Here is a 115,343-nt window from a genome sequence, read left to right as displayed (position 1 = left end):
ACAGTGGGCTCATGTGGGAAAAGAGGCTCATTGCTTCTATCCTCCCACTTGGTAAAGGTATCAAGCAGAGAATTGACCTTAGCAAAAGAAGGATTATCCATATCTTGAGTAGTCGTAGAAACAGGTCTTGTAAAGCCAACTGTATGATCTATGATCTCTGCTCCCTGTGGTACCACAAGACTTCCATTGGCCATAGTTTCTATTGTATTTATAAGATCAGCAAATTGAGGCTTCTCCTTAAGGTTATTATCTCTTATATAGGAAAAGATCTTCTTCAAAGCCTTCGCTTCCTGCCTATAACCTACTTTATAGAAGTTCTTTTCAAAGTACTTAGTTACAAGCTTATTAAGTTCTACCGCCAAATTCTCATCCGGATTAATGTCATTATTCTTAGGGAATTTTTTAAGAAGCTCACCAGAAAGGCGCAGTATCTCCATACGTTTTTTCATGGAAAGATTGTCTGAATATGTAGACATAGACTCTTCCTTTGAAAGCTTTACGATTCCTTTAGGAACAGTTCTTTCAATTACTATATCCCCTTGCCTTTTTTGGAGTTTGCGTATGTTTTCACTGGCAGCATGCAGTTCTTTTACCTGGGAAGGATAATCCTTCTTTAAGCTCTCTGTATCAACAGCACCATTTTGTCTGGCGTTATATATAGCAAGTTCAGCCTTCACAAACCGTAGAAGTGCTTTCATTTCACTAAGTTCCCGGCGAAGCTCTATTTTAGCAAGCTTAGGAGCTTTAGGGCCAATCTGTTTCTGGATTGATCGTATATTTGCTTCAATCTCCGGTATTGCCAGAATTCTTTCAGTTGCAGTCTTGGTAAGATATTCATCAAAATCCGCCACATCCTCATAGTTTACCTCCGGAAATGGCTCATTCAGCTTATCAAGCTGTTCCTTTGAAAGCACAATGTCTTTGCAATTTTCCAGGGCCTCATTAAGCCTTTCTTCGTTTCTTTGTATCTTGGCTTCCCCGGTAAGAACAAGCCATCTGTCGTAATCCTCATTGGTAATGATCTCATTTGCCCGAAGTTTTTCATTTACACCTTCTCCGGTATTGATGTTGACATGGTTCTTTTTTGCAAATTCAGCAATCCTCTTGGTAAATAGCTCAAAAATCTCTGCATTTTCAAGAAAATCTTTTGCATCCTGGCTATGAGCTCCATCAGCCTGCGCAATTTCCTTCATCTGCCTGAAATTACGGACAATTGTATAGCAATCTTCAAAGTGATTGACAATATAAGCACTGCTAAACATCTTGGCGGTAAAATGCACGTTAGAAAGTCTTCCAAAATAGTACTCGTAGGCATCATTATGTTCTGTTCTGTATTGCTCCCTCAGATCAGTAGCTTTATTAACCTTAACTATTTTATTGTGAACCTCAAGGGTGTAACCTGTCGCATTTTTTGAGATGGCTTTGGCAGCGTCAATGCGCTTATTCTTTTCTTTTTGGGCATCATTAGGCTTCCAGGTCTTACTGCCAAGCTTTACCGTATCCTTATTCATTCTCTCCTTGAGAAGATATGGATTACGATAAAAGTCCTTGCCAAAAAGATCCAGTTCAGAGGAATATGGTGCCTCTGCAAAGGATTTAGTCACCTGGGTCTTTTTCTGAACAGGCTCAAAATCTTTTTCATCTAAAACCACAAGACTTTCATTGTTCTTCTGAACATCTCCTGACTGAAGCTGTTTTTTCTCATTTATTTGTTCCGTCTTGTTTAACTTTACATCCATATGCCATCCACCTTTCAATAACGACAACAAATTATCATATTAATAATAATACATCACACATTTATACGTAAACCGTTAGAAAAAGACATGCATCCATCAATATAATGGATATTTTCTTTTCCAAGACAAAAAAACTTGAAAATTTTGAAGTAAAAATGTATGATTGAGGTACGTTTTAAAAAGAGATTTATGAAATTTTTACATTTTTAGGATTGAGGATTTGATATGAAAGAGCTGAATTCCTGCAAAGAAGCTATGGCACAGAGCATTGAGAATAAGTACTTCTCTGTTGCACATTTATATAAAGATGAAAAAGCCATGGAGATGCATATCCATGACTGCTACGAGGTATATTTCTCTATTTCCGGAGGAAAGCAGTTTCTTATAGATAATCAGGTTTATGATATAGCACCGGGAGATCTTTTCCTTATAAATCAGTACGACTCCCACTACCTGACCCAGATTGATAAGGAGCTCCACGAAAGAATCGTAATCATGATAGATCCGGAGTATATGAAGGCTATTTCTTCAAAGGAAACCAATCTTGACGCCTGCTTCCAGAACAGATCAGAGAAGTTTTCCCACAAGGTAACCCTAACTCAGGAGCAACAGGGACGTTTCCTTTACTTCATAAACAAGATTGTCACCAGCAACGGTTTTGGCCATGATCTTTTAGAGCGTGCTACTTTCACCGAGCTCTTTGTCATGATAAACCAGATTGTCGCTGACAGAGAAAATGACACCAAGACAGAAAAGCCTGCTACCTACAACGAGCAGGTAGATGCAATCCTCTCCTACCTGAATAACAACATCCAGTACCCAGTCAGCATCGGAGATCTGTCTAAGCAGTTCTACATCAGTGAATCATATATTTGTAGAATATTTAAGTCTGCAACTGGCACCACAATCAACAAGTACATGACCGCCCGCCGTATCTCCATCGCCAAATCCCTCCTCGCAGAAGGAATCGGAGTCAGCGAAGTCTGCGACCGCTGTGGTTTCTCAGACTACAGTAACTTCTTGAAAGCTTTTACTAAGTCTGTAGGAATTTCCCCCAAGAAGTACTCACAATATTGTAATAAGTGATTAAGTAAATAGGGGATGATGAAAGATTTGGCAAACTTTCATCATCCCCAGAGCCGATACCGTGGATTATTTTACATTTTGATCTGATGGATCCAGCCCTCGGGAGCTTCAACAGTTCCCATCTGGATTCCTGTAAGAGTGTCGTAGAGCTTCTTGATAACAGGTCCCATCTCGTCGCATCCATCCTTGAATACGATCTCTTTGCCGTGGTCGTTGATCTTACCAACAGGGCTTATTACAGCTGCTGTTCCGCAAAGTCCCATCTCTACGAATTCAGGAACCTCTGAAAGCTTAACAGGTCTCTCTTCTACGTTAAGTCCAAGAACATCCTTTGCAACAGTTACAATTGATCTTCTTGTGATTGAAGGAAGAATTGAATCTGTGTGAGACTTAGGAACTACAAGGCCACCATCCTTTGTAACAAAGATTATGTTAGCTCCGCCTGTCTCTTCGATGTAGGTTCTTGACTCAGCATCAAGATATACATTCTCAGCAAATCCCTCGTCATGAGCTGTAACAATAGCATGAAGGCTCATAGCGTAGTTAAGACCAGCCTTGATATTTCCTGTTCCGTGAGGTGCTGCCCTGTCAAAATCACTTATCTTAACAGTAATAGGCTTAGCGCCTCCCTTAAAGTATGGTCCAACCGGTGTCACGAAAATTCTGAACTGATACTCATCAGCAGGCTTAACACCGATAACATTTCCTGTAGCGAACATTACGGGTCTGATGTAAAGAGTTGCTCCACTGCCATAAGGTGGAACCCAGTCAGCGTTAGCTGCTACAACTTCCTCAACAGCCTTGATAAATCTATCCTCAGGGAAAGGAGGCATCTCAAGCCTTTTAGCTGAGTCAACCATTCTCTTTGCGTTAAGGTCAGGTCTGAAAGTAACGATCCTTCCATCCTCTGTCTCGTAAGCCTTTAATCCCTCGAAACACTCCTGTGCATAGTGAAGAACGCCTGCATCCTCAGAAAGAACTACCTTGCTGTCCTCAGTGATGACTCCCTCATCCCACTTGCCATCCTTGTAATTAGAAACATATCTTTTGTCGGCAACCATATAGGAAAAGCCTATGTTTGCCCAGTCCAAATTCTTTTTTGCCATGATACCTGGTCCCCTTCCCGTGCTTTAACGCGTCAAAGCACTAATAAATATCATTATAATTCATTATTTATCATCGTCAAGCCTGATACAAAAAAGATTTCAGGATTTATTATCTGTAGAACGTTTGGAGTCAGAATCCTGTTTACTGAATATCCTCTTAATGGTAGAGGACTCTCTTCTGGCATGGAACTTACGATTGGTCTTGTCACTAAGGAGCATAACCTGATTATCCTCGATATAAGCCAGGTCGTAGTAATCCGCTGTCCGAGTGCTTAAGTTTCTTTTCCTGAGGTAATGATTGGTAATTCTGGAAACCAAAGCATAAAATACAGCAAAGATCGGCACACCGATAAGCCATCCCACAACTCCCCAGATTCCGCCAAAAAATGTAATGGCAAAGATAACCCAGAAGCTGGAAAGGCCTGTTGAACCTCCAAGGATCCTTGGTCCAAGGATATTTCCGTCAAACTGCTGCAAGATAATTACAAATATAAGGAAAACTAGCGCCTTTATAGGATTGATCAACACAAGCAAAAGAGCTCCTGCTATTCCTCCAATGTAAGGACCAAAGAAAGGAATAATATTGGTAACACCTACGATAACTGAAATCAGCACCGGATAATTGATGGCAAGCATTTTGCAGCCAATATAACAGATAATACCTATTATCAGAGAATCAATGATCTTGCCACCGATAAAGTCCTTAAAGGTGTTATTTACAAATCTGAAACCACCAACCAGTTCATTTGCCACATCTTCCTTGAAGAAGGCATAAACAAGCTTTTTTCCACGGGTTGTAAAACGCTCTTTGGAATTAAGGACATAGATTGCAACGATAAGACCTACAATAAGGTCAATAACCACCTTTACGCCAGAAATAACACTCTGGGAAGCAACCTTAACAATGGTTGTTACCTCAGGAATATAGGGCTTAATATGCTTAGTTACGAACTCGGAAAGAGTCTCGTAATAATCTGTAAGCTGGGAATCTATTAGTTCCTGAAGATCAGGATTATTAACAAGAAGTGAGTTGGAATAGTCATCAATATTCCTTATATAGATCGGCAGGTTATTGATGATCTCACGAATACTGCTGATGAGCTGTGGAACAATGATAATTATCAGCATATAAATGATCAGGACAAAAAATGCCATTGTAGCAACGACCGCAATAGCTCGCATCTGCTTACGCTTCTTATGGTCTGCGTTAACAGACAAAGAAATGTCATAGCCCTTTTTCTTGTAAATAGGCTTAAGTATGTTCTTTTCAATGCTGTCCTGAATAGGGATAAGAAGATACGCAATGATAATGCCTATAATAACTCCGGAAAGGGAATCAATTATATTTCCCAGTGACCTTAACAGATCTTTGCCATCAAAGATAACATAGTACGCCAGCATAACAGCTACAGCTACGCAGAATAAAGTTATACCCCAGGCAATCTGGTTTTTCTCAGGCTTCATGCTCATATCTCTAACCCCGCATAATAAGATGTATTATCCGATTACTCTTCCATAAGACCATTAAGTACATATCCAAGGCTGTCAAGACAGTCAAATTCAATATCCTCAGCCTTTCCCGCATCGCACTTTGCTGCAAAGTCAGGATCCATAGGAATCTTTCCAAGTACGCTAAGGCCAAGGTTTGCTGCATAAGAATCAATCTTGCTCTCACCAAAGATATAAATAGGCTCATTACAGTGAGGACAGGTCATATAGCTCATGTTCTCAACTATACCGAGCACGGGTACATTCATGATCTTAGCCATGTTGATGGCCTTTTCAACGATCATTCCAACCAGTTCCTGAGGAGTTGCTACAACAATGATTCCATCCACAGGAAGTGACTGGAAAACTGTAAGAGGCACATCGCCTGTTCCGGGTGGCATATCAACAAACATAAAATCAATATCCCCCCAGTTAACATCTGACCAGAACTGCTTTACAATACCTGCAATAACAGGACCTCTCCATACAACAGGATCGGTCTCATTGTCCATGAGCATATTAAGGGACATGATCTTCATTCCGCCCTCTGTGGTTGCAGGGAGCATATTTCCCTGCTCATCGGCGTAATTCAGCCTTCCAATGCCAAACATCTTGGGGATTGAAGGACCTGTTATATCTGCATCAAGGATAGCTGTCTTGTAGCCCTTTCTATTCATACTTATAGCTGAAAGTCCGGTAACAAGGCTCTTACCTACTCCGCCCTTTCCGCTGACAATACCAATAACCTTCTTAACATGAGAGTTTTCATTTTCAGGTGCTCTCATACTGTCTTCCATCTGTTTCTTAAAATCTTCTGGCTTCTTGCCGTGTCCATCTGCCATTTCCAAATAAATCTCCTATCCAATAATTTTTTCTTTTAATGCTCATCATCCAGGTAAGACTCGATGATGAAACGGGGTCTGTTCTTGGTCTCAAGGTATATCTTACCTATATACTCTCCAATGACACCAAGGCTTACCATGATAACTCCGCCAATAAACCATACAGATATAACTGTTGTTGTCCATCCGGAAACAGTATTACCTGTAAAGTACCTGACAAGGGAATAGATAAGCACTGCGATACTGATAAGGAACATGATGCCCCCAAGGCCGGTGATCATCTTAATTGGCTTGGTGCTAAGACTTGTGATCCCCTCAATAGCAAAGCTGATCATTTTCTTAAGAGGGTATTTGCTCTCTCCGGCAAATCTTTCTGCTCTCTCGTAGTAGACCACATCACTGTTAAAGCCAACCATGGGAACAATTCCTCTAAGGAACAGATTAACTTCGCCAAATTCCGCAAGACCCAAAAGAGCTCTCCTGGACATAAGCCTGTAATCCGCATGGTTATATACAGTATTAGCTCCAAGGCCATTCATCACCTTGTAAAAGCCCTCAGCTGTAGCTCTCTTAAAAAAGGTGTCTGTTGTTCTCGCACTTCTGACGCCATAAACAACGTCGCAGCCTTCATTGTACTTGTCGATCATCTCCTCGATGGCATTGATGTCATCCTGAAGATCCGCATCCATAGAAATAGAAACATCACAAATCTCTTTAACGGTCATAAGCCCGGCTAAAAGAGCATTCTGATGTCCCATGTTCTTCGAGAGATTAATGCCTTGAAAAACAGGATCTTCCTGATGGAGCTTAGTAATTATCTCCCAGGTAGCATCCTTTGAACCATCATTGACAAATACAACTCTGCTGTCAGGGTCGATCTTTCCTTTTGAAATTAAATCATTGATCTTTGCACGAATACGTGCTGAAGTTTCCGGCAGAACCTCCTGCTCATTATAGCAAGGGATCACACAAAAAAGACGTCCCATCTGTCTCCTCCAAACCATTTCATACCATACTATAATAATACATTTGAGCAGATAACGCCATATATAAACAGCCGCAAAAAAACTGACTTTCCTGTTGTATTTCACAGAAAAGTCAGCATTTATCACTTATTATTGATGTAGTTTATGAGGCCTTCAGAATCGATGATCTTTTGCATGAAGGGTGGAAATGCCTGACCCTGGAAGGTTTTCCCGGTGGTCTCATTAGTGATGACTCCGGTATCAAAATTGATACTTACAGTGTCTCCGGAATTTATGTTATCCGGAGCATCTTCACATTCAATAATAGGAAGGCCGATGTTAATGCTGTTGCGATAGAAAATCCTGGCAAAGCTCTTGGCAATAACGCAGCTTACTCCTGCGCACTTGATAGCAAGTGGTGCATGCTCTCTAGAAGAGCCACAGCCGAAATTCTTATCAGCAACAATTATGTCGCCATCATTAACCTTTCCTGCGAATTCCTTGTCGATATCCTCCATACAGTGCTTGGCAAGCTCTTTTCCATCAGTGCTGTTAAGATATCTGGCAGGGATTATTACGTCTGTATCTACATTATCTCCGTATTTGAAGACAGTTCCTTTTGCGCTTTTCATATTATAAATTCTCCTGTTCTACCATTTAGGATTTGAAGTTTTTTAAAGTCCAAGCTCGGAAGGCTGAGAAACCTTTCCTGTAACTGCGCTGGCTGCAGCGACTGCAGGTGAAGCCAGATAAATCTCAGAATCTATAGCGCCCATTCTTCCAACAAAGTTTCTGTTGGTAGTTGAAACGCATCTCTCGCCCGAAGCAAGAACTCCCATATATCCTCCAAGGCAAGGTCCACAGGTAGGTGTTGAAACAATAGCGCCTGCTTCAACAAAGGTCTTAAGAAGTCCCTCTTCCATAGCCTGAAGGTAAATCTTCTGGGTTGCAGGAATAATGATACATCTGATGCCCAAAGCCACATGTCTGTCCTTGAGAACCGCAGCTGCACAGCGAAGATCATCGATCCTTCCGTTAGTGCAGGAACCAATAACCACCTGGTCAATCTTAATATCCTGAATATCATCAAAGGTATGAGTATTCTCAGGAAGATGAGGGAATGAAACTGTAGACTTCAAAGTACCAAGGTCAATAGTGTACTCCTCATCATACTCAGCATCAGGATCAGCTTCAAAGATCTCGTATTTCTTGCCCGGTGCATGTTCTTTAAGATACTCAATGGCAATTTCATCCACAGGGAAGATACCATTCTTTCCACCTGCCTCAATAGCCATGTTTGCTATTGTAAATCTGTCATCCATGGAAAGGTTCTTTATACCTTCGCCAACAAATTCCATAGACTTGTAAAGAGCTCCATCCACGCCGATCATTCCGATAATGTGAAGGATCACATCCTTACCGCTCACCCACTTTGAAGGCTTTCCGACGATATTAAACTTAATAGCTGAAGGAACCTTAAACCACGCCTTTCCAGTAGCCATTCCGGCTGCCATATCAGTAGAACCGATGCCGGTAGAGAAAGCACCTAAAGCTCCATATGTACAGGTATGAGAATCAGCGCCAATAATAAGATTTCCGGGAAGTGTAAGCCCCTGCTCCGGTAAAAGAGCATGCTCAATTCCCATCTGACCAACCTCAAAATAATTAGTAATGTTATTTCTTATGGCAAATTCTCTGACGCACTTACAGTTTTCAGCTGACTTTATGTCCTTGTTAGGAACAAAGTGATCAGGCACAAGAGCTATCTTGTCCTTATCGAAAACTCCATCCTTGTTGAATTTCTTAAGCTCCCCAATTGCCACCGGACTAGTGATATCATTCCCCAAAACCAGGTCCAGATCAGCCTCAATAAGCTGTCCTGCCTTAACCTCTTCAAGTCCTGCATGGGCTGCCAGAATCTTCTGGCTCATGGTCATCTTGCTCATGGCTTTTTTCTCCTTACCCTTACATAATTTTTATCAATTGAATAATAGTAAATATAACATAGCCCCTTGCCAAGCGTAACATAACAAATTTAATCGTTTTTATTGATGTTTTTTAATCTGGAATAGATAATTAAAAGAGCTATTCCAAGAACCGTCATGATCAGTCCGGATATGAGTCCTTCCGGTCTGTATGTCACTCTGATATCATGTGTCCCTTCGGAAACAGGGATAGCCATCAGTCCGTAATCAGCTTTATAGATATTGGTTGGAACTCCATCCACAGTACATCTAAAGCCTTCTGTACAGGGAACTGAAAAGAAGATCAGCTTGTCCCCTTTTATTTCTGAGGTCTTTGCACTAAACCCATGAGTATCAGTTTCAAAGGAGACGCAGGAAGTCCTGGCCCTGTCCGTGCATTCCTGAGTAAAGCCCAAATAAGAAAGCGAATACTCTGTAAGATCCTCAGCCGTAAGCTCATCCATATCAAGATTATCCCCAAGCTGGATTGCCACTTCATCCGGAAGAATAAGGGTTCTTACAAGATCATAGTCATGTTCTTCAGGAACAAGATCGCTCCACTCCGACTCTGTAATATAGTGATCAAAGGTAAATCCCATAGGAATAAAATTTAAGTTTTCGAACACATCGAAACCATCCTGGTTATCAGCAAAGACGTATCCATCAGTACCCTCTTCATTGTAATAAACCCTGTTCTTACTGATGATGGCGTTCTCGAAGTAGTATCTGGCTGAAACCAGCGCCCTGATACCACACCTTTCAACAGGGAGGTTTGTCTCTACAGTTCTTGTTATACCAGCTGTTCCCTGAAGGAAATCAAATATCTCGGATGGAACCGTGCTAAGGAAACAGTGGATTGAAGGAATTCCCCAGACCATATCATAATTGGTGGATGTGGAATCCACTTCGCCTCTGGAAAACTGCTCCTGATCAACCACAACCTTGTTAAATAGCATCTGCTCCTGCCACTTTGTCTTCCCTTTTTCGCTGATGATAGAGCTTCCGTTTTTAACAGGCACATAGGTAGAAATAACGCAGGCTGCAATAACCATAACAAGCAGGAAAAGATTCTTTTTCTTAAAATTCGGTATCACAAACACAGTAACGATGAGCATCAGGCTAAGAACTGCCGTCCAGAGAAGGTCTCTTACAAAGATACTGTTATTATCTGACATATTGAAGAACACCACTTCTCCTGCATCATTGGTAGATGGCAAAAGATATATGAGCACAAATACCAGGAAGAATACTATCGCTGCAACAGCACCCTTTTTAAGCTGAGGGGATCTGCCCTTCTCCACCATCTGCGCAGTCATAAGGCACATGATAAGGATAGGCATATAGAACCACCTTGCGTAATAGGCGGTATTAAAGAGCGAAAAGGCGGAGTTGAACACCGGAATCATCGCTATTACAAGGCATACCAGAATAAGTGTCTTTTCCCAGTTTCTCTTCTTGTGAAGAAGGAAAAAGCCCACTACTCCACTTATTCCAAACATAGGAATATAAGCTGCCAAAGAGGCATTTTTCACAGTAGTTGTATAGAATAAAGTCCCCTTTCCGATAATGTCCGGAAGCATGGCAAGGCTCTTTATAATATCCCAGGTAAGCTTGCCACTTGGATAAACCAGCATATTATAGCCGGTAATAAAGTTATCGAGCCTTGTATTGCCCTTTATTCCGGCAAAGGCCTGCATCAGGAAAAGACCTGCTATAAGAACGCCAAGAAGTCCTGATAGCAATGCTCTGTTAAAGCGCACGAAAATGTCTTTTACCAAATTCCCTCTGATGTAGCGGATGCAGAAATACAGAACAAAGAAAAGGACCTGCCCAAAGAAGAAATAGTAATTAACAATGGACATAAAGGCAGTCATAAGCGCAAAGTGGATAAAGGCTTTTCCGCTATGAACAAGCTTCCCACTGTCATCAAAAGTCTTTTCCGCCATAAGCCTTTCAAATAAAAGCAGGTATAAAGGAAAAAGAGCCACTGAATCAGTAAAATGATTAAAGACTATGTTGCAGGCATTAAAACCGCAGAAGGCATAGAGATACCCTCCCACCATGGCATACTGATACCTGTGGACATAGGGCCTGATATACAGATAAGCGCACAAGGCAGCAACGCCGTACTTAAGAGCCATCAGAACAGGCATAAGATATGGAATTGCTCCTTCCGGGAAAAGAACTGTGATCCAAAAGAAGGGACTTCCCCAAAGATAAAAGGAGAAATCACCTGCCATGGTTCCGCCAAGATCCACATTCCAGTTCCAGAAAAACTCTCCGCTTCTGACAGCTCTGTGGGCCAGGATGTAGAAAGGAACCTGTTGAACGTTATAGTCACCGTAGTAGAAAAATGGAAGTCCTCTTTTTATAAAGATGGGAAGCAGAGCCACCAGGTACATCACAAAGGCGCTGGAAAACATTATTATTGGTGCATTTTTGAGATTAGCCTTGTTTGTAGTATCTGACGACATATTTCTCCCCTGGAAACTCTCGAAAAATTAAGAGTGCCACGATGTCCAATGGCACTCTTAAAGTTTAGTCTAAATTGTGTACTTTTTCAATCAACGAGCCAAATTAGTTGTTGATGAGCTTGTCTGACTCATTGTTCCAGCTGTAAAGCTTTCTGATCTCAGCACCGATCTTCTCTGATGGATGCTCAGCATGGAGCTTTCTCATAGCCTGGAAGTGTACCTGTCCACCTGCCTCAGACATATCAAGAAGGAATTCCTTAGCAAAGGTTCCATCCTGGATGTCAGCAAGGATCTTCTTCATTGTATTCTTTGTCTCATCTGTGATGAGCTTAGGACCAGTTACATAATCACCGTACTCAGCTGTATTGGAGATTGAATATCTCATTCCTGCGAAACCTGACTGATAGATAAGGTCTACGATAAGCTTCATCTCGTGAACACACTCGAAGTATGCGTTTCTTGGATCATAGCCAGCCTCAACAAGAGTATCAAATCCAGCCTGCATAAGCGCGCATACACCGCCACAAAGAACTGCCTGCTCACCAAAGAGGTCAGTCTCTGTCTCTGTTCTGAAGGTTGTCTCAAGAAGACCTGCTCTAGCGCCACCAATTCCAGCACCATAAGCAAGTGCAAGATCAAGAGCCTTTCCTGTAGCATCCTGCTCAACAGCTACAAGACAAGGTGTTCCCTTTCCTGCCTGGTACTCTGAACGAACTGTATGTCCGGGAGCCTTAGGAGCGATCATAGCAACGTCAACATCCTTAGGAGCCTTGATAAGACCAAAGTGTACATTAAAACCATGAGCAAACATAAGCATGTTACCAGGCTGAAGATTTGGCTCGATCTCTTCTCTGTACATCTTAGCCTGCTTCTCATCATTGATAAGGATCATGATGATGTCAGCCATCTTAGCAGCTTCTGCTGTAGTGTAAACCTTAAGTCCCTGAGACTCAGCCTTAGCCTTGCTCTTTGATCCCTCATAGAGACCAACGATTACGTTGCAGCCTGAATCCTTAAGGTTAAGTGCATGCGCATGACCCTGTGAACCATAACCGATAATAGCGATTGTCTTACCCTCCAAGAGAGAAAGGTTACAATCTTCCTGATAAAAAATTCTTGCTTCCTGTGACATGTTTCATATCCTCCATTCATTTTATTCATCCAAATAAATAACTTTATCTGTACCACGGCCCAAGCCGGCAATACCTGTGCGAGCAAGCTCCAGGATCTCGTAGCCTTCCAGGAGCTTTAAAAATGCATCTACCTTTGACTGACTTCCTGTGATCTCAATGATCAGTGAATCAATACTTACATCAACAATGTTCCCACGGAAAATGTTTGCTGTAGCAAGGATACTCTGACGCTTGTCAGCCTCTGCCCTTACCTTTACCATGGCAAGCTCTCTGAAAACACTGTCATCCGGCAATAGCTCATGTATATCTCTTACATCCACAAGCTTAGCCACCTGTTTCTCGATCTGATCAAGTATCACATCATCACCTGATGCCACAATGGTGATACGCGTAAACCTTGGATCAGCAGTAACTCCCGCTGTAATACTCTCAATGTTGTATCCACGTCTGGAGAAAAGACCAGCTATTCGCGACAGAACACCCGAGGTATTATCAACCAGAAGCTGAAAGACCTTTTTCTGCATATTTTGCCTCTCCTTTGAAGCCCTTCAAATCCAGTGTGCAAGCATGTACTTTAGCACTTTAAACCGCTAATATTCACGTTATAGTTTTAACTGGATTTTCATATTATTTTGACACTCAACTACCCGTTTTTGCATCAATTTAAATCAAATTATACCATCTTAACGGACAATGTCAATCACTTTTCTTTTAGACTTTAAACTGTTGCCATTTTATCGTGCTAAAGTATTTCATTTAGATACATGCACCAGAGGATGGACTTAAATGCACACTTGGAAAAATAATCGAGAATTTGTTAAAATAGAATTGCCAGAAAAAATAATAGCTCGTATAAATAAATGAGGTTGGTTGATTGACCATTAAGTGCCAAATGCAAAAGCGAGGTTAAAGTATGGAAAACAAAGAAAAGAACATAATTGATCAGAAACAGGACGGAAAGAATCCCGTTATGGATAAAACGCCCATTAAGGAAAAAGAACTTGAGAAGGTTGCCGGCGGAAACAGCATGGATCCCGGAACTTTTTTTAACACAGTTGTAAATGTAATCACTAAATAATAAAAGGAGCGGTATTACTACTGCTCCTTGCATTTTGTCAAAGCCACAGTTCCGGTACGGGCTATTTCCACAATGCTGACACTCTTTAGCATTTCAATGAACAGCTCGATCCTGTCTGAGGTATCGCAGATCTGGATTATCATCATGTTCTTTGACATGTCCACGATCTGAGCGTTCATGATCTGACAGTTCTCCATGATATCCCTGCGGTTTTCTTTATTATATTTGACCTTTATGAGCATGAGTTCCCTGTTGATACTCATGCTCTCTTTAAATGTCTTTACCTTAATGACATCTATCTTTTTATTGAGCTGCTTCTCGATCTGCTCGATAGTCCTCTCATCTCCTGTTGATACAATGGTCATACAGGATACAGCCTTATCAGCTGTCTCGCCAACAACCATGGAATCAATATTGAAATTCCTTCTGGAGAAAAGACCTGCTACTTTTGAGAGCACACCCGCTCTGTTTTCTACAAGAACTGAATAAATTCTTTTCATATCACCCTCGCAAAAAGCTTTTATCGTGTAAGTGCCATTGGATCAACCATAACTTCCATGAGACTTAAGTCATCATTACTAAGAAATTCTTCAAGCGCCTTACCAAGATCGGAATTGCCATCCACCTTCGTATAATCCATTCCATAAGCCTTAGAAAGATAGGAAAGATCCGGATCTCCCTTGAGTTCTACCATAGAATAATTGTCATTGTATGCGTAGTGCTGATGCTCTCTCACCATGCCAAGGAAGCCATTATTCATGACAACGATCTTTGCTCTAATACCATACTGGCGCATTGTAGCAAGTTCCATCATGGACATCTGGAATGCTCCGTCACCTACAACTACCACCACCTGCTTGCCGGGATCTGCAATCTTAGCTCCCATGGCTGCAGGAATTGAATAGCCCATGGTTCCCATTCCACCGGAAGTAAGGAATCTTCCATGTTTAACAATATGATATGCGCAGGACCAGATCTGATTCTGTCCTACATCTGCCACATAAATGGCGTCATTTTTCATTGTTCTTGATAATGTCTTGATAAAGATCTCAGGGTCAACATAGCCTTCCGCAGCCGGTGCTCTGTCAGTCCTCATCTCCTCACGATAGCGCCTTAAGGTCTCAACCCAGTCGCTGTGGTCATCAGCATTATCATCGTTTTCAAGAATGTCAGTAAATATATGCTTGATATCACCTACAAGAGGAATTGTTGGTCCAACATTCTTGCCGATCTCAGCAGGATCAACATCAATATGAATCATGACTTTGTTCTCTGTAATAAGATCCGGCCTGTTAACAGCCCTGTCTGCAACTCTGGCTCCAACCATAAGAAGCAGATCTGACTCGTTCATGGCTCTGTTGGCAAATGCCTTACCATTATTACCAACCATGCCAAAATATAAAGGATGATCATCAGGCATAGCACCTATTCCCATCATGGTAGAAACAACAGGCACATCATTGAGCTCAGCAAATTTAACCAGTTCCTTTGTGGCTCCTGAAAGATGAACTCCGCCACCTACGCAGATAATAGGTCTCTTTGCCTTTTCCACTTCCTTAATGACCTTCTTGATCTGGACCATATTCCCCTTAACAGTGGGCTTATAGGACCTCATGGAAATGGTCTCAGGATATACAAACTTGTCATCAAGTTCAGCAGTCTGGATATCGAAAGGTATATCAATAAGAACCGGTCCTTTTCTTCCTGTGCTGGCGATGTAGAAGGCCTCTTTAAAGACCTTTGGAATATCATTCACATCCCTGATAAGATAGCTGTACTTTACAAATGATTCCACAGCACCTGTAATATCAGCCTCCTGGAAAACATCAGAGCCGATCATATCACTGTTTACCTGACCTGTTATGGCAATAAGCGGAATACTGTCTGCATAGGCCGTAGCAATTCCGGTAATAAGATTCGTTGCCCCGGGGCCTGAAGTTACTGCACAGACACCAACTTTACCACTTATCCTGGCATAACCACTGGCGCAATGAGCAGCATTCTGCTCAGTCCTTATTAGCACGGTCTTAATATCTGTATACAGTATCTTATTCCAGAAGGGATCGATGGCAACTCCCGAATATCCAAAGATAACCTCAGTATTTTCCTTTTCAAGGCATTTTACTATGGCCTCTGCTCCGATCATTTGTCTTCCTCCAATCACTCAAGGTTAAGGATCTGTTTTACAAGTCTTACTGTATCTGCAGCGTCAGTTGAATAACCGTCTGCGCCGATCTCATCTGCATAGTCCTGAGTCACCACTGCTCCGCCGATTATTATCCTGGCATCACAATTCTGGCTCTTAGCATAGTCCACCACATTTTTCATTTCCTTCATGGTAGTGGTCATAAGCGCTGAAAGAGCAATTATACTGGCTCCATTTTCCTTGGCAGCCTTTATTATCTCTTCCCTTGGAACATCCTTTCCAAGGTCTATTACATTAAAACCATAATTCTTAAGCATTAGTGCCACAAGATTTTTCCCAATATCATGGATATCACCATGAACTGTAGCAATAACAACAGTAGGAAGAACTTTCGTTTCATCCCTGTCCTTTGCAAGAATGGGTTCCAAAAGAGCTATGGACAGCTTCATGGCTTCTGCGCCGGCAATAAGCTGTGGCAGGAAGTACTTTCCCTTGTCAAAATACTCACCAACCTCATTTATGGCAGGCATAAGTGCTTCGTCCAGAATAGCTCTTGCTTCAATTCCGGAATCCAGGGCTTTCTGGGTGTCCTTTTCAATGGTTCTTCTGGCACCTGTCAATACATCCTTTTTTATTATAGCAAGGAAATCGTCCTCTTTTACAGTGTCTGACTTAACTTCTTTAACGCTTTTGTCCGTGGAACCTGCATCCGCGTACCTGTCCATCCTCTGAATGTACCTGATATCTGCACCTTCTTTGTTCCTTAAAAGATCAGAGGCAAAGGCTGCATTTACCAGCATTTCCTGGGAAGGATTTGCAATTGCCATTGTAAGTCCCCTGGAAATAGCCATAGTAAGGAAGGCTGTGTTTACATTCATTCTCTGAGGCAGGCCAAAAGAAATATTGGAAAGACCACAGATGGTTCCAAAGCCGTTGTCATGGCAAAAGCTTATGGTATCCAGGGTATTGTTTGCTGCTTCAGGATCCGCACCAACAGTGGCAACAAGACCATCCACTACAATATCCTCGATGGTAAGTCCCATATCGTAAGCCTTACCAGATAACTCTTTTATATTGCCTATCTTCTCCTCAAAGCTCTTAGGCAGTCCCTCGGGGCTAAGAGGTAAAAGTACGAACATTGCACCATACTTCTTTGCTAGAGGCAGGAATTTCTCAGCCTTTCCCTTTTCCAAAGAAATGGAATTCATCAGAGCTCGTCCTGAATACCTTCGAAGAGCTTCCTCCATTACCTCAGGACTTGATGTGTCTATACAGAGCGGAAGGTCTGTTATTGAAGAAACTTCATCAAGGACAGTTAGCATCATCTCCTTCTCATCAATACCGCTCATTCCCACATTGATATCAAGGATCGAAGCTCCTTCCTCTTCCTGATTTCTGGCAAATTCGCAGACCATGTCCAGGTTCCCCTCACGAAGCTCAGCCTGCAGCTTTTTCTTTCCGGTAGGATTGATCCTCTCACCAACTATCATAAAGAGTCCGTCCAGATCAAAGGAAAGACCTCTTCTCTCAGAGGAAAGATATCTTCTACCTGCGATTTTACGGGGAATAGGATTACCTTCAGCATCTCTTATTTCTGAAGGCTTCACATCCTTATAAGCATCCACAAGTCCCATTATATATTCAGGAGTTGTTCCACAGCAGCCACCAATAATGGATGCGCCGGCGCCAATAAGCCTTTTAAGTTCAGGAACAAAAACATCGCAGGTCATGTCATAGGTGGTATTACCTTCAAAATCCACAGTTGGGAGTCCTGCATTGGGCTTGGCAATTATGGGAATATTGGTCACAGATGCCATAGTCCTTATAACGCTCTCCATCTTATCGGGCCCTGTTGAACAATTGGCTCCAACAGCCGCAGCCCCAAGAGCTTCCAGGCAGATTGCTGAAGCACAGGCATCCGAACCAAAAAGAGTCCTTCCATCAGGCTCAAAGGTAAGTGTGACCATTACAGCCAGGTCACTGACTTCCTTCGCAGCAATAAGAGCTGCTCTGCATTCCTGAAGGCTCATCATTGTCTCAACCACAAGGACATCGCAGCCGGCTGCTTCAAGGATCTGTATCTGCTCTTTATAGACATCTATCAGTTCCTCAAAGTCCAGATCTCCTGTAGGTTTTAGCTGCTTACCTGTCATGGTAAGATCACCTGCCACCAGAACCTTATCTCCAACAGCCTCTTTTGTAAGAGCCACCAGCTCACTGTTTATCTCTTTTATCCTGTCAGAAAGGCCATAATCCTCAAGTTTGATCCTATTTCCTGTAAAGGTTGGAGCATATACAATGTTTGCTCCCGCCTTAGCATAGGACCTCTGGAGATCAAGCATAACCTCCTTATGATTAAGGATCCAGTCCTCAGGGCACACTCCGGCAGGCATTCCAGCCTTCATAAGATTGGTGCCTGTGGCTCCATCCAAAAATATTATTTTATCCCGACAAAAATCATGAAACTGCGCTTTATTCATTCGATAAACCTTTCCATAGATCCACAAGAGGCCAGCTTCCAAAGATAAGTACACATAAAACCATTACAAGTACGGTCTTCTGCCACATATTGTATTGCAGAATATATCCTCTTTGAGACAGATAATCCAAAATAGCTATCACAAGAACGTGATAATAGTAGATATTTGAAGAAGCTCTTTTCCCTAGAATATACAGTGCATCAGCCTTTACAGTTACAGCCTCAGATAAAAAGAGAATTCCAAGCACTATTACCAGGGACCCCAAATATACTTCCTTTGAGTCTATCACAAACCGCTCGGTAGCGCTAAGAATAAATCCGAAAACTATTGCAATAATTGAGGGAAGCTTTATCCTTGAAGTCCACTGAAGGTAGCCTTCCTCCCCAAGCTCTGCTCTTTTGGAAGTCACATAATCAGCAAACAGTACCCCCATCAGAACAAAGGGCATTCCCACAAAGAGCCAGTTACGCATCATAAACCAGGTTTTGATGCTTATATCAAAGGGCCTTATGGGATACCAGGTCTGAAGTGCCTCTCCGAAGTACAAGAGCCCAGTTAAAAGAACTATCAGCCACTTGTACCATTTTCGAAGGACCGGGGCAAAAATAAAGATCAGTCCATACACATATATAAGCGCAAAGAGATACCACATGTGATCAAAGGTATAGGAAGAATCAAAGATAAATCGTCCTGAATTAAACAAAAGAAAGTTTATAAGCTCAGTCATATTAAATCTTCCGGTAAACCACTCAGAAAAAGAAGCGCCTGTAGAAAAAACATAAAACAGGGAATAAATAAGATAGACAAGGTAAACCTTTCCTGTAACCTTAAGGAGTTTAATGAGTCTATAAGAAACCCTGTCCCTGATATCATGAACAAGCTCTATAACTCCACCCTTTTCATCGGTCAAAAGGAATCTCCCTGCCACTGCAAAGAAAAAGGGAACAGCAAATCTTGAAGCTGCTCCCACTATGTCACCAAAAAGCCCCGGAAGAGGCGCATGAATAGTAATAACAAAGAGGCAGGCTATGAATTTTACAGCATAGATAAATCTGTTCTCTTTTTTAACAGGCATGTCCCCTTACTCCTGCTGTGCCTCAGTCTCAGTTTCGCCTTCAGTCTCAGTTCCTTCTTCAGAATCCCCGTCAGAATTTATCGTAGAGATTTCATAGGTACTCTGGGTTTCAACGGAAATACCTTCTCCCTCGGGAACTTCACCATGAAGAACCTGTAGGATAACAAGAGCCCTATTATTAGCTCTCTGGTAATACTGGGCTGCCAAAGCCTCGCTGTCATTATCAAATTCATTATCATAGGCCTGATGATAGAACTCATTGGCCTTGTCCATGTAATCAGCTGCCTCTAATGCTATATCAGAAATTCCTGAAAACTCATCAGGAATTGTAGCAGCTGCCATTGTCTTATAGGTTTCGTTCATCTGATCAAGGTAGCCAAGAAGTTCTGTCTTAGCACCATCTGACTCAGGATCTATGGCATTTATGGAATTGTCATAGAATGTCAGCTGATCATAAAACTGTGTCATGCTGGCCTTGTACTCCTCCAGTGCCGGATCAGTAGCCTTTTTACCACAGCCTGAAAGCATACTTACTGCCATGCATATTGCTCCAACTATAGAGCCTGCTCTAAAAATGTTATCCCTTAAATTCAAAATATCCACCAACCTTAACTTTTTTCTTTTTATTCCTGATATCTGGATGCAGCCTTAAGCCTCGTAAGAGCTCTGGCAAGTCCCGCCTGGGACTTTTTGAACTCCTTTATTGACTGTTGCTGCTGAAGGTGCTCCATAGCAAACTCGTAAGCTTCCTGAGCTCTCCTCTTATCAATATCCTTGGGATTTTCTACAGTGTTCACAATGACTATACATCTGTTATCTGTAGTAACCTGCAACGAACCGATACTTACAACACCGATAAGCCACTCACCATCAGGCTTTTTTATCTTAAGAATGCCATCATAGATAGCAAGTATCATCTCCTCATGGCCATAGAGGATAGCCATCTCTCCATCCTCACAAGGAACGATTATCTCTAAAGCATCGTCGTCATAAAATGTACCATTAACAGACATGACCTGTAAATGGAAAGTTTTAATATTTTGCTCACTCATTTATTCTAAGCCTCTATCTGCTTGGCTTTTTCCACCACATCATCTATGGTTCCAACATTGAAAAATGCAGCCTCAGGGTACTTATCCATTTCACCACTGATAATTGCCATGAATCCTCTGATGGTCTCGGCAAGTGGAACATATTTACCCTGAAGTCCTGTAAAGGTCTCTGCAACATGGAAAGGCTGTGAAAGGAATCTCTGGATCTTTCTTGCTCTGTAAACTGTAGCCTTATCCTCGTCAGAAAGCTCCTCCATTCCAAGGATCGCAATAATATCCTGAAGCTCCTTGTATTTCTGAAGTATCTCCTGAACCTTTGTGGCTGTGGCATAATGAGCCTTTCCTACTATTGATTCCTCCAGGATCCTGCTTGAGGATTCCAGTGGATCTACAGCCGGATATATCCCCTGTTCAACAATCTTTCTGGAAAGGACCGTTGTGGCATCAAGATGCGCAAAAGTTGTAGCAGGTGCAGGGTCAGTAAGATCATCAGCAGGAACATATACCGCCTGAACCGAAGTTATAGAGCCCCTATTCGTGGAAGCTATCCTCTCCTGCAAAAGTCCTAAGTCTGTAGCCAGCGTTGGCTGATAGCCTACAGCAGAAGGCATTCTTCCAAGAAGGGAAGAAACTTCAGACCCAGCCTGAACAAATCTGAAAATATTATCTATGAAAAGAAGTACATCCTTATTCTTCACATCCCTGAAGTACTCAGCCATGGTAAGACCGGTCTCAGCAACTCTCATTCTGGCTCCGGGAGGCTCATTCATCTGGCCAAATACCAGCGCAGTCTTATCAATAACTCCCGACTGGCTCATTTCCATCCAAAGATCATTGCCCTCACGGGATCTTTCTCCAACTCCGGTAAAGATGGAAAACCCTCCATGCTCAGTAGCTATATTCTGGATAAGTTCCTGGATAAGAACCGTCTTTCCAACACCTGCTCCACCAAAGAGCCCGATCTTTCCACCCTTTGAATAGGGCGCCAAAAGATCTATTACCTTAATTCCGGTCTCTAAAACCTCTATAACAGGGCTTTGATCCACCAGCCTTGGAGGGTTCCTGTGGATTGACCAAAGCTCTTCACTCTCAACATTGCCCTTTTTATCAATAGGCTCTCCAAAAACATTAAAGAGTCTTCCAAGAACCTTTTCCCCAACAGGAACGCTTATGGGACCTCCCGGGCATTCAACTTCCATATCCTTTGAAAGTCCCTCGCTGGGAGAAAGCATGATACAGCGAACTATATCTCCGCCAACATGCTGAGAAACCTCCATGACCTTTTTATTATCACCAACAGTAACTGTTAAAGCATCGCTGATAAAAGGAAGTTCGCCATCTTCAAATTGTACATCCACTACAGGTCCCATGACCTGTACGATCTTACCGTTTTTCACCTTTTAACCTCTTATTACTGTTCACTCGTCTGCGCCTCGCTTCAGTAATGGTTTCGCGCATTCATTCCAAATCGCCTGCGGCGAGGAATGCGCTCACTACTGAATCACATTCTCACGAAATGCGCAGCGGAGTGCGCATTTCTGACTGAACAACACTCCTGCATCTACTTTTTCATGGCCTTCATCTTAGCTTCTTTACTGCGCTTCAAAGCCTTTGCTCCGCTGACAACCTCTGTTATCTCCTGGGTTATCATTGCCTGGCGCTGTCTGTTATAACTGCGCTTAAGGCTTTCCATCATCATCTCTGCGTTCTTATTGGCTGAATCCATTGCCTGCATTCTGGAGTGCTGAACACTGCAAAAGGCCTCTACTAAAGCGCCATAAATGAAACCGGTTATATAGTTCGGTACAATATTGTCTAAAATAGCTGAAGGACTGGGCTCCATAAGAAATTCATCCCTGTAAAAGCTCTGATCTTCCATAGTTTCTTTGTGGAGCTGTGTTATAAAATCCAGTGGAAGGAGCTTCTCAAACCTCGTCTCACAGGTCCCGCCCTTCATTGCTGTATAACAGATATAAAACTCGTCTATAGTCCTCTCCTGATAGTCATTTACTATCTCCGCCGAAATCTTTCTGGCTCTGTGAAGTGTTGGATTGGCTGAAGTAAACATAAAAAACTGATCCACAGGCATATTCCTTGAGATAAAATGATATCTCCCAACTTCACCTATTACATAGAGCTTATAGTTTCCCTTATCCTCCAAAAGCCTCTCCTCAACCGCTCTTATAACATTGTGGTTATAGGAACCGGCCAGGCCCTTATCATCTGTAAAGACGATATAGCCCCGACGTTTCTTTTCCTCAGGGATTTCCTCCTTACTTTCCAAAAAGACATTTTTAACCCCTTCTGGGAGATTGGTCACAAGCCTTTCTATCATGTCCTTTGTGGCATAAAAGAAGGGCTCCGTATCCCCTAAAAGCTTCCTTGCCTTCCTTAGCTTCGTGGAAGAAATAAGGTACATGGCATTTGTAATTTTCTTAGTGTCAGAGATAGAGTTTATTCTCTCTTTTATCTCTTTTATATTTGCCAATCTTAATAATCCTCTATAGTTTTGTTAAACTCATCAATTTCATCAAGTATTGACTTGCGAAGGGCTTCAGTCAGATCGCCGCTCTTTGTGATCTCTGCGCAGATCTCCTGGCAGTTATAATTAAAGTGGCTTATGAGCTTTTCTTTGTATTCTCTTACAAACCTGACAGGAATATGATCTATCCTGCCTGAAGTTACAGCAATAAGAATAATAACCTGCTCATGCATAGCCAAAGGATGCTCAAGAGGCTGCTTAAGCAATTCCATAAGCACATTTCCATGAGTCAGCTGCTTTTTGGTAACCTCATCCAGATCTGAAGAAAACTGTGTAAATACAGCCATTTCCCTGTACTGAGCAAGGTCAATCCTGATACTTCCAGTAGCTTTTTTCATGGCCCTGGTCTGAGCTGAAGAGCCTACACGGGAAACAGACAGTCCCACGTTTACAGCAGGTCTCATACCCTCAAAAAACAGGTCACTTTCAAGGAAAATCTGTCCATCAGTAATTGATATAACATTGGTAGGGATATAGGCTGATACATCCCCGGCAAGTGTCTCAATGATAGGAAGTGCTGTGATAGAGCCTCCTCCCTGATCAGAGGAAAGCTTGCTGGATCTCTCCAAAAGCCTTGAATGGAGATAGAAAACATCTCCAGGGTACGCTTCACGTCCCGGAGGTCTTTCCAAAAGCAGGGAAAGAGCTCTGTAGGCAACAGCATGCTTGGAAAGATCGTCATAAACAATAAGCACATCCTTACCATGATACATAAAGTATTCAGCAAGGGCTGTTGCGGAATAAGGCGCAATGTACTGCAGAGGCGATGGGTCTGATGCAGTAGAGCTGACAACTATAGAATAGTCCATTGCCCCGTTCTTTTTCAGGATCTGGATTATCTTTGCCACAGTAGAAGCCTTCTGTCCTATGGCAACATAAATACAGATGACATCCTTGCCCTTCTGATTGATAATGGTATCAAGGGCAATAGAAGTTTTACCTGTCTGCCTGTCACCTATAATAAGCTCACGCTGTCCTCTTCCAATAGGAAACATGGTATCGATCGAAAGGATGCCGGTCTCCATGGGTTCATTTACAGGCTGCCTGTCTACAATACCAGGCGCAGGATTTTCTACAGGACGATATCCAGATTCCTTTATATCCCCTTTGCCATCTACAGGCTGACCAAGAGCATCGATCACTCTGCCAATAAAGTCTTCTCCCACAGGAACACCTGCTTCCTTGTAGGTCCTTACTGCTCTGGTGCCCTGACGTATCCCTGTATCGTCGCCAAATAGAATACACCCAATATGATCATCTCTGATATCCTGGGCCATTCCCTTTGTTCCATCTTCAAATTCAATTATTTCGCCGTAAAAGGCGTGCTCAATACCGTCCACATTGGCAATGCCATCGCCAACCCAGGTTACTTCTCCAACTTCCCTTCCTTTGATTGAAAGTTCAAAGTCTTCCACTTTCTCTTTTAACATGGTGATGATCCTTCCGGATATCACCTCTCCATGTCCAAGAGCTGCGGTATTAAGTTCAGCACGAAGCTGCTTAGCTCTTCCCTGGTCGCTCCAGTCATACTCGAAGTTACCACAGTTTACGATAAATCCGCCCCCTACAGAAGGGTCGAGAATTGCCTCAATCTCAACTTCTTCATTCTGAAGGTTCTTTGATAAAACAGCTTTGATACTGTTTATCTGTTCCTGGGTGGGAGCTGTTGCAGCATATCGAAGTGTAGCTTTTTTAGTATTATTCATTACTTAACTGCTCCGGCTTTATCAATAAACGCATCGTAAAGTTCCTTGTCTTCCTCGGAAGTATGCTTGGTTGCAGCAATTTTGGTAGCTGCATCAATTACCATGTCCTTGAGCTCATCGGCATATTCTTCTCTGGCTCTCTTAGCCTCTTCCTTGGCATTGTATCTTGCTTCTTTGATGATCTGGTCGCTCTTTTTACGGGCATCCATTACAATCTTTTCATACTCATCAAAGCCCTGCTTCTTGATGTCAGAAAGGATTGTCTCTTTTTCCTCGTCGGCAAGAGTTATCTTCTGCTCGTATTCCCTCTTGGTGGCTACAGCCTCTTCTATTGCCTTGTTGGCAGCTTCAGTAGCGTCGTCAACTTCCTCCTGGCGGATCTTAAGGATTGCATCCACTCTCTGAAAGAGAAACTTCTTGAAGACCACATAAAGGATCAGAAGATTAATTATTGTAAAGGCGATGTTTACAAGACTAATATTTAACACTTAAATCACCTCTCTACTTTTCTATCATGAGAAAAGAATGATCATAATAGCAACAACGAATCCATAAATAGCTGTAGCCTCGGCAAGGGCGCAGCCAAGAACCAGAAGTCTCATGATCTTGCCGTCCGCCTCGGGCTGTCTTGCGCAGGCGTCAGTTGCCTTTGCAGTTGCAAAGCTGATACCGATACCGGCTCCAATACCTGTGAATGCTGCAATAGCTGCTCCTAAAGCTGTCATGTTCATATTACCCTCCTTTGTTAATGTAGAAACTCTTCACTATGCTCGAAAGAACCTCGCTAAGTGAAAGTTTCAGGTTCGCACTAGCTTCGAAAGGACCTCAGCAAGTGCTCTACTCTTCAACTGCCTCTTTAATATAAAGAGACGTCAGGAAACAAAATACATAGGCCTGAATGGCACCGTCAAACAGGTCAAAATAAATTGACAAAGCTGCAGGAAGCAAAACAGGAACAACATGCTTCATAAGCTCCATGATAACTGTGGCCCCTAAGATATTACCGAAAAGTCGCATGCACAGTGATAGTGGTCTTATCAGCAGCTCTAAAAGGTTCATGGGAAGTACGGCTGCCATAGGCTTTAGAAAGCTCTTCAGCCATCCTCCCGGTCCTCTTTTACGGATTCCTGCTATTTCCACCAGGACAATACTCATGATTGAAAGACCTATTGTCACATTAAGGTCCATGGTAGGAGGTGTGAAGCCAAAGAGCCCCACCATGTTGGAAATAGCTATAAAGACAAGTACAGTCACGATGTAGTCGCAGTACCCGGCTGCCTCTTCTCCAAGAATCCCGCCCATGATTTTTCTAAGGCCAAGAACTACGCTTTCTAAAGCCGCCTGGCGCTTTGAAATATTATGGACCTTAAGATTGCTGGTAAGAAGAATCACCAGTATTGTCACCACCAGTATCATGCCCCAGGTAACAACCACAGACTTATAGATGTCAAAAAAGCCGTTACCAAAGGGTACATGGATAAAGGTCTTGTCTTCCATCAACAGTTCATTCAGAAGTTCCTTCATGATCAGTCTTCTTTCTTATCTTCGCTTGTTTCTTTGTTATCTGCGTCCTTGTTTTCTTCTTCGTTAGTATTTTCTTCGTTCTTATTTTCTTCGCCGTTTTCTTCGGGTTTTAATTCGTCCTTAGAATCATCATAGAAGAGCTGTTCCTTATTTTCAATTCTCTCTGATACTTTGATGACCAGAACATTAAAGATCTTTGGAACTTTTCCTCCATGTCTCTTTATGACATTTACAATGACGATCAGAATAATGATAAGGATCAGTAGCGCTATAGCGGCTATTATTATTACTGTAATAGCAGCATTTTTTGCACCTTCAATACTTACTGATAACGTAAAGTCATTGCCGTCAACGTTATAGGTTGAATATCCTCCCATGGTTCCAGTTTTTTGAAGGGCCGTTCTGGTATCACCTTCAACAAGATAAAGAACAGGCTCAGTATTCAGAAAACCTCCAAAAACATTAGCAAGTTCAGCATAGTTATTTATTGCCTTAAACCTGATCTGATGGCTTGTTTGCCCATCATTAGGAACAGTAACCTTCATAGTTTCAAAGTTATCCAGATGAGCAGAAACGGAATCATCTGTAACGTATACTGTCTTATCTACTATGAGTTTGTCATCATCTTTAAATTGTCCGTCAACAAGCAGTTCAGACTGATATAAGGAATCAGATACATTCTCCTCTGAAAGAGTTGTCCTGTAACGTTTGTAGGTTGCAGTTATAGTCAGGTCTGTAGTAAGCTTATCAACCTCTGTGATATCCCATACCGGGTAAAAGCCCTCTTTATTTCTTACTCCGGGATAATCCTTTTCTGTGAGGCTGTCACCATATTTCATGATAAGCCTTCCAACCTTCTCTTTTCCTCCCTCCAGATCCTCATCCTCAAGTACAAAGTTCACGTTGAGGTTGCTGAATTCATAAGGAAGTTCCCTGTATACTTCTTCGGCTTGTTCTCCATTATCATTGCCGGTTGAAAGAGATATAACCTTGGCCTTTTTCTCTTCCTTCTTTTCCTTATCCTCAGTCTCTTCCTCAATAATTCTGAAGACTGTGTTATTCTGTACGGCGTCGTAGCTAATAGGCTCGGCCTTTTTGCTGTAGCTTACTCTGTCTATACCTGAAAGGTTATCACTTACAAAGAAGTTACTTCTTACTTCTCCGTTTTCAGATATATGTCCTGCTATAGCCCCGCTCCAGTCTGGTTCTCCGTCAATGCTGACAATTGTGAGACAATCCTTGATGTTCTTACCATCTCCAACTACTCCGCCAACATAGGAATCACCGGAAAGCTCACCCTTGGCATAGGACTCAACAATATATCCGATAGATGATCCGGAAACTCCACCAACGTAACCTGCTGTAGTAGATTCAACCTTAGAATAGCTGCCGCAGTTAAGGATTGTACCCATATCCTGACGACCACATACACCACCGGCATAGTTCTTTTGGCTTATAACATCACCATAATTCCTGTTGTCCCTGAGAACACATCTGGTCAGGTAGGAACTGTTGATGCCTGAATCCTTGAGACCCGTCACATCACTTTCTTTATCAAAATCATACTCTATTGCCATGGTTCCGGCTATACCGGAAATGTCGATGTCACCTTCACATAATCCGAAATTGAAGCAGGAATCGATGGTTGCATCAGTTGTAAACTGAGCTTCCTTAAGAGAATCATCACTGAACATATTGGTGTAATCCTTCTCAAGGACTCCATCTAATGCGTCAGTATAAAGGTTAAGTATGTTATTAAAGTCGTCATTAACGCCCTGAAGGTCATTTACCAGAACTCCTGTGGCGTTGTTTACCTCGGAATTAAGAAGTCCGAAATTATCGTTCATAGCAGCCAAATTATCCGCAAGGCTTGTGGTGTGCTGCTTGTACTCTGCGGAAAACTGAGGAAAAGTGATCGAGCCTCTTCCTGCCACGTCTTTAATGATATTCTTGGTCTGTTTGCCTGCTTCTCCAAGGCTTCCAACTGATGAATCCAGATTATTCAGAGCTGACTGAGCGTCTTTTCTTGTGGAATCAGACATCTCACCTATATGGTTGATGTATACCTTAGAAATAACAGCATATGCACTTCCTACTTCTTCATCGTAGTAGTAGTTACCTGTCGTAGGATTTATTCCCTTATTGTAAGGAGGAATAGGGCTTTCATAATTAGTTTTGGCATAAGTATCACAATCAGAAGCCGCAGCAGTTTCAACATTCGTTTGAAGAGCCTGATCCGCTGTCTTCCTTGAATCTGAGGAATCCGTTACAGGGAATACCACGCCATCAGTACTATGTTTCCATGAACCAGGTGTATCTGCTCCTGCACCTGTTTTAATATCACCAGCGGACCATCCGGTTTCACTGACTACATTTCCGGAAGAATCAACATAAACAAGATCACTTCCAGCACCCCTCAGGCTTACCATTTCAAGGTTGTAATAAGTTCTATGAGACTCACTAACTCGGTTTTCATACTGTGTTGCTGCAGCATTTAGAACAGTCTTTGAATTGGTATACTGTATTTTTTCATCACTGCCATCCTTTAGATAGGTCTCAATGTTAAGGTCGTTTATGGCACTTCTTATATCTTTTCCGGATTTCTGAGCACTGGAAAGTGCGCTGTTGGTATTATCCAGAGCTCCCCCATCCTTGGAAGCCTCAGCCATAACATATTCTACTCTGGAAAAAGCTTCGCTTGTGGCACCGGAAACACCATTGGCAAAGTCCACGGTTTCACCTGCAAGGAATCTTGTATCCTCCACAGCCTGTCCTGTAAACTTCTGGATTATGGCAAGTCGGGCACTGACAACGTCAGACTGATTCTTGGTGTCATTTAATGTGGCAGAAACAGAGTCGTGAAGCTTAGCCACAGCCTGCTGGAGCTGGTAGCCCACATCAGTTGCAAAGTCAATGGTAATATAGGGCTCTGCCTGGCCTACTATTCCACCAACATCTTTTCTTCCCTTAATTCGCCCGTTATTTGAGCAATTGGCAAGATAGCCTGATTGTCTTCCTGCAATTCCACCAATGTTATAGCCTACATGCTCGTAGCCCACTTCACCGTTGTTGATACACCTTGTAATAATTCCTATGGAAACGCCTGCAATGCCACCTATGTCAGTAACAGTAACATCAGCATTTGCTTCCTCATCGCTCTTATTAAGACCATTTCTTATGAGATTAAGAACAGTATTGAGCTTCTCCATGGAGTCAATGGTGATCTCAGTATCTGTGTTTGTCGTGTTTACCAGAGCTTCATTCCTGCAATTAGCTATATTTCCGTCATTCTTTCCGGCTATACCACCAACAAAGTGAGTGCCACTGACAAAGCCTTCACAGGTACAAAATCTTATGTCTCCGGTAAGCTGGTTGATACCTGTAATTCCACCTATATAATCCTTTCCGGAAACCACACCCTTATAGCTGCAGCCACTTATAATGCCATTGTTTTCACCGCAAAAGCCGCCAACTATGGTGGTATTTCCTGTAGGCATCACTGAACCGGAAACGTTAAGATTCATAATGACAGCATCCTTTCCCACATGAGTGAAAAATCCCACGTAGGAAAGACCGCTCTTTAAATTAACCTCTGAAACAGTATGTCCCTGGCCATCAAAAATACCATCAAAAGAGGGAATTCCTTTAAAGTCCTTTCCCACAAGGCTGATATCCTGCATAAGGACAATCTTTTTATTGGCAGACCAGGTATCCAATGAGCAGTTGTTTACCATTGCCATGAAGTCTTCAGGGCTACTTATCCTGATTTCTTCCATAGTCTCAGGAATTGTAGCCTGCACTTCATCATGGATATCCGCATCCACATCTACTTCTGCCTCAATGGCTTTATCCTGCGTTCCAGTGGAGAAGTTTTCAACACCTAAAAGATTCTCCACTACTGCATCTTTTTCTGTAGTCTCATTATCAGTGCTCTCATTTTCGGCAAAAGAGCTAACGGAAAAAGTTGTAAATAGTAAGCCAGCCAGAAGGGCAGCAAATACTCTCTTCTTCATATTACACGCCCTCCGTTCCTGCTTCATCCGGTATTTTCTCGCCGGTATCTTCATCAAGCATCTTAACATCACCATTCTCAATATATGCTGACACATTACCTCTGACTACAGCATGAACTACACCATTGATGTTACCTTCGATCCTGCCTCGAACAATACCATCAATACGCATAGCTCCGGCAATCTGCTTGGTCTGGAAAGGCGCATTCATAACAAAAGCAGTAAGTTCAATGACCTTATCACCCACCAGAAGGATCTGTGGAAGAACAAACATAGTAACCATAATGGAAATAATTGTTCCTCGTCCAAGACATTTTCCGATTCCATAGATTGCACAGTCAGAAGTCATCTTACCGATAAGTGTTCCTGCTACAGCAAGCATGGTTCCTGAGGTAATGATTGTCGGGAAGGAAAGATTCATGGTATCAATGATGGCATCTCTTTTACCCATGGTTTCTCTAAGCTCAGTGTAACGACCTGCTATAACGATGGCATAGTCGATGTTGGCACCCATCTGAATAGAACTAACAATAAGGTATCCAAGGAAGAACAGATTGTCATGGAATACCGCAGGGAAAGAGAAGTTGACCCAGATACATCCCTGAATAACAGCAATAAGTAGCACAGGCATTCCGGCAGACTTGAAGGTGAAAAGAAGTACAACAAGTACGGCAAGAATTGAAATTACAGAAGTGACTGTGTTATCTCTGGCAAAACATTTCTTCAGGTCATACTGGCTGACAGACTCTCCTACTACATAGATCTTATCTTCTTCATAGTAGCGCTCTGTGATGTCATGGAGCTTATCAATGAAATTAAAGGTCTCTTCCGACTCCTGGGGAAGGTTAAGGTAAACCAGGATACGGGAATAATCTTCGCCCCTTAGCTGTGCCTTGGCAAAGTTCATCATCCTGTTAGCATCTTCAAGCTTTTGCATCAGTTCATCGTCAAGGGTTACATAGCCTTCCTTGACCTCCTGATATACAAACATGAACATGTCAATAAGGGGAACCTTGTAGTTGGCAAGACCATTTACAGCCTTGGCGTAATCTTCATCATTTACAGCATAGGCAGCATAAACAAGCTCAGCCACCTCATAGTCAATGTCTAAAAGCTCCGAGAACTGTCTGGGACTCAGCTTTTCTGTTAAGGTATATCCTCCAATAGCTTCTGTATTAGCTAGTCCGGTAACGGAAGTTACTTCTTCATAGCCAAGAAGGTCGTCAATGAGTTTTTTCTCAATGTCATAATCCTTGGCTGGGAAAACAAGTGCCACCATGTTGTCTGAAGGAAACACGTCGTTCTGCATGTTCTGAGCCTTCTGAACTTCATTTATAAGAGGTGGTGTGATCTGTGAATAGCCATAAACATAAGGAGTTCTGGCAGAGAGTCTGTTAGCAACAATTATGACGATAACAAAAAGTGGTGCTATCACATATCTTGAAGCATAAGCAAATTTGCCAACAAAGGGGATCTGAGGAATGAAATTCTTGTGCTGTGTCTTTTCCATGGGCACAGCGAACACCATGATAATTCCGGGCATAAGAAGGAATACTGATAAAAGGCTGAGCAAAATAGCCTTAATAAGGACAATACCCATGTCACTTCCTATTCCAAACTGCATGAACAGCATGGCTATAAGACCGCCGATGGTGGTCAGGGAGCTTCCGGAAATCTCAGGGATGGATTTGGACAAGGCAAGAATACAGGCTTCACGGGAAGGTAATGACGCATGTTCCTCCTTATACCTGTTTAGGAAAATTACAGCATAGTCCACGGAAAGGGCCAACTGAAGCACTATTGTTACGGAATCAGATACAAAAGAAATTGTACCAAGAAGGAAGTTTGTACCCATCTGCACAAGGGCAGCTGAACCAAAGGTAAGGAGCAGCACCGGAACCTCTGCATAAGCCTGGGAGGTCAGCAAAAGAACTGCCACAACAATGATAACAACCAGAACAGAGATAACAGACATCTCTTTATCGATAAGTTCTGACTGGGTATCACCAAGAGTAGTTGAAAGATATGAATCATAGGGTTCAAAATACGCCCTGACCTGATCCAAAAGAACCAGACATTGTTCTTCGTTCTCATCATAGTCAAAGGTAATATTGAAAAGAGCTGAGCCATTATTATAGTATTTCTCTGAATCATCCATATCCACAGAGAACACACCATCCATAGCTACAAGCTCATCCTTTATTTGCAGAGCCTGATCATAGGAAATATTGGCAACCATAGCTTTTACGGAGCCATAAGTGGTAAACTGCTCTTCCATCAGGTCAAGACCAAGTCTTGTTTCAGAAGTTCCCGGAAGATACTTGTCCAGCTTATTTTCAACTCCAACCCAATTGCGAGATATTACCGAGAATATGCATAATATCGCATATATCAGAAAGAAAAGACTGCGCTTATCAACAATGAAGGCGCAGATTTTGAGCATCACGCTGTTTCCAGCTTTTTCGTTATTATCCATTCCCCCACTTCCCCATATAGCAAAAAATTATCTACAAAATTGTATTTATTATACACCTTTTAGTTTATTTTTACTATACGAGGACAATATATTGTGGTTTATGGATTATTTAATTATCTCTTACGTTTTCTAAGAAGCTCTTCTACACCAATTCCAAGTGCAGATGTGGCAGTTGCAAGACTTACAAGACCTACACCTGACTTGCGAGCATTCTTTTTGTCGTAGACAGAAGTTATAGTTTCCTCCTGAATAGAATCAGCAACTTTAGCAACAATTTCTCTTGGCTCAGGACCCTCAAGTTTTACAGTCTCAGTCTCAGTTTCAGTTTCCATAGCATAATCACTTATGGAATCTGCCATAGCAACCTTATTATCCTCGATGATCGTAATGCTCTGATCAGCGACAGGTGTTACAGTGATCTTCTCAGTAACATCAATGAAGCTTGTTCTATCATTTTCTGAAAATTGTGCAGCTTCAGATTTTACTTTTTCTTCACCAATTACTTTATTCAGCTCAGCTGCCTTTCTTGCCTGCTCCTCTACAAGAGCTTCAGCTGCCTTCTGCGCCTCAAGCTGAGCCTTCTCAAGGTTAGTCTTTGCTGTTTCATAAGACTGTCTTGCTGCTGCAAGGTGAGATGCAGCTTCATCATAGGCCTTCTGAAGGGCGTTTATTGCTTCTGCGCTAGCCATCTCCTTAGTCTTAAGGGACTTAAGAGACTCTGCCATAGCCCGGAGCTGATCATACGCCTCCTGAACCTTTGAAAGCTTATCCTGAGCAGCCTTGTTTGCCTCTGTTACAGCTGAGATCTTATCAACAGCCTCAGCAGCAAGATCTGCCTTTGCTCCTGCCTGGCTCTTTGCCTCCTCAAGGTTTGCAATAGCCGCCTCACTCTTCTTAGTTGCAGTTTCAACAGCTGCATCTGCTATAGCCTTTGATATCTTAGCATTTTCAACTGATTCTGAAAGTCTTGTTGCTTCCTTATCTGCTGCTTCCTGATCAGCCTTAGCAGCCTCTAAGAGTTCCTCAGCCTCAGCAACAGCTGCATTAGCCTCAGCAAGGGCTTTCTCTTTAGCCGCCTTTGTCTCTTCTGCAGCCTTAAGTGACTCCTTGGCACTCTTCAGCTCCTGCTTAGCTGTTTCACGTTCCTCTTTTGTTGTCTGATGGTCATTCTTTGCTGCCTCATAAGCAGCCTGCCTGGAATCACGGATAGCAATTGCAGACTCAGCTTTCGCAGCAGCCTCTTCGTATGCTTTCTGAAGATCGTTCTTAGTTGTAGTTGCTTCCTCAAGAATCTGCTGTGCAGCATCCAGGTCATCCTGCCTGTCGCTTGCAGCCTTCTGTGCATTAGAAAGTTCTGTCTCCAAAGCTGAAACCTTGTCACCAGCTACCTTCTGATCCTCAATTGCTGTTTCAAGATTTGTCTGAGCCTTATCAGCTTCTGTCTTTTTGCTTTCAGCATTATCGTTTGCTGACTTAAGGGCCTTGCTTGCGCTTTCCTGGAGTTCCTTTGCAGCCTCGAGATTTCCTTCTGCCTCTGTGACAGCTTCCTGGGCGCTTGTAACAGCCTCATCAGCTGATGTCTTAGCTTCTGTAGCCTTTGTCAGCTTGTTCTGAGCTTCAGTTACTGCTTTATTTGCATTTTCAAGAGCCTCGTCAGCTACACTCTTGTTCTTTTCTGCTGTTGCAAGTTCACTAACTGCCTTATTATACTCACCTGATGCAGTTTCTGCTTCTTCAGATTTAGCTCCATAGGTGCTAACAGCATTGAGCCAAGCTGTCTTCTTTTCATCAGAAACTCTTTCAGCCTCATCTAATGTTTCCTGAGCTCTCTTAACACGAGCCTGGGCTGAGTCCTTTGTTGAAGCAGCGTTATTATATACATTCTCAGCAACCTGTAAATCAGATGTTGCCTTTTTAGCTGCAAAGTTTGCCTCCTCAAGGTTAGATGCTGCTGTTTCAGCTTCCTTTGAAAGAGTTGAAACAACTCCTGCAGCTTCATTTGCCTTCTGTAAAAGATCAGCTACATTCTGCCTAATCTCATCAGTAATGGCTGCTGAAGCAGCATCAAGCTCACTCTTAAGCTGCTTTCCTGTTTCGTAGTCTTCAAGAGCCTGATTAGCCTCATCGAGCTTTTCCTGGGCAGTTCTTACGATACGGCTGTAGTCATCATCCTTCTTAGTGAAGGTCACTTCGTTAAAGTACTGTGCACCCTTACTCTCAAAGGCGATGGTGTTGTAGTCTATTCCTTCACTATCCCTATAGTGCTCAGGATATTTTAGTTTTTTCTTTGTTACCTCGATATGATCTGCTTCGTGGGACCAGGTATTAACATTTCCGTTAGCAAAATATGAAATGTAATCATAATACTCTGTAATCACTTCACTTGAATTCTTAAGTGAATAGGTAACCTTTACATGGTTGTTGTCCCAGCCGTTTACAGGATGGATCCAACCGGAGAACTGGATTGAATCCATGTCGATATTGTCAATTTCCTGGTAGAACTTATACTTGATAAGAGACTCAGCAAGGGCATCGTTCTGAGTCCAGTACTGTTCAGTTGATGTAACTTTTGCAACCTCAGCCTGGCGAGCTTCAATATCATCTGTAAGTGCCTTAAGAATCTGACTTGCTTGGAACTGTGCCTCTGCCTCAGCAACTATTTTCTTAGCATCTTCGATAGCCTGCTCGAGCTCACTTTTATTAATCCCCTCATACTTGGCTTTTATTGCATCGTACTTATTCTGGGCAGTTGTAAGAGCATTCTCAAGGCTATCAAGGTTTTCCTTCGCATTGCTATAAGCAGAATCAGCACTTGCCTGAGCTGCCTTAGCTTCTGAAAGTTTCTGGTCAGCTGCAGTCTTTGCATCCTGAGCACTCTTCAAAGCAGTGTTCGCATCTGAAAGAGCGTTAACTGCATCATTCTTGTTGTTTGTTGCTGTCTCCAGAGCATTTTCGGCAGCATCTAATGCAGACTTAGCAGTAATTGATTCTACAGAATTATCACCAAAAATCCTTACAGCTTCTTCATAAGCTTTTACAGCCTCATCTCTATTTGTCTCAGCTTCTTTTAATGCATCTTCTGCATTTTTCTTATTTGTTATAGCATCTGCCTTAGCTGACTGCGCTTTTGAAAGTGCATTTGCTGCATTTGTTACATTACTTGTAGCAGTGATCAAATCAGCATCAGCCTGATCCTTTGCAGCTGTTTTCTCTTCAAGATCAGCCTGAGCCTGTTCCTGTTTTCCCTTAGCTGTTTCAAACTCGTTATTGGCAGTAGTTAATGCACCTTCTTTTTCCTTCACTTCACTGTTCGCACTCTCAAGGAGCTTACGAGCTTCTGTTACTTTCTCAGCTGCTGCAGCATACTGTTTGTCAGCCTCTTCCTTTGCAGCCTTCATATTTACTACAAAATTGTCAGCATTTGTCTTAATAATAATTGCATCATTAAGCTTAGCTTCAGTATCTGCCACAACTTTATTGGCAGCAGAGAGTTCTTTTTCTGCCTTCTCAACAGACTTGGATGCTTCATTAAGCTTCTTCTCAGCGCTGCTTAAAGCTCTTTTTGCATCTCGCTCCAGGCCCTGATTTGTGCTTAAGCTCTGACTTGCTTTATCATATGCTGCCTTTGTTTCCTCATGCTCTATCTTAGCTTTAGCCTCTGCTTCTACTGCAGCATCAAGGATATCCTTCTTTTCGCTCTGGGCTTTTACCGCTGCTTCATAAGCTGCATTTGCTTCATCAGCTTCTTCCTGTGCCTTCTGGGCAGCAGCCTGTGCTTCTTCAAGATCTGCATCTGCCTGTGATACAGCTTCCGCCTTAGCAGTAGCATTTTCCTGTGCCTTAGAAAGCTCATTTTCAAGGCCTGAAAGAGTCTCTGACTCCTCCTTTGCCTTTTCTGTAGCAGCTTCAAGCTCATCTGCTGCTTCGTTCTTTGCCTGAATAGCCTCAGCATAAGAATCTTCAGCTGCCTTAGCTTCATCTGACTTATTCTCAAGTTCCTGCTTTGCAGTTTCTACTGTCTCCTGAGCGTCGTTTGCTGCCTTCTGAGCCTCTTCAAGGTTAGAAAGAGCTATTGCAAGAACCTGTGCTGCATCTCCTGCAAAAACAGTGTTGCCTTCCTCATCTACCTGATCAAGGCCATACTGCTGCTTTAATGCAGTAAGCTTGTCCTCAGCCTCTTTTACCTTATTAGAAGCCTCCTCATAAGCTGAGTTTGCTGCATCAAGCTTATCCTTTGCAGCCTGTGTATCCATGGCGGCTCTCTCAACAGCTTCCATGGCTGCATCAACATCTTCCTCAGAGTCCTTTGCATCTGATGCTGCATCCCCAGCCCACATAGCGTAGCGGTTAGCATTTTCAACTGCATCCTCATTTACTGTCTCGTTGTATTCTTCAACAGCCTTTTTAGCTTCGTTATTTGTCTTTTCAAGATCCTGAACAGTGCTGTTTACAACATCAATAACATCAGAAATACCAGAAAGCTCATCACTGTCAGATGCGTTATTAACAGCTTCCTGGGCCTTTGAAATCTCATCATAAACTTCCTGATAGTCAGAAACCTCTTTTTCAGAAACAGCATCTGTATCCTGTGTAGTTTCAGGTACATCTGTTGAAGGAGTATCATCCTCTAAATTTGCTGCCAGTGCAGTTACAGGCTGAGAAAGCATGCTGGCACTAAGTGCGATAGAAAGAGCTCTGATTATCTGTTTGTCAAATTTCTTATTCTTCATCTTTTTCCTCTGTTAATCAATACAAAACACTGTTATAGAAAAATAATTTCAAACTATATTTTTAGTTACCTTCGATTTTCCGGCTAAGTATAATATCATAAAAAAAATCACAATCAACATTTTTATAGTCGGTTGTGATTATCTTTATAATTATTTTATAATGTTTATGATTTATTTATAATTTTTTCACTGAAACGATTTCGAAAGCGAAATAATATCACGAAAAAGTGAAATTTTGTTTTAAATAATCATAATAATCAATTCTTAAAGCTGTGGACCGGTGCCGGAATCCTGCCTCCTCTGTTTACAAATTCATCACAGGAGAACTGATTCACAGGCATTATCGGAGCGTAACCCAAAAGACCGCCAAACTCTACAGTCTCTCCAACGCCCTTTCCGATAACCGGGATTAAACGGACAGCTGTGGTTTTCTGATTGATCATTCCAATTGCCATCTCATCAGCAATTATACCGGCAATAGTTGTATCCTTTGTATCGCCAGGGATTGCAATCATATCAAGACCTACAGAGCAGACACAGGTCATAGCCTCGAGCTTCTCTAAAGTAAGGGCTCCGGCTTCTACTGCATTGATCATGCCCTGATCCTCACTGACAGGAATAAAGGCTCCGGAAAGGCCACCAACATAGGAGGATGCCATAACTCCGCCCTTTTTAACCTGGTCATTTAAAAGAGCTAATGCAGCTGTAGTTCCAGGAGCTCCAGCGTGCTCTACTCCAATCTCATGAAGGATATCAGCAACGCTGTCACCGATAGCAGGTGTAGGAGCAAGGGAAAGATCTATGATTCCAAAAGGAACGCCAAGTCTCTTAGACGCTTCCTGTGCAACCAGCTGACCAACTCTGGTAACCTTAAAGGCTGTCTTTTTGATGGTCTCACATAGAACTTCGAAATTCTCTCCTCTAACCTTCTCAAGCGCTGTCTTAACAACGCCTGGTCCACTGACACCAACGTTAATTATCTTGTCTGCCTCAGTAACGCCGTGAAATGCTCCTGCCATGAAGGGGTTATCATCAGGTGCATTACAGAAAATAACAAGCTTAGCGCATCCAAGTGAATCAGATTCCTTAGTTGCCTCAGCTGTCTTTTTTACTATGGTTCCCATGAGCCTTACTGCATCCATATTGATGCCGGTCTTGGTGGAACCTACATTAATTGATGAACAAACCACATCAGTAGATGAAAGAGCCATAGGAATAGATTCAATAAGGAGCCTGTCAGCCTCAGTCATACCCTTACTTACAAGAGCCGAATAGCCACCGATGAAATTAACTCCTACTTCCTTAGCTACTTTATCAAGAGTCTTTGCAATCTGAGCAAAGTCCTCAGGCTTTTTACATGCAGCTCCGCCAACCAGAGCTATGGGGGTTACAGAAATTCTCTTATTTACAATTGGAATGCCAAATTCCCTGGAAATCTGGTCTCCTGTCTTCACCAGATCCTTTGCTGTATCGTAAATCTTGTTATAGATGTTGGCACAAAGCTGCTCAAGATCTGAAGATATGCAGTCCATAAGGCTAATACCCAGGGTTATGGTCCTGACATCCAAGTTTTCTTTTTCTATCATTTCATTGGTCTCAACGACCTCATAGATATTTATCATAGAATTACCCTTCTTTTCTTTTTCATAAGGAGGTTGTGCCAAGGGCACAACACGCGCAAACTAGCCTCGAAAAACCTCGGCAAGTTCTTACAGTCTATGCATGGAATCGAAGATTTCTTCCTTCTGGCACTTGATAACAACTCCGATGTCCTTACCAAGGCCCTCAAGATCGTCAGCAACGGTATTGAATTCCTTATCCGTTCCTGCCATATCAACGATCATCATCATATTAAAATATCCACTTACGATGGTCTGGGAAATATCAAGAATATTGATCTTAGACTCTGCAAGATAAGTGCAGACCTTTGCGATGATACCAACTGTGTCCTTACCAACTACTGTAATAATAGTTTTGTTCATAACTGCTCCTCCTGATCCTATATCAGTTTAGCGCTGCAGCGCGAAACACATTTATGATATGATACCATAACCATACTGATTTTGGGTAGTCGAGGTGCAAATATATCCAATCTTTTGCTCATACTAAACCAAGCACTCCATCGAGCCATGGACAGGAATCAATCGTGCATCGGCACTCCTGATTCCTATGTCTCGCCTCCGTGGTTTATACAAATCGTAAAATCTTGGATATATTTGCACCTCGACTACCCATATACGTTTCTGGAATAAGCAAATAAGAGTTTATAGGCTTACAATGCTACAATAATCCATCCAAATATCATTAATATAAGATTTGTCCAAACCTTCTCCAATAATAATAAGAATGTCTCTGCTGCACACGGCTGGTTTAAGGGACATTTCTTTGTCAGTAGCATTTATTTCAAGTTGTATCGAATCCGAGACTCTCGCGGAGCCTTTTATTCGTATGATGTGGCCGGCCTTAGGATCTTTGAAAAGAGATGTAAGCTTTTCTTTTAGTTCAACTTCCGGAATAGAGACGTCGAAGTAAAACAAGGATGTAAACTTGTCGTCACCCACAGGGAGCTTGGTATATGTTGCGTGACGATATCCGGCATTTTTTATATCAGAAAAATCCTCTGATGTAAGTTCATTGAATGGTTTAGCCAAAATCTGATCTTCGCTGAACCTCAAACTGCATCCGAAGGTCTCCATGGTATCATTCAGAAATTTCTCTGCATCACGAATGATTCCAATACAAGTATCATTCTTGGCATCATGAGCAGATACAACATTGAGCTCCATCTCGTCTGACGCCACAGAGTCCACCAATTCAGCAGTTCCATCAGATATACAATCCACTCTGCTAAGCAGGATCTTTCCTGCCCAGGAGATTTCGGACATAAGAAGATACCTGGAGGTATCGGAAAGCTCCAGGTATCTTGAGGCGTCTACAATTCCAATGATGCTGCCAGCCTCGTACCAGTTATCCAGTGGCTCGTCATATAAAACGTCAAAGAATTCATCCACATCATATATTCCGGAGGGTTCCACAAGAACTCTTGTATAGCCTGTCATAGCCATGGAGATGAGTTTTGTCTTAAAGCGTCTTCTGTGGGCTTCAATCCCGTCGCCACCCACAATCATCTCAAGGTTACAATTGTCACCAAGAAGATCCTGCAAAAGAACCATGTCTACATTAACTGCACCATAGTCGTTCTCCAGGATGCATATCTTTTCTCCGGACTCAATAAGGTACTTGGCATATTCTTTTATAAACGTAGTTTTACCGGATCCAAGGAATCCGGTAATAAGGTCAATCTTTATCATATTCAGCTACATCTCATTATCGGCGTCAAAATCTGAAATAGTACATTTATCAAAAATCTAGCACAGGAGAAAGACAGCTTCTCTCTGCAACCATCAGCGGAAAATCGTTACCATGGTAGGGATTATCTCCCATCTCTATCTCCACTCGAACCGTTTCATAGGCCAGTTCAGGAAGGTTATTCTCCTTAGAAAGATGTCCAAGAAATATCCCTTTCATCTTGTCGTTCAAAAGTCTGCAAAGGAGCTCTCCGCTCTTTTCATTGGAAAGATGTCCCTTGTCGCCAAGGATCCTGGACTTAAGAACATATGGATATGGGCCTGTCTGAAGCATCCTCACATCATGATTGGCTTCAAGCAAAAGCGCATCACAGCCTGAAAGGGCGTTAACTGTATAGTCGGTGTAGCAGCCAAGGTCAGTAGCTATTCCAACTTTCTTATCGCCGCAGTAAACTCTGTATCCGCAAGGGTCCAGGGCATCGTGGCTTATGGTCATGGGATTGATGATCATATCCCCTACCACAACTGCATTATCTGCAGTTACAGGGATAAACTCTTTTCCTGCCATCTCATTCTTCTTGTCAGTATTAAGAATTCCCTGAATGGTTCCGGCTGTAGCATAGACCGGTATATCAAACTTCTTAAGTATGGTTCTGATAGCTGAAATGTGATCCACATGTTCATGGGTCACAAATATTGCACTGATATCTGACAGAGTCAGCTGAAGTTCACTCAGCCCTTCTTCAATTCTTTTCTTGCTGATGCCTGCGTCCACAAGGATATGTGTGTTGTCTGATCCTACATAAGTACAGTTTCCGCTGCTTCCGCTGGCAATACTGGTAAAACGCATTAATACAAAACTCTCCCAAACAAATTATTTCCAATAAACTTCTATCTTGTCACCCTCATGGATTGGCTGCATATAATCAGGTGTTGAACCGTTAAGACTGGTGACAATGGATCTGCCATTTGGTTTAGAAAGATCAAAGTCAATGGCATCAAATATATCAACAAAGATGTAATCTGCCTTACCATGCAGAGTTACAGCCTCGTTATTTACCATGATATGAAGATCATGAGCAAGGATGTTCCTTACCACCTCAGGCTCCTTATCCTCCTTCTCTTCCTTCTCATAGGTACCATCATCGTCCGGAAGGTCATCAAAGGTAAGCTGACCGTCCTTGTCAGCCTTGAGCCTTACTTCATTATCCATATTCTCATAGGATTCCTCGTTGGCCTGGCTGATAGCCATTTCATCAGCACTTGGGAAATCCTTATAGTAATCCATGATCATATCTTCCTGAGACTTGAACTCTATCTTAAAGTTCTCGTATACAGGAGTGTTCAGATCACCACGCTCGTTGTTAACGATGATAACTGTATCCTCTGTGATCTGGATATCCATCAGTTCAGCAATCTGAGCTGCTGTATTGTAATCAAGGATCCTGACCTCATCTCCGGGGTGAATGTCATAGTAACCGGTCTGAGCCTGGCCATTAACAGTGGCATATCTTGATGCCTCAACATTCTTGCCGTTAACATTGACACTAAACTTGGTCTTGAACTCAGGAATATTCTCAACAGAAGCCTTTCCGGGAGCTCCGGCTGTTGATGGTGTAACCTGGATAATATCATTGGCATGGATCTTAGAGTGGATATCAGCAGGCTTTCCGTTGAGCTGAATAACAGCTGCTTCTCCGGGCTCGCCTCTTGAACTCCTCTCCTTACCATTTACTGTATAGCGAAGCTCCTCACCCCTCTTAGGGAACAGGTCCTCATTAGGGAATGCTGCCTGCATAGCTGCATCCACAATCTGGAGCTTACCGTTGTCATAGATCTTAGTCTGTGTTCCGTTAAAGGAAACAAAGATAAAGTTGTTGGCCTCTTCATAGAAGCTGATGCAGATACCAAGAGGAGTAACAAGAAGTGAATCCCTCTCTATACCGTCGTTATTGAGGAAGGTGATATTCTTCATAACTTCCTCGCCTCGCAAGGCTACACGCTCCTCAGGAATATCCATATCCTTGGCAATAGCCTTGGTGTAGCCGGGAACACATCCACCACCACCAACAACGAATACAGCGCTTACAGCCTTATCGCCGTTGAGCTTCTTGATCTCGTCAGTGGCCCTCTGTGCCATTTCATCAATCTTAGGCTTAATGATCCTGGCAATTTCCTTAGAAGTTATGGTCTTCTTAAGGCCCATAATATCTGTGTATTCAACCTTGTCACTGTGGCTGGCCTGAATCTTTATCTCATCCGCTGCATTAAAGTCCACAAGACAATGCTGGGCAATTATCTCTGTAATATCATCACCTGCTATTGGAAGCATTCCATAAGCAGTAATGGTGCCATCATCAGTTATGCAAATATCGGAAGTGCCTGCACCTACATCAACAAGAGCCAAATTCAGCATTCTGAAGCGATCAGGGATTGCAACCATCATGGCAGCAATAGGCTCCAGAGTCAGGTTTGCAACGTTAAGATCTGCTCTCTCGCAGGCCTTGTAAAGACCGTCAACGCAGTCATCAGGAAGGAAGGTAGCTATAAGCTCAACGCTTACCTTGCCGGCATTATGTCCCTCAAGGTTTGCTATCTGATATCCATCCAGGTAGTAGTGCATTACGGAATAGCCCACCAGATAGAACTTTAGGCCTGAGTTATTCTGAGAAAGGAACTCGGAATATGCCTTCTCTACAGCTCCGGAATCCAGATTATAGATATCCTCATCGGTGATGGTATGTCCATCGGGATATTCGTAATCATAGTTGGTTCTTACAGTACGAAGAACTCTACCAGCCGCTGCTATACAAACATCAGTCAGATGAATATCTGTCTGCTGTTCAAGCTTGTCGGTCACCTTTCTGATGGTAGCCCCAACCTTTCCTATGTCATGGATCTGTCCATCCAGCATAGCCCTGGTCTCATGGGTCTCCACTGCCTGGGCAATAACATTGAACTGCCCTTCATTCATATAACCCACGGTACCAACAACGCTTCTGGTTCCAATATCCAGTCCGTATACTACCTTTTGGTCCTTCTGCTCTAAGCTTGCCATTATTTTACCCACTCCCCAAGTTTAATATCTATCTGTACCGCCATTTCATCCAAAGACGAGCTGTTGTCGATAACAAAGTCCGCATTCTCCCTAAAGGTCTTTTCATCCAGCTGGTTCTTAAAGATGTCATCTATCTTCTGATCCCAGTAGCCTCTGGATTCCTTTAGCCTAACGCGCCTTACATCCTCGCTGGCGTAAACGTACCACAGTTCATCCACAATACGCTTATAACCATTTTCTATCAAAAGAGCTGCTTCCACAAATACAAAGTCCAGCTGCCCCTTTTCCCGCTCCTCATCTATTATATTAATAATAAATGTATTTACTGCAGGATGCAAAATATTGTTAACGCTTTCCAGTGCATCTTTATTATTAAATATAGCTGAAGCCATCCTGGTCTTATCGATCTCACCATCTTCCCCAAGGATGCCCTTTCCAAGAAGAGAAACCAGTTCATCATAGGCCGGATAGCCCTTTTTCTTAATATCATTGGCCACCTGGTCTGAGTAGATAACCCTGCAATTATACTTGTTTCCCAGGTACTTTAATACCTCACTCTTACCGGCGCCGATACCTCCGGTTATGCCTATGATATTTGTCTTCCCCACAGTCAGCTTATTTTGCTTCATACCAGTCACTACCGGTGTGACAGTCAACCTCCATTGGAACGGCAAGGGTAACTGCCTTCTCCATCTCCTCCACAAGAATCTTTGAAACCTTCTCCACCTCATCAGGTGCAGTCTCTATAACAAGTTCATCATGTATCTGAAGGATAAGCCTAGAAACCAGGTTCTCCCTCTTTATTCTGAAGTAGACATTAAGCATTGCTATCTTCATAATATCCGCAGCAGTTCCCTGAATTGGCGCATTCATGGCAACTCTCTCCCCAAACTGCTTCAGATTATAATTACCGCTCTTAAGCTCAGGTATAGGCCTTCTCCTGCCAAAAAGTGTCTCTGAGTAGCCCTTATCCTTGGCATCTGCAATAACTCTGTCCTGATAGGAACGTACTCCCGGATAGGTCTCGAAGTACATCTCCATATATTCCTTTGCCTCTCCAACAGAAATGGAAAGATCCTGGGATAGTCCAAAAGAACTGATCCCATAAACTATTCCGAAGTTAACTGCCTTGGCATTGCGCCTCTGAAGCGGTGTAACTTCCTCAAATGGAACATGGAAAACCTTAGAGGCAGTAATTGCATGGATATCCTCTCCCTCGTGGTAAGCACTTATCAGCCCCTGATCCCCTGACATGTGAGCCAGTATCCTAAGCTCTATCTGTGAATAATCCGCATCAGCAAAAACGAAGCCTTCCTTAGGAACAAAGACTTTTCTGATAAGCCTTCCAAGCTCTGTCCTCATAGGGATGTTCTGAAGGTTAGGCTCAGTGGAGCTTATCCTTCCTGTTGCTGTAATAGTCTGGTTAAAACTGGTGTGGATCCTGTCATCTTCCTCAATAAAGGCAGCAAGTCCATCGGCATAGGTGGACTTAAGTTTTGACAGCCCTCTGTACTCCAATATATCAGCAACTATTTTGTGCTCAGGTGCGAGCTTTTCAAGGACATCAGCTGCAGTAGAATATCCGGATTTAGTCTTTTTCTCCGCAGGAAGCCCAAGTTTTTCAAACAGGATCTCTCCCAGCTGTTTCGGAGAATTGATGTTAAACTCAACCCCTGCAGCTTCATATATTTCCTTCTCCAGTTCCGCAATCCTTACCTGAAGTTTATCACCGTACTCTTTAAGTGCATCGCGCTTTGCAATGATACCTTCCTTCTCCATCGCATACAGGATATAGGAAAGTGGCATTTCAATATTGAAAAAGAGCTCCTCCATTCCAGTCTTTGAAAGCTTAGTCCTGATCAGTGGCGCAGCTGCAAAAGAAATATAGGCAATCTTACCAGCATAATCAGCCACTTTAGATTCATCCGCCTCTGACAATAGCTCTTTTCCAAAAACATCTGCCTTCTTAGGCATCGGAATTCCCAAATACTCGGTACTGATGTCCCAGGGCTCATAGTCATTCTTAAGTGGATTATTAAGATATGCTCCAATCAGGACATCAAAGCATCTAGGCTCCTTCTCAAAGCCTTTATCTTCCTGATCGTAGCCCTTTTCCCTATCTGAAATCTCAAAAGGAGTAAAGAATCTGTAGCTCTCCTTGATATCAAAAGTAAAAAGACTTGTCGTCTTAGAAAGTTCTGCCAGCTTCTGCCCCAGATAAGATGAAGTGATGAAGTTCACCACAGGAATGTAATAAACTAAAGACTCATCAAAACAAAGGGACAAACCAAGTGCCTTAACATCAGACTTTCCTTCCCCTTCCTTCTGAGTAAGAAAATAGTAAGCTACGCTGCCGGCCTTTTTAGCATCACTAAAAATCTTCTCCACTTCGTTAAGGTCTGAAGTAACAGTCAGGGCGTGCTTAAATTTAGGAAGCTCTGCCACCTTTCCGGATGGGGATAATCCAAGTAAAGTCTCATCTAAAGCTGTCTGAATATCTGCTGTCAGCAACGACTCAGCTCCGATATTTACACCATTAATAGCCTTCAAAAGCTTGGAAAACTGCCCAGCCTGCCATTTTACAGACTCTGTAGACGGGTTTTCTTCAGCAAAAGAAATCTCGAAGCAATCAAAGTTTCCGGTAGCCAAAAGCTCTTTTAACTTATAAAAAGCTCCGTAAAGGCCATTTATCTGATGTCCTTCACTGTCAACAAAGATTGGAACGCTGTCATAGGCATCTTGTATTAACTTATCTCCATCTATCACAAGTTTCTTATCTGACATAAATCCTCTTATAAAGCAATAGCTAGTAAAAGACATGTGGCAAGAAGAGCAGCTACCGCGATCTCCAGAATATAGCTGGTCATTACCAGGTATCTACGGGCACTAAGGCGCTTCTTGGAGTCCACAAGGAGATGATCCAGCTCTCTGCTAAGATTAAAGGTGTTACCATCTTCAAGCCTCTGCATACCAACACGAACAAGGAACTGTATTGTAAGCTCCTCCTTGCACTCCGGGCATGAGTCCACATGAGCAAGGAATTCAGACAGTTCCCGGTTATCCAGGTCATCATCCAAAAACTCTGGGATTAACTTTTCAGCATCCTTACAAGTCATCATAATTGTCTTCTACATCTTGTATGTTTTTTAGCCAATTTTGTATCCAATTCTACAACATATAGGATACTACAAAAAGGTATTTTTTTCAATTATTCCTAATGCAAAACCGGCCAGCGCCGTATAGACACTGACCGATCCTGTTGCAAGCGTTTAAGGGTAACGCAATGCACTCTTATGAGGTATAAATGTATAAAACGAAGGGCTTATCTAAACAGTCGGAAGATTGATTTAACAATGCTTGTTACAACCTTTGCAACTGTCTTTACAACTGCAGTTACTACCTTCTTAACTGCCACTACTACTGGTGCAGGCTGAGCTGGCTGAAGAGGTGTTGAAGGCACTGAAGGCTTATCCTCTTCTGCTGGCTGCTCTGGCTCTGAAGGCTGATCAGGATCTACTGGCTGGTCAGGATTTGTAGGTTCAACATTTCCGCCTTCGCCATTGCCACCTTCGCCACTTCCTGGCTCATCAGGATTTGTAGGTTCATCAGGATTTGAAGGCTGGTCAGGATTTGCTGGCTCATCATTTCCACCTTCTCCTGTTCCGGGTTCTACAGTCTGACCATTGTCATCTCCTGTAGTCTCAGTCTGCTTGTTCTCTGTTACTTCGTAGTCAAGCTCAATAAGTGAGATGTCGTCGATATAAACATCGTGCTTTTCTGTGATTCTCTTACCATCTACTGACCCCATTGTGATGTTGAATCTTGTGTTGGTATCAGTAGGATTTGTCATCTTAAACTCTGCAGTGAAGGTCTTCCACTCAGGACCAACCTGAACTGAGCCTGTACCACTGTAATTTGTCCAGTTGCCTTCAAACTGCTGGCAGCTGTACTTGATTGCTCTATCAATATTGGACTTTGCCTTGAAGGAAAGCTTGTAGCTCTTTCCTTCCTCAAGAGTGATACCATCCTGGTTGAGCTGTACATACCAGTCATTACCTGCATCATCTGCCATTGTATCTTCAATGGTGATTGCAAAGGTATTGTCATTTCCATTCATGTTATCTATAACATAGCTTGCTTTTACTGTGTCATAGATATATGGTGAGAAACTTGCCAGTCCTGCATTGAAGGAACCGTTCTTTAAAAGAGCTGCTTCTGTAAGGAAGATATTGTCGAGGTAGTAGGTACCTGGCTCTTTGAACAGGATCTCAACATAGGAGCCTTCCCTTGTGTTGTCGGTTTCAAAATTGATCTTCTTTGAGTATTTTGCATTTTCTCCTCCAAGCTGTGGTGCAAATTCAGTACCGGCTACTACTACTGCAAGACCGTTAGCTGCTGACTCCTCAGCGCATCTTGCACTGAAGCTGATATCATAAGTTCCTTTTCCAATAGGTGAAAGCTCGCTCTGTCTAACCTTTACAGTCTTTCCTTCTGGTACGACAACCTTAAGCTCTCTTGTTCCGCTTACGTTTGTTACAGAAACATTTGCCTTATCTGCCTCATCGATTTCCCAGTATCCAAGTCTCTTTTCACCCTGATCAAATGATCCGTTGTAGATGTAATTTCCATCAGGTCTTATTACCTTAAGTCCGTCATCCTTTATCTCTTCACCGGACTTATGAACAAGTCTTACGTTGCTGATAGTTACAGTGGCATTTGAACCCTGATTACCAAGGTTGAACTCCAAAGAACCATTGGCATCTGTCTGCTTCTCCATTGTAAATGGAATAGTGTGAGCTTCTTTAGTTGTTCCAATAGCTACTGTTGTATCCTTGAGGTATCTGTCCCATCCTCTGTCAGGACCTTCAACATCTACTATGATATTTCTCTCTTCTGTTGCATACGCGTCAAATGAAAGCTCGTATTCCCAGCCCTTGTACATAGGAACATTTTCCTGCTTAAGCTGGATAGAATAATCTACTTTACCTGTGCTGTCAGGAGTGATTGTTATACCTTCATTTGAAAGAGCATAAGTTGTTCCTGATGCATCAGATTCAAGGTGAAGCTTCCAGTTGTCCTTATCAGCTTCAGCTGAGCCATCCATAGCGATAACATCCTTAAACTGGCTGTTCTTTACGTAGTTTCCGCTCTCATCAGCTTCTCTGAAGGACACAGGTTCTTTTTCAGGCTTAACGCATTCATTCTCTAATCTCTCATACTCTTCTGCAGACTTCTGATAAACCCTTACGTAGTCAATCTCGTAAGCATCCTCATTGATATGTGAGTAAGTCTCATCATCAGGATAGCCTACCCAGCTTCCACCTACTGCAAGGTTAAGGATCACGTAGAAATTCTGATCAAAAGGAGCTGGATATGTGATCTGATTGTCATCATCAGTACCTGTGTACCAGTCGCTTGTGGTGTAAACCTCTTCCCCATCAACGAACCAGGTGATCTTTCCGGGATCCCATTCAACTACATAATCATGGAAATCATTGGAGTAACCATTTGCTTCAATTGTTCTGGTTCCCTGGTTCTCCTTGTGTCCTGAGCCTGAGCTGTATCCGTAGTGGATTGTATGGTAGGACTTTGATGTATCCTGTCCCATTACCTCCATGATGTCAATCTCACCACACTTTGGCCATTGACCGTAGTTGCCTTCATCTGTAGCCATGAGCCAGAATGCCGGAAGGTAACCCTGTCCTGCAGGAACCTTTGCCCTGGCTTCAAATCTTCCATATGTGAAGTCGTGCTTGTTCTGGGTTGTGATACGACCGGAGGTTATTTCACCAGCCTTCCCCGATGAGGCTGATGCCCCCGATCCACCAGATACTGCACTTCCTTTTATCGTCTGTACAGAGCCGCCATACCAGTGCCAACCATTATTAGGATCAAGAATACTCAGCTCAGTCTTTCTGTCTACGCTGGAGGTAGCCTTCATAGAGAAGTGATAGGTATTTCCAGGCTGTATGCTAAGTCCTCCCTGCTGGAGCTGAACGTGATAATTAGCACCTCCTGCAGACTCAATAATTATGTTTGCTTTACCATTTGAAAAATCAGCACTTCCTTTACCATCCTCATTAAAGCCCATGGACCAATTAGCTGAAACATCTTCAAATGCTGTATCCTTAAGAAGCTCGTTACCATCTTCATCCTTAAGAGAAACATCGAAAACAGATACATTTGCAGGAGCTGTTCCTTCAGCAGAATCATCAATCTTTCCGAAGTTGATCTGAAGAGCAACTGTATCAGATGCTGACTCATTTTCTCCTACAGTAAAATCAAAAGCAATATCAGTTACTTCAGCCTCCTGGCTCTGTCCCTGATTCTCTTCGCTGTTTTCTTCCTGTGTTGCTTCTGCCTCGCTCTTGTGAGGCTTGATCTTCAGAGTGCCATCGCTGACTTCAATATTACCTTCATCCAAAGAAGTGTATCTTTGAAGCTCCGCATTTACCCAGCCAGGCTCATGGGTCTCAACATTCCAATCACCTGTGTTAAGTGAATCCCCGTCAAACTCATCTGACCAAACAAGCTCATACCCATCGCCTGTCTGAGCTTCACTAGCACTCTCCCCATTCTTAGCAAGAACATTTGTAGGAAGCATTGCTACAGCAGTAGCTACAGACATGGCTGTAACTGCCGACTTCTTCAACCAAAACTTTCTCATAAGCTCCTTACCCCATTTCTAAAAATTTAGTAAACTGCATCAACTAAGTCCATATCTTAATCGTTTAAAGGTAAAATCTATACAAAAAGCAAAGAAAAAATAACATATCCATTACCTAAAATAATATTTTTCAAACATAGATATGGTATTCTCGAATAATAATGTTATACTTTGGTGTGAAAATAACAGAAATGAGGAATATTATGGCAGTTTCAACCAATCTATTATTAACAGAAAAAGAAATGATCCACAGAAGCCAGAACGATGAGCTTTTATTCTATCGTCAGGTTGCAGGTGGCGAAATAGATGCAATTACAGCTAACTGTAATGAGCACAGATTTTTAGAGACAGAAGGTGTAGGAACTTTATCCAGAGATCCTGTTCTTAACCTTAAGTACCACTTTGTGGTCACTGCTGCTCTTGTTTCCAGAATATGCACAGAGAACGGAATGGAGATGGAGATGTCCTTCAGACTCAGTGACTATTACATTCAAAAGCTGGACTATCTCTTTTCCGAAAAAGAAATTGAAGACTGGCACAACAAGATGGTACTGGACTACACAAAAAGAATGAATATGCTTAAGCAGAACTCTGCCCTGTCACGTCCCATCTCAGAATGTATCAATTACATATATGCCCATATCAAAGAGAGGATCACTATTGAGGATCTTGCGAAAGCCTGTGGAAATTCCACAAGCTATATATCAAGGCTGTTTAAGAGCGAGATGAACATCTCAGCCAGTGATTACATCAGGAAAGTAAAGATTGAAAAAGCCCAGAATCTCCTTAGGTTTTCCGACTTTTCCATGGTGGAGATTGCTTCCTATCTGTCCTTTTCCTCCCAGAGCCACTTTATTAAGCTGTTCCAGGATGAAACCGGCATGACACCAAAAAAGTACCGCAGCATGTACTACGGTACTCATTGGAAAGGATCTGAGGAAGAATTAGTCTAGAGTGAATATCACTCTTTTCCTTTAAGTTCATTTATTCTGCTTAGAAGTTTCTTCTCATTGTAGGCAAAGAACAGAACTGCTCCGATGAAGCAGGTTACAAATGCAACAACTGCAGTGGTTCTGTAACTTGCCTGTGTCTTGGCAACTGTGATCGAAGTAAATGTCACAAGCGCAATTGCCTGTCCCATCTTGAAAGCAAAGGTACGTGCTGCGAAGAACATTCCGCTTCTGTCCTCACCTGTCTCAAGTCTTGTAACTTCAGCTACATCTGCAACGCAGGCCTGAGGAAGAATTCCAAGGATAGCCATTGGGATTGCAGCTGTAACAGCTACGATGAATCCCCAGTGAATTCCAACACCACAGAATGAAGTAATTGCAAATACTACGCTGTAAGCAAAGAATCCTGTGATGATCAGTGCCTTCTTACCAATCTTCTTTGCTAGGATGTTAACTACAGGGTAAAGACATACGCTGATAGCTGTCATTGTTGCTGTAAGTGTAAAGGTCATTGTGTCAGGAACCTGCATGAGCTTTGTCTCATAGAAAGGAAGTCCTGTCTGGAAAAGTGTCAGTGCAAAGAAATAGATAACGTCACTGTATACAAAACGTCTGAACTGGCCATTTGAGAAGGTCTTGATAAGTGATGTGAAAGGCCTTGTCTGACTTGGCTTTGACTCAATGTAATCTCTCTCCTTGATGTAGAAAGCCGGGAACAGCATTGCAAGACATGCGATTGTAGCCATGATAGCTACAGCCATTCTGATAGATCCTGCCTGACCAAAGCTTCCCTGAAGTGCTCCTGCTACGTTAGGAAGAAGGAACGAGATACTCTGTCCAACAATAAATGTAAAGGAAATGTATGTTGATACATTGATCCTGTGCTGCTGTGTGTCACCAAGCTCAGCAATAAGAGCGTTATATGGTGTGCAGAACATTGTCATGAACAGGTAGAACACCATAAGGAGTACGAACAGAGCGAAATCGTTCAGTCCCTGATTACCTGTCTGAGGAAGAACGAAAAGAGCTATTGTGCAAAGTGAGAATGGAATCGCCATAACTCTCATGAATGGGATTCTTCTTCCGCCCTTGTAGTTTGATCTGTCAGACCATCCGGCAATGAGAGGATCTGTAATAGCATCAAAGATACGTCCAGCAGCCAGCACCATTCCAAAAAGTGTAAGTTTGAAAAGAATAGGCTCCTGTGTAATAAAGCCTGCAAAGATACCTGTGTTAGGATTCTGGGCATCAGGGCTTCCTGTGTAGTAATAAACCATCCAGTTTGAAACTACGCCGGACAAAAGGCTCCATCCGAACTGGCCTATAGCAAATATCCATAAAAGTCCGTTTGTGATTGGTTTAAGCTGTTTGTTTTCCATTATTTTGCCTCCCTGAGCTTAACTGCAAGCTCAACTACTTTCTTGGCACCATCATAGATGCCTGCCTTCTTGTTTTCTTTTATGCTCTCACACATCTCATCAAGAAGATTTGTCTCAAGGAACTGATCCAACATCTGAATTGTGTGTGGTATATCTCTGCACTCCAGTGTTCCATCTCCGATCTCAGCTGAATGGATGGCACCCCACATCTCGTGCTTACCTACTCTCTTAATGAAGAGCTTTGGAACCGGATAAAATGCCAGCTCACTTGGCTTTGTAACGAGTACATCGCAGCTTCTCATAAGGAGGTTTGTTGCATATACTGCCTTGAAGATATCTGCGTGATAGAATCCGTGGATTCCTGTAACCTCTGTCTCAGGTAAAAGAGCTTTTTCTGTGAAGGAAAGTGTATCCTCCCAGTTGTCCATGTGCTCTGTAGAAAGCTCCTTCATGCCAGGGATCTCTTTTACCAGCTCATCCCATACATTTCTGTAATCACCGACATTTACATAAAGAGCAGCCTTTCCCTCCTTGATAAGTGGGATCAGGTGCTTAATTATCTCAGCAAAGATTTCCTTCTGAGCTCCGGCTCCGCCGATGGTCAAAAGAAATCTCATAGGCTTTCCAGTCTTTTTCCTGTTAACCCTTGCTTCACAGTCAGCATTGATGTTGCTTACAAGCTCGTAGTCGATGTAATGTCCGGTATAAACTAAAGACTCCTGAGGCATTGGCTTACATACATTCTTCTTATCCATTCCGTTAAGGATCCTGTATCCCATGTAAGCATTCTTACACTGGATGGTGTGAACTGAACCTTCGGAAAGGTGAAGGGCCATTGGCCAGTTATCGGGAATTGCATTTACCACATACTTCATTCCTGCATGGATAGCTGCCTGTGCAGGCCATACGTGGGTTGCAATAACCGGAATATCCTTTGGTACGTTTCTGTATACAGGAGCCATAAGTTCTGCATTCTTCTGATCTGAAGAATTGTAGGTAAGAGCTCTGAAGCCTTCATAGTTTGTTGGCTCCCAAACAAGTTTATTAAAAATAGGATTCTTTGAAAGACGAGAGCCCAGTGAATAAAGATCATTCTGAGCACCGATAACCTTTGTACAGGTGGTTTCCTTAAAGGAGTTAAGATCCATCCAGTATGGAACATAGCCAAGGTGCCTTGCATAGGATGCCATTGCCATTGAAATACGGTAGTGGCCAAAGCCCATTCTGATGTTACCTACGATTATGCCCTTCTCTGTGTCCATCTGACCTTCATTTGCAGGGATCTTAGCTGTAACTTCAATGTTTTTTACACCAAGAAGTGGTCCTATTACTTCGTTGTCTGATACTCTGATCTTGTAATCTGTATTAGAATCATCACCATATTTTTTGATGAATTTCTTCTTGGACTTAAGGGCATTTCTGTATGCCTTGTCACTGACCTGGTTACCAAAAATCACCTTGGATCTGTCTTTCATTTCTTCCTTCCAATCTGCCATTTTTACAGGCGTAAACGCTATTCCGAAAACCGCATTTGGTTTCCCGGTTTCCACGTTTACATACTAACAAAAGGCACATCAAAAAACAAGAAACGCATTTTACAATTTTCGTTTCCTTCTTTTGTGCATTTTGTCCTATACCAAAGCAACAATGGAAAGACCACGGTTCTTGGCAAGATCAATAAACTGATCTCCGCACTTGATCGTAGGCTTTGACAGATGGTCAGGGTTAATAAAGATAATATCCCCTGTCTGTCCGCTATTTAGCATAACTCTGTTGGCAATAAAGGTATTCACGATGTTTGAAAGGAAGGTCATGATGACATTGGGATCATACTTCTGGAGTCCGTCTTCTTCAAACTGAGCTATTACTTCGAATGGGCAGACCGGCGCCCTATAGCTCTTTCTCGTGGTAAGAGTATCATAAACATTGGCAACGGTAACTATTGAGGCGATCTCATCAATCTTATCTCCTCTCAGGTGGAAAGGAAAACCTGATCCGTCCCTCATTTCATGATGCATAAGAACAGTATTCTTAATATGTGTATCAATATCTTTATTCTTAATAAGGCCGTATCCCTTAGTTACATGCTCGTTCATGATCTTCTGCTCATATTCAGTAAGAGCCTCCTTCTTTTGAAGGATATCAGAAGGGATCAGCATTTTACCGATATCATGCAAAAGACCTGCTGCTGTGGCCAGCTGTATCTTTTCCTGGGGAAGTCTCATCCAGGTAGCAATGGTGTTACTGATAAGGGAAACGTTTAAAGAATGCATATAAACTGCGTCAGCATTGTCCCTGAGATTATGGAGCATGTCAAAGATTCCTGCTGTTCCTCCTGCCTCTACGAACAGGTTATAAACAGGTTCTGTGAGTTTGTCCACGTCAAGGGGAATTGAATCGTTGGCTATAAGTCTGAAGGATTCTTCAAGCTTTTCTGCATTTTCTTCGATATGCTGCTTGAATATAATAAACTCTTCTGTGTTCCTGAGTCTCTCGGCATAGGATGGGTTGTCAGAATCACCCTTTTTCTCTGCCTTAGGCTCAACAGTCTTCATCTGTTCCTCGACAAAGATGTTATAAAGAGAATGAGCCTTGATCCTCTCGATACTATTCTCGTCAAGAACTGTGCCCTTTGGAAGCACCAGTCTGTCGTCCAGAGTGTAAATGTTCTCTGAAACGACCATTCCCGGTATGAGTTTATTTACAGAAACCAGCTTCATACTTACACCCTCCGATATTATTATATCACAAAAAGCCAGCAAACAAGCGTTATATCGTTTAACACTTGATTACTGGCTTTAAAATTAGTGCCGGCAGTGGGACTTGAACCCACACGTGGTTACCCACAACAGATTTTGAGTCTGCATCGTCTGCCATTCCGACATGCCGGCTTATGGGCTGCACGTTTTGTACAGCTTTTTTAGTTTATCACAGCACATTTCCATATTCAAGTAGGAATTGTGCAGGTCTTTGATCAGAGGCTTTTATCATTGTATAAATACCAGGCGAGAACGTGGTTGGACTGCTTGAAGTCTCCTCCAAAGATTCTCTTTTTAAGCTCCTCTTCTGTAAGAAGCTCCACATTCAGGAACTCTGAGTCATCCAGATGCTGAACTCCTTCCTTTCGGCAATTTCTAGCAGCATAGATATGAACGTTATTGCTGGCAAGAGTTGCATTGGCAGGAACAGTGAAAAGATGTTTCCACTCATCAGAAACATATCCGGTCTCTTCAAGAAGCTCACGTTTTGCAGCTTCAAAAGCCTCCTCTTCTGATGCCTTGGTGTTGGTAGCTGTAATGTAGGGATGGTTCTCAGTCTCCTTATACTCAATGCCGCCAGCGGGGAATTCTGTGGTTATCTCATCTATGCCATGTCTGTACTGCTTAACGCAGATGAATCTTCCCTGCTCATCAGTAGCCACTATGACGGAAAAGCTGTGTTTTGAAAAATTATAGACAGGACCAATATGTGCCCCATCAGGAAGTTCATATATATTCTGGCGAAAGTCGATCCACTTATCCTGCTTAAGGTGTTCTTCCTTGATCAGCTTCCAACGTAAATTTTCATCGCTCATGTTTGTTCTCCGTTTCAATAAGATCCATAACTACTTCCCTAGCTATCACAAGTCCGGCTACTGGCGGTACGAAAGCTGTGCTTCCTGGGATGCTGCGACGCTGAGAGCCTGTTGCTTCAAGCTCGGCCTTTACAAGGTCCTGGTCAGGCTTTAGGGGGTCTTCGTTTGAATAAACTACCTTCAGTTTCCTGATTCCGCGCTTTTTCAGTTCTCTGCGCATGACCTTGGCCAAAGGATCTATCTCGGTCTTGTAAATGTCTGTGACCTGAACCTTGGTGGGATCAAGCTTGTTGCCGGTGCCCATGGAACTGATAATTGGAGTCCCGACCTCGGTACATTTAACAATAATATCAAGCTTAGCTGTAACTGTATCGATGGCGTCAACCACGTAGTCGTAAGAACTAAAGTCAAACTCTGATGCAGTCTCAGGAAGATAGAAACACTTGTGGACCGTAACCTGCGCATCAGGATTGATGTCCAGGATCCTCTCCTTGGCAACATCCACTTTTGATCTTCCGACGGTACTGTGAAGGGCTATGATCTGCCTGTTGATGTTGGACATAGCCACGTCATCGTTGTCTACGATATCAAGATGGCCAACGCCGCTTCTGGCAAGAGCCTCAACAACGTAGCCTCCAACTCCGCCTACGCCGAAAACGCAAACCCGGGAGCTGCAAAGCTTCTCCAATGCATCGGCTCCAAGAAGTAATTCAGTTCTTACAAGTGCTTCATTCATATCTTTTTTTTCTCAATAAAGTATTCTCGGATTTTGACTGAAATAAGCCCGGGTGCTCGTACTCCCGGGCTTTAGTCCAACACTTATACGTAACAGTGCTCTTCTGTGAGGTGTAGTCTGTTGTCGTTGACTACAGCTCCTGTGATCTCAAGTTTAACCCCCTTGTGACCAAGTTTTCTCCTGCCTTCAAGAATCAGATGGATCTTCTTGTCCTCTGTCATGTACTCCTCAAAGACTTCATCAAAGGTATCTGCGTTATCCAGAACCTTCTTAAAATCTCCGATGAATGCAGGAATGATGATTGCCCCAATACTCTGACCCTGGATGGGACCGTAAGTCCTTACGACCTCATGAAGGATCAACCTTCTAAGTTCCTCCATAATTTAGTACCCCTGCCAAATTTATTATATAGTTTTTACTGCTGCAAAGCCTCTACAATCGCAGGAAGAAGCTGCTTTTTACGTGAAACCACCCCTGGAAGCACAACAACTTCATCCTCAGAATTGAGGCCAAAAGCACTATTTAATGTGTGAAGAGCCTTATTACCCGCAAATACAATCTCTGAAGACTCCTCTATAATATTTGTCAGCATGAAGAAGATCATATCAAGTGAATCTTTTTCAGCCACTGCCTTGATCTCAGGCATAATTTTTTCTTTTATTTCAATAAGTTCTTCAGAACTCATTGAATTGATCTGTCCGATTCCGATGTTCATATCATCTACAGTGAACTTCTTGAAGTCCTGATGAAGGATCTCATCAGCGCTCTTTCCGCCAAGATTTGATCCTGCATGGAACATCTCTTTAGCAAATTCCTCGTAGTTAACTTCGGCAATACGGGCAAGATCTTCACCGGCATCCTTATCAACCTTTGTACAGGTTGGTGAACGGAACATCAATGTATCAGAAAGGATCGCAGCCAGCAAAAGACCTGCTGTCGTCTTGTCAATCTCAACACCAAACTCCCTGTACATGAGATAGATGATCGTGCAGGTTGAACCAAGTGGCTGGTTCCTGAAGAATACAGGTCCGGCAGTCTCAATAGTGCGAAGTCTGTGGTGATCAACAATCTCTAAAATCTCAGCCGCATCAGCGCCGTTAACTGCCTGGTTCTTCTCGTTGTGGTCCACAAGGATCATCTGCTTCTTGTGAGCGCCCAGAAAGTTTCTTCGGCTGATCATACCGATGTAATGATCGTTCTTATCAAGTACCGGGAAGTATCTGTGTCTCATGGAAGCCATTACTTCCTGGATGTCTTCAATGAAATCATCCATGTGGAAGGTTACAAGATTATCCTTCTTCATGATGTGTTCTATAGGCATACTCTGATTTATAAGTCTTGCCACCACGAAAGTATCATGAGGAGTGGTGATAACCTGGGTGTTGTGCTCCTTAGCCTGTCCCTGGATAGTCCTTGCAACCTCAGCTCCCTCGCAGACTATGATACAGGAAGCACCAAGCTCTATGGCACAAAGCTGTGTCTCATATCTGTTACCAAGGATTACCACATCACCCTCTTCGATGACGTTCTCCATCATCTCAGGACTGGCAGCTGCAATAACTACCTTTCCTCTTTCAAGGTTCTTTTCAATGTCGCCAACAATAAGCTCGCCGTCCAAAGTCTCCACAATATTCTTGTAGGAGGTTCCGGCCTGGGAAAGAATGTGTGGATCAATTACATCCATGTAGGTCTCAACTATATCATTTGTAGTAATAAGTCCTGCAAGCTTGTCTCCATCAGTTGCACAAAGAGTAACAACGTCCGCGTCTCGCATCTTCTTCCAGGCATTCTTAAGGGACATCTTGCCTGAAGTTCCATCAAGCCTTCTGATCTCCATATCCCTTACCTGGGTTCTGACGTCCTTGATATAGGCAGGAACATCAACTCCAAAGTGCTGGAGAACGAACTGTGTCTCCTCGTTTAAGTGCCCTGCTCTGCAGGCAATATAATTGCCGCCGAAAACCTGATTCTTCAGGTTCGCATATGTAATTGCTGCGCATATAGAATCCGTATCAGGATTCTTATGACCGCAGACAAATATTGGTCTCTGATTAGTTTCTGTATTCATTAAAATCCTCCAAGGTCTAAAGCCTTGTATCTAGTTTATAGACATTTCGTGTGTTTGTAAATGGCATAATGACCCGGATTGTTTCGCACTACGTGCTGTCATTATGCGAACTGTGAATTGTAAAGCTCGTAGTAGAAGCCCTGTTTATCAAGAAGCTCAGCATGACTTCCCTGCTCTATTATGTGACCGTCCTTCATAACGAGGATCACATCAGCTTCCCTGATCGTAGACAGTCTGTGGGCAACAATAAAGCTGGTCCTTCCCTGCATCATCCTGTTGAAGGCTTTCTGGATCCTTATCTCAGTTCTCGTATCGATTGAGGAAGTAGCCTCATCCAGAATAAGCATCGGCGGAATATGCAGCATTACTCTTGTTATGCAAAGAAGCTGCTTCTGGCCCTGGGACAGATTTCCACCGTTTTCAGTGATAAGGGTATCATACCCATCAGGAAGTCTTTTAATGAAGCTGTGGGCATGAGCAGCCTTTGCTGCCTCTATGATTTCCTCATGGCTAAAGCCTTCCCTGCCAAGGGTTATGTTATCTCTGATAGTTCCATTTCGAAGCCAGGTATCCTGAAGAACCATTCCAAAATTCGACCTAAGTGTGCTCCTTCTCAAATCTCTGATATCGTAGCCGTCAATTTTTATGCTGCCCTTATCTACATCGTAGAACCTCATGAGCAGATTGATAAGCGTGGTCTTTCCACTACCGGTAGGACCTACAATGGCAACACGCTGGCCTTTCCTGATATTAAGATTAAGATCTTCAATAAGGCTTCTGCTCTTATCATAGGAAAAAGAAACATCAGCTATATCCACGTCTCCACGAGCCTCAAGGCCCTCTGGCGCAGATTCCTTATCAGGTATCTCAGATTTTTCTTCTATCAGCTCAAATACTCTCTCCGCGCAGGCAAGGGCATTCTGGAGCTCTGTTATAACGCCGGAAATCTCATTAAAGGGCTTGGTGTATTGATTGGCATAGCTAAGGAAAATCGTAAGTCCTCCGACAGTCATGCCTCCTGCTATACACACGAAGGAGCCAAACAGCGCAACAGCCGCATAAACAATGTTATTGATAAACCTGGTACTTGGGTTAGTCAGCGATGAAATAAAGGTAGCCATCACTGAAGCCTTCTCCAGATGATCATTGATCCCATCAAAGGTCTCCAGGTTCTCATCCTCATGGGCAAAAGCCTTTACTACAGAAAGATTCCCTATCATCTCATCAACAAAAGCTGTCTGATCGGATCTTGCTGTTGACTGCTCCTTAAAGAGCTTAAAGCTCCTTGTGGCCACAAACCTTGCAACCAAGAGTGATAAAGGAGTAAGCACCACAACCACAAGGGCAATCCTGAAATTCAGATAGAACATGAACACAAGAGTTCCCACAATGGTCACAATTCCTGTAAAGAGCTGTGTAAAGCCCATCAAAAGCCCATCAGCAAACAGATCAACATCAGCAATTATCCTTGATACGATCTCCCCTGTCTGCTTGTTATCCAGATATTCAAAGGGCAGGATCTGAAGCCTTGAAAAGGCATCCTTTCTCACATCCCTTACCACCTGGAAGGTTATCCTGTTATTAGCCCTGTTCATAACCCACTGGCAGATGGCAATCACCAGAACCGTTACAACGATCTGTAATATAGTTCCGGACAGAGACGTAAAGTCTACCTGCCCCTTGCCAATAAGCTTATCTATTGCATGTCCTGCCAGAATAGGAACATATAGGGATAAAAGAGCTGTCACAATAGCCAGCACCATTGAAACCACTATAAGGAAATGGTATCTGGAGGCATAACGAAGTACTTTTTTAAGTGTATTCTTCTTCATACTGCGCCCTCCTTTTTGTACTGGGAATCATAGATCTCCCTATAGGTCTCGCAGCTGTCAAGAAGCTCATCATGGGTTCCTATGCCTGCCACCTTGCCATCATCAAGAACGATTATCTTATCGCATCCCATTACAGAGGAAGCCCTCTGAGAAACAATAAAGGTTGTGGGCGGATTATCCATCGCTGCTATAGCCTCACGAAGCTTTTTGTCCGTGAGATAGTCAAGCGCTGAAGCACTGTCGTCCAGAATAAGAATCTCAGGCTTTCTCACAAGCGCTCTTGCAATAGTGAGTCTTTGCTTTTGGCCTCCGGAGAAGTTCTTTCCTCCCTGAGAAACCTCGTAGTCCAGCCCCTTTGGCTTAGACTCCACAATCTCTTTTGCCTGAGCTATGGTAAGAGCCTCAAAAATCTCCTGATCTGTAGCGTCATTCTTGCCCCATCTGATATTGTCCCTGATAGAGCCATGGAAAAGAACTGCCTTCTGTGGTACAACACCTATTCTCTCTCTAAGCGCCTCAAGACGGTACTCCTTGACGTTCCTTCCATCAAGGATAACCTCACCCTGTCTTGTATCATAAAATCTCGGGATAAGATTTATAAGTGTAGTCTTTCCGCTACCGGTACCTCCGATAACACCGATCTTTTCGCCTCTCATAATAGTAACGTCAAGGCCTTCAAGAGAATCCTCTGCATCCCCCTGATAGCGCATGGAAGCGTTTTTGAATACAATATGCTCTTTTGTATCCTTAAACTCAGTAACATTTCCATCTTCCATAGATGAGCGAAGTTCTAACATCTCTTCTACTCTGTTTCCTGAAGCAATTGCTTTAGTTACTGTAAGAATAAGGTTTGCAAACTTAATAAGCTCCACAAGGATCTGAGACATATAGTTATAAAGAGCTACTACCTGGCCCTGAGTCAGATCACCTGCCTCAACATGAAAAGAGCCTCTATAGATAAGAAAAGCTATCGCCAGATTGAGGATTGCGTAGGTCACTGGATTCATCAGTGCTGTGATCGTACCAACAAAGGTCTGAAGCTTCATTAAGGCTTCATTTCTGCCATTAAAGCTCTCCTTTTCCTTCTCCTCAAGTCCAAATGCCCTGATAACTCTCACACCAGTATGATTTTCTCTGGTGAGATTTAAAAGGCCATCCAGTCCGCCCTGAATCTGGCCATACCTTGGAATGCTCCATCTCATGATAAGTCCCACAACGAGGGATAAAAGAGCTATTGTCACAAGGAAGATAAGGGCCATCCTTACATTTATGGTAAAGGCCATGACCATGGCGCCCAAAACCACAAAGGGCGAACGAAGAAGTAACCTTATAGTCAGATTTACCCCCTGCTGAACCTGATTGATATCACTGGTCATGCGGGTGATCATAGCTGAAGTTCCGATTCTGTCTATATCTGTGTAAGAGAGCTTTTGTATATTATCGAAAAGAGCTCTTTTCACCTTCTTGGCAAAGCCCGCTGCAGCCTTAGCTGCAAAAAACTGGGCAGTTACTGCACTTACAAATCCCACAATGCAAAGAAGGATCAGGATAAGGCACATATGGATAACGTGGCTCTTATCTCCGCTTCCAATACCTTTATCGATCATGGACGCAATAACAAGAGGCACCATCAGTTCAAATGATGCCTCTAAAAGTTTAAACAAAGGTCCTAGTAAGGTCTCTTTTTTGTAATCTTTCAAAAAAACAAGAAGTTTTCTCATATCACATTTTCCTGTTCGATGCAAAGGCATTACTTACAGGAAATCCTTTATTAATAATTTATGCGCAAACCTTTGGGATAGTGATTCTTCAACATTCCTCCAGCTAGCTTTGCCCAGCCAACACTGTAGCCATCTGTGGTGATCAGGCACCAGCCTTTTTTCTTTTCCAGAAGTTTCATTTCCTGTTTGCGACTTTCACATCCGTTGTTATCGTTATCGGACACCCTTTCCATATCATTCATAATAGACGAAATTCTCAAGGTCTGTCCGTTCAGGTACTGCTGGATCTCTCCTGAATCTGAAGAAAGGTCAAAGTGCAGTTTAACACTATCTTCATTAAGATACAAGGCTAATGCATGAGAAGGCTCAAAACGGTCCTTTTTAACCGTGCCAAGGTGAAGTCCGGGGCGCATGACCTTAAGGCCCTTTATTCCTGGCATATTCTCAGGGCATAAATACAGCTGATCTCCAAAGCTGATCACAAGACCATCCAGAGCCTGATCAGTTTTCTCTTTACTATTTCTTTGTTTGTTCAAAGTTTCATCAAGAAACTCATTAAGTGGCTTAAGGGCTTCTTTCCTGGCAGCGATGTTGCGTCCACCGGGAACATAGTTCTTTTGTCCCTCTGTATTAAGGCTTCCATCTCTCTTAAAGACGCACATAAAGTGGCCTTCACCTTCTACTTTATGTGGCCAAAGGCGTACAGAATTTGAAACTTCAGAGAGCAAAGCTTCAGCATTGTCAGAAGCTTCAGGAATATTTTTCACAATATCCCTAACCCACTGAGGTCTTCCATTTTCCATTCCACCAACCAGTTCTACTTCCTCAGTATGGAAGTCCGGGTGGGATGCCAAAAATTTGAATACGTTCTCCTCATTCTCCTTGGGAGAAAACGTACAGGTGGAATAAACAAGTCTTCCTCCCGGAAGTAGCATCTTTGCTGCATTATTCAGGATCTCTTCCTGCCTTGAAGCACACAGCTCCACGTTTTCAGGACTCCACTCCCCGGAGGCATTTTCGTTCTTACGAAACATTCCCTCTCCTGAGCAGGGAGCATCCACCAGGATCTTGTCAAAGTATCCCTCAAATACCTCCGATAGATGTCCTGAATCCTCATTAAGAACAAGGGCATTGGGAACCCCCATTCTCTCTATGTTAAGGGACAGTATCTTAGCCCTGTCCCTGTTGATCTCATTTGTAACTAAAAGTCCTTTACCACAGAGCCTGTCTGCAATCTGGGTAGACTTTCCTCCCGGAGCTGCGCAAAGATCCAGAACTCTGTCCCCAGGCTTCGGGTCAAGAAAGTGAACCGGCGACATAGCGCTTGGCTCCTGGATATAGTAAAGCCCCGCCTCGTGATAGGGATGTTTTCCGGGAGCAGCTTCTTCACTGTAGTAGTAACCTCTTTCCTCCCAGGGTACTTGTTTTGGAATGACTCCGCCAGCCAAATCCAGGGCTTTTTCAAGGACAGCCTCGATTTCTCCTTCAGCTCTTTTCCCGACCTTCAGATAGTTCACCCTTATACCATGACTGTAATCATCCTCAGCAGAAAAGCTCTCTACAAATTCTTCATATTCTTTTTCAGAAAAAAGCTCCTTCATACTCTGAAGGAACTTTTCCGGTAATGCACTGTTATTCAAAGTTTACCCTCTTATCTATGCCCGTGGCAGAAAATACGTTAAAGATATTCTCCGGGGTATTTCTTACCACGAAATTTCCATTAGCCTTTTTGTGGGCAAAGACCACCTGTCTCACTCCTGAAGATGATATATACTCAAGGTCTTTTAAGTCAAGTACCAGGGTCCTGTCGTCCAGCTCAAGCTTTTCCAAAAGCAGGGTAAGCTCAGGTGTTGCCTGGGTGTCCAGCCAGCCTTCCAGGGCAATGACAATCTCTTTTTCTGATTCGCTAGTCTTAATTTTCATTTAGTCATCCTCCAATTACTTTTCTTTAAGTATCAAGTGTCAGTGAAAGGATATTTTGCCCCATATCCCTTCTGTAACTTATATTTTGTGTGTAGCGTTTGACAAGGTTGATACCCATTCCACCCTTATCAAGATCTTCAAACTCGTGCTTTGGACCATCATTCTTCAAAGGATCAAAGGGCTTTCCGTTGTCCATAAACCTGACGATGAGCTTATCATCTCTTTCTTCCCAGGCCAGATTAACACTGTCAGCCCCTGAATAATCCATTATATTCACATATATTTCTTCACAGGCAAGGACTGCATTCTTGGCCTTATCCTCATTGGTTATAACATGCATTATCGTTTCCTTCATCTTGGAAAATTCCTCAAAGGAAGCACCACCTTCCGTATCCTCTTTTCCCATATAAAGGGCCATGAGTCCTGTCATGTCATCAAACTGCTGAAGTCCTTCCTGATATTTAAGCACTTTTTCAATAAGTGTAAGAGTCTTTTCTCTTGCAGGGAATCCGACAGTGTCTGTATTTTCACTCATCTGAGCTATGAGCCTGTCAATTCCAAACTGCTTCTCATTTTTGTCGATAGCCTCTGTGATGCCATCGGTATACAGGAATATACCCTCTCCTTTTTTCAGGAAAAGAGTGTGCTCCTGAATATCAGCATCATCAAAAAGTCCAATAGCAAGCCCCGAATCCACCTTAAGCTCTTTTACCTCATCTCCAAGTAAAAGAGGTGGATTATGACCTGCATTTGCATAAGTCACCTTACCATCTGTAAGGTCCAGTATAAAAGCGAATACCGTAGCAAACATACACTCAGGATTGGATGCACAGATATAAGCATTAGTGTCATTCAGGGAATCAGCTACGCCCCGGCCGGCTCTTATCTTCTCCCTTATGGAGCTCTTGACCATCATCATGAAAAGAGCTGCTGACACTCCTTTTCCGGAGATGTCACCGATTATGGCACAAACTCTTTTCTCATCAAGGAAAAAGATATCGTAGAAGTCGCCGCCTACTTCCTTGGCAGGATGGGAAATTCCAAACAGGTCATATTCACTGCCCTTTATACCATACTTGTCGGGAACAATTCCCTGTTGGATCTTACGGGCAACATCCATCTGAGTCTTGTTCTGAACCTCATCGGCTGTTAGCTTTTCAATGTGCTCCATGTACCCGGTAATATCATTTACCATGGATTCGAAGCTGTCCTCGATATCAGTTATCTCATTTCTGGTAAGAGTCTTTCTCTTTGCGTACTTAAGGCTCCTGTGTTTGGAGAAATGCTCCATATTCCTGGAAAGCTTCTTTACAGGCTTAAAGATAAGTCGCTTTAAAAGAGCCCTGGCAATAAGCATGGAAAACAAAACAACAACTCCCACCAGCACCCAGGACCTGACCATCAGAACAACGAAGAGTCCTTTAATAACACGATAATTGTAGTCAACCTCAAGAAGAGCTTCTATTTTTCCCTCATCATCCATAAGCGGGAATATCCAGGCGCAAATATTGTCATTAAGTTCTTCCCTGAATTCGTAGCATCCTCCGCGATCTCCGGCAAGAGCCTGTCTTTCTGCATCTGTAAGTGGTTCATCATCAGTAATTCCATAGTGATATTCTTCCCAGTACTTTTCGTCAAAGCCCTCTTCACTTCCGGAAAAAAGAATGTAATGGCGCTTCTCATTCTGATCGACAGTATATACAAAGATGTACTGAAGTTCTGACTCCCGGCAGATGTGGGTAAATCTCTTTTCAAGCTCCGACCGGATTTTTTTGTCAGCAATCTCGTCTACATTTTTAACTGAGCTGAATATGATCTCTTCTATACCTGCTGCAGCAATTTTAGCCCCGGCCTGGCTTTCATCAATTGCCATGTCCTCGAAGTAATCCTTACTGCTCCAGGAAAAGAAGGAACAGGTGATAAAAAGTGCCACCAGCACAATGAAGGACATCCCGATCATCAATGGAATTCTGGGTTTTTTGAGTTTCTTCAAAACTTCCTCCGACTATTTTCAGAGTCTAACTTCCACTGGCTCTTAATGTTTATATTATTCTGATAGGGATAGCCTATCTTTTCCTCAGTAAAGAGCGCCAGAGGCACATCCTCAAATTCAATGTCAGTGCTTTCAGAGCTTTCCGAAAACTCTTTTGATGCGCTGTGAACTTTCCCTGTTATATCCAAAGAGTATTCCTTATCAAGGAGTCTCTTAATAAGCGGAGTTATGGATTCATTGACCTCCAGCATTGAAATCCTGTCATACACCTCCAAAAGCCTAAGGGATAACAGTTCCCTGGCAAAGCCCTGGGTGGCTGCCATGACAAATTTGGGGTTACTTCCCACCATGCTGAACAAAAGCTCAATGACAATCTCTTTCCCCTGGGTGGAAGCAAGAATAATTGACTTTGGCCTCCTTGCTTCATCATAAACAATGCAGCTAAGATCTTCATCGAATCTATCTATGTCATTGTCACCGATTATGATCTTCTCCTTGGAGAGAAGGTCGATAGCTTCCTGAGCCTGATATAGAATAAGGTCTCTGAAGGGAATGTACTCCACATCCGGGAAATCTATGTCGATAGACTTTTTTACACCCTTCGAAGCAAATAGATCTGTTGCAGAAACAGACAGTATATTTACAGAGTTTGAAATCTTGAAGCCATCCTCCTGTAGCTGTTCTTCAAGGCTTGTGAGGTCAGATTTATAATCAAAGTTGATCCGCTTAACATTCCGGGAAATGGCCAGAGCCTCAGCAGCCTTTACAAGGTTGTAGCTTTCAGGAACCGTCATTATCCTGGCATTATTGTCAAAGAATTTTATGATGATGGCATTTTTATTCTCATCAAGGATCCTGACTCTTCCATCATGCAAAGCACTTTTAAAGAATTTCATGCTCTTTCACCTCCACTTCTCTGGAGGCACAGGAAAGTAGCATCCTCATTTAATTCAGCTGTTCCAACATGTTCCTGAAGGTCACTTTGCAAAAGAGCTATGGTCTCCTCTGCATTTTTTCCTTCAGTACTCTTAAAAGCTTTTATGAGTCTTGTACGACCATATTCTTTTCCTTCGGAGTTCATGGCATGAACAACTCCATCCGTAAAGAGAAGAAGTTTCTCTCCCGGTTCAAGTTTTATTTCAAAGCTCTGATACTTCATCCCCTCCATTACGCCCATCAGGTAGGATACGTTCTCTTCATAGGAAAAGACATGTCCCTCTGAAAGAACCAGTGCCTTTTCATGTCCGGCGTTTATAACCTTAAGTGTTCCTGTAGAAATCTCATACACTCCATACCAGGCGGAAAGGCAAAGATTGTCATCATTATCCCAGCACAGAAGGTCATTTACAGCCTCAATCTTGTCCTCAATGGAGTCATACATCATTAGATTACTGTGAAGATAGATCTTGAACGCAACCATATAAAGAGCCGCTGCATCGCCTCCGTCAAAGACATCAGCCAGGACTATTCCTATATGGTCCGCATCAATTCTATAAAAATCATAGTAATCTCCGCCCACCTGTCTTATCTCCAGGGAATCCGCAAAGATATCCAGATCAGGAACATCAGGAAAAGCCGGATAAACTCCGGGCATCAGATGATATTTAAGTTTTATGGCCATGTTGTAAATATCAGAATTCATATTTTACTCCAAAGGTGAAAGAGAAAGAACAACGTTTTTAGCAGTTCTTTTGCCTTCCTTAACTTCAATAAGGTAATAAGCATACTGCTGAACCATCTGGATAGTTATTCCCATGGTCATGTCGACAAAATCAGCCACCTGCTCTTTAGGAAGATCAATGGGCATCTCATAAGCATGCTTGTAGACCAGGGTTCCGGCCACAGGGTCAACTGCAAAGGCTCCTGTCATAACATAGGTGTTAATGGAAGCCACTGCGGCACAAAGTTCATTCATAGTGTCATCAGGCAGCTCCTCGGAAATGGTGATTAGATTTACGAAGTACTGAATCTCCTCACCTTCTTTATTAGGCAGGAAGAAAAATTCACCGGTGGAGGTAAGTCCGTCTACTGCAACCTCCTCTAAGAGCACTGTAAGAAACTCCACGTTATAACCATCTCTTTCTGACAGCTTTGCCGGAACAAACTCTTTTGTAAACTCCTCTTCAATTGCTGAAAGAATCTCATGTCTTTCCTCATAAAGCTTTTTTAAATCCATCCTTAGCTCCTCCTTCTAAAGGGCTTTTAACAAACAAGTTTTCTAACAATATCTGATACGGTAGGAATTGTATTATTGGGGTCAACAGAATCAACCTTACATTTAAGTCCAAGACCTTTTATCATAGCCTCGCACATATCAGCGTTACCATCATTATTTTGGACACTGTCACGAAGATATCTTGCATAAAGAACTGAGATTTCCTTGGCTGCATGTCCGGGAGAATAGTAGCCATTCGCAGCTGCAACTTTTCCCCGGAGCTGCTCTTTCATCCTCTCCTCCTGATCCTTGGTGAGTGGTCTGAAGGGATGAGCGCGATTGTACTTTTGCTTTTCTGCATCTAACATCTCGTCAATTTCATAGTAGCCATCAAAAAGAGCAAACTTCATTTCTTTTGCATATTTTCTGTCAAAGGCCTTCGCGCCAATTCCTACTCCAACAGCAATAAGCGCCGGAATAAGAGTAAGTCCAAATGTGGCAACTGATGCAATAACAAGGGCAGATGCCGTTACAGAACAAGCAGCAGTAATCCCAGAACTAACTGTAGAAGCATGCTGTCTTTTAGCAAGCTTTTCGTTAAGCTTAAGCATTCCATCCCTGTATTTGTCCTTGCCTCCCTTTTGTCTGGCTAATTGGGCTGCCTTCCCCCTGTAATAGGAATCTCTAATTTCAGATGCTCCCTTAAATACAGCTACAGCAGTATCTGCACCGGCGACGACGACTCCCAAAAAAGGAGAAGCCACTACCCTTGCCACTTCATTTACAGCAGTTCCCGCATAGGTTGTCATTGCAACAACATCAGCTGCACCCCTTACTGCTTTTTCGATTGTACTTGCGATGGCAGTTGATTTTGAAAGCAAGTCAATAGTTGAAATAGACTTCCTCTCCTCATATAGCTGCATCGTAGCAATTATAGAAGTGATAAGTCCTCCAACAGCCTCAAGGCCTCCTGCTCCGCCATAGAAGACTCTATCCAAAACACTTTCATTTCCGGCAAAGTCTATGATCTCACTCTTCTTCCAGTACACAAGATCTTCCCACAAAGCTGGGTTTGCCCCTGTTGTAAGAGAAGAAAAGTACTCTGCCGGTTCTCCCGCCATTGAGTTAACGTCTTCCTTACTTACAGCTTTCCCGGTTCTTCCCTGATAATCACGCAGATCCTGAACTGTATGCGCAATCGCATGCATGTGGGTTTGTGCTTCTGTTTTCAGCCTGGCAAGAGCAGCCTGATCAACAACATTTTGATGAAAATATCCAGCATTACTACTTTTATTCTCTTCAATTCGCTTTAAAATATCATAAGTGTTACGAGCATTTATAAGCATAAGACGTAAATGCTCATGAAACTGCTCCTTTGGAGACATATTGCTCATATCTTTAGGCTGAGCCTGGGCAGCACTTATCTGCTTTTGTGAACCGTCTTCGTTATAGCCAAAATATTCCTCTGAAGCTTTTAAAATGGGCTTCGACCTGGAAGCAATAGCCATAGCCTCAGTAAGCTTATTCCAATAAATATAGCTTCCGGAAAAACGAAGATAGAACTTTGCTTTGCTAGCAATAATGGCTTCTTTAAATGCCTTCACATTAGGAACATAGTCTATCTGAGAAAAGGCCAGACCACTTTGGTCAGGAGTTATTCTCTCTTTCTTCTCAACAAGATAGTAGGCAAAAAGCCTCTCCCTCTTGGACATGGCCATAAGTTTTCCTGCAATATCAGTCCTGTCAGAAATAGAGCGGGAACCAAACATCTTGAACCATCCGCCATTTCTGATATTCCTTATTACCCAGGTATCAATCCTTGAAAGTCCTTCAAGCTGTTCCTTACTTAGACTCTCGTTGCCAAAGGTCTCCTTCTCCTCATTGTCTTTTTTCATGAGGTTTCGGACAGCCATCTGACGTTTCAGACAACGGTACTCCCTTAAGAGAAGCCTCTCATCAGCAGGGAGATCTGTAATGACATTGTTCTGGAAATAGATCAGAATATCCCTCTCACAGGTTTTGATGGCATTCCATTTTTTTACAAGCTTCTCATCATCAGTAGTAATAAGCTCCTGATCAATCCTGGAACAATAGACGAAGTATGCTGCTGTAAATCTTTTTATATTCTTATATGCAAAATCCTTCTCTTCCTTTGAAGCAGGAATGTTCTTTTCAGCAAGATCAATATGGTTTGCATTTGCCAGCTCAACGGTGACGTAATCCATTCCATTGAGAAGTTTGTCAACATCATCAAGGCGCTCCTTGGCTGATCCCTTGTTCTTTGACCTGTTCTCCTGAAGGAATCTGTCTGCAGCTATATATGCAGCCTGGAATAGATCATATTTTACATCATCAAGGCTAATGTCCCCTGTACCGATATCATCAAATATATCTTTTGCAGCTTCAAGCGCTTCCTGAAGCTGTAAAAAAGCCTCTGATCTATCATCAGCCCGGCCTCTAAGAGCATCTGCAATATTATTAAGCCCCAAAGCCATAGGTGTTCTGACCCTAAGCACAGGAGCCTGGGCTACAGGTTGCACAGGTACGGGAACAGGCCCCGGTACAGGTACCACCACAGGAGCAGATACATGCGCCACTCTATGAGCAGAAGCTGAACTATCAGCATGTATTCCAGTAGTGCTGGAGCCTTCATCATCGTGATTTTTTCTTCTCTTCAGGGCTCTTACAGCACGGGATGACTTATGTTGCGGGCCGGTGGTGGAGCTGCCTCCGTCGTCATCCTCGTCTTCAGAATCAGATTCAGAATCAGATAAATCTTCTAACTTTTTGTCATCCTCTTCTTCCTCTTCCTCTTCCTCTTCTTCCTCTTCCTCTTCAGAGTCAGAATCATCATCCTCATCTTTCTTTTTCGATTTTTCCTTGGGTTTCTCCTCTTCCTCTTCTACTTTCTCATCTTCTTCGTCGTCATCGGTGTCTGAATGCGCAGCTTTAACTAAAACCCCATCGTCTGAATCCACAGGCTTATCACCAAGCTTCTCCTGCTCAGATTCGGCAAGTTCTTTCCGAGCTTCCAGCATTTCATCTTTTTCAAATTCATCATCATCTACTTGTCCTGAAGATGATGAAGAGGCAGGTTCTTCATGTTCTCCTACAGAAAAAATACTGCTAAGATTTTCTTCCTCTTCCTCATGTTTTTCAACTAATCTGCTCTTTTCAGCGTCTTCCTGAGAGCGAATACGCTTTGCCTGTCCAGTGCCATTTCTTTTTTTAATTGGTTCTTTTGGAAACATATCTTCATTCCTTTACTGAATCCAAAACAGCAGTGACAATTAGAATTTCTTTGTTAGAAGAACCGCCTTTCTTTCCTCTATTGTAGGAAAGAAAAGTCTGAGCCATTCATTTATATCCTTATCATATTCAATTAAGACTCTGTCCTTTAGCCTGATCGATCCACGCAAATTGTAAAAAGCATTTCCCAGGAGACTATTAAGGATATTCTTATCGTTGGCCTCCAAGAGGAAAGGACTGATAACCTTACCTGATCTGTTAAAGGCCAGCATACCGATGCATTTATCATGTTTCTCAACAAAGCAACTAATGGGTTTGTTGGCTGAGAGAATCGTATCCAGGTCATCATAGCCTATTGACTTTGCATAATCCGTGATAATATCCGGAGTTGCCTTTGAAAATGGGATCGCAGCCCCGGAAAAGGATTCAATCTCCTTACGCTTTTCAGGCGTAAATGCCTTCAATAGCTCTTTTCCCTCAATGCTATATGTACCATCTATACTACTTGACTTATCGAAGCCTGAGGAAAGCAGGTAATCGGAAAGCTTTTTCATGGAAAAGTTGTAGGTGAGCTGATCATATATCTTGCATTCTAAAACTTTGATTTTGTTCTCCTGAAGTTCACTATATAGGTGATCTAAAAGAGCCTTCCCTATTCCCTTTGACCTGAAAGTCTTTGAAACGAAAAGCCAGGTCAAAAGGGAAGCCTTTCCTCCAATCTGATACTGAATTACTCCAACTATCTCTTTTCCCTGATCTTGATCTACAGCAACTTCCGTAAAAACATAAGGCGTTCCAATCCCGGCCAAAATATATGAAGGCGCCAGATCTTTGATAGTCCCAGCCTTATTTCTGGTCAATTTTTCAAACGTTAATGACATATTGCCCTTTCAGACAAAAAACACCTAAGAGATCTTCCATATTGAAAGTTCCCTTGGGTGTCTTTTTTAATCTTCTTTATGCTCTTTAATGTATTTCTTTATGCCCTTAAAAGTCTGTGGGCTGATTATGTGCTCTATTCTGCAGGCATCAGTTTCCGCGATCTCAGCGTCAACACCGGCGGTCATCATAAGGAAGGTGGTGAGATTGGTGTGCTTCTCATAAACCTTTTTGGCCGTCTTAAGCCCCTCATCGGTGAGATTAAGTTCACCGGTATCATCCATAGTAAGAAGCCCCTGGTCCTTTAAAAGCCCCACGGCCCTTGACACACTGGGTCTTGAGAACCCCAGCTCATTAGCAACATCTATTGAACGAACAACACCTTTTTTCTTCTTTAGAAGGTAAATAGTCTCAATGTAGTCTTCACCTGATTCGTGCATTATAACCCCCTATACATTCAACAATACATAAATATACTACTTATAAAAGTATACCATAACAACACAAAAAGAGACTACCCTTACGGATAGTCTCTCATTCATTTCTTTGAAAACTAAATCATTACTTGGCGAAGTCTGTGGCTCTGCTCTCTCTGATGATATTAACCTTGATCTGTCCGGGATATTCCATCTCGTCCTCGATCTTCTTGGCAATCTCACGAGCCATGATAACCATGTCTTCGTCTGAAACCTGCTCAGGAACTACCATTACTCTGACTTCTCGGCCAGCCTGAATAGCGAAGGAGTGATCAACACCCTTGAAGCTATTAGTGATATCCTCGAGTTCTTTTAATCTTGATGTGTAAGTCTCTAATGTCTCTCTTCTAGCACCAGGTCTAGCTGAAGAAATTGTATCAGCTGCCTGTACAAGAACTGCTATAAGTGACTGTGGCTCTACGTCGCCATGATGAGCCTCAACTGCATTGATTACAACCTGAGATTCCTTATACTTCCTGCAGATATCTACACCAAGCTGAATATGTGAGCCTTCAAGCTCATGGTCAACAGCCTTTCCGATATCATGAAGGAAACCGGCTCTCTTTGCTACACGGACATCAAGTCCAAGCTCAGATGCCATAATTCCGCAGAGCTGTGCTACTTCAACAGAATGCTTCAAACAGTTCTGTCCATAGCTTGTTCTGAACATCATACGTCCAATGATCTTGATAACTTCAGGATGAAGTCCGTGAACACCTGCCTCGATAGCAGCATTTTCACCTTCCTCTTTGATCTTGGCAGCAACTTCCTTCTGTGCCTTCTCGACCATTTCTTCAATCCTTGCAGGATGGATACGTCCATCTACAATAAGCTTCTCAAGAGCTATTCTAGCTACTTCTCTACGAATAGGATCAAATCCGGAAATAACTACAGCCTCCGGTGTATCATCAATAATAAGGTCAACACCAGTCATAGTCTCAAGGGTCCTGATATTACGTCCTTCTCTTCCAATGATACGACCCTTCATCTCATCATTGGGGAGCTGTACAACAGATATGGTAGTCTCGGAAACGTGGTCTGCAGCACATCTCTGAATTGCATTTACTACGATTTCCTTAGCTCTCTTATCTGCCTCTTCCTTTGCCTCAGCTTCCATGTTCTTGATCATGATAGCTGATTCGTGCTTCACATCATCTTCAACGATCTTTAAAAGATACTCTTTTGCCTGCTCGGAGGTTAAGCCAGAGATTTTTTCAAGTTCCTGTAGCCTCTGTTCACTCAGTTTCGCAACCTCTTCACTCTTCTTGTTTAAGTTCTCCTCACGGGCACTTAAACTCTGCTCTCTTCTCTCGATCGCTTCGGATCTCTTCTCGACATTTTCCTCTTTCTGCTGGATACGTCTCTCGGCACGCTGCAGTTCATTTCTGCGATCCTTGACTTCTTTCTCCAGATCATTACGTGTCTTAAGTGACTCTTCCTTAACCTCTAAGAGCTTTTCACGCTTTGTATCTTCAGCAGTCTTGAGTGCTTCGTCGATGATTTTTCTTGCCCTCTCCTCTGCACTACCGATCTTACCATCTGAAACCTTCTTGTGATAGTTAGATGCTAAAACCCAGGTAATAAGAGCAGTGATGACAAGAGTTGCTACTACTGCAATAATAACATGAGTCATTACAGGAGCACCTCCTTATTAAGTTTTCATTGTACAATATTTTGTATATCGAGCATTAAAAATGCACCCTAGTATACAAGATTACAACATATAAATTTTACCTTTATTAAATAGCAGTGTCAAGGTAGTTTGTCTGTAATTACCTCAGCCAATTCCTCTACAGTACTGATAGAAAGCATTTCTGATTCAGATATCTTTATTGAAAACTTCTTCTCCGCTGAGGAAATAATAGACATTATTTCCAGAGAAGAAAGATCCAAATCATCTATCAATGCACTTTCTGCATCTATTTCATCCTGCGGAATATCTGCAACATCTTCAATAATCTCTTTTAAAATTTCGATTGTGTTCTCCATAAAAACCTCTCCTTTATAAATCACAGTTCCTAAACAGCTTCTACTCTCTTGCTTACAATAACATCTTTTACTTTAACAAACAGAAAGCATATTGCTATTATAATAGCTGTTCTGATCAATGAAAACAAAAACTGTCCTACTGTAATACTTCCTTTCCACTTGTCCACAAAATAATAAAGCGGAAATCCCATCATCTCAATAGTATGAATACACATAACATAAATTGAATAGTGCCCAACTTTTCTGAGAAATGAAGCGACCGGTCCACGAAAAACATTAAAAAATAACGACACGTAGATGGTCAAAACCGAGAATAATCCATTTAATGCTATAGTTATCATTCCGAAGGGGTAAATACTATCAGCCATTCCATCCATAAATCCCATAAGCTGAATTATCCAATATGGAATAATAACCAAAACAGAATATACTACTTTCTTCCAAGTTTTTATATCGCTTATCCCTCTGGTAAACAGCTTACTCTTCTTTACGTAATAACCAATATATATATACAGTACAGAAATAAAACCTTGTGACAAACACCAAGGGACTGTATTTCCCAAACTAATAAGCCAACCTATAATGCTGACAGTCCACACACCATAAGATACATACTTCTCAGGAAAATAATTCAAAAGTGCGTTAAATACAATTATTCCCCAGAATAGGGCAAGCAGAAACCAGTTAGGACCGTTAGAGAATATTTTTACGCCAAAATAATCTGTCGTCTTGGCAAGTCCCAATAATGAGCCGGCAAAAATCCTACATGTCTCGATAACACTGCCCTTAAGATATCTGTATAGACTAAAATGAGTAATTAAATGCAAAATTGTTAGTAGAACCATCGATATAGCATATGGCAACAAAAGAGCTTTGCTCTGTTTAACCAGGCATTTCTTCATGCTTGTCTTTCTGAAGCCATAGCCGGCAATGACAAATAATCCCTGCATCACCGGATGAACAAACAATCCAAATGCCGTCACTAATATCATTGCTACTATGTTTCCACTTTCCAGGATAGATCCTCTGCCATCAAACATCGTTTCAAAATAATGATCCTGAAACAGAGGATAAGTATGTACAAAGATCACCATGATCATCGCAAGTCCCTTAAACAGGTCAAACATTCCGGCAGTATTTTTTATTTCGTGTTTCTTCATTACCTTTTATCTTTCCACTACGGGACCTTTCTTAAGGGGGATTCTATGTAATAATCCTATAAACTCTTTAACAAATACGCAAATAGCTAAATCCAGCACTAATCTTACAACACACACAATGGCAACACCAACATGTGAATGTATCCTTTCAGCTATGCAATACCAAGGAATAGCAATATATTCAAGAGAATGTGCGCATAAGAAGTATAATGAATAGCGCCCTATGGTCCTAATTTTATTGGTAACCGGCCCTGAAAATACATTTAAAGCCAAAAATATTTTCACTAAAACGACAGGGTATATTATTATCAACGGTACTAAGATAAATTGTAAAATATGATAATACCCAGCAAAATATGATACTAAAACAGCGGCTACCAATGATGCACACAAAAGTAAATTATATTTTGTATCCCACCTTGTAGTAAACAGCTTCTTCTTTTTGCAATAGTAACCACTGTAAAAGAAAACAGAAAAAAACATTCCTCTATAAATGCTCCAAGGATTAAATGTAATATTAAATAAAGCTATACTAATAACTGAAACAGCTAGCGCTACTACTGATCTCCACTTTTCAGGCACATAGTTGAATATCAAAGTAATGATAATCCATACCCAGAAAAGTGCCCAAATATACCACATTGGGCCACAAGAAAAGATATTTATACCTCTCACCTGTACCGTATCACTTAAGCCAAGTAGCAAGCCTGCAAATACTTTTATTGTTTCTTTAATTGCAAGTCGTATCGAACCAAATACTACAAAATGACAAATCAAATGCATCAAACATGTAAGTATCGATGTAATAATATATGGCGCAACTAATAATTGAAACTGCTGCGCAAAAGTCTTTTTTAAATTCTTCGCTCTAAAGCCATAACCACTAATCACAAATAAGGCGACATTTAATATCCCCAGCATACCAACATCTATTTTATAGCCCATCGTCTCAACTTGTTGCAGCGTATGAACGACAACAATAGTAATCATTGTTAAACCTTTTAACAAATCAAACATTCCAGCCGTGTTCTTAATTTTTGTCTCTGCTTTCATATATTGTTCTTCCTTAATTATTTCTCTTTATTTTTCCGCTGGCAGTTTTTTCAAATTCCGCATTTTGAAATTCAACTGTGTGAATCCGCTTAAATATTGGCAATTCTTTATTTAGTTCAGAAACATACTGACGTATGTCCTCCTCTGAACTCTCTGCCGCAAAAACTGCTGCAATTATTTTGTCCTCGCGCTCGAAAACCTTACATTCTTTGATAAGTGTATTCCTATATAAAAGATTCTCTAGTTCCTCGGGACTAACATTTTCACCTCCTGATAGAATAATGAGATTCTTTTTTCTGCCAGTGATAAACACATAACCGTCTTCGTCGATGCATCCCAAATCACCGGTGTACACATAGCCGTCCTTAACTATAGCTGCTGTTTCCGCTGGATTATTATAATATCCCATCATGCAATTCCAACTGGATACACAAATCTCGCCATCATTAATTCTAAGATCCGCATCATTGACAATTTTGCCCACCGATTCAACCTTATCAGTCACATTGCTATTATAGGTAACATCTCCAAAGGTCTCTGTCATTCCATAAAACTGGCAATAGTCAATTCCATTTTTCACAAAAAAATCAACCAATGCTTTATCTATAGGAGCTCCTGTTGTACCAACAGCTTTTATACCGCCAAGCATGGCAGCACCGCCCCTCTTTAAGCGTTTTTTCCAAAGCTGCATTATGGCAGGCGATACAAAAGAAAAATCTATTTTGATTTCTTTCAGCTCATCGAGCATGCTTCCCATGTCCTCATTGATATAGGTCAAGCATCCTCGATTGCACCAGCTAAGCCAACTACAAAGCCCTGCTGCATGATACAACGGAAAAACTAAATAAGTGGACAATAAATCATCCTTAGCCTCATCCGCCACGTATTCCTTTGGCAGGATATTTCGCTTTCTATCAAAAAGATTTTTAAGGCTAAGCATTACCCCCTTAGATTTACCTGTGGTGCCAGAGGTATAAATGATCATAGCTAAGCGAGCTTCATCACTAGTATCAAAGCTATGGGAGTATTCCTTATAACGTCTGGATGTGCAAAGCTTTCCAAGTAATCCTTCAGATTGTCTTATCTCATAATCAATCTCTGCATCCTTGAGGATTTCTGCAATATTATCAGAAGACTCTCGAATATTGACAGGAACCACAACTGCTTTTCCTAATAGTAGTGCAGCGATAAGCACTAAGTATTCATAACAGTTATTTCCAAGAATCGCTACGTGCTTACCGGTAATATCACCATACTCTTCTTTCAAGTTTTCGAGACATGCACAAATATCACTATAATATTCTCTATAAGTTACTTCGTTTAAACTCCCATTTCTAAAATATCTATACGCAATTCTATCGCCACGTTTTTTTATATCTTCATAAAAGTCGTACAATTAACAATTTCTCCATTTGCTTGCAATTTTTTCTAACCTATTACAGCAAAACATTCCCCCAGGAACCATTCCGCCAATTCAATTCTTCATTTTTTTCTTTTTTTCTTTTTATTGCGATATCAATACCCTTCACACAGTCAAGATCACTATTCTCTCCATATTGATCCACGCAAAAAACAGTATAAAAAGTTTTGTACTCCCCATTTACTATATGTGAAAGGTCTACAGTTAGTACACTCTCTCCCTCATCGCCAGGTTCACCTGATATCTGATCATAGAATACCGCTGTAGCAAATATACGTTCCTCTCTGTCTGCCAGTTCAACCCTGATGCCCACTTTTTCAACCGGCTTTTCAATATGCCATCTCATCCTAATACTTAAATTATCGAAATTAGTAGCACCCTCTTTGCTATCAACATAGTCAGCTGACAAAAGTCTTACATCATCTCTCCCAAGCCATCCCGGCCTTACATACTCGGTATAATCAGCAGATTTATCAGTCTTCTTACTTTCATTTCCAAAATAGCGTTTACAAGCCTCATCCGTATTACCATCATAAATTAGTTTGCCATGATCTAGAATAATGCAGCGCTTGCAGAGCCTCCTTACGGATTCCATGTTATGGCTTACATATAAAATAGTTCTTTGCTCCTGAGCAGCAATTTCACGCATCTTATTGATGCACTTATGCTGAAACTTAACATCACCTACAGCAAGAACCTCATCCATAATAAGGATATCAGCATCAAGATGAGCAGAAACTGCAAATGCCAGCTTGACATACATTCCGGAAGAATATCTTTTTACAGGAGTATCTATAAATTGTCCACATTCAGAAAACTCAATTATTGAATCTATCTTAGTATCAATCTCCTTCCGGCTCATTCCAAGAATTGAGCCATTCAGATATATATTTTCTCTTCCTGTCAGTTCAGGATGAAAACCGGTGCCAACTTCCAAAAGGCTCGCCACTTTGCCATCGATATAAATCCTGCCTCTGGTAGGACTGGTTATTCGGGAAATAAGTTTCAAGAGAGTAGATTTACCCGCCCCATTAGCACCTATTATTCCAAGAGTCTCTCCTCTGTTTACAGAAAATGAAATATCATCAAGTGCGGTAAATGATTCATTGTGTAGTTTACCGCTATTACTATGACTCTTTCTTATAGTTTCCTTTAGCGTTTCGCCATTAACAGTCCCAAGTATATAATCTTTTCCAACATTTTCAACTTTTAAGATCAAATCATCCATTGGTGCTTATCTTTTCTTTCCTGCTCGTCTTTACTTCGTCATATAGCAGTTGTCTACTCTTACGAACATACTTACCAATACTTTTATTCATCATTCCTTCTTCAATTCCAAGAAAGAAATCATCTTCAGATAATCCATCAAATTTAATAATGTGCGTTTTTAGAACACTAAAAACTATTGAATCAAATTGTTTTATTATCACTTTTTTTCTAAAACGTTTAGCTTCCAGATATATATCTTCCAAAAGATTAAATAGACTTGAAAAAGCATTCTTTTGGTCGAGGCTACGCATAATGGAGTCAGATCTCATCCTGTAACAATAAAGATAATTGACAAGCATAACTGATTTTTCTATGCACATCATGTATTCTGTTGCAAAGCAAAGGTCTTCAGCAAATACATCTTTTGTGTTTTTGTAACTAAGCTTGTTTTTAAGAATGATTTCCCTGTTAAAGAGTCTTGTCCACGTTTCCCAACTATCCTTATAGCAGAAAAGTCGGTCGTTCAAGTTCTTAAGCAGATCTGTTTCTTTCTTGAACTGTACAATATTCTGCATCTCTCTAAAGTAAATAAACTCAGGCTCTTTTCCCTCATCATTCACCTTAATATATTGGAAAACATAAAGGTCACCCTTTGCATAGCGCATTCTTTCGCAAAGAGTCTCAAGTGCATCCGGCACAATAAAATCATCACTATCAATAAACCAAAGCCAGTCCCCCTTAGCTTCTTGTATTCCTCTGTTTCGCACTCCAGATAAGCCAACATTTTCCTGGTGTATTACTCTTCCTTTGCGTTTTCGGTTTTTGTCAGCATTAAATCTGTCGCAAAACTCATCACAAATTGCCCCGGAACCATCTTCTGATCCATCGTCAATTATTATAAGTTCAAAGTCATCAAAATTCTGAGCCTCTATAGAATTAAGACATGTCTCCAGATATTCTTTTGTGTTATATACAGGAACAATAAGACTAAAAAGCATTATCTCACCTCAAACACACCGAAAAACATTATTACACAACGTCTATATAATCCTTTTGGACACGACCATACAAAAAAGTGCAACTGCAGTAATTACAATTGTAAACACTATGCTATAAATCATCCCAGGAACATATAAATTCCCGGTACCGGTTATACATAATCTGAAAGCCTCAACAAAAGAAGACATGGGATTAAAATACAATAACCTTTTTACAACAGGAGAAAGAGAAGATGTTGGATATAGCACCGGAGAAACAAACATAAGCATGGATACCAAAGCTCCCGTAAGATGTTCGAAATCTCTATATTTTACTGTAAGAGCTGAAATGATCAGCCCAAGTGAAGTACCTAATATCGCAGTAAGTAGTAATAACGGGAATATCCAAACAATATTTAATCCTGTAAAGACAACTTCCCCTTTAATGATAAATCCAACAAGAACGATCAATAATACTACAAGCTGCATTAAACATCTGCCAAGACACAACAATGAATTCGAAATAGGGACAATCAGTCTAGGAAAATATACTTTTCCAAAAAGATAAGCATTATCTATCAGCACTCTGATATTGCTATTAAAAGAAAAGGCAAAAAGATTCCAGATAACATTTCCTGTCATGCAAAAAAGAAAATAAGGAATCCCATCAGAAGAAATATGACCAACATAACCAAACACCAGTGTGAAAACACCGGTGTTTATGATTACACTAAATATCATCCAAAGAGGACCAAGTATTGTTTGCTTATACTGAAGAGAATAATTCTTTTGGAATAAAACCCAGATAAGGCTTCTATAATTCCATATTTCCCTTATATCCAGATTCCAAAGCCTATCCTCTCCATCTATGATGGTCTTCCAAGCTTTTTCCATAAAACGCTCCAATTTTAAACTCAGTCACCAAAAACCATGTCTTCTATTTCTTCAAATCTGTTTTCATAATCAATTATACTTTTACGTTCCATTATTTTAGCCTTATAATGCGCATGTAGTTCCGGATTATCAAGAACTCTTTTTATACCATTGTATATACCTATTACTGATCTTTCCATAATGATTCCATATTCATTATCTCCAATCAGTTCTCTAACTCCAGAACAATCTGTAAGCAAAAGAGGTACATCCAAAATCGCAGCCTCCTGACTGACCAGGGAGTATCCTTCAAATATCGATGTTGAAAGGAACCAATCAGCCATCTTCATATATTTATAAGGATTGCTCTTTAGCCCAAGAAAATGAACGCTTTTTATCCCCAGACGCTTTACAGAACGCATTATACGTTCATATTCATCACTCCAATTTTCTTTTCCGCCTATAACATTGACATCAAATTCATAACCTTCCAACTCAAGCATATGTACTGCTTCCAAAAGAAGGTTATATCCCTTTTGGTAATTAATTCTTCCAACAACTACAAAAAGTGGTCTTCCTTCAGTTTTCTTAGTCTCTATTACAGGTTCATTACCATCATACAGAATTTTATCAACATTAAGAGGATTATACTTAACAACATAGTTACCTGTATCACCCAGCACATCTATCAAAGAATCTTTTATATCCTGAGAAACACAGACAACATTATCATATGTTTTTAACACATTAAACTCATTCTCTTTACTGCCATACAAATACTCAGAATAGTAATAATTATTGTAGTCTGTATGATACCAGGCAAACTTTTGGGGAGCCTTAAATTTTGATACAAATTGAGTTACATCTCCATCCTTCAATGCAATAATAACATCATAGTTGTTATGTTTTTGAAGATATGTATATCTAAGCTTTCCAAAACACCGCAACGCCATGTATTTAATATATGAAAAACCTATTATCCTTTTGTAATACCGATAAGCAGTCTTAAAAAGATAATGAACATCCTCCGGATAATAATCATAAAACTCAGCTTCATTATAAAGAGACATGACCGTGAGATCACACTTGTCATGCCACCTTTCAACAAAATCCTGGAGGAGTTTCTCAACTCCGCCACCGGTTATAAGATCATTTACAATAAGAATCTTCTTCATAGGTGACTATTCCTCTCCCTTATCACCTTAATTACACACAAAAATAGCCCTAATATTTATAAATGTTTACAGGCAATTTGTCTATGACAAAATGTACTAAAATTATCAGAATTCATCCACTAGTTTTTGAATGTCTTCCTGTCCAACAACATCCATCTTCTTATCCGCTATCCTATAGACCCTGTCACACATGGTAAGAACCGTAGGTCTGTGACTGGTGAGGATGATTGTCTTGTCAGGGTAGCGCTTCTTGATATTATCAAGGACTCTCCTCTCTGTTGCTACATCCAACGATGAAGTAGCCTCATCCATAAGAAGTATCGGAGTATCCTTTAAAAGCGCCCTTGCAATAGCCAGCCTCTGACACTGTCCTTCAGATACTCCCTGTCCTCCCTGTCCAAGCTCAAACATAAGTCCACCAGGAAGCTTCATCACAAAGTCATAAATACACGCTGTCTCCAAAACATCCTTAATCTGCGCCTTAGTTGAATCTCTATTAACCATCTTAAGATTCTCTAAAATAGTACCAGCCATCATAGTGTTGCCCTGAGGAACAAATGATATAGCGCATCTTGTGTTAGATCCCAGCTCAACCTCCATGGAACCATTTGAAGCATATGCTCTGCCTTTGTCTGCAGTAACTATTCCAAGAAGAATCCTTAGCATAGTTGTCTTGCCTTCTCCCGAAGAGCCTATAAATGCAATCATGTCGCCTGGATTGGCTTCAAAGGAAACATCTTCAAACACGCTTGTACCATTATTATACTTAAAGAAAAGATTATGTCCTTGAACACCAATGCCCTTGCCATCTTTTCTCGAAGCAATTAGTTTTTTCATTTCTTCATTACAGGACTCACTTTTTTCATCAGGAATCGAAAGAAGCTTTTTAACCCTGTCCGCAGAAGCCATATAGGCCATTATGGTTGGAACCAGATCCAGAAGAGCCTCTGTAGCAAAGCTTATTTGAAAAGCGAGGAAGGTAATTACTGAAAGTGAACCAAAGGAAATGTTGCCTGTATGTACTCTGTAAAACATCCAGCCGATCATAATGCTCGCACCTATGATACCAGCCAGATAAGAAGTAGCATAGGAACTCATAATGTATTTATTGGTGCGCAAATCAACCTTCTTCCTTCTGACCTCAATATTCTTCATCTTATTGTAAAAATAATCCCCAAGGCCAAAAGCTTTCACTGCATGGATATTGGAAAAGGTCTCAACATTGTAGGAATTTATCAGGGACTCTATCTCTCTTATCTGTGTCTCACAGTCGTATATCTTTCCCATAAATATCCTGGATGCCACAATTACTATAGGTGCAATGACAATAGCCAAGAATATCATGCTAGGGTCAAGATAGACAATAAGAATACCTGCCCCAAGAATTAGAGATAACTTAGAAATCATTGTAGGAACAAGACCGCTGGTATTGCCTGCCACGGTCTTAACATCAGAAGATAATCTGGTGATAATGTCACCGGAATGATATTCAAAAAGTCCCTCCCAAGAGGCATCCATCAGCTTTCTATAAGCCATAAGCTCCAGATCATTGTACATTCCATTATAATTCCTGGAGGCGTATCTGGTGCTGGCAATCGTTATCACAACATTGACTGCATAAAGCAACGCAAAGAAAGCACCGCTCATCACCAGCTTATTCATATCATCCTCTAAAGCCAGATCAACAATGCTTCCTACCTTACTGGTCATATACACCTGATAAATAGACTGCAATATAAGCAGAGCTATATAAAAGTACAACCTGTATCTATATTTTTTTAAAACTCCCAGCGCCCAGGCCAGGGTTCTGAAAATATCTCCAAACAAGCGGAGCTTTTCCTTGCTTTTCATGTAAGATTCCAATTATCCCTTTGTAAGTTGATAGATGCTGCGCAAGAAGCAAAAAGCATCAAATCTTCCTGTTCGCAGCGCCAGATACCTAATAGTACTTATCTTCTTTGCTCTGAATATATCATTAAGCATAGACTGGAATTCAAAACAGCCAACTTCTCTGTTCAGTTCTCTTCTGACCGTATTAAGCTTTCCAAGCTTCTGGAAGTAATCATGCTTGGTGGCCAGTCTGCTAGTCCAGTCTGTAATAAAAATGGATTTAACAACCAGAAGGTTATCCTCTGTAACATCCTTCTGCTTAGCTTCCCACTCAAGAAAACGCCTATACACGTCTTTGGTATCCTGAATATCATTTTCATGATAAGTAAGTGACAGGCTATCTTCACTTCTTTTAACGTAATGATATAGTGGCTTATTGATCATCCCAATGTAGCCTTTTGAAACATCAAGATAATCCAGATTAAACTTTAAATCCTCTCCAATGTGAACAGACTCATCAAACCTAAGCCCATTATTCCTAATCAGATCCACATCATACAGTTTATTGGTAACAAAGTTAAAAATCTTAAGCCACGCCAAAACAGAAGCAACATTTCTTTTAAGAAGGTAGTTCTCACCCTGTATGTATCCATGCTGAGACTCCAGTATACTGATCCTGTCATCCACATTTTTGTTAACTATATTATCATAATACATTCCACAGGTGATAAAAGCAGTCTCTTTTTCCTTCCAGTCATCAGCAGCCTTAAGGTAGCACTCAATTATATCCCTATCAGGAATATCATCCGCATCAAAAAATACTATATACTTTCCTGTTGCTTTTTTTATCCCATAGTTTCTGGTTGCAGAAACCCCTTTTTGAGCCAGGGAATAAAGCCTTATACGAGCGTCCGTCCCATCGTATCCCTCACAAATACTCGTAGTTAGATCACTTGATCCATCATCCACTATGATTATCTCAAGATTGGTATATGTCTGGTTTAATGTTGCTTCAAGGCATTCTCTTATATATTTTTCTGAATTGTAAGCAGGTATGATCACCGAAACTAATACATCTGTATACATAAATCTAATATCTAATATATTTCCAGGTAAGAAGCGCCAATTTCTTTTTCATCCCCATTACAGATGGCGCATTTTTAAAGTTAATGGTGTCTTTGTATATCCCCAATAAATATCTCTTCTTTTCTTCATCCTGAACATTTCTATAGGAATACTTGATCCATTCCAGAAGAGATATTCTGCTGTGCTGTACAAGCTCAGACTCGCTATTATCAGAAAAAAACTGAATTCTGTCAAGTGAAGAACGTAAAAAGAAACCACATCGTTCTTCAAGATTCTCATGCATGATACTATTGTTTCTCTGAAAATAATTATATAGAGCATCTGGCATATAAGAAACTATCCCTGCTCTGTACAAAAGCTTATAGGTTATTGCTTCATCCTCATTCTGAATACCCTTTGGAAACCGCAGGCCATCAAAGAGTTCTTTTTTGTAGAGCTTATTCCAGACAACGGAACATACATTAGAGTTTCGCATCATCTCAATGACGCTCTGTCTTCCGCTCCATCTGCATGGATTAGGGTTCATTACAATTCCGGGTACTTTTTCTGAAGATGCTTCATCATATACAGTGTTAAATCCACAGGCAACTATGTCAGCATGATCTTTTTTCATCATTTTCATCAGCTTTTCCAGACAATTTATCTTAAGATAATCATCACTGTCGCAGAAAAAGATATAGTTACCAGAAGCAATCCTCAGTCCTGAATTACGCGCTTCAGAAAGCCCTTTATTATCCTGATGGATAATAGTAATCCTATTATCCTTTAATGCATATTCATCGCAAAGCTTTCCTGAATTATCAGTAGACCCGTCATCAGTCAAGATGATCTCCAGATTATTATAGGTCTGATATAATATTGAAGTAACGCACCTGTCAAGATAATCAGCTACATTATATACAGGAACAATAACTGAAATCTTATCTTCCGATGTTATGGGATATGCATCTATAGTTTTAGCAAAGTTATTATAGTAATTAACTATGTTGAAATCTTCTACGCTGTGTGCTCTTTTATAGGCTTTCTCTGAAAGCTCTTCTCTTAAGTTCTTATCAAAAGCCACCTTTATGATTGCCTCTGACAGATCATTTACGAAGTTATCTCCTTTATTAACAATATATCCCCCATCACCAACCACTTCCGGAAGTGCACCGGAGTTAGTCGTTATCAGAGTAATTCCCTTTGCCATGGTTTCAAGAGCTACAAGGCCAAAAGATTCCTCCACTAACGAAGGCATTATTACCACATCTGCCTTATCATAAAAAAATGCCAACTCTTCCGAAGGCATTTCTTTTATACATGATATGTTCTCATTATTTCGGGATAGGCTATATACTTCTCCTTCATATCCCCTGTCAAAACCAGAAAAGCCCACAATATCAAGTTTGAGCTTCTTGCCTGAAGTATCCTTGGAATTATCAGCCGCCAGTAAAAACGACCGAAGCAGTTCTTTAACACCTTTACCAGGAATAATTCTTCCGACGTAAAGCAAGGAAATAATATCCTTATCTTCCTCTGCTTTATCATTTCTGTTGAATAATGAAAGATCTAATCCATTATAAAGAGTAGATACTACAGCCCTTTCATCCTGCTTAAGTATCTGCCCCTTTATAAAGTCACTAACCGCAATAAACTGTACTCCACCCCGAACCAATTCCCTGATCATATCAGGGCTTCTATACATATCCACATCATTGTGCATATGGAAATATATTGGAACGTCATACTTTCCTTGGCAAAACTTTACAATTTCACAGGCAGTGGACATCATGTTTTCAATTATTACTGCATCATATCCGCCCTTAATCTCAGAAAGCCTGTTTGAAAAGCAGTTTAGAATCCTTGAATCAAGGATCCTTCCAGCATTTACTATAGCAAAAGTTCTATTATATTTGTCCCAAAGCCTATCAGCCATATCATCGGCTTTTGATGGATTCACGGCAATTACATTTGTACATGAATAATTCTTGCTGCATTCTCCCTCTGAACCAATAGCAAAAAGATCTATACTGTAGTTTCTGTATAGTTCATTATCATCTATAATCTTGGTTATCATTCCTTCTACAGCACCACCCTTTATCGCAGGTACTGGAAGGATGCATGGAGAAATAATAGCAATCCTCTTCATAGACAAAATCCTATAAACCGCTTATCTCTTCTTAATGTACATAATTGTTGAAAAAATAACTGCTGCAAATGCTAAAAATGCAATTATTCTTCCTATTGTTTTCAAAACTACATTTCCAGAATTATTTGTCAATGTAGCTTCGCTTGTCTCATCAACAGTCACTTTAAATGTACCAAGATCCTGTTGAATACTGTCTCCATTTATATCTGTATATTCAAGCACAATAGAAATGGTTTGCTCACCACCCTGGGTAAAAATAATGTCACAATCTTTTGTATAAGTCTTGCCGCCAAGGACAGCGTCAAGATCGATGGCCTTTGTTGTATCACTTAAATTCCCATCAATACGTAAAATCGCATCATTTACATTTTCTGAACTCTTATTGTAATAACTAATACTAAGAAGAGATTTACTATTCAAATTTGCGTGCGCACTGACATCAACAGCACTAACAATAATAGTATTGCTACCACGTGCAGGTAGAATCATTGTAGATGTATTAGAAATCTGTTTTCCACTGCTGACATACACAATATTGCAAACAAAATCAGCATAGTCACTTTTAAATGTGGAGTTGACTACAACAGGAATAGAAACCGTAGCACTTCCATCGGCCTCTAAAGAGCCTATATAAAATTGATTATCATATCCATAGGAAGGATATACCATGCCAGAATTACTTGAAACAGAAATAAAGATACTGTTTGCTGCTGTGTTTCTGTTAGCATTATGTAAAGTTAAATTAACTGTAGCCTCTTTACCAGCCTCTATATACCCCTCTTCCACAGAATAGCTTTCTACCTCAACGACAGAATTGAATGAAAGGTCTTTGGGGCTATCTTCTTCAGTAGCATAAACAGGAACGTTAACGCTAAATATCAGGATGAAACTCATCACCAGACCGGTTAAGATTTTATATAATTGATCTAATCTTCTCATTTTTTCATTTCCTCTTAGCTCTTTTTTTCTTTGTCAGCTTATTAATATATCTCTCATTCTGGAAATAATCATATTCTTCATGGCTGGCTACATATTGTTCCATATCTGTCTTGTTTATAATTGTGCCAATAAGATTCGCATTTACCTCTTTAAGTGTATTAGCTGCATCTAGAAGACTTTTTTTATAAGTATGCCCAATAGATGATACCAGAATAGTTGCATCTGCATCAGTTGCCATAACTTTAGCGTCCATTGCAGCGTTTATTGCCGGCATGTCAAAAATAATAAAATCAAACTTCTTAGCTAGGTCTTCTCTTATTTTATTCATCTTTCCAGAACAAAGAAGTCTAACAGGATTATCTATTAACTCTCCACAAGGAATATATGAAAGGTTTTCAGTTGTAGTATCATAGATTATTTCTTCAAACAATAATCTGTCCATAAGATAATCAGAAAGACCTTGAGAAGCATTTTCATTGAGCCTCTTGTAATCATTCTTTTTTCTCATATCCCCATCAATGAGAACAGTATTCCAACCAGAGCCTGCCAAAGCGGCAGCAAGGTTTATAGCTACTGTAGTAGTTCCATCTCCAGTCTCACATCCACAAATCACAAAACTTTTATAGCCATTTTGTTTCTTTAAAATGTGAAGGTTCATAACCGCCTGATCAAATGCATCATTTAAAACAAAACTATCATTCTTATATATTTCTAACTTTCCCACTACTTTTTCTCCTATATCACTCTTTGTAATCAGGTATTATTCCAATTATTGGTAACTGATTCCTGATTGTAGCATCCCTAATAGTCCTTACCTTGTTATCAAATATTTCCATAAACACGATAAACAGGCATGCCAAAATAATTCCCATAAACAAAAATCCTACTCTTCTTTGCCAAGCCTCCGAATTTGCATTACTAGATAGCTGACCTAAAGAAGCGCTATCAAGATTTTTAACAGCATCATTCTTAAGAATATTGGCCATTTCAATTACATATGATTCAGCTGCAGCATCTGCTATCTGCCTTGACAACTCAGGATCAGTTGTTGTAGCTGAAAAGGAAATGATTGCATCCGCCCCAGAGGAGGCAGTTATGCTCGCTGAATTTCCAGTTGCCTTATCTGAAGCTTTTACTGACAATGCATTCTGAATGGTAACTGCATCAACATCGCCTCGTCCGATAATAAGAGCTGCTCTTTGACTAACTTTATAAGATTTTGCAACATCAAGATATGCATTCATAGCATTAACAGCTGCTGTTGTGTCATAAATTGTACCACTTGATGCTGCATACACTGTTGCTTTAGATGTGTATTTATCTTCTCCAACATCTAATGTCAATCCAAATCCAATAACAAAGAATAACACAGCAATCAGGGCAACAAACATTTTTCTTTTAATTAATGCATTAATGCACCTAAATAAATCAATTTCAAGATCAAACTTATACATTTTCTATCCCCTTTAGTTTCATAATTATTTCAAATTAAAATAATCCAAGCGATTATATCATCAAAAAAGAAAAAAGTACACTGATATTCTGTACTAATACACCCTCAAAAATTCTTGTTTTTTGTAATTAATAGCAAAAGAACGACTCTTCACCAGAAAAGTCGTTCTCCAATGAGTATAGATAGACAATAATTATAAATATTTCAAAGTTTTTAATCTTTCAAAAATAATATGTGCTACTACAGTATAACCAGCTCTATTTAAATGAACATTATAGTCTTGGTTGTTATAGGTAAACTCCGCGGGTATGATACGGTTACTCAATTTAGACTGAATCGCATTTATTTGTTCGCTAGAATAACCAGTCAAAAATCCATTATCTTGAGCAATAGGTAATGCACGTTCAAACCACTCCGTATTTAAATCTATATAATGATTACCAAATTCTGCAATCATTCGTTTTCTATAGTTTTCACGACGTTCTTCCGTAGTATTTCCAACCACAAATCCTTCTTTCTCATAAATAGTTGAATGTGGACCTACAATAATATATTTTTTTCCACTAGCAGCTACACCATTTTTAAGCATGGCTACATATGCATCTAAAGTAACCCCTTTTTTGTCATTTATCCCAGCAAAAATAATAGTAATATCGCTTTTGTTATTCCCAGAAAGCTTCACTGAGCTCCCGGCTGAAATCTTTACTGTATCATCATTTCCAGTTTTATATAAATATGTTTGTTCACTGGAAAAATCTGTCTTGGCAACATATTGCTTGCCATTAATAATCAAAGGATTAACCGTAGAGAAATAATAGGGAAACGTAATAGGAACCAACAAATTAGGGCCAAACCCTGCAATTATTCTATTATCTATGGGACCAGCGCAGTTATTAGAATCAAAAAACAGATCCTGCCCAAGCAGTAAATTAACTCCTCCTAACCTCGCTACGATAGATGCTGTAGTTTCTCCACCATGACCTTCATTATTAACTACGACATCATACCCATTGTTAGTCAATAATGTATACAGCACTGAAGGATATGTGCTCCCCCCTAATACAGCAGTGCGAGCATCTTCCATCTTAATTCCTTCAGTTACTGAGTCACCTATACATTTTATGGTGATAGTTTTGTTCTTGTTTGCTGCATAGCATGTCTGATCAGAAACATTAAAGAACATGATGAACATAGCCATGACCAACAGACCGCTTACAGCTCTTTTAATAAATCTATTCATAATAATCCCCTCACATTTCATATAGCTATAGAAATCATTTTAATGGTGACAGAAAAAAAACTCAATATAATTTCTCTATAATTACGATATAATAGGTATCATACAGTATATGAAGGGACTTTTTTTATGTACATTTATTATTTTTTATTTGTTATTGTTTTTTCTATAGCGCTCCTTATTGCAAACATTGTGTGTTTTAAAAAGAAAACTTACCCATGCCTCTTTTTTATCATGTTGTTATTTCTTCCGGAGTTCTATGGCTTTGAGTTTTCGGAGGCGTTACCAATTCTTACGGTCACACGTATTATGTTTGTGATATTTTATGTATATGCATTCATAAATCGCAGGCAGAATCTATCCCTTTCCTTCTCCAAAATCAAGTCTATGTCTAAAGTCAATTATTTACTGATTGGCTACTTCCTTTTCCGGATTGTATCCAACCTGTATTACGTCTTTACGTATGCTCAGGCCATCAAGACAATATTGGAAATTATATTTGAGCAGCTTTTACTGATATTTGCCATCAGGATGCTTTCTCCAACCAAGAAAGAAATTGATAATCTAATAACAGCAATCGTATGGGCTTGCTGCGCAATGTTTATAATTGGAATAATCGAAAGCCTATACGGATTCAAATTTGGTAATATGCTGTATACTGTCAACCGTCCAATGCTAAATGCATATCACTTACGCCTGGGACTTTTGCGCTCAACCGTGACAATGGGACTTCCAAACTTCTATGGTAATATGTGCGTTATAATGCTCCCACTTATCCTCTATGCTTACGCCATCCACAAAAAGAAATCCTATCTGTTTATAGTTGTCCTTGATATACTAGCCAATATCCACTCAGGATGCAGGTCAGATCTAATCTTTTTTGTAGTCTTAGCAGTATTGTTCTATATAGTATTGGCGTTTGAAAAGCCTACTTGGAAGAAAGTATTTCAAGACTCTCTAGTTGTATTACTGTCAGTCGGAATTGTCTTGGGAATACTAAGTTTATGCAGTCCAAACTGCAGATATTTCTACGAAGGAACAGGAAAGTCAATTCTTAATGAATTCGGGTATAATTTTGATCTGGATGAGGGTGCTCCGGATGGTGTGGAAGGATATGGTGGTAATGATGGCGTGTCAACGGGATATGGTGGGACCGCCTCACGAACTAGGCAATTTACTGGCATAATTTATACTCTGCAGACAAACCCGTTATTTGGACTAGGTTCCGGTGCTCAGGTAAGAAAGGATGTTCGTTACTTGCGCAATGGAAAATGGGTACCATCCGTCACCTATGATGTGGGTTATGTTGAAATAGCCTGCGACGAGGGATTGCTGGGAATAATTGCTTTTGTTTTACTTAGTTTGTATATTGTAATTATAGGAAAAGGAATAAAAGTTCATTTGCTTAAGAGAAATCTGGCATTATCATTTATCACATATGCCATATGTATGCTAAGCTCAGCAAATATGTTTCACTTCTTATTCTTTTTACTGATTATTCTTATGAGTTCTAATGATTTTATTATGAAGGGGAAAATGCAATGAAAAAGAGAAACAAGCTTATTTTATTATTTCGATTATTTATACTTTTACTAGCTTTTGTTGGGGCATTTTTTTTACCGAATGCTGCAAGTAGTGTTCAGGCAGCAGCATCTTATAGTTACATAACTCCTTTTGAATGTGGCAGCACCCTGTATTTTTCAAGTAAAGGAAATGATGCCAATGATGGTCTTAGTTCTTCTACCCCCAAGCTTAATCCTCAGCCCTATTTAGCTTCCGGAGGCTGCAATGTTCTACTGAAGAGTGGAGATACATTTAACTTCTCATCAAGTATCAAAATTGCTTCCAATACACAGCTTTCTGTATATGGTGGAAATAAACGCGCCAAGCTAAATTTTGTTCAGGACTGCGTTTCCAATTTTGAGCCCACCGGTTTTGACAGTACAGTTTATATGATCAAGCTCAATAATGCAGATATTGACACTGGATGGATCAGAATTGATGGAGGCAGCATAAACTGGCAAAAAGTAGCCGCCCCCTCAGGAAAAAATAATGATTATTATATAGATGCATCCACTGGAATGTTATATATTAAATCCAGTAAGCCTCTATCTGGTAAAAAAATGAAATATGCTCTGGATTCAAACGGATTACAGATTGCAGATGGCGCTCAGAACGTAATCATAGATAAAATGGAGATTACAGGTACCGGCAAGCACGGTATAAGTATTACTAGCGGAAACAATATCCTTGTAAATCGCTGCTATGTTCACGATATTGGTAGCGCTTACCTTAACAAAGGCAATAAGAATAAATACGGAAATGGTATTCAAATATGGGCTACCGGTTCCCACAACTGTTTTATTGTAAATAACTATGTTGAGAACTGCTACGACTCTGGTATCACTGCCCAAATCACCGCAGAAGCCTTCCAAGAAAATTCAGACAATATAGTATTTGACGGCAATTACGTAAAAAACTGTAATTACTGCTTCGAATTTTTCCAGTACGGAACAGCGCACTCTATAAAGAACATGACTGTTATGAATAATATATTTGAGGGTGCAAAAGATATCACAAATGGCTACAGGGATTCAACTGCATACACTTCTCTTATGTGCATTTGGGGCTGTGACAGCAGTGAATCATCCATAGATATCCATTCTAACTACGGCTACAATACTTCTTATTCAGGTCTAGCGTTTGGTAAAAATCAAAGACCTTGGTGCAGAGTACATGATAACTATATAGCCTGCGCCCCAAGCGCCATAATAAATGGAAATGACGAATTTTTTGCAACTAACACAGTAAACACTGGCGCTGTATCTAAATACAAGTCTCAAATATCAAGAACAATTTCATCACTGAAATAAAAAAATGCGGCAGCTCATTGCGGGTTGTCGCATTTTTTCATCTATCATAAATTTATTATCAAATTATTTTTTTCTTGTGCTTATTTTTGAATAAATCAGTGTCATTATATATGACAACAATATTGTTGTCAAAATACACAAAATAGAGAATACTGGTTTGTTTTCATATATTTTCTTATGCCTAATGACAGTTAACATGATGCGTGTATAGTTGATAGCAACATAATGGAATAAATATATAAATCCCTGTAAAGCCGCCAGCTTCTGTATAGCATTAACAGAAATGATTCTACTAACATACCCTTGTCCCACTGAAAACAGAAATACAGTCAGACATAAGGGAATAAGTATTACTGTCTTATACCCACTCAACACTACTGCACGTGCAGCCACATAATCCAGCAATATAATCAAAACTTCAAGTACAGTATAAATGATAGTGTTCTTTTCCTTGCTTGCCTTCAACTGTTTATAATAAATTGCAAGCATCATTCCAAGTACATATTCTATGCATTTGATTATTGGATTTGAGTGCATGCTGTAAGTAAAAACATCCGGATACTTAATGCTGCAAAATTCCAAAAACAAATGCAGTAGTAATGTAATGATCAGACAAGAAAAAACAGCCTTGCGAGAAGTAATCCTGTTGAGCACTACTATCAGTACCGGCGTCAGCAGATAACAAAACAACATAGCACTGGTAAACCAGGCAATTGCATTAAATTTGTATGTAATATTGGGAAACCAGCTTTGTATAAAAAAAACATGGAAAAAGCTATTACATAATGCTTCAAAGCCATCTTCTAAAGATTTGACCTCAAGAATGACAAATGGGATTGAAAGGGCAAATGACACATAATAAGGAAAATACAATGACTTTAATTTCTTGTTATAGTACTTTAATGCAAATTCAGTATTATTATCCTTACTGCCAATATGTCTATAGGCTGTTGTAAATCCTGATACAATAAAGAAAAAAATACATGCTACTGCACCATAATCAATACTTTTAAGCAAGCCAGAATGGTAGCAGATCATTCCCAATATGGCAAATAATTTGATTCCATTCAACGCCTTACTATTTAACGCTTTTTGCATCAAGCATCCTCCAAATAATTAGAATAACAAATCCATACTATATATTTCATCAGAAATTCGCATAAATAAATGCAGAATTACCGCTGTACATAAACAATACAATAAGCCATCCCCAAATAGCTATAATCAACTTATTATTAAACTTGTCCAAATTCAAATTAATAGTGAATACATCTCCACTATTCCGCTTTTGTGCAAATATGTTAAAGGACACTAAAATAAAAACATAAATCACAGTATATACATTGATATACATCAAACCTTCTGTATTAAGGTCGAGTAGATAAGGGGATTTCTCCCCTTATCCCTCTACAGAACCGGACGTGCGTCTTTCTCGCATCCGGCTCCTTGCAAAGTAAATTATTCAACAACCATCATTCATAGATACTGACGTACGTTCTGGGCGTTGCAAGGGGGTAGTCTCTCAACATATCGTTGAACTGGCCCCAGTTATAACTTCGCCGCTGGCTTCTGCGGTTAAGCCACTTGAACAGAAGCTTTCGTACTATATATTTAAAATCAGATATAGCCTTTGAGTTGTCAGTGATCCCGTAGTAATGGAAATATCCAACTAGCATGCTGTTCACTCTCTTAATAATTTCCTGTAACGGCAAGGTTCTCATATCAGCCAACCATCGATTGACTTCTTTGCATTTCTTTGTGAACTTTTTCTTGCTAGTCTTCCTCTTCACCCTGAACTTCCCGTTCCGACTCTTGGAACAGTAGTGTGTAAAACCCAGAAAGTCGAAGGTTTCAGGTTTTCCCTGCCCTCTGTTTCGCCTGTCTCTTTCGGCAAATCTACCGAATTCAATCAGTCGACTCTTGCTTTCTTCCAGTTCCAGTCCAAAGTATTCCATTCTGTGTTTCAGCCTTTTGTAGAATTGTTCAGCTTCATCTTTGTACTGAAAGCATACAACAAAGTCATCCGCATAAACTACCGCCCCTGCATAGCCTCTCAACTGTGGCTTAACAACATCATTAAACCACCACAGAAATACGTAATGCATGTATATATTTGCTATGACAGGTGAACAGACCGACCCTTGTCCACTACCTTCTTCTGTTTCCTCATATTGAAAGTCCTTTATTATCCCTGATTTCAGCATCCGCCTAACCAGTCGTATAACGTTCGGGTCTTTAATCCTTGACTCTACAAATTTGACTGCCCATCTATGGTCGATATGGTCGAAGAACCCTTTAATATCGGCGTCAAGTATATAGTTTGTCTTCTGTTTCTCAATCATAGAATTTAGTTTTCTTAGTGCCATATGACAGCTACGGCCGTTCCTGAATCCCATCATCTCCTCATAGAAATGAGGTTCAAAGACTGCTTCCAATATGCGCCTAAGCGCTTCTTGTACCAGCTTATCTTCATAACAGTAGATACTTAAAGGTCTGGTCTTTCCATTTCCCTTTGGTATCTCAACTCTCTTTGCAGGTTGTGGCCTATATGATTTCTTCTTCAGACTCGCTATTAGCCTATCAAGGTTCTCATCAAGATTATTCCCGTATTCCTCTTTTGTTACTCCGTCGATTCCTACGGCTTTATCCTTTTCCATCTTATTGTGACATTCCATTAACATTTCCTTGTCAATGAGATGTCCAATGGAAGTAAAGACCATTTCAGGGTTTTCTTTTGATAATTGCGATATTCTCTCCAATTTCGTTAACATTATTGTTCCACCTCTGTGTATGGATAATGTTTCCTCAAAGATATAGCTTTGCATGGCAGGGCTTAGAGGTATAGCCCTTTCTCGCCTTCCCTCCAGAGGCATTACCCTCCTTCATCGGTACTATGCGGCCATCCGACTGCCTATGACTCATTTGCCCTCCTTCGTGAGTTGTCGGGCATACCACTTATACATTAGGGGCTTCACACTTGCCCTGATATGGAAGTCACAGGCTCTCCCCAGTTGACATGACACCATTGTGCGACATGGCTGACTCTCAACCCCGTGGCGTCGCGGCAATCTTCGCCATTAGCAATTGCACGCGTGTTGCCTTCCGCATCGCTTAATTACGTCGGCACACCATCTTAATTTATTTCGGGGCTAACATGCCTTATGACCCTATCGCCTAACTTCCTACGCTTAACCTACGCTGTTACCAACGCATGTTCAAGGTCGCTATTGGTGGTTGGCTAGACCTTACCAAATGGGATTTCCACCCATTAAATGCCATGCCCTTTGCTGGGCGCACTAAGCGCAAAATAATCCGCCGGGTTGCACTCCCGGACAACTTATGTCAATCGGGTACAAGGGCTTTTGCCCATAAAATATACCCCAGCCTCTTGCGAAGCTGGAGCACCTTGACAATTCACATATGATATAAATTACATTGCATCGAAGATCTCTTTCTGACGTTCAGCATAAAGTTTTTCGATGGCTTCCTTACATTCTGGATTCCATGGACATAGCCTTTCAAGCTTATCGTCAGTAGTAAGATTTGTTGGAGTTTCGAGCATGAGGTATTTAAGGTAATGGTAAATATCCACGTTATTGGCCTTGGCTGTTTCAACAATGGAATAAACATAGGCGCTGGCATTTGCTCCGTTAGGAGTATCAGAGAACATCCAGTTCTTTCGTCCGGTTACAAAAGCTTTGCAGCTGCGCTCTGATGTGTTGTTATGAAAACTGGTTCCGCCATCTTCAAGATATGTGAGCAGGAACTGCTTTCTGTTCCTGATATAGGTGACCGCCTTTTCCATCCTCGAACCACGAATCGGCTTCTGGACATCAAGCCATTCCCAGAATCCATCAAGAACAGGAACTTCTTTTTCAAGACGGTATTCTTTTATGGCATCAAAAGTAACGCCCGTCTTACCATGGATCTTCTTTTCCATGTCGAAGAGCTTGTCGATATATACCAGTCCCTGTACAGCAGGCTGTGTATGATCATACTCTTTGCCCTTTGGGATGGCATCTACCAGATACCTGCGAACATGTGCCCAACAGGATGTCCGCGTGCAGTCCTTGAGTTTGTTGTATCCACTATACCCATCAGTCATCAGGTATCCGTGGAATCCCTCAAGGAATTCCTTGGCAGTGTCGCCTGCCCTGGTCTCAGAGTAATGGAACAGAACTATCTGCTGCTTATCATACTCACCGGTTCTGAAGACCCACATATATGACTTTGATTCAGGTCTTCGTCCTTTCTCTTTAAGTACCTGGACCGGAGTTTCATCGGCCATTGCGTACCTGCTTGATACAAGCTTTCGCCTAAAGTAATTGCAGAGAGGAGAAAGAAAGTCTTCAGCATTGTTGATGATCCAGTTAGCAATCGTACCCCTGCAGATATCTACGTTGTAAAGAAGTTTGAAGTCTCGTTCCTGCCTATAAAGAGGAAGTGCATTTACATATTTCTGGTACATTACCCAGGCAACCATTCCTGCAGAAGCCATTCCATGCAGCAGGTGAGGCTTTACATCACGCCCTTTCACAATAAAAGGTTTTTCGGCGTCTTCCTTGCACTTGGGGCATCCATAAGTGATGCTGTAGTACTCGATGATCTTTATGGATGGCTTTATGATCTCTATTTCCCTGCGGACGTATTCCTCACCTATTCTTTCAAGCGCAGTTCCACACTTGCCGCAGACGCGATCTTCTTCCGGTACATCGATATACTTTTTCTGTACCGGAACGTTCGCAAATTTATCAGCCATTTTTGATTTCTTCTTGCGGGAATGCTTTTCGACGGTTATGAATTCCTGTTCTTCCGGATCAGGCTCCGTCTTAAGAGTTTCAGCCTCATTAAAGAGACTCATCTGGCCTTCGAAGTCATCACGTTTTTCACTGGACTTGCCAAAGAGCTTCTTGGTAAGATAATCGATCTGCTCCTGCAGTACCTTTTCTCTTTCCAAATGTTCCTGCTCCTTGAGAAGATGCTCCTCCTCACGCTTGTTTAATACTTCGATCACAGCATTGAGATTCTTGATGGTCGTATTCAGTTCCTTTACATTGTCCTTCAGCTCGATGAGCTGCTGGTCCCTGGAATCCTTTGCCATGAAGGTCTCCTTACGTCTGATATATAGATTTTATCAGACATCGGAGTGAATTAATATCGGCAAATATGCCAAAGTGCTTGGAATAAAGGATCTGTATTAATCCGATTTAGGGCATTTACAAAAAGGTGCACAAATCGGGAAATGTGCGCATTAAGAGGCTCTAATGGCCTTAGGCTGCTCAATATCGATACCTGAGAGAAGCCAGTCAAACTCACGCCAGGTAAGATTTCTCACTTCGTCCTTGTTCCTTGGCCATCGATATCTTCCCTGCTCTGCAGACAACCTTTTGTAGAACAGGATAAAACCATCAGGCTCCCAAAGAAGCATCTTGAATCTGTCGGCCCTTCTACCACAGAAGAGGTAGAGTGCTCTGCTTCTAGGATCCATGTGGAGTTTATCCTCGATTATTGCACACAGACCATCAATGGACTTCCTCATGTCGGTATAGCCACAGACAATGTATATCTCATCTGCAGCTGTTATATCGCCGATCATACAAAACTCCTTAATGCTGAAAGTGTACTTGCTACAAGATCATGATCAGCTCCGTTGCAAAGAGAGATATGTACATCTCCAAGAGATATCTCTATCATATGTGAATTGTCAAGGTGCGGTGTTACTGCAGGAACAAGTTCCTGTTGCGGCTGGATATCAGGAATGATATCCACTTTGACCACATCCTGCCTTGGCAGTGTCAGGTCATGTATATCATCTAAGCTATGAGAAGGAATTGCATAAGAGCATTTCCGTAGCCTTTTGATAGCTGTGTTGAATGAATAACGATTAATACCATTTAATGAGCACCATTGAGCGTCCGATAAACCGCTTTTGCGGCACTCCTGGATGAGTTTGAACCACTCCTCTTTAGTACGATATTGCTTGGGATCTGACATAAGCTATCCTTTCCATGTGACACCAAAATGTAGTTCATGAGTTCAAGTGTTCACACTAAAATGTAGTCTATAGTTCAAATCCATTATGAGTGATTATTGATTGTATGGACATCCACCGGATTTTTTCGCGCTTACTGTATTAAAGAGACTAGATATTATATTTGGGGCATGCATCAAGCTCTTAGCCCTAAAAACACCCAAGCAAATGAAACAAATACAAAATTCATTAAAATTTTAATCACAGTAGGAATTGTAATATCACTGTTCCTGCTTTTTGACAAATCATTCATTCCTTTAAGAATAGCAGAACCTATTCCATGAATAATCCCCCATACTACGAAAGTTAGATTAGCACCATGCCATATGCCACTTAATACCATCGTTATAAACAGATTAAAGTATGTTCTTACTCTTCCTCTTCTACTTCCACCAAAAGGGATATAAACATAATCACTAAAAACAAGTAGAAAGAGAAATATGCAATCTTCTCCAAAAATCAGAAGGATTTTTAGCAATGTAAGGAGTATTAAAATTCTCCTAAATCAAAGTCCCACATCTTAGCGATTCCAATTGCCATGTTAGAGTAACCTGAAAAATCACAATAAATCTGGAAAGAATAACCAATAATAGCCACCAGAACACTTGTACCATTATATGCAGCAGGTACACTATATACAGCGTCTACAGCTACTCCTATCCTATCAGCAAAAACAATCTTTTTTGTTAATCCTATTAAGAAAATACTTATCGTTCGAAGTAACCTGCTTAGCAAAAGTATGTGACGCTCCCATCATAAGAATATAATCGTTAGATAACTGCTTTGGGGGATTTGGGAACCCATTTTCATCAACCCTTGAGACAGAAAACCCTTCCGTCCCATGTACAATTATTGAATTAGGCTCTCTTACGGCCTCTGAAGCACCACATGGGGTATCAAACCATCCAGGTTGCCTGGTATAACCAAAACAAATTATATTAACGATTAAAAAACCTATTGTTAAACCAAGTAACCATTGTGCTACTTGTTCTATTAGCTCACCTAACCTATAAAGTCCTTATCTCCCTGCCTTTGAAAAACTAAAAATATTTAGAAAACTTTTGCACCCTTTACATAAGAAATCAAACTACTTCTTACCAGCAACAAACACAAGACATACACAACTATACTAATAAATCCAAAAAAGAAAAACGACATGAAAATGTTCATTTGAGGGAAAATATGTTTTATTACAAGCACAAGAACTATTCCTAGTACAGTACATACTTCTGTTTTGCAAAAATCAGTTATTATAGGTTTCATAGGTATCATAAAACCATAATTGTTCTTCATTCGAATAGTAATCATAATAACTGAAACAATTCCAGCTATAACAGTCCCCAAAATAATACCGTAAACCCCAAAAGGCTTTACCAGAATGATGCTGACAGTAATATTGGTGATACTGGTAATTAGTCCGTTCTTCACTGTACTTTTAGTATTTTTATTTGTGTAAAAATACCTGTATATCAGATCTCTGACAATATTTGTCTGCTGTCCAAATACATATATGCACATACATAGATAAACTGCATCAGCCGCCTCAGAAGTAAACTTTCCATGCTCATACAATATTCCTATAAATTCTCTTCCGGAAGCAACAAATCCAACAATTATCAGACATACTACCGCATGAAATGCAACTGAGTACAGCCACAAGCTCCTTTGGCATTCCTGCTGACTTATCTTTATTCTTTCAACAATTTTAGGATAGACATATACTGTAAGATTTCCAATAACCAAAGTATTTATCATGCCTACAATACCATCTGCATAAGACAAAATTGTAAGTTGTCCCTCTCCTATATTGGAAGAAAGTAAAGCATCAACCATTGTATTGATCTTATATATTCCCGTACTGAAAATTGTAGGAAGAAATATATGCAATAATTCTTTCAATTCAGTATTATGTATATCCAATGTTGGAACAAACCTAAACCCAAGTTTTACTACTATGGATACATCTAAAATAAACTGGAATAAAGCTCCAGCCAAAAGCAATAACAAATATTGATGTACAGAAAACTCATCGTACATTAGTATAGCTATAATAATGCCAATATTAGATAGCATTAATACTGTTTTAGGGACAACAAAGTGATTTATGCACTGATAATAAGCAGTTGTCACACTTAAAATAGCTGGCAAAATCTGAATCCACATGGTCAAAAGCATGTAATCAGAAACAAAATTATTAAAAGTAGCATCTCTGTCAACTAGTACCTGTACCAGCTGCCCTCTGAACAGAAACACCAGCAAAAGTAAGAAACCTACTGCACTGAAAATTATTGTTATAAAACTGTCTATTGCTTTTCTGTCTATTTTCTTGATATAGGCAGGAATAATTACTGTTGTTATACCAGAACTGATGAATGTCAGAAAAAAAGTACTCAGATTGTTTGCAAAATGATAAGCATCCATCTCTACAGATACACCAAAATTTGCAGCAATCAATGACGATTTATATATTGATAAAAACTGGGTTATCAATGTCACAATCATCATCCCTGATAATTGTATAACAGCCCCTTTTTTGTTTAATTTCATTTTGATATCACCAATCGTTATTGCATAAATGAATCTATGTACGCAAAAGCATCCTCTCGTAATTTTTCTACCTTTACATCTGTCTCGGAAAAATCTATCTTCTTCATATAATCCATTTTGGGAAGATCATCGATAACAACAAATCTATCCCGGAGTCCTAGCTGATCAAGAATTGCTGTTGCCCTATCATCATCAGACCTGTTCATCTCCTTTGGTGTGACATATGACCAAAATGGCTTATGAAACATTGAAGCGAAGACTGTTCCATGGAATGATTGTGTTAAAACCATCTCAGCTTTATCCATCAAAGTCAGGAATGCAAGTGGCCCTGTTTGTTTATATGCTTTGATTCCATATTTGTCCAAATGATATATATTCCAGGACTTTGTATCCATAACATAAATTGGCAAACCTGTTTCCTTAGATATACGCATAAGTGCTTCATTGGCGTCCTCACGGTTGTGATAAAATGCGTAATTAAATATAAACTTTTCTTCAATATCAGGCAGTTTGAACTGCTGCATCCATTCTTTGTGTGACAAAAGGAAAACAGGATCTGCAATTATTGGGTATTCTTTTCCTGTTAATTCCTTCAGCCATTTTTGTCCATTAGGCTCACGTATTGACACTGCTTCATAATCAAGTACATATTCTCTGTACTTATTCACATCAACAGCTGCCGTATTGATATTTACTCCGCCCATGCTTGGAGAATATGCAACTTTCCTAACATTTTTAGCAAAACTAAGGTAATACGCTTCATCAGCATCATTACAGCGTACATTCCATACCTGATCTCCACCAGAAACCAACAAATCATAGTTCTTTTCAATTCCTAAAAGTTCTTTTGCTGATTTGTATTTTTTTTCTGTGGTAACCAGATGTTTTTTCTTAAAATCTTCATATTCTGAATGGTACTTTTTTAGTACTTTGTAATAGCGAATATTGTTTATGTTATTTTTTATCGCTCCCTTACTTAGCCCCAAGTCAACCATAGAATACATATTTCTGGACCCAGCATTGGCAAAATCTATTATCTCAACATCAGCCCCATATCTTTGAGCCAATGTGTGCTGTAACGCATATGCCTGCAGCATTGAACCGCAATTGTGAGACGCTTGAAATGTCATGATACCGATTTTCATAATATTAACTCCTTCAATTTTTCTATAGTTATTGCTTCATCAAACTTTCTGGCAAATAAATATGAAGACTCTACCAATTCAGGCAAATCTTCATCACTAAACGTATACGGTTTTCCTCTATCCCAGTCTGTATATACCATATTGGAATAATCAACATTATCACTTGGATTTGGAACATACAAGTTGTTCTTAAAAGGAGACATATTAAACAATGTATGCATAAACACTTCATCTGCACATCTTGTAAACCAAAAGTATTTTTTTATTATTCTTTCGTTTTTTACAATATACTCTGCAAAATCAGATGTAATACTAACCCAATTAGGCCCTTTTCCAAGATAATGCTCTATTTTTTTGGTTCTGTTAATATTTAATTTCTTCTGAATATGTATCAGTGCACTTTCAATTTTGCATAAAAAACCGATTTCTTTTCTACCAATAATATCCTGGAAAAAATGATACTCACCGCAGCGATTATTAATTCGTTTCAAATCCTGAACATCGTCAAAATCCAAAAATTCCTTGCCCTTGTTACGTTCAAAGAATTCATTAATATAAAACATTGATTTAACTGGCAAATCAACTCCAGATATAATATGCAGATATCCATACTTATTATCATTTGCAAGTGCTGCCTTGATCAGAGATAATTCACATTTTATCTGTGAATGTCCTCCCCATGTTACACTATGCTTTTGAATAAGATTAACATTAGAGAACTCATTCAAATCTATAACATTCGCAAACTCTGCTCGTTTAACCTTTCTATCAAGATGAATAAATATATCATTATCCTCATTCTCAAGCAAAACAAGAAGTTCTTTAAGCAAGTGAAACTGATTATGCGCAATTATCAGATATGCATGTCTCATTACCCCTACTGAATTCCTCCTAAATAAACTCCTAACTTTTCAGAATCGTTTTTGACTATACCACTAAATGCTATAAGAACAGAGAAAAATGAATACAAACCAATAACACCATTTTCACCGATACCATACATAAGTAGAATAAGTATCATTGCCTTTGCTTTATAATTTAGCTTATCTGCCGAGCAAAACAGTAAAAACGCAAACAATAACAGATAAACTAGCCCCCAGTGGACCATCATGTAAACATACATATTATCAGCATAAATATAGTTATATGTTACTCCTTGATAAATAAATAATTTACCGAATACACTGTTTTTTCCAAACCAGGTTAATCCATATAATCCAATTGCTTTTAAATTTGACGTCAACCGATTACTCATTAAAACATTTAGTTGTAGCAACCATTGCTGTAAAAATGGCATTCTGCTTGTCCAAGCTATACTTAAAGAAAATGCCGTAAAAATTGGAACCCCATACTTAACAATGAACGTCAATATCCTGTCTACCCCTCTGCTTCCAGTTGCCTTTGTCAGCAAAAAGCTCACACCAACAAGATATAACGCATCTGATCTGGTTAGATAAAATAGAATAGTTGTTGTAGCAAATATGATAAGCCACTTTTTAACAGATAAGTCCATATCATGAACAAAACAACTAAGTGCAACATAAAAGATAAAAACCCGAGCTATAGTATTGGGATTATATGTAAAGATCCCATATCTAGCGCCCAGTTCATCGTAAAGGACGTAATCATTAAGCCCTATTGGCAATAACCTCGAAAGAAAGAACAATGCTAGATGCGACCAAAAGAAAATTCGAGTCACATGATATATGATATTTACAACTTTCTCTATTGAGTCATTGCTACAAAAAACCATAAGAGCAAACGTGAAAACGAAAGTCTTATTTATAAGAATGCGCGAAGTATGAAAACTCAACAAAAGCGGAATTGCTAGGTACATAAGGCTTCTTAAATTTACCTTGTTTCGGATCATCTCAAGAATTGCAAAAGCAATAAAAGTAAACCAAAATGGTTTTTCAAGGTAATTAAGGAACCAACGCATTGTTATAATTGATTCACATAATAAACTCTGCAAAGTAACCACTATGGTAATTATAACAAGAGAATCTATATGAATTATTTTTCGAGTTGTATTATCAAGCAAAACGATACTTCCTCTTCTTTAAACAAACACTGCAATCAAGTTACATATGCAATATTTTTTTCAGCCATTGTTTCAGTGAAAAAAATAAGAATAACATCCCGGCTGATTCTTTTTTAATCAACTTTTGTGCCATTTTATACTTTATTTTATTAAAACTGCTTTTTTCAATAAGTTCCTTTAATTCACTATTACTTTCAATCTTCTCCAGCAGATTTTTAACTCCGCCCGGTCTGTTTTGTTTCTTAAGAATATCCAATAAGCGATCAAACATCTTGGCGTTTATTGTTTCTTTTTTGATACCAATAAAACATAGTTTAAACAAGCAGTTCCAATCATCAACAATTGAATTCCAGACCAGATCAGCTTTTTTTGTAAGTGATCCCTCACTGTCATAAGTGTACTCATACAAAGGCTCAAATATTGTACTGATTGAACCTACCTTAGTAAAATACCATGTATTAAACTCTAAATCTTCCCCCATGGATCTGTCAGTATTAAACAAATGCGAAATAAGTGCCTTTTTGTATAGTTTATTCCACAAAAGGTTTATCACATTTGTAGATACATACTGTTCAATTGTATCTATCGTTCTATCACCAACTGGAACAGTTTTTTCTGTCCTACGTCCATCAGAATAAACATAGGTATATCCACAAGATGCTACATCAGTCTGCTCCTGTAACATAGCATGCAGCATCTTCTCTACAAAGGTATTATTCATGTAGTCATCTGCATCAATAAAAGCAATGTACTCCCCGCTTGATTCCTTGATTCCCCTGTTTCTAGCCGAAGACACACCGGCATTGGCCTGGCTTATCAGTTTCAATCTGTCATCAACGGCGGCAATTTCCTGAACAATGTCTTCAGTTCCATCAGTTGATCCGTCATTAACAACAATAAGTTCGATCTGTTGGTAGGTTTGATGAAGAACGCTTTCAATAGCTCTTTTGCAGCATTTTGCTCCATTAAAAACGGGCATTATGACTGAAACAATCGACATGTTTTCTTTGTTAACCATGGTTCTTAATCCTATAAAGCAGCAATAATGTCATACTCATCCTGTTTTTCATCAAAAATAAAAAGAGTTTTTGCTTATTTTGATAAACATGTCTGTAGTACTCATTAACCACAGATACAAAAAGATCATCCTTTAAAATGTGTCTGCACTCACGCAGCTGATCTTTAATCGGCATATCTGATAAAGCAATAAGTGCAATACACTTTTTACACTTCATGATAAAAGTTCTGTAGAGACGTAAAACAGCAATATCATAAATGTTGTTGCTTTTGATGATGTCTGTTTCTGCCATCATCATTTTTTTATATTTATCATATCTGTCACTTCTATAAGTGTTAGTCAACGAAGTAACATTATCAGAGTAAATATAGATACACTCCGGAATCAGAACCGCCTTTTTCACCTTAAGAAGATAGTTAAGATTAAAAAAGAAGTCTTCTGAAACATATTCACGCTCAGAAACAAATCTCAGCTGATTCTCAGAAATAATATCCATGCAATACATGTTGATGCAAACACTCATCTCCCGCTCTACATCTGTATAATAATTCGGTGATGCACCTATTATTGGAAGCAGAACTGTATCAACTATATCCTGAGTTTCAATGACCTTAACAGTATCCGTAGTTGGATGATCAGTCTTCTGGCCGTTTCTTTCTCTGGTAAGCCCTGCCAACACAAGATCAGCATTATTCTCCACCAGTCTCGATAACAACTTCTCTACATAATCACTTGTAATATAATCATCAGAGTCAATAAATACTACATAATTTCCTGTGGCTATGTCAAGTCCGCTGTTACGTGCAAACCCAAGTCCTCCATTTTCCTTATGAACAACTTTTATTCTGCAATCCTGAGCGGCGTACTGGTCGCATATATCTCCGCAATTATCAGGTGAACCATCATCAACAAGAATGATTTCCAAATTTGAATAACTCTGCCCCAATATGCTGTCAACACACCTTTTTAGCTGCTTTTCAACGTTATATATTGGTACTATTACGCTTACTTTATAGTAATCTCTTTTCATAATTCTGTATCTCCCGGTTATACTGATCATTATAAATGATCAATATAATACCTTTTTCCATGTTTCTGCATCAATGATCACCTTATCATCATTATCTGCAAAATCATGTATAAGTGAATCTAAAATAGCATTTTCAAATCCCGTAATGCCATAATGACATCCGGTTTTTAAATACTTGACAACATATTTGGCTTTTCTTGAAAGACTATTGACACGAGATCTTTTAATATTTTTCTTTTCAAATAACAAGCCCACATTTTTAACATATCTTCTTAGATCCTCGTCCTGTATCGAATATGGATCTCCGGATTCCCTGAGGAAATCAAAGGTTTTACAATACATATCTGTAAAACCATCTCCTATGATATTGTCAACTTCAGCCTTTGATTCCAGGATCCTGTCCCTCTGCCCGTGATAGGAAGAAACATATCTTTGGTCAAGCAGCAGATATGCACTGGCAATCGCAAGCATAACCTTACCCTTCCACTGCATCTGAAGAAGTTCCTTTTTATCATGGGAAGAAAGATATATTAGCTCTCCGATCCTGTTGGCAACCAGTCTCTTTGCCTCAAATACATCGCATTCAGCAATGCTCACCTTTCTGCCTAAGAGATAATCAGTCCCCCAGATAGTTCTGCTGCCATTGAACAAATCGAAAGTGAAGAGTGTTTTATACTTTGGCGAACTAAAAGAGAGATTGAAATTTGCTGCATATTTCACTCTGCTTACTGTAACCGGAAAAATATTTAAATCTTCCTCAAATTCTCCGCATACGGCATCTATAAGATGGAATAGCTTTTCAGTTTTACCTGAATGAACAAATGCAATCTCAACATCACTAAGAAGTGTGATATTCCCCTGATCATCCACCTCTATGGAAGGTTCATTGCGTCCAAGGCTACCGGTTAATATCACAGAATCCAGAATCTCTTTTCCTCCATGGGCAAGTGTACTCTCTATAACCCTGTTTAACAGATCATCTATATACGCTTTTATTGCGTCTGCATGTTCATTCATTGTTTTACTTTTCCCCTTAACTTATGATCACTTCAGAAGGCTCATGCCCCTAAACTGGTAATCCTTAACCGGAATATTTAGTTCATGAAGAACAGAAGGAAGAACATCCGGTAAATATGCAAAATCATTATCTTCTAATTCCTTATTTGAACAGAATATACCAAAATGCTTTGGCAAAATAGGCTCAAAGCCATGTCCTGATTTCACACTATGACCAAATCCCCAAATAGTCTTAGTGAACTCATGAGGTGCTTTCAGATAAAAGATAAGCTCCCCATGCTCAAACTCATTGATATGTAAATGATATTTATCTTTATATTCATCATCCAACACAAATCCCAAGCCGTCTTTTTTCATAAGAGAAATGACTTTCTCCACTTCCTTGCGCTCTTTTTCATTTCTGAACCAGAATCTTGCATAATTGGATTCTATCAGATGAATATAGTTATTTACATGAAGCTTTTCCTTTTGGAAATATGTGTCAATATCAAGGTAAGGAGGCTCCAGGTCAATGTGCCCATGATCAGAGAAGGCAATGACCGTAACATCATCTTTTACTTCAAGAGCCTTGTGATAGGTCTGCTCAATAAACTTGTCTACCTGTGAAAAATACTGCTGGGCCTTAACGCCGTTTTCGCCTTCAGCGTGCATTATATTGTCTGTATAACCTATAAAGAAATAAACAAAATCATTATTCTTATAATCAACATCCTTCTCTTCTACAAATGCATCATCGGCTTTTGTGCCATTGTGAAGGGCTACAATCTGATGCGGAACCTTCTGATTACTAAGAATTGTAAACATGTTTGGTATGTCTGACTTCCACTTGGGGTCATTCCACATAACATCATCACAAGGTTCGAATAATGACCAGTATTTTAGCGGCAGATTCACCAGGCATGAAACACCGGAGTAAGATGAATTCTTGCTGAGCTTGCGAGTCACTTTTCCAAGAAGAAGCTTTAATGGCAGGAAGTTTAAATACTTAAGTCCGGGTACATATTCGATCCACTTATACGGAGAATTCTTCCCTCTTTTCCATATAAACCATGTATTATGCTCATCAATGTACTTACTTGTATACATTGTAGCGTGGCAAGCGCATGAATAACCAAATTCACTTTGTAACGGTTTCGTATTTAATGACGCAAGAAATGGCATATGTTTCTGCATCATTTCATACTTTACACCGTCCATAAAAAATAGTAAAACCATACTTTCCTCCATTTTTAAAAGCTTTATGCAAAAATCATACAATAATCATCTTTTCATCCATGTAGCCACAACTCTAGTTATTGCCTTCCATCCCCAAGCCACAAGAACAGCACCAGAAAAAACTATTACAACAGTAAAAAAGTAATTAATATAATCATTTGATGTCATTCTTAGCAAATGCATTTTCTCTGCAGCCCTGTAAATAACCATATGACAAAGGTATATTTCAAGACTGAATCCACTGATAAATTTGGTAATACAATTATTCAAGAGATTATTTCCTACAAGACTTACAGCAAATATCACAGCAGTAATATCAAACAGCAGAATAATAAAGATTTTTGTAGCAACAGAAAAATAAACCATGCTCATTATTACCATTATAAAAAGCGCAGCCCATCTAATCCCTCTCTTACTTGCTATGAGATCACGATATAAATAAATGATTCCTCCCGAAACAAAAAAACAAAAACAGAATACTATCGACTCTCTCTCTACTCCAAAATATGCATTGCATATATAATTTAAAGCACATGAAATTGCAAACGTAATCCACGCTTTTTTCTTTGTTGACAACAAAAAACAATAGAATGGAAATAAGAAATAAAAAGCGAAAACCACTCCCAAAAACCACCCAACACCAATAACAGATATATTAGCATTAGGTATAAGTCCAAATACTAGAGTTACATTTGCAAAAGCCTCATATACTGAACTAATACTAGGAGCTAAAATAACATCTATTACAGAAAGAAAAGCGAAGAAGGGTAATATCTTTAAATACCTTTTTCTATAAAAAGAAACTATATCTATCTTCCCGGACATAAATTTATCATAATAACCACAACACATCCCAAATCCACTAATAGTCATGAACAAAAACACTAAGTGGGTGAATGACGGTATTACTTGTTTGAAAACAAAACCATTCGTTGCATATTTTGCAACTGATAAAATATGCATCATAACTATTCCTAAACAAGAATAAGCTCGTAGTCCATTGATAGCTTCATATTTTTTTTCCACTTAATTACTCTCCCAACTTCACATGACAGAAATTCTTAATTATGTAATATTTGGTTATAGATACTCTGATATTTTTTATTCTTTTCTATCCAAGTATATTCCTCGGCTCGTCTCCTAGCGTTCTGTCCACGATATTCTACTTTTTCAGGTGATGTAATACACTCAATAATAGCTTTACCAAAAGAAGAAATATATGATTCCTTAGAATCGCCATCCAAAAGCCAACCTGTGGTTTCATCAAACAATGTTGAAGCCCCAAATTTATTCAATGCTATTACAGGTAATCCCTTTGACATAGCTTCTAGCAAAACTGTCCCAGTAGTTTCACGAATGCTAGGCATAATAAACGCACTAGCTCTAATGTATTCTTTTTCAATCTCCTCGTAAGGTATAGCTCCGATGAACGAAACATGCTTTGTTAAATTTGGATCATTGGCACATCGTTTTCTTAATCTTTCAAGTTCTGGGCCATCACCAACAATTCTAACCTCATACTTTAATGATTCAGGAATTGTCATTAAAACATCTAAAAGAAAATCATATCCTTTTCTGTATATCATTCTTCCAGCTGACAAAAAAATACAACTATCTTTTTTGGTTAGTTCCGATATTTCATCCTCCCTTAAGCCATTATCGAAAACCAGCTCTCCGCTACAATTATCTCCCCCCAGAAAATCATATGTTTCTTTATTAGCAAACATAACGTAATCACTACGTTTCAGCTTATTAGTATTACATAGTTTTTTTCTATAATAGTGATTAAGAACAAATCTAATAAATTCTATAAATCTATGTCCCATTGTATAATCACTCAGTCCTTTGGGTACAAACTCACCTCCACCTAATGGTCCGCAAACAAAATGAACATTTTCTATAATGCCATAATCACCAATTGCCCTGAATTCTATGGGCGTAATTTGATGAATGATATCGATGTGCTTTTCTTCGCATATTCTCTTGACGATAGGTAAAGCTCGCCTATGCCATATATTCAACCTCCCAGAATATAAAAAGCCCTTAAATAGTTTTTTATAAATTCTAGGAATATCAACATAATAAAATTCAATGTTATCAACAGAATGATTTTTCAGATAGTGAGTTATCGGGGCTCGTTGCTCCTCTTTTGTAATAACCACAACTTTATTAGTCTTGGAGCTTTCAAAAGGAACGCACCATCCAATTTTATCTTCACTTCCAGCAAAAGGGTTGCAGGAATATGCAATATATAGGATATTCATCATCATTTCTCTCTTTTTGATATAATCAAAGAAGTCAAAATACGGGCAAATAACATCTATCCGCAAGAGTATACAATATCCATCCTTCAATGGCAATTGTACTAGATGTAGAAATCTTTATAATAATTTAATATTTATTAGCAAATTTCACTATTATGCTGACAAAACAGCTTATCTCAAAAGCTAAATACCTTTAGTATTTGGTTATAATAGCTCTTATCACAAAAATGACCTGTCAAATCAGGTCAAAAAATTAGTTATTACAAGGTATTCTATTTGTCCAAATCATCCATTTTCTATTCGAAATAAGCGAGCGACAAGAATTTTACATATTCTTATCCAAGATACTTTCAAAATTCTTATTGATTTCTGTATCCCCTAAAGACTTCCATCCTCACCAACGCAAGATAATCGTTATTCCAAGGGATCCTTGGACGATAGCTTTGACAACTCCAGGATTTGCACCTGTTAGTATGCTAAATCTGGAAGTCTAGAGTCTATGAGCCGTATTAGTTCATCCAATCTATTTACTCCATCTAAAAAATCCTTAGGAGTGCCATAGTCTCTTTTCTTAAATGGATGAATTGCATTTCTACAAACTCTTAGGTAATCTACCCACTTGTAAATACTATCTGTTTCTTCCCAAAGAATTCCAACACTGTAGTCTTGTAGTTGTTTTAGCATTGTGTCCTCTGGTTCAATAATATTATTCTTTCGATATATAGGTGCATCTATATATTCTTCATAATATACTGTATAAAAAAACTGAAGCCAGTACTCAACTATTCCCCCCATGTTAACATTAGCAAGTATTAGTTCTCCGTCTGTGAGAAAAATGTCCTTTTCTATCCAAATTCCCAAAACATTAGTTAAGGATTTACATAATTCTATATTAGTATTATCAAATTTCTCAGATACTGACGTTGGTGCTATTCCATAAGAACTATTTTTCCACTCATCTAATATCCTATTTGTGTTATTGATAATTTCTCTATATGTTTCTGTCATCGCAAATGCTTTCCTCATCACAATTAAATATACCCGTTTCCCTGCAAAAGTATACTCCACCTCATAATTAGAGGCAATTGTGTTCCTAATTTCTCCCACTGTAACATCCACGCCTTGTCTAAAATATTAGATTCTAAAGATGATTGTCCCTGGAATTACGCATCTGATACTTTCCCTAGATAAAAAAATGACCTGCTATAAAGCAGGCCATAAGTGGTTATTGTCGGTATTGTTGTTTTATGTCAGTTTATCGTCATGACACTCATTGTACTCCTGAATGAGTGCATCCATAACGTTTGGGTCTGTGGCAGCTTTTTTAACATCTTCTACTCTATCTAGATCAAAGAGCCAAGTAAAAAGAGTGTTTGTATCCTGACGTCCTTCTTTATGTCCTTCTTTAAGTCCTTCTTTATGTCCTTCTTTAAGTCCTTTATCCAAACCTCTATCAAATCCATCTTCAATATAAACCTCAGCAAGCTCATCTGAAATATACTCCGCTATACTCATATCAATTACCTCCTGCCGGTGTTCTTTGAAAAAAATCTGCAAGGATATCTTCTGAAATGCATTCGTCAATTGCCCGTGAGACAGCCTTTGAAAGCAGCTCATTTTTAATTGAAGCTTTGTCTACTAAAATCTCCAACGTTTCTAAATGCGTAGCATTATACTCTGCTTCTACTTGTTTACTATATTTTCGCACTTTCGATACAAAAATGCTATAACTTTTTAGGGTCTTACAGGCTTCCATCAACTCTTTATTATGGCCTTCGTTAACATTATAAGCTGTAACTATAAGTTCAAGAGAAGGATTTGGATCTTTTACACTGTACATATCAGAAAGCTTATAAATCGCCTTATCTGGCATATCTTTCTTACCATTATAGAACACAAAAAACTTTGGGCTTGGAATGTTACCCATGGAAGGTCCATAGGTCTTTTTCAAAGAAATTATTTCCATGTACATAGAAGCCACATAGTATAAATCCCTGAGCGGAATGTTAGGGAATGGGGTTGATTGATGCTCATAAAGATTAAGAT

92 protein-coding genes, 1 tRNA gene and 1 pseudogene (1 of these 94 running past the window's edge) are annotated in these 115,343 nt (G+C 40.5%); 5 read left to right on the top strand and 89 right to left on the bottom strand.

Going from position 1 to position 115,343, the window contains the following annotated elements; genetic code table 11:
- On the bottom strand, window positions 1–1,739 hold the 5' portion of the coding sequence (locus tag BO18_RS28750) for a C2 family cysteine protease (protein WP_034452084.1). It extends 946 nt beyond the left edge of the window; the window shows 1,739 of its 2,685 coding nt (coding positions 1–1,739); the start codon lies at window positions 1,737–1,739; its stop codon lies off the left edge, out of view.
- Between the two features lie 225 nt (window positions 1,740–1,964).
- On the opposite strand from BO18_RS28750, the gene BO18_RS28745 reads away from it, so the two are divergent.
- Complete coding sequence (locus BO18_RS28745) at window positions 1,965–2,825, top strand: AraC family transcriptional regulator (RefSeq protein ID WP_034452083.1); 861 nt, start codon at window positions 1,965–1,967, stop codon at window positions 2,823–2,825.
- A 71-nt stretch (window positions 2,826–2,896) separates the two neighbouring features.
- Here BO18_RS28745 and BO18_RS28740 read toward each other — a convergent pair whose 3' ends face one another.
- The 9 genes from BO18_RS28740 to ilvN (BO18_RS28700) form a co-directional block, all read right to left on the bottom strand.
- Window positions 2,897–3,931: a branched-chain amino acid aminotransferase gene (locus BO18_RS28740; protein ID WP_034452081.1), complete on the bottom strand. Its 1,035-nt coding sequence runs from the start codon at window positions 3,929–3,931 to the stop codon at window positions 2,897–2,899.
- A gap of 99 nt (window positions 3,932–4,030) precedes the next feature.
- Window positions 4,031–5,395, bottom strand: a complete 1,365-nt coding sequence (locus BO18_RS28735; RefSeq protein ID WP_051689280.1) for an AI-2E family transporter — start codon at window positions 5,393–5,395, stop codon at window positions 4,031–4,033.
- 41 nt (window positions 5,396–5,436) lie between these two features.
- Window positions 5,437–6,261 carry an Mrp/NBP35 family ATP-binding protein gene (locus tag BO18_RS28730; protein ID WP_034452079.1) on the bottom strand — a complete coding sequence of 275 codons (825 nt, stop codon included), beginning with the start codon at window positions 6,259–6,261 and terminating at the stop codon, window positions 5,437–5,439.
- A 35-nt stretch (window positions 6,262–6,296) separates the two neighbouring features.
- The gene (locus tag BO18_RS28725; RefSeq protein ID WP_034452078.1) at window positions 6,297–7,247 is read right to left on the bottom strand and encodes a glycosyltransferase family 2 protein; all 951 of its coding nucleotides are present in this window, start codon (window positions 7,245–7,247) and stop codon (window positions 6,297–6,299) included.
- 122 nt (window positions 7,248–7,369) lie between these two features.
- Window positions 7,370–7,858, bottom strand: a complete 489-nt coding sequence (gene leuD / locus BO18_RS28720; protein ID WP_034452076.1) for a 3-isopropylmalate dehydratase small subunit — start codon at window positions 7,856–7,858, stop codon at window positions 7,370–7,372.
- Window positions 7,859–7,900: 42 nt separating this feature from the next.
- Window positions 7,901–9,172, bottom strand: coding sequence for a 3-isopropylmalate dehydratase large subunit (leuC, locus tag BO18_RS28715; RefSeq protein ID WP_081861322.1), 1,272 nt, complete (start codon window positions 9,170–9,172; stop codon window positions 7,901–7,903).
- A gap of 89 nt (window positions 9,173–9,261) precedes the next feature.
- A complete protein-coding gene (locus BO18_RS28710; RefSeq protein ID WP_034452075.1) occupies window positions 9,262–11,664 on the bottom strand; it encodes a YfhO family protein in 2,403 nt (800 codons plus the stop codon).
- Between the two features lie 103 nt (window positions 11,665–11,767).
- Window positions 11,768–12,796 (bottom strand): ketol-acid reductoisomerase, encoded by a 1,029-nt coding sequence (ilvC, locus tag BO18_RS28705; RefSeq protein WP_034452074.1) that lies wholly within the window; start codon window positions 12,794–12,796, stop codon window positions 11,768–11,770.
- Between the two features lie 21 nt (window positions 12,797–12,817).
- A complete protein-coding gene (ilvN, locus tag BO18_RS28700) occupies window positions 12,818–13,321 on the bottom strand; it encodes an acetolactate synthase small subunit (protein WP_034452073.1) in 504 nt (167 codons plus the stop codon).
- Window positions 13,322–13,710: 389 nt separating this feature from the next.
- On the opposite strand from ilvN (BO18_RS28700), the gene BO18_RS35215 reads away from it, so the two are divergent.
- Entirely contained in the window at window positions 13,711–13,875 is a 165-nt protein-coding gene (locus tag BO18_RS35215) for a hypothetical protein (protein ID WP_185752626.1), read from the top strand.
- 17 nt (window positions 13,876–13,892) lie between these two features.
- Here BO18_RS35215 and ilvN (BO18_RS28695) read toward each other — a convergent pair whose 3' ends face one another.
- The 24 genes from ilvN (BO18_RS28695) to BO18_RS33800 all read right to left on the bottom strand — a co-directional run bounded on the left by ilvN (BO18_RS28695) (window position 13,893) and on the right by BO18_RS33800 (window position 50,652).
- Complete coding sequence (gene ilvN, locus BO18_RS28695; RefSeq protein ID WP_034452072.1) at window positions 13,893–14,375, bottom strand: acetolactate synthase small subunit; 483 nt, start codon at window positions 14,373–14,375, stop codon at window positions 13,893–13,895.
- Between the two features lie 20 nt (window positions 14,376–14,395).
- Window positions 14,396–16,021 (bottom strand): biosynthetic-type acetolactate synthase large subunit, encoded by a 1,626-nt coding sequence (ilvB, locus tag BO18_RS28690; protein WP_034452071.1) that lies wholly within the window; start codon window positions 16,019–16,021, stop codon window positions 14,396–14,398.
- Window positions 16,022–16,035: 14 nt separating this feature from the next.
- Window positions 16,036–18,501, bottom strand: coding sequence for a homocysteine S-methyltransferase family protein (locus BO18_RS28685; protein WP_034452070.1), 2,466 nt, complete (start codon window positions 18,499–18,501; stop codon window positions 16,036–16,038).
- A complete protein-coding gene (locus tag BO18_RS28680; RefSeq protein WP_034452069.1) occupies window positions 18,494–19,576 on the bottom strand; it encodes an acyltransferase family protein in 1,083 nt (360 codons plus the stop codon). Before BO18_RS28680 ends, BO18_RS28685 begins: the two co-directional genes overlap by 8 nt.
- Before the next feature lie 6 nt (window positions 19,577–19,582).
- Window positions 19,583–20,116, bottom strand: coding sequence for a hypothetical protein (locus tag BO18_RS28675; RefSeq protein ID WP_034452068.1), 534 nt, complete (start codon window positions 20,114–20,116; stop codon window positions 19,583–19,585).
- 83 nt (window positions 20,117–20,199) lie between these two features.
- Window positions 20,200–20,628 (bottom strand): ATP synthase F1 subunit epsilon, encoded by a 429-nt coding sequence (gene atpC / locus BO18_RS28670; protein ID WP_034452067.1) that lies wholly within the window; start codon window positions 20,626–20,628, stop codon window positions 20,200–20,202.
- 5 nt (window positions 20,629–20,633) lie between these two features.
- The gene (atpD, locus tag BO18_RS28665; RefSeq protein WP_081861321.1) at window positions 20,634–22,025 is read right to left on the bottom strand and encodes a F0F1 ATP synthase subunit beta; all 1,392 of its coding nucleotides are present in this window, start codon (window positions 22,023–22,025) and stop codon (window positions 20,634–20,636) included.
- 164 nt (window positions 22,026–22,189) lie between these two features.
- Window positions 22,190–23,116 (bottom strand): ATP synthase F1 subunit gamma, encoded by a 927-nt coding sequence (gene atpG / locus BO18_RS28660; RefSeq protein WP_034452065.1) that lies wholly within the window; start codon window positions 23,114–23,116, stop codon window positions 22,190–22,192.
- 2 nt (window positions 23,117–23,118) lie between these two features.
- Window positions 23,119–24,876 carry a F0F1 ATP synthase subunit alpha gene (gene atpA / locus BO18_RS28655; RefSeq protein ID WP_081861320.1) on the bottom strand — a complete coding sequence of 586 codons (1,758 nt, stop codon included), beginning with the start codon at window positions 24,874–24,876 and terminating at the stop codon, window positions 23,119–23,121.
- Window positions 24,876–25,364 carry an ATP synthase F0 subunit B gene (locus BO18_RS28650; RefSeq protein ID WP_034452063.1) on the bottom strand — a complete coding sequence of 163 codons (489 nt, stop codon included), beginning with the start codon at window positions 25,362–25,364 and terminating at the stop codon, window positions 24,876–24,878. The genes atpA and BO18_RS28650 overlap by 1 nt, the downstream gene beginning before the upstream one ends.
- Before the next feature lie 24 nt (window positions 25,365–25,388).
- Entirely contained in the window at window positions 25,389–25,607 is a 219-nt protein-coding gene (atpE, locus tag BO18_RS28645; RefSeq protein WP_034452061.1) for an ATP synthase F0 subunit C, read from the bottom strand.
- Between the two features lie 106 nt (window positions 25,608–25,713).
- Window positions 25,714–26,400, bottom strand: coding sequence for a F0F1 ATP synthase subunit A (locus BO18_RS28640; RefSeq protein WP_034452059.1), 687 nt, complete (start codon window positions 26,398–26,400; stop codon window positions 25,714–25,716).
- Window positions 26,401–26,402: 2 nt separating this feature from the next.
- Entirely contained in the window at window positions 26,403–30,413 is a 4,011-nt protein-coding gene (locus tag BO18_RS28635) for a hypothetical protein (RefSeq protein ID WP_034452057.1), read from the bottom strand.
- 1 nt (window position 30,414) lies between these two features.
- A complete protein-coding gene (locus tag BO18_RS28630) occupies window positions 30,415–32,889 on the bottom strand; it encodes an MMPL family transporter (protein ID WP_034452055.1) in 2,475 nt (824 codons plus the stop codon).
- Between the two features lie 113 nt (window positions 32,890–33,002).
- On the bottom strand, window positions 33,003–37,619 hold the full coding sequence (locus tag BO18_RS28625) for a hypothetical protein (RefSeq protein WP_034452053.1): 4,617 nt from the start codon (window positions 37,617–37,619) through the stop codon (window positions 33,003–33,005).
- A gap of 257 nt (window positions 37,620–37,876) precedes the next feature.
- Window positions 37,877–39,241, bottom strand: a complete 1,365-nt coding sequence (locus BO18_RS28620; protein WP_034452050.1) for a PFL family protein — start codon at window positions 39,239–39,241, stop codon at window positions 37,877–37,879.
- A gap of 87 nt (window positions 39,242–39,328) precedes the next feature.
- On the bottom strand, window positions 39,329–39,601 hold the full coding sequence (locus tag BO18_RS28615) for an ACT domain-containing protein (protein WP_034452049.1): 273 nt from the start codon (window positions 39,599–39,601) through the stop codon (window positions 39,329–39,331).
- A gap of 282 nt (window positions 39,602–39,883) precedes the next feature.
- A complete protein-coding gene (locus BO18_RS28610; RefSeq protein ID WP_051689279.1) occupies window positions 39,884–40,930 on the bottom strand; it encodes a GTP-binding protein in 1,047 nt (348 codons plus the stop codon).
- A 49-nt stretch (window positions 40,931–40,979) separates the two neighbouring features.
- Window positions 40,980–41,777 (bottom strand): MBL fold metallo-hydrolase, encoded by a 798-nt coding sequence (locus BO18_RS28605; RefSeq protein WP_034452047.1) that lies wholly within the window; start codon window positions 41,775–41,777, stop codon window positions 40,980–40,982.
- A gap of 24 nt (window positions 41,778–41,801) precedes the next feature.
- The gene (locus tag BO18_RS28600) at window positions 41,802–43,985 is read right to left on the bottom strand and encodes a cell division protein FtsA (RefSeq protein ID WP_034452046.1); all 2,184 of its coding nucleotides are present in this window, start codon (window positions 43,983–43,985) and stop codon (window positions 41,802–41,804) included.
- Window positions 43,985–44,614: a dephospho-CoA kinase gene (gene coaE / locus BO18_RS28595; protein ID WP_051689278.1), complete on the bottom strand. Its 630-nt coding sequence runs from the start codon at window positions 44,612–44,614 to the stop codon at window positions 43,985–43,987. The genes BO18_RS28600 and coaE overlap by 1 nt, the downstream gene beginning before the upstream one ends.
- Complete coding sequence (gene polA / locus BO18_RS28590) at window positions 44,601–46,769, bottom strand: DNA polymerase I (protein WP_051689277.1); 2,169 nt, start codon at window positions 46,767–46,769, stop codon at window positions 44,601–44,603. Before polA ends, coaE begins: the two co-directional genes overlap by 14 nt.
- An 8-nt stretch (window positions 46,770–46,777) precedes the next feature.
- Entirely contained in the window at window positions 46,778–47,104 is a 327-nt protein-coding gene (locus BO18_RS28585; protein WP_081861318.1) for an anti-sigma factor family protein, read from the bottom strand.
- A gap of 203 nt (window positions 47,105–47,307) precedes the next feature.
- Window positions 47,308–50,652, bottom strand: coding sequence for a carbohydrate binding domain-containing protein (locus tag BO18_RS33800; protein ID WP_051689276.1), 3,345 nt, complete (start codon window positions 50,650–50,652; stop codon window positions 47,308–47,310).
- A gap of 203 nt (window positions 50,653–50,855) precedes the next feature.
- On the opposite strand from BO18_RS33800, the gene BO18_RS28575 reads away from it, so the two are divergent.
- Window positions 50,856–51,605, top strand: a complete 750-nt coding sequence (locus BO18_RS28575) for a helix-turn-helix transcriptional regulator (protein ID WP_207643595.1) — start codon at window positions 50,856–50,858, stop codon at window positions 51,603–51,605.
- An 8-nt stretch (window positions 51,606–51,613) separates the two neighbouring features.
- Here the strand turns inward: BO18_RS28575 and BO18_RS28570 are convergent, their stop codons facing one another.
- From BO18_RS28570 to BO18_RS28400, 35 genes are all read right to left on the bottom strand, one after another.
- Entirely contained in the window at window positions 51,614–52,981 is a 1,368-nt protein-coding gene (locus BO18_RS28570) for an MFS transporter (protein ID WP_034452043.1), read from the bottom strand.
- Window positions 52,981–54,456, bottom strand: a complete 1,476-nt coding sequence (locus tag BO18_RS28565) for a DUF6937 domain-containing protein (RefSeq protein WP_185752625.1) — start codon at window positions 54,454–54,456, stop codon at window positions 52,981–52,983. Before BO18_RS28565 ends, BO18_RS28570 begins: the two co-directional genes overlap by 1 nt.
- Before the next feature lie 156 nt (window positions 54,457–54,612).
- Complete coding sequence (locus BO18_RS28560; protein WP_051689274.1) at window positions 54,613–55,701, bottom strand: HD-GYP domain-containing protein; 1,089 nt, start codon at window positions 55,699–55,701, stop codon at window positions 54,613–54,615.
- A gap of 88 nt (window positions 55,702–55,789) precedes the next feature.
- Window positions 55,790–55,872: transfer RNA gene (locus tag BO18_RS28555), tRNA-Leu, on the bottom strand.
- A gap of 83 nt (window positions 55,873–55,955) precedes the next feature.
- Window positions 55,956–56,555: an NUDIX hydrolase gene (locus BO18_RS28550; RefSeq protein ID WP_034452040.1), complete on the bottom strand. Its 600-nt coding sequence runs from the start codon at window positions 56,553–56,555 to the stop codon at window positions 55,956–55,958.
- On the bottom strand, window positions 56,545–57,291 hold the full coding sequence (locus BO18_RS28545; protein ID WP_034452038.1) for a tRNA threonylcarbamoyladenosine dehydratase: 747 nt from the start codon (window positions 57,289–57,291) through the stop codon (window positions 56,545–56,547). The genes BO18_RS28550 and BO18_RS28545 overlap by 11 nt, the downstream gene beginning before the upstream one ends.
- 83 nt (window positions 57,292–57,374) lie before the next feature.
- The gene (locus BO18_RS28540; RefSeq protein ID WP_034452036.1) at window positions 57,375–57,671 is read right to left on the bottom strand and encodes a hypothetical protein; all 297 of its coding nucleotides are present in this window, start codon (window positions 57,669–57,671) and stop codon (window positions 57,375–57,377) included.
- Window positions 57,672–57,706: 35 nt separating this feature from the next.
- Window positions 57,707–59,359 carry a putative manganese-dependent inorganic diphosphatase gene (locus BO18_RS28535; RefSeq protein ID WP_034452034.1) on the bottom strand — a complete coding sequence of 551 codons (1,653 nt, stop codon included), beginning with the start codon at window positions 59,357–59,359 and terminating at the stop codon, window positions 57,707–57,709.
- Between the two features lie 101 nt (window positions 59,360–59,460).
- Window positions 59,461–61,191 carry an ABC transporter ATP-binding protein gene (locus tag BO18_RS28530; protein ID WP_034452032.1) on the bottom strand — a complete coding sequence of 577 codons (1,731 nt, stop codon included), beginning with the start codon at window positions 61,189–61,191 and terminating at the stop codon, window positions 59,461–59,463.
- Window positions 61,188–62,912: an ABC transporter ATP-binding protein gene (locus BO18_RS28525; protein ID WP_034452031.1), complete on the bottom strand. Its 1,725-nt coding sequence runs from the start codon at window positions 62,910–62,912 to the stop codon at window positions 61,188–61,190. The genes BO18_RS28530 and BO18_RS28525 overlap by 4 nt, the downstream gene beginning before the upstream one ends.
- A gap of 50 nt (window positions 62,913–62,962) precedes the next feature.
- Entirely contained in the window at window positions 62,963–64,552 is a 1,590-nt protein-coding gene (locus tag BO18_RS28520) for an RsmB/NOP family class I SAM-dependent RNA methyltransferase (RefSeq protein ID WP_255351006.1), read from the bottom strand.
- Window positions 64,545–64,835 (bottom strand): STAS domain-containing protein, encoded by a 291-nt coding sequence (locus BO18_RS28515; protein ID WP_034452029.1) that lies wholly within the window; start codon window positions 64,833–64,835, stop codon window positions 64,545–64,547. Before BO18_RS28515 ends, BO18_RS28520 begins: the two co-directional genes overlap by 8 nt.
- Before the next feature lie 25 nt (window positions 64,836–64,860).
- Window positions 64,861–66,828 (bottom strand): ATP-binding SpoIIE family protein phosphatase, encoded by a 1,968-nt coding sequence (locus tag BO18_RS28510; protein WP_034452027.1) that lies wholly within the window; start codon window positions 66,826–66,828, stop codon window positions 64,861–64,863.
- A complete protein-coding gene (locus BO18_RS28505) occupies window positions 66,825–67,724 on the bottom strand; it encodes a hypothetical protein (protein WP_034452026.1) in 900 nt (299 codons plus the stop codon). The genes BO18_RS28510 and BO18_RS28505 overlap by 4 nt, the downstream gene beginning before the upstream one ends.
- Complete coding sequence (locus BO18_RS28500) at window positions 67,721–68,470, bottom strand: PP2C family protein-serine/threonine phosphatase (RefSeq protein WP_034452023.1); 750 nt, start codon at window positions 68,468–68,470, stop codon at window positions 67,721–67,723. The genes BO18_RS28505 and BO18_RS28500 overlap by 4 nt, the downstream gene beginning before the upstream one ends.
- Window positions 68,471–68,473: 3 nt before the next feature.
- Entirely contained in the window at window positions 68,474–69,004 is a 531-nt protein-coding gene (locus BO18_RS28495) for a hypothetical protein (RefSeq protein ID WP_034452022.1), read from the bottom strand.
- 26 nt (window positions 69,005–69,030) lie between these two features.
- Window positions 69,031–72,234, bottom strand: coding sequence for a hypothetical protein (locus BO18_RS33795; protein ID WP_051689273.1), 3,204 nt, complete (start codon window positions 72,232–72,234; stop codon window positions 69,031–69,033).
- A gap of 39 nt (window positions 72,235–72,273) precedes the next feature.
- Window positions 72,274–73,113: a GNAT family N-acetyltransferase gene (locus BO18_RS28485; protein ID WP_034452020.1), complete on the bottom strand. Its 840-nt coding sequence runs from the start codon at window positions 73,111–73,113 to the stop codon at window positions 72,274–72,276.
- A gap of 66 nt (window positions 73,114–73,179) precedes the next feature.
- Complete coding sequence (locus tag BO18_RS28480) at window positions 73,180–73,551, bottom strand: metal-dependent transcriptional regulator (protein WP_034452017.1); 372 nt, start codon at window positions 73,549–73,551, stop codon at window positions 73,180–73,182.
- Window positions 73,552–73,672: 121 nt separating this feature from the next.
- A complete protein-coding gene (gene rny / locus BO18_RS28475) occupies window positions 73,673–75,220 on the bottom strand; it encodes a ribonuclease Y (RefSeq protein WP_034452014.1) in 1,548 nt (515 codons plus the stop codon).
- Window positions 75,221–75,339: 119 nt separating this feature from the next.
- Window positions 75,340–75,576 carry an acyl carrier protein gene (locus BO18_RS28470; RefSeq protein ID WP_034452012.1) on the bottom strand — a complete coding sequence of 79 codons (237 nt, stop codon included), beginning with the start codon at window positions 75,574–75,576 and terminating at the stop codon, window positions 75,340–75,342.
- Window positions 75,577–75,605: 29 nt separating this feature from the next.
- A complete protein-coding gene (locus BO18_RS28465) occupies window positions 75,606–76,736 on the bottom strand; it encodes an acyltransferase family protein (RefSeq protein WP_034452011.1) in 1,131 nt (376 codons plus the stop codon).
- 6 nt (window positions 76,737–76,742) lie between these two features.
- Entirely contained in the window at window positions 76,743–77,789 is a 1,047-nt protein-coding gene (locus BO18_RS33790) for an acyltransferase family protein (RefSeq protein ID WP_051689271.1), read from the bottom strand.
- Between the two features lie 13 nt (window positions 77,790–77,802).
- A complete protein-coding gene (locus tag BO18_RS28455) occupies window positions 77,803–79,185 on the bottom strand; it encodes an AMP-binding protein (RefSeq protein WP_034452009.1) in 1,383 nt (460 codons plus the stop codon).
- A gap of 40 nt (window positions 79,186–79,225) precedes the next feature.
- On the bottom strand, window positions 79,226–80,437 hold the full coding sequence (locus tag BO18_RS28450; RefSeq protein ID WP_034452007.1) for an ABC transporter ATP-binding protein: 1,212 nt from the start codon (window positions 80,435–80,437) through the stop codon (window positions 79,226–79,228).
- A complete protein-coding gene (locus BO18_RS28445; protein WP_034452006.1) occupies window positions 80,430–81,416 on the bottom strand; it encodes a glycosyltransferase family 2 protein in 987 nt (328 codons plus the stop codon). Before BO18_RS28445 ends, BO18_RS28450 begins: the two co-directional genes overlap by 8 nt.
- Window positions 81,417–81,458: 42 nt before the next feature.
- Window positions 81,459–82,289 carry an ABC transporter permease gene (locus tag BO18_RS28440; RefSeq protein ID WP_051689270.1) on the bottom strand — a complete coding sequence of 277 codons (831 nt, stop codon included), beginning with the start codon at window positions 82,287–82,289 and terminating at the stop codon, window positions 81,459–81,461.
- A gap of 20 nt (window positions 82,290–82,309) precedes the next feature.
- A complete protein-coding gene (locus BO18_RS28435; protein WP_034452005.1) occupies window positions 82,310–83,443 on the bottom strand; it encodes a glycosyltransferase in 1,134 nt (377 codons plus the stop codon).
- Between the two features lie 105 nt (window positions 83,444–83,548).
- Window positions 83,549–85,294, bottom strand: a complete 1,746-nt coding sequence (locus BO18_RS28430; protein ID WP_034452004.1) for an ABC transporter ATP-binding protein — start codon at window positions 85,292–85,294, stop codon at window positions 83,549–83,551.
- Window positions 85,295–85,306: 12 nt separating this feature from the next.
- Entirely contained in the window at window positions 85,307–86,359 is a 1,053-nt protein-coding gene (locus tag BO18_RS28425) for a glycosyltransferase family 2 protein (protein WP_034452002.1), read from the bottom strand.
- 4 nt (window positions 86,360–86,363) lie between these two features.
- Window positions 86,364–88,487 (bottom strand): glycosyltransferase, encoded by a 2,124-nt coding sequence (locus tag BO18_RS33785; RefSeq protein WP_051689269.1) that lies wholly within the window; start codon window positions 88,485–88,487, stop codon window positions 86,364–86,366.
- A 21-nt stretch (window positions 88,488–88,508) separates the two neighbouring features.
- Complete coding sequence (locus BO18_RS28415; protein ID WP_034452000.1) at window positions 88,509–89,426, bottom strand: hypothetical protein; 918 nt, start codon at window positions 89,424–89,426, stop codon at window positions 88,509–88,511.
- A 4-nt stretch (window positions 89,427–89,430) separates the two neighbouring features.
- Window positions 89,431–90,150 carry a CpsD/CapB family tyrosine-protein kinase gene (locus BO18_RS28410; RefSeq protein WP_034451999.1) on the bottom strand — a complete coding sequence of 240 codons (720 nt, stop codon included), beginning with the start codon at window positions 90,148–90,150 and terminating at the stop codon, window positions 89,431–89,433.
- A gap of 16 nt (window positions 90,151–90,166) precedes the next feature.
- Window positions 90,167–90,880 carry a YveK family protein gene (locus BO18_RS28405; RefSeq protein ID WP_034451998.1) on the bottom strand — a complete coding sequence of 238 codons (714 nt, stop codon included), beginning with the start codon at window positions 90,878–90,880 and terminating at the stop codon, window positions 90,167–90,169.
- Window positions 90,881–91,072: 192 nt separating this feature from the next.
- Window positions 91,073–92,119, bottom strand: a complete 1,047-nt coding sequence (locus BO18_RS28400; RefSeq protein ID WP_034451997.1) for an SGNH/GDSL hydrolase family protein — start codon at window positions 92,117–92,119, stop codon at window positions 91,073–91,075.
- A gap of 126 nt (window positions 92,120–92,245) precedes the next feature.
- Between BO18_RS28400 and BO18_RS28395 the strand changes: the two genes are divergently transcribed.
- Together BO18_RS28395 and BO18_RS28390 are read left to right on the top strand one after the other, a co-directional pair.
- Window positions 92,246–93,661, top strand: coding sequence for an O-antigen ligase family protein (locus tag BO18_RS28395; protein ID WP_034451996.1), 1,416 nt, complete (start codon window positions 92,246–92,248; stop codon window positions 93,659–93,661).
- Window positions 93,658–94,989 carry a right-handed parallel beta-helix repeat-containing protein gene (locus tag BO18_RS28390; RefSeq protein ID WP_034451995.1) on the top strand — a complete coding sequence of 444 codons (1,332 nt, stop codon included), beginning with the start codon at window positions 93,658–93,660 and terminating at the stop codon, window positions 94,987–94,989. The genes BO18_RS28395 and BO18_RS28390 overlap by 4 nt, the downstream gene beginning before the upstream one ends.
- 63 nt (window positions 94,990–95,052) lie before the next feature.
- On the opposite strand, the gene BO18_RS28385 is transcribed toward BO18_RS28390, so the two are convergent.
- The 20 genes and pseudogenes from BO18_RS28385 to BO18_RS28300 all read right to left on the bottom strand — a co-directional run.
- Entirely contained in the window at window positions 95,053–96,087 is a 1,035-nt protein-coding gene (locus BO18_RS28385) for an acyltransferase family protein (RefSeq protein WP_034451993.1), read from the bottom strand.
- Between the two features lie 374 nt (window positions 96,088–96,461).
- Window positions 96,462–97,760 carry a group II intron reverse transcriptase/maturase gene (ltrA, locus tag BO18_RS28375; protein ID WP_029320732.1) on the bottom strand — a complete coding sequence of 433 codons (1,299 nt, stop codon included), beginning with the start codon at window positions 97,758–97,760 and terminating at the stop codon, window positions 96,462–96,464.
- Window positions 97,761–98,419: 659 nt separating this feature from the next.
- Window positions 98,420–100,090, bottom strand: a complete 1,671-nt coding sequence (gene tnpC, locus BO18_RS28370) for an IS66 family transposase (protein WP_051689268.1) — start codon at window positions 100,088–100,090, stop codon at window positions 98,420–98,422.
- A 150-nt stretch (window positions 100,091–100,240) separates the two neighbouring features.
- The gene (tnpB, locus tag BO18_RS28365; RefSeq protein WP_024864678.1) at window positions 100,241–100,585 is read right to left on the bottom strand and encodes an IS66 family insertion sequence element accessory protein TnpB; all 345 of its coding nucleotides are present in this window, start codon (window positions 100,583–100,585) and stop codon (window positions 100,241–100,243) included.
- A complete protein-coding gene (gene tnpA, locus BO18_RS35210) occupies window positions 100,582–100,983 on the bottom strand; it encodes an IS66 family insertion sequence element accessory protein TnpA (protein WP_185752624.1) in 402 nt (133 codons plus the stop codon). The genes tnpB and tnpA overlap by 4 nt, the downstream gene beginning before the upstream one ends.
- A 173-nt stretch (window positions 100,984–101,156) precedes the next feature.
- The gene (locus tag BO18_RS36675) at window positions 101,157–101,498 is read right to left on the bottom strand and encodes an MBOAT family O-acyltransferase (protein ID WP_051689267.1); all 342 of its coding nucleotides are present in this window, start codon (window positions 101,496–101,498) and stop codon (window positions 101,157–101,159) included.
- A gap of 11 nt (window positions 101,499–101,509) precedes the next feature.
- A complete protein-coding gene (locus tag BO18_RS33775; RefSeq protein WP_051689266.1) occupies window positions 101,510–101,755 on the bottom strand; it encodes a hypothetical protein in 246 nt (81 codons plus the stop codon).
- 315 nt (window positions 101,756–102,070) lie between these two features.
- The gene (gene murJ / locus BO18_RS28355) at window positions 102,071–103,567 is read right to left on the bottom strand and encodes a murein biosynthesis integral membrane protein MurJ (protein ID WP_034451988.1); all 1,497 of its coding nucleotides are present in this window, start codon (window positions 103,565–103,567) and stop codon (window positions 102,071–102,073) included.
- Window positions 103,568–103,584: 17 nt separating this feature from the next.
- The gene (locus BO18_RS28350) at window positions 103,585–104,712 is read right to left on the bottom strand and encodes a polysaccharide pyruvyl transferase family protein (protein ID WP_034451986.1); all 1,128 of its coding nucleotides are present in this window, start codon (window positions 104,710–104,712) and stop codon (window positions 103,585–103,587) included.
- Window positions 104,709–105,584: a beta-1,6-N-acetylglucosaminyltransferase gene (locus BO18_RS28345; RefSeq protein WP_034451983.1), complete on the bottom strand. Its 876-nt coding sequence runs from the start codon at window positions 105,582–105,584 to the stop codon at window positions 104,709–104,711. The genes BO18_RS28350 and BO18_RS28345 overlap by 4 nt, the downstream gene beginning before the upstream one ends.
- 5 nt (window positions 105,585–105,589) lie before the next feature.
- Window positions 105,590–106,753, bottom strand: coding sequence for a hypothetical protein (locus BO18_RS28340; protein WP_034451981.1), 1,164 nt, complete (start codon window positions 106,751–106,753; stop codon window positions 105,590–105,592).
- 40 nt (window positions 106,754–106,793) lie between these two features.
- A complete protein-coding gene (locus BO18_RS33770; protein WP_051689265.1) occupies window positions 106,794–107,771 on the bottom strand; it encodes a glycosyltransferase family 2 protein in 978 nt (325 codons plus the stop codon).
- Complete coding sequence (locus BO18_RS28330; RefSeq protein ID WP_051689264.1) at window positions 107,764–108,801, bottom strand: glycosyltransferase; 1,038 nt, start codon at window positions 108,799–108,801, stop codon at window positions 107,764–107,766. The genes BO18_RS33770 and BO18_RS28330 overlap by 8 nt, the downstream gene beginning before the upstream one ends.
- A gap of 39 nt (window positions 108,802–108,840) precedes the next feature.
- On the bottom strand, window positions 108,841–109,818 hold the full coding sequence (locus tag BO18_RS28325; protein WP_034451980.1) for a hypothetical protein: 978 nt from the start codon (window positions 109,816–109,818) through the stop codon (window positions 108,841–108,843).
- Window positions 109,819–109,845: 27 nt separating this feature from the next.
- Window positions 109,846–111,033 carry an alkaline phosphatase family protein gene (locus tag BO18_RS28320; RefSeq protein WP_185752623.1) on the bottom strand — a complete coding sequence of 396 codons (1,188 nt, stop codon included), beginning with the start codon at window positions 111,031–111,033 and terminating at the stop codon, window positions 109,846–109,848.
- 45 nt (window positions 111,034–111,078) lie between these two features.
- Window positions 111,079–112,059 (bottom strand): acyltransferase family protein, encoded by a 981-nt coding sequence (locus BO18_RS28315; RefSeq protein ID WP_034451978.1) that lies wholly within the window; start codon window positions 112,057–112,059, stop codon window positions 111,079–111,081.
- A gap of 35 nt (window positions 112,060–112,094) precedes the next feature.
- Window positions 112,095–113,303, bottom strand: coding sequence for a glycosyltransferase family 4 protein (locus BO18_RS28310; RefSeq protein WP_081861315.1), 1,209 nt, complete (start codon window positions 113,301–113,303; stop codon window positions 112,095–112,097).
- A 462-nt stretch (window positions 113,304–113,765) separates the two neighbouring features.
- On the bottom strand, window positions 113,766–114,404 hold the full coding sequence (locus BO18_RS28305; RefSeq protein WP_034451974.1) for a hypothetical protein: 639 nt from the start codon (window positions 114,402–114,404) through the stop codon (window positions 113,766–113,768).
- Window positions 114,405–114,542: 138 nt separating this feature from the next.
- Window positions 114,543–114,812, bottom strand: coding sequence for a hypothetical protein (locus BO18_RS33765; RefSeq protein ID WP_051689263.1), 270 nt, complete (start codon window positions 114,810–114,812; stop codon window positions 114,543–114,545).
- Between the two features lies 1 nt (window position 114,813).
- Window positions 114,814–115,343, bottom strand: a pseudogene (locus BO18_RS28300) (hypothetical protein); the annotation flags it as partial.

The sequence above is a fragment of the Butyrivibrio sp. AE2032 genome (assembly GCF_000702965.1).
This window is presented reverse-complemented; position numbering and strand designations above follow the sequence as displayed.

Coding starts and splice junctions, on each gene's coding strand:
- BO18_RS28735 (WP_051689280.1), bottom strand. CDS start 5,395: ATGAAGCCTGAGAAAAACCAGATTGCCTGGGGTATAACTTTATTCTGC.
- rny (WP_034452014.1), bottom strand. CDS start 75,220: ATGACTCATGTTATTATTGCAGTAGTAGCAACTCTTGTCATCACTGCT.
- BO18_RS28575 (WP_207643595.1), top strand. CDS start 50,856: ATGGCAGTTTCAACCAATCTATTATTAACAGAAAAAGAAATGATCCAC.
- BO18_RS28710 (WP_034452075.1), bottom strand. CDS start 11,664: ATGTCGTCAGATACTACAAACAAGGCTAATCTCAAAAATGCACCAATA.
- BO18_RS28485 (WP_034452020.1), bottom strand. CDS start 73,113: ATGTCATTAACGTTTGAAAAATTGACCAGAAATAAGGCTGGGACTATC.
- BO18_RS35215 (WP_185752626.1), top strand. CDS start 13,711: ATGGAAAACAAAGAAAAGAACATAATTGATCAGAAACAGGACGGAAAG.
- BO18_RS33765 (WP_051689263.1), bottom strand. CDS start 114,812: ATGAGTATAGCGGAGTATATTTCAGATGAGCTTGCTGAGGTTTATATT.
- BO18_RS28725 (WP_034452078.1), bottom strand. CDS start 7,247: ATGGGACGTCTTTTTTGTGTGATCCCTTGCTATAATGAGCAGGAGGTT.
- BO18_RS28325 (WP_034451980.1), bottom strand. CDS start 109,818: ATGAATGAACATGCAGACGCAATAAAAGCGTATATAGATGATCTGTTA.
- BO18_RS28400 (WP_034451997.1), bottom strand. CDS start 92,119: ATGAATAGATTTATTAAAAGAGCTGTAAGCGGTCTGTTGGTCATGGCT.
- BO18_RS28550 (WP_034452040.1), bottom strand. CDS start 56,555: ATGAGCGATGAAAATTTACGTTGGAAGCTGATCAAGGAAGAACACCTT.
- tnpA (WP_185752624.1), bottom strand. CDS start 100,983: ATGTCAGATCCCAAGCAATATCGTACTAAAGAGGAGTGGTTCAAACTC.
- BO18_RS28405 (WP_034451998.1), bottom strand. CDS start 90,880: ATGTATAAGTTTGATCTTGAAATTGATTTATTTAGGTGCATTAATGCA.
- leuD (WP_034452076.1), bottom strand. CDS start 7,858: ATGAAAAGCGCAAAAGGAACTGTCTTCAAATACGGAGATAATGTAGAT.
- BO18_RS28625 (WP_034452053.1), bottom strand. CDS start 37,619: ATGAAGAATAAGAAATTTGACAAACAGATAATCAGAGCTCTTTCTATC.
- BO18_RS28465 (WP_034452011.1), bottom strand. CDS start 76,736: ATGAAGAAACACGAAATAAAAAATACTGCCGGAATGTTTGACCTGTTT.
- BO18_RS28345 (WP_034451983.1), bottom strand. CDS start 105,584: ATGAGACATGCATATCTGATAATTGCGCATAATCAGTTTCACTTGCTT.
- BO18_RS28330 (WP_051689264.1), bottom strand. CDS start 108,801: ATGAAAAGAGATTACTATAAAGTAAGCGTAATAGTACCAATATATAAC.
- BO18_RS33800 (WP_051689276.1), bottom strand. CDS start 50,652: ATGAGAAAGTTTTGGTTGAAGAAGTCGGCAGTTACAGCCATGTCTGTA.
- BO18_RS28495 (WP_034452022.1), bottom strand. CDS start 69,004: ATGGATTTAAAAAAGCTTTATGAGGAAAGACATGAGATTCTTTCAGCA.
- BO18_RS28530 (WP_034452032.1), bottom strand. CDS start 61,191: ATGAAGAAGAATACACTTAAAAAAGTACTTCGTTATGCCTCCAGATAC.
- ilvN (WP_034452072.1), bottom strand. CDS start 14,375: ATGAAAAGAATTTATTCAGTTCTTGTAGAAAACAGAGCGGGTGTGCTC.
- ilvC (WP_034452074.1), bottom strand. CDS start 12,796: ATGTCACAGGAAGCAAGAATTTTTTATCAGGAAGATTGTAACCTTTCT.
- BO18_RS28680 (WP_034452069.1), bottom strand. CDS start 19,576: ATGCCTGTTAAAAAAGAGAACAGATTTATCTATGCTGTAAAATTCATA.
- BO18_RS28615 (WP_034452049.1), bottom strand. CDS start 39,601: ATGAACAAAACTATTATTACAGTAGTTGGTAAGGACACAGTTGGTATC.
- BO18_RS28440 (WP_051689270.1), bottom strand. CDS start 82,289: ATGGAAAAAGCTTGGAAGACCATCATAGATGGAGAGGATAGGCTTTGG.
- BO18_RS28470 (WP_034452012.1), bottom strand. CDS start 75,576: ATGGAGAACACAATCGAAATTTTAAAAGAGATTATTGAAGATGTTGCA.
- BO18_RS28525 (WP_034452031.1), bottom strand. CDS start 62,912: ATGAGAAAACTTCTTGTTTTTTTGAAAGATTACAAAAAAGAGACCTTA.
- BO18_RS33795 (WP_051689273.1), bottom strand. CDS start 72,234: ATGTTTCCAAAAGAACCAATTAAAAAAAGAAATGGCACTGGACAGGCA.
- coaE (WP_051689278.1), bottom strand. CDS start 44,614: ATGAAGCAAAATAAGCTGACTGTGGGGAAGACAAATATCATAGGCATA.
- BO18_RS28635 (WP_034452057.1), bottom strand. CDS start 30,413: ATGAAGAAGAGAGTATTTGCTGCCCTTCTGGCTGGCTTACTATTTACA.
- BO18_RS28605 (WP_034452047.1), bottom strand. CDS start 41,777: ATGCGTTTTACCAGTATTGCCAGCGGAAGCAGCGGAAACTGTACTTAT.
- BO18_RS28415 (WP_034452000.1), bottom strand. CDS start 89,426: ATGAGAAGATTAGATCAATTATATAAAATCTTAACCGGTCTGGTGATG.
- BO18_RS28500 (WP_034452023.1), bottom strand. CDS start 68,470: ATGAATTCTGATATTTACAACATGGCCATAAAACTTAAATATCATCTG.
- ilvB (WP_034452071.1), bottom strand. CDS start 16,021: ATGATCGGAGCAGAGGCCATAGTAAAATGCCTTGAAAAGGAAAATACT.
- BO18_RS28560 (WP_051689274.1), bottom strand. CDS start 55,701: ATGAAGCTGGTTTCTGTAAATAAACTCATACCGGGAATGGTCGTTTCA.
- BO18_RS28480 (WP_034452017.1), bottom strand. CDS start 73,551: ATGCACGAATCAGGTGAAGACTACATTGAGACTATTTACCTTCTAAAG.
- BO18_RS28320 (WP_185752623.1), bottom strand. CDS start 111,033: ATGGTTTTACTATTTTTTATGGACGGTGTAAAGTATGAAATGATGCAG.
- BO18_RS28585 (WP_081861318.1), bottom strand. CDS start 47,104: ATGATGACTTGTAAGGATGCTGAAAAGTTAATCCCAGAGTTTTTGGAT.
- BO18_RS28535 (WP_034452034.1), bottom strand. CDS start 59,359: ATGAATACAGAAACTAATCAGAGACCAATATTTGTCTGCGGTCATAAG.
- BO18_RS28435 (WP_034452005.1), bottom strand. CDS start 83,443: ATGAAGAAGATTCTTATTGTAAATGATCTTATAACCGGTGGCGGAGTT.
- BO18_RS28545 (WP_034452038.1), bottom strand. CDS start 57,291: ATGAATGAAGCACTTGTAAGAACTGAATTACTTCTTGGAGCCGATGCA.
- BO18_RS28395 (WP_034451996.1), top strand. CDS start 92,246: ATGTACATTTATTATTTTTTATTTGTTATTGTTTTTTCTATAGCGCTC.
- BO18_RS28570 (WP_034452043.1), bottom strand. CDS start 52,981: ATGGAAAACAAACAGCTTAAACCAATCACAAACGGACTTTTATGGATA.
- BO18_RS28565 (WP_185752625.1), bottom strand. CDS start 54,456: ATGAAAGACAGATCCAAGGTGATTTTTGGTAACCAGGTCAGTGACAAG.
- BO18_RS28425 (WP_034452002.1), bottom strand. CDS start 86,359: ATGTATACAGATGTATTAGTTTCGGTGATCATACCTGCTTACAATTCA.
- BO18_RS28450 (WP_034452007.1), bottom strand. CDS start 80,437: ATGGATGATTTGATCTTAAAAGTTGAAAATGTTGGAAAAGATTATATA.
- BO18_RS28350 (WP_034451986.1), bottom strand. CDS start 104,712: ATGAAAATCGGTATCATGACATTTCAAGCGTCTCACAATTGCGGTTCA.
- BO18_RS28620 (WP_034452050.1), bottom strand. CDS start 39,241: ATGATAAATATCTATGAGGTCGTTGAGACCAATGAAATGATAGAAAAA.
- BO18_RS28540 (WP_034452036.1), bottom strand. CDS start 57,671: ATGGAGGAACTTAGAAGGTTGATCCTTCATGAGGTCGTAAGGACTTAC.
- BO18_RS28600 (WP_034452046.1), bottom strand. CDS start 43,985: ATGGCAAGCTTAGAGCAGAAGGACCAAAAGGTAGTATACGGACTGGAT.
- BO18_RS28430 (WP_034452004.1), bottom strand. CDS start 85,294: ATGAAAAGCAAGGAAAAGCTCCGCTTGTTTGGAGATATTTTCAGAACC.
- BO18_RS28685 (WP_034452070.1), bottom strand. CDS start 18,501: ATGAATAAAGCGCAGTTTCATGATTTTTGTCGGGATAAAATAATATTT.
- BO18_RS28730 (WP_034452079.1), bottom strand. CDS start 6,261: ATGGCAGATGGACACGGCAAGAAGCCAGAAGATTTTAAGAAACAGATG.
- BO18_RS33785 (WP_051689269.1), bottom strand. CDS start 88,487: ATGAAGAGGATTGCTATTATTTCTCCATGCATCCTTCCAGTACCTGCG.
- BO18_RS28740 (WP_034452081.1), bottom strand. CDS start 3,931: ATGGCAAAAAAGAATTTGGACTGGGCAAACATAGGCTTTTCCTATATG.
- ilvN (WP_034452073.1), bottom strand. CDS start 13,321: ATGCAGAAAAAGGTCTTTCAGCTTCTGGTTGATAATACCTCGGGTGTT.
- polA (WP_051689277.1), bottom strand. CDS start 46,769: ATGTCAGATAAGAAACTTGTGATAGATGGAGATAAGTTAATACAAGAT.
- BO18_RS28675 (WP_034452068.1), bottom strand. CDS start 20,116: ATGGCAGTAAGTATGCTTTCAGGCTGTGGTAAAAAGGCTACTGATCCG.
- BO18_RS28310 (WP_081861315.1), bottom strand. CDS start 113,303: ATGATGATGAATATCCTATATATTGCATATTCCTGCAACCCTTTTGCT.
- leuC (WP_081861322.1), bottom strand. CDS start 9,172: ATGAGCAAGATGACCATGAGCCAGAAGATTCTGGCAGCCCATGCAGGA.
- BO18_RS28640 (WP_034452059.1), bottom strand. CDS start 26,400: ATGAAGGAACTTCTGAATGAACTGTTGATGGAAGACAAGACCTTTATC.
- BO18_RS28390 (WP_034451995.1), top strand. CDS start 93,658: ATGAAAAAGAGAAACAAGCTTATTTTATTATTTCGATTATTTATACTT.
- BO18_RS28610 (WP_051689279.1), bottom strand. CDS start 40,930: ATGATAAAGATTGACCTTATTACCGGATTCCTTGGATCCGGTAAAACT.
- BO18_RS28630 (WP_034452055.1), bottom strand. CDS start 32,889: ATGGATAATAACGAAAAAGCTGGAAACAGCGTGATGCTCAAAATCTGC.
- BO18_RS33770 (WP_051689265.1), bottom strand. CDS start 107,771: ATGGTTAACAAAGAAAACATGTCGATTGTTTCAGTCATAATGCCCGTT.
- tnpC (WP_051689268.1), bottom strand. CDS start 100,090: ATGGCAAAGGATTCCAGGGACCAGCAGCTCATCGAGCTGAAGGACAAT.
- atpE (WP_034452061.1), bottom strand. CDS start 25,607: ATGAACATGACAGCTTTAGGAGCAGCTATTGCAGCATTCACAGGTATT.
- BO18_RS28445 (WP_034452006.1), bottom strand. CDS start 81,416: ATGCTTTTTAGTCTTATTGTTCCTGTATATAACACAAAAGAATATCTG.
- BO18_RS28515 (WP_034452029.1), bottom strand. CDS start 64,835: ATGAAAATTAAGACTAGCGAATCAGAAAAAGAGATTGTCATTGCCCTG.
- tnpB (WP_024864678.1), bottom strand. CDS start 100,585: ATGATCGGCGATATAACAGCTGCAGATGAGATATACATTGTCTGTGGC.
- BO18_RS28745 (WP_034452083.1), top strand. CDS start 1,965: ATGAAAGAGCTGAATTCCTGCAAAGAAGCTATGGCACAGAGCATTGAG.
- atpA (WP_081861320.1), bottom strand. CDS start 24,876: ATGAATAATACTAAAAAAGCTACACTTCGATATGCTGCAACAGCTCCC.
- BO18_RS28385 (WP_034451993.1), bottom strand. CDS start 96,087: ATGCAAAAAGCGTTAAATAGTAAGGCGTTGAATGGAATCAAATTATTT.
- BO18_RS28505 (WP_034452026.1), bottom strand. CDS start 67,724: ATGAAATTCTTTAAAAGTGCTTTGCATGATGGAAGAGTCAGGATCCTT.
- ltrA (WP_029320732.1), bottom strand. CDS start 97,760: ATGTTAACGAAATTGGAGAGAATATCGCAATTATCAAAAGAAAACCCT.
- BO18_RS33790 (WP_051689271.1), bottom strand. CDS start 77,789: ATGAAAGCAGAGACAAAAATTAAGAACACGGCTGGAATGTTTGATTTG.
- murJ (WP_034451988.1), bottom strand. CDS start 103,567: ATGAAATTAAACAAAAAAGGGGCTGTTATACAATTATCAGGGATGATG.
- atpC (WP_034452067.1), bottom strand. CDS start 20,628: ATGAGTGAGCAAAATATTAAAACTTTCCATTTACAGGTCATGTCTGTT.